Origin of the sequence: Erythrobacter sp. YT30, assembly GCF_001542875.1 — a bacterium.
Classification (GTDB): domain Bacteria; phylum Pseudomonadota; class Alphaproteobacteria; order Sphingomonadales; family Sphingomonadaceae; genus Erythrobacter.
Genome location: NZ_LMAF01000002.1, coordinates 169,403 through 280,263, shown reverse-complemented (window position 1 = coordinate 280,263; position 110,861 = coordinate 169,403). Strand labels below are relative to the sequence as shown.

122 protein-coding genes and 2 tRNA genes (2 of these 124 running past the window's edge) are annotated in these 110,861 nt (G+C 57.6%); 60 read left to right on the top strand and 64 right to left on the bottom strand.

What is annotated here, in order from left to right:
• The 6 genes from ppsR to AUC45_RS06085 form a co-directional block, all read left to right on the top strand.
• A protein-coding gene (gene ppsR, locus AUC45_RS06110) for a transcriptional regulator PpsR (protein WP_067599873.1) crosses the window boundary here: on the top strand, positions 1–278 show its 3' end. It extends 1,144 nt beyond the left edge of the window; 278 of the gene's 1,422 nt are visible here — the last part of the coding sequence; the start codon falls outside the window, past its left edge; the stop codon is at positions 276–278.
• A 203-nt stretch (positions 279–481) separates the two neighbouring features.
• Positions 482–1,384: a chlorophyll synthase ChlG gene (chlG, locus tag AUC45_RS06105; RefSeq protein ID WP_067599870.1), complete on the top strand. Its 903-nt coding sequence runs from the start codon at positions 482–484 to the stop codon at positions 1,382–1,384.
• Positions 1,384–2,748 (top strand): BCD family MFS transporter, encoded by a 1,365-nt coding sequence (locus AUC45_RS06100; protein WP_067599867.1) that lies wholly within the window; start codon positions 1,384–1,386, stop codon positions 2,746–2,748. The genes chlG and AUC45_RS06100 overlap by 1 nt, the downstream gene beginning before the upstream one ends.
• Complete coding sequence (locus AUC45_RS06095; RefSeq protein WP_067599864.1) at positions 2,745–3,941, top strand: geranylgeranyl diphosphate reductase; 1,197 nt, start codon at positions 2,745–2,747, stop codon at positions 3,939–3,941. The genes AUC45_RS06100 and AUC45_RS06095 overlap by 4 nt, the downstream gene beginning before the upstream one ends.
• A complete protein-coding gene (locus tag AUC45_RS06090; RefSeq protein ID WP_067599861.1) occupies positions 3,941–4,435 on the top strand; it encodes a TspO/MBR family protein in 495 nt (164 codons plus the stop codon). The genes AUC45_RS06095 and AUC45_RS06090 overlap by 1 nt, the downstream gene beginning before the upstream one ends.
• A 71-nt stretch (positions 4,436–4,506) precedes the next feature.
• Positions 4,507–4,776, top strand: a complete 270-nt coding sequence (locus tag AUC45_RS06085) for a hypothetical protein (RefSeq protein ID WP_067599858.1) — start codon at positions 4,507–4,509, stop codon at positions 4,774–4,776.
• 261 nt (positions 4,777–5,037) lie between these two features.
• Here the strand turns inward: AUC45_RS06085 and pufM are convergent, their stop codons facing one another.
• The 9 genes from pufM to AUC45_RS06045 all read right to left on the bottom strand — a co-directional run bounded on the left by pufM (position 5,038) and on the right by AUC45_RS06045 (position 13,729).
• Positions 5,038–5,961: a photosynthetic reaction center subunit M gene (gene pufM / locus AUC45_RS06080; protein ID WP_067599855.1), complete on the bottom strand. Its 924-nt coding sequence runs from the start codon at positions 5,959–5,961 to the stop codon at positions 5,038–5,040.
• 14 nt (positions 5,962–5,975) lie between these two features.
• The gene (pufL, locus tag AUC45_RS06075) at positions 5,976–6,800 is read right to left on the bottom strand and encodes a photosynthetic reaction center subunit L (RefSeq protein ID WP_067599852.1); all 825 of its coding nucleotides are present in this window, start codon (positions 6,798–6,800) and stop codon (positions 5,976–5,978) included.
• Between the two features lie 99 nt (positions 6,801–6,899).
• Positions 6,900–7,100, bottom strand: coding sequence for a light-harvesting antenna LH1, alpha subunit (gene pufA / locus AUC45_RS06070; protein WP_067599849.1), 201 nt, complete (start codon positions 7,098–7,100; stop codon positions 6,900–6,902).
• Positions 7,101–7,186: 86 nt separating this feature from the next.
• Complete coding sequence (gene pufB, locus AUC45_RS15505) at positions 7,187–7,339, bottom strand: light-harvesting antenna LH1, beta subunit (RefSeq protein WP_082700998.1); 153 nt, start codon at positions 7,337–7,339, stop codon at positions 7,187–7,189.
• 142 nt (positions 7,340–7,481) lie between these two features.
• Positions 7,482–8,978, bottom strand: coding sequence for a chlorophyllide a reductase subunit Z (gene bchZ / locus AUC45_RS06065; RefSeq protein ID WP_067599846.1), 1,497 nt, complete (start codon positions 8,976–8,978; stop codon positions 7,482–7,484).
• On the bottom strand, positions 8,975–10,525 hold the full coding sequence (bchY, locus tag AUC45_RS06060) for a chlorophyllide a reductase subunit Y (protein WP_082700997.1): 1,551 nt from the start codon (positions 10,523–10,525) through the stop codon (positions 8,975–8,977). Before bchY ends, bchZ begins: the two co-directional genes overlap by 4 nt.
• Positions 10,525–11,514: a chlorophyllide a reductase iron protein subunit X gene (locus tag AUC45_RS06055; protein WP_067599843.1), complete on the bottom strand. Its 990-nt coding sequence runs from the start codon at positions 11,512–11,514 to the stop codon at positions 10,525–10,527. The genes bchY and AUC45_RS06055 overlap by 1 nt, the downstream gene beginning before the upstream one ends.
• Positions 11,511–12,446 carry a chlorophyll synthesis pathway protein BchC gene (bchC, locus tag AUC45_RS06050; RefSeq protein WP_067599840.1) on the bottom strand — a complete coding sequence of 312 codons (936 nt, stop codon included), beginning with the start codon at positions 12,444–12,446 and terminating at the stop codon, positions 11,511–11,513. The genes AUC45_RS06055 and bchC overlap by 4 nt, the downstream gene beginning before the upstream one ends.
• A gap of 140 nt (positions 12,447–12,586) precedes the next feature.
• Positions 12,587–13,729, bottom strand: a complete 1,143-nt coding sequence (locus AUC45_RS06045; RefSeq protein ID WP_156423771.1) for a methyltransferase — start codon at positions 13,727–13,729, stop codon at positions 12,587–12,589.
• Between the two features lie 81 nt (positions 13,730–13,810).
• On the opposite strand from AUC45_RS06045, the gene crtD reads away from it, so the two are divergent.
• Both crtD and AUC45_RS06035 read left to right on the top strand, forming a co-directional pair.
• On the top strand, positions 13,811–15,418 hold the full coding sequence (gene crtD / locus AUC45_RS06040) for a 1-hydroxycarotenoid 3,4-desaturase CrtD (protein ID WP_067603581.1): 1,608 nt from the start codon (positions 13,811–13,813) through the stop codon (positions 15,416–15,418).
• Positions 15,391–16,257 (top strand): hydroxyneurosporene dehydrogenase, encoded by an 867-nt coding sequence (locus AUC45_RS06035; RefSeq protein WP_369815246.1) that lies wholly within the window; start codon positions 15,391–15,393, stop codon positions 16,255–16,257. Before crtD ends, AUC45_RS06035 begins: the two co-directional genes overlap by 28 nt.
• Positions 16,258–16,268: 11 nt before the next feature.
• Here AUC45_RS06035 and AUC45_RS15705 read toward each other — a convergent pair whose 3' ends face one another.
• The 5 genes from AUC45_RS15705 to AUC45_RS06015 all read right to left on the bottom strand — a co-directional run bounded on the left by AUC45_RS15705 (position 16,269) and on the right by AUC45_RS06015 (position 21,818).
• Entirely contained in the window at positions 16,269–16,433 is a 165-nt protein-coding gene (locus AUC45_RS15705; protein ID WP_156423770.1) for a hypothetical protein, read from the bottom strand.
• Entirely contained in the window at positions 16,430–17,332 is a 903-nt protein-coding gene (gene bchO / locus AUC45_RS06030) for an alpha/beta fold hydrolase BchO (RefSeq protein WP_067599832.1), read from the bottom strand. The genes AUC45_RS15705 and bchO overlap by 4 nt, the downstream gene beginning before the upstream one ends.
• A complete protein-coding gene (locus AUC45_RS06025) occupies positions 17,329–19,032 on the bottom strand; it encodes a magnesium chelatase subunit D (RefSeq protein ID WP_067599829.1) in 1,704 nt (567 codons plus the stop codon). Before AUC45_RS06025 ends, bchO begins: the two co-directional genes overlap by 4 nt.
• Positions 19,029–20,030: a magnesium chelatase ATPase subunit I gene (gene bchI, locus AUC45_RS06020; protein ID WP_067599826.1), complete on the bottom strand. Its 1,002-nt coding sequence runs from the start codon at positions 20,028–20,030 to the stop codon at positions 19,029–19,031. The genes AUC45_RS06025 and bchI overlap by 4 nt, the downstream gene beginning before the upstream one ends.
• A 72-nt stretch (positions 20,031–20,102) precedes the next feature.
• A complete protein-coding gene (locus tag AUC45_RS06015; protein ID WP_233998549.1) occupies positions 20,103–21,818 on the bottom strand; it encodes an iron ABC transporter permease in 1,716 nt (571 codons plus the stop codon).
• A gap of 44 nt (positions 21,819–21,862) precedes the next feature.
• Between AUC45_RS06015 and AUC45_RS06010 the strand changes: the two genes are divergently transcribed.
• The 3 genes from AUC45_RS06010 to AUC45_RS06000 all read left to right on the top strand — a co-directional run bounded on the left by AUC45_RS06010 (position 21,863) and on the right by AUC45_RS06000 (position 24,931).
• Positions 21,863–22,882, top strand: a complete 1,020-nt coding sequence (locus AUC45_RS06010; protein WP_067599823.1) for an ABC transporter ATP-binding protein — start codon at positions 21,863–21,865, stop codon at positions 22,880–22,882.
• A 62-nt stretch (positions 22,883–22,944) separates the two neighbouring features.
• Positions 22,945–23,991: a Fe(3+) ABC transporter substrate-binding protein gene (locus tag AUC45_RS06005; protein WP_067603577.1), complete on the top strand. Its 1,047-nt coding sequence runs from the start codon at positions 22,945–22,947 to the stop codon at positions 23,989–23,991.
• Positions 23,992–24,115: 124 nt separating this feature from the next.
• On the top strand, positions 24,116–24,931 hold the full coding sequence (locus tag AUC45_RS06000; RefSeq protein WP_067599820.1) for a ferredoxin--NADP reductase: 816 nt from the start codon (positions 24,116–24,118) through the stop codon (positions 24,929–24,931).
• A gap of 20 nt (positions 24,932–24,951) precedes the next feature.
• Here the strand turns inward: AUC45_RS06000 and AUC45_RS05995 are convergent, their stop codons facing one another.
• Positions 24,952–25,476, bottom strand: coding sequence for an Lrp/AsnC family transcriptional regulator (locus AUC45_RS05995; RefSeq protein WP_067599816.1), 525 nt, complete (start codon positions 25,474–25,476; stop codon positions 24,952–24,954).
• A gap of 52 nt (positions 25,477–25,528) precedes the next feature.
• Between AUC45_RS05995 and AUC45_RS05990 the strand changes: the two genes are divergently transcribed.
• The gene (locus AUC45_RS05990; protein ID WP_067599813.1) at positions 25,529–26,659 is read left to right on the top strand and encodes a serine hydrolase; all 1,131 of its coding nucleotides are present in this window, start codon (positions 25,529–25,531) and stop codon (positions 26,657–26,659) included.
• A 113-nt stretch (positions 26,660–26,772) separates the two neighbouring features.
• Here the strand turns inward: AUC45_RS05990 and AUC45_RS05985 are convergent, their stop codons facing one another.
• Together AUC45_RS05985 and AUC45_RS05980 are read right to left on the bottom strand one after the other, a co-directional pair.
• The gene (locus AUC45_RS05985) at positions 26,773–27,303 is read right to left on the bottom strand and encodes a hypothetical protein (protein ID WP_067599810.1); all 531 of its coding nucleotides are present in this window, start codon (positions 27,301–27,303) and stop codon (positions 26,773–26,775) included.
• Between the two features lie 99 nt (positions 27,304–27,402).
• Entirely contained in the window at positions 27,403–28,578 is a 1,176-nt protein-coding gene (locus AUC45_RS05980) for an FAD-binding oxidoreductase (RefSeq protein WP_156423769.1), read from the bottom strand.
• Positions 28,579–28,829: 251 nt separating this feature from the next.
• On the opposite strand from AUC45_RS05980, the gene AUC45_RS05975 reads away from it, so the two are divergent.
• The 5 genes from AUC45_RS05975 to AUC45_RS05950 all read left to right on the top strand — a co-directional run bounded on the left by AUC45_RS05975 (position 28,830) and on the right by AUC45_RS05950 (position 33,452).
• Positions 28,830–29,972 (top strand): acyl-CoA dehydrogenase family protein, encoded by a 1,143-nt coding sequence (locus AUC45_RS05975; RefSeq protein ID WP_067599804.1) that lies wholly within the window; start codon positions 28,830–28,832, stop codon positions 29,970–29,972.
• Positions 29,973–30,194: 222 nt separating this feature from the next.
• Entirely contained in the window at positions 30,195–30,878 is a 684-nt protein-coding gene (locus AUC45_RS05970; protein ID WP_197409519.1) for an HNH endonuclease, read from the top strand.
• Positions 30,875–31,270 (top strand): hypothetical protein, encoded by a 396-nt coding sequence (locus AUC45_RS05965; RefSeq protein WP_067599798.1) that lies wholly within the window; start codon positions 30,875–30,877, stop codon positions 31,268–31,270. The genes AUC45_RS05970 and AUC45_RS05965 overlap by 4 nt, the downstream gene beginning before the upstream one ends.
• A gap of 412 nt (positions 31,271–31,682) precedes the next feature.
• Positions 31,683–32,423 carry an SDR family NAD(P)-dependent oxidoreductase gene (locus AUC45_RS05955; RefSeq protein ID WP_067599792.1) on the top strand — a complete coding sequence of 247 codons (741 nt, stop codon included), beginning with the start codon at positions 31,683–31,685 and terminating at the stop codon, positions 32,421–32,423.
• Between the two features lie 9 nt (positions 32,424–32,432).
• Positions 32,433–33,452: an aldo/keto reductase gene (locus tag AUC45_RS05950; RefSeq protein ID WP_067599789.1), complete on the top strand. Its 1,020-nt coding sequence runs from the start codon at positions 32,433–32,435 to the stop codon at positions 33,450–33,452.
• Positions 33,453–33,472: 20 nt separating this feature from the next.
• Here the strand turns inward: AUC45_RS05950 and AUC45_RS05945 are convergent, their stop codons facing one another.
• Entirely contained in the window at positions 33,473–36,187 is a 2,715-nt protein-coding gene (locus AUC45_RS05945) for a TonB-dependent receptor domain-containing protein (protein WP_067599786.1), read from the bottom strand.
• A 118-nt stretch (positions 36,188–36,305) separates the two neighbouring features.
• Positions 36,306–37,898 (bottom strand): hypothetical protein, encoded by a 1,593-nt coding sequence (locus tag AUC45_RS05940; RefSeq protein ID WP_067599783.1) that lies wholly within the window; start codon positions 37,896–37,898, stop codon positions 36,306–36,308.
• 310 nt (positions 37,899–38,208) lie between these two features.
• Between AUC45_RS05940 and AUC45_RS05935 the strand changes: the two genes are divergently transcribed.
• The 11 genes from AUC45_RS05935 (at position 38,209) to AUC45_RS05885 (ending at position 50,726) form a co-directional block, all read left to right on the top strand.
• Entirely contained in the window at positions 38,209–38,595 is a 387-nt protein-coding gene (locus AUC45_RS05935; protein ID WP_067599780.1) for a tetratricopeptide repeat protein, read from the top strand.
• 232 nt (positions 38,596–38,827) lie between these two features.
• On the top strand, positions 38,828–39,487 hold the full coding sequence (locus AUC45_RS05930) for a lytic transglycosylase domain-containing protein (RefSeq protein ID WP_067599778.1): 660 nt from the start codon (positions 38,828–38,830) through the stop codon (positions 39,485–39,487).
• Positions 39,488–39,536: 49 nt separating this feature from the next.
• Positions 39,537–39,860, top strand: a complete 324-nt coding sequence (locus AUC45_RS05925) for a TrbC/VirB2 family protein (protein WP_067599775.1) — start codon at positions 39,537–39,539, stop codon at positions 39,858–39,860.
• A 24-nt stretch (positions 39,861–39,884) separates the two neighbouring features.
• On the top strand, positions 39,885–40,196 hold the full coding sequence (locus AUC45_RS05920; RefSeq protein ID WP_067599771.1) for a type IV secretion system protein VirB3: 312 nt from the start codon (positions 39,885–39,887) through the stop codon (positions 40,194–40,196).
• A gap of 34 nt (positions 40,197–40,230) precedes the next feature.
• Positions 40,231–42,672 (top strand): VirB4 family type IV secretion/conjugal transfer ATPase, encoded by a 2,442-nt coding sequence (locus AUC45_RS05915; RefSeq protein WP_067599768.1) that lies wholly within the window; start codon positions 40,231–40,233, stop codon positions 42,670–42,672.
• Complete coding sequence (locus AUC45_RS05910) at positions 42,672–43,871, top strand: type IV secretion system protein (protein WP_067599765.1); 1,200 nt, start codon at positions 42,672–42,674, stop codon at positions 43,869–43,871. Before AUC45_RS05915 ends, AUC45_RS05910 begins: the two co-directional genes overlap by 1 nt.
• The gene (locus AUC45_RS05905) at positions 43,868–44,683 is read left to right on the top strand and encodes a TrbG/VirB9 family P-type conjugative transfer protein (protein WP_082700993.1); all 816 of its coding nucleotides are present in this window, start codon (positions 43,868–43,870) and stop codon (positions 44,681–44,683) included. Before AUC45_RS05910 ends, AUC45_RS05905 begins: the two co-directional genes overlap by 4 nt.
• 49 nt (positions 44,684–44,732) lie before the next feature.
• Complete coding sequence (locus tag AUC45_RS05900) at positions 44,733–45,860, top strand: TrbI/VirB10 family protein (protein WP_067599761.1); 1,128 nt, start codon at positions 44,733–44,735, stop codon at positions 45,858–45,860.
• A gap of 21 nt (positions 45,861–45,881) precedes the next feature.
• On the top strand, positions 45,882–46,916 hold the full coding sequence (gene virB11 / locus AUC45_RS05895; RefSeq protein ID WP_082700992.1) for a P-type DNA transfer ATPase VirB11: 1,035 nt from the start codon (positions 45,882–45,884) through the stop codon (positions 46,914–46,916).
• Positions 46,917–46,986: 70 nt separating this feature from the next.
• Complete coding sequence (locus AUC45_RS05890; protein WP_067599752.1) at positions 46,987–49,167, top strand: RNA degradosome polyphosphate kinase; 2,181 nt, start codon at positions 46,987–46,989, stop codon at positions 49,165–49,167.
• An 11-nt stretch (positions 49,168–49,178) separates the two neighbouring features.
• Positions 49,179–50,726, top strand: a complete 1,548-nt coding sequence (locus tag AUC45_RS05885; protein WP_067599750.1) for a Ppx/GppA family phosphatase — start codon at positions 49,179–49,181, stop codon at positions 50,724–50,726.
• Between the two features lie 18 nt (positions 50,727–50,744).
• On the opposite strand, the gene AUC45_RS05880 is transcribed toward AUC45_RS05885, so the two are convergent.
• Positions 50,745–51,608, bottom strand: a complete 864-nt coding sequence (locus AUC45_RS05880; RefSeq protein WP_067599747.1) for a queuosine precursor transporter — start codon at positions 51,606–51,608, stop codon at positions 50,745–50,747.
• Positions 51,609–51,668: 60 nt separating this feature from the next.
• Here AUC45_RS05880 and AUC45_RS05875 point away from each other — a divergent pair.
• Positions 51,669–51,745 (top strand) — tRNA-Arg (locus tag AUC45_RS05875).
• Between the two features lie 5 nt (positions 51,746–51,750).
• Here the strand turns inward: AUC45_RS05875 and AUC45_RS05870 are convergent.
• The 9 genes from AUC45_RS05870 to leuC form a co-directional block, all read right to left on the bottom strand.
• Positions 51,751–52,536, bottom strand: coding sequence for an NUDIX domain-containing protein (locus tag AUC45_RS05870; RefSeq protein ID WP_067603571.1), 786 nt, complete (start codon positions 52,534–52,536; stop codon positions 51,751–51,753).
• 323 nt (positions 52,537–52,859) lie between these two features.
• On the bottom strand, positions 52,860–53,198 hold the full coding sequence (gene grxD / locus AUC45_RS05865) for a Grx4 family monothiol glutaredoxin (RefSeq protein ID WP_067599744.1): 339 nt from the start codon (positions 53,196–53,198) through the stop codon (positions 52,860–52,862).
• Positions 53,199–53,246: 48 nt separating this feature from the next.
• The gene (locus AUC45_RS05860) at positions 53,247–53,480 is read right to left on the bottom strand and encodes a BolA/IbaG family iron-sulfur metabolism protein (protein ID WP_067599741.1); all 234 of its coding nucleotides are present in this window, start codon (positions 53,478–53,480) and stop codon (positions 53,247–53,249) included.
• Between the two features lie 23 nt (positions 53,481–53,503).
• Positions 53,504–53,827, bottom strand: coding sequence for a DUF1476 domain-containing protein (locus AUC45_RS05855; RefSeq protein ID WP_067599738.1), 324 nt, complete (start codon positions 53,825–53,827; stop codon positions 53,504–53,506).
• Between the two features lie 75 nt (positions 53,828–53,902).
• Positions 53,903–54,901, bottom strand: a complete 999-nt coding sequence (locus tag AUC45_RS05850; RefSeq protein ID WP_067599735.1) for an NADPH:quinone oxidoreductase family protein — start codon at positions 54,899–54,901, stop codon at positions 53,903–53,905.
• A 29-nt stretch (positions 54,902–54,930) separates the two neighbouring features.
• A complete protein-coding gene (gene leuD, locus AUC45_RS05845; RefSeq protein WP_067599732.1) occupies positions 54,931–55,533 on the bottom strand; it encodes a 3-isopropylmalate dehydratase small subunit in 603 nt (200 codons plus the stop codon).
• 27 nt (positions 55,534–55,560) lie between these two features.
• On the bottom strand, positions 55,561–55,755 hold the full coding sequence (locus AUC45_RS05840; protein ID WP_067599731.1) for an isopropylmalate isomerase: 195 nt from the start codon (positions 55,753–55,755) through the stop codon (positions 55,561–55,563).
• A gap of 48 nt (positions 55,756–55,803) precedes the next feature.
• A complete protein-coding gene (locus AUC45_RS05835; protein ID WP_233998546.1) occupies positions 55,804–56,175 on the bottom strand; it encodes a GFA family protein in 372 nt (123 codons plus the stop codon).
• A 36-nt stretch (positions 56,176–56,211) separates the two neighbouring features.
• A complete protein-coding gene (gene leuC / locus AUC45_RS05830) occupies positions 56,212–57,639 on the bottom strand; it encodes a 3-isopropylmalate dehydratase large subunit (protein WP_067599729.1) in 1,428 nt (475 codons plus the stop codon).
• A 193-nt stretch (positions 57,640–57,832) separates the two neighbouring features.
• Here leuC and AUC45_RS05825 point away from each other — a divergent pair, with 193 nt between their 5' ends.
• Genes AUC45_RS05825 through AUC45_RS05815 form a run of 3 tightly spaced genes read left to right on the top strand, consistent with a single transcriptional unit; the run spans position 57,833 to position 59,597 of the window.
• A complete protein-coding gene (locus AUC45_RS05825; protein WP_067599727.1) occupies positions 57,833–58,234 on the top strand; it encodes a thioesterase family protein in 402 nt (133 codons plus the stop codon).
• 56 nt (positions 58,235–58,290) lie between these two features.
• Positions 58,291–59,100, top strand: a complete 810-nt coding sequence (locus tag AUC45_RS05820; RefSeq protein ID WP_233998545.1) for a fatty acid desaturase — start codon at positions 58,291–58,293, stop codon at positions 59,098–59,100.
• A complete protein-coding gene (locus AUC45_RS05815) occupies positions 59,097–59,597 on the top strand; it encodes a sterol desaturase family protein (RefSeq protein ID WP_067599721.1) in 501 nt (166 codons plus the stop codon). The genes AUC45_RS05820 and AUC45_RS05815 overlap by 4 nt, the downstream gene beginning before the upstream one ends.
• Before the next feature lies 1 nt (position 59,598).
• Here the strand turns inward: AUC45_RS05815 and AUC45_RS05810 are convergent, their stop codons facing one another.
• The 13 genes from AUC45_RS05810 to AUC45_RS05750 are packed head-to-tail and all read right to left on the bottom strand — an operon-like array spanning position 59,599 to position 64,634.
• Positions 59,599–60,078 carry a GNAT family N-acetyltransferase gene (locus AUC45_RS05810; RefSeq protein ID WP_067599718.1) on the bottom strand — a complete coding sequence of 160 codons (480 nt, stop codon included), beginning with the start codon at positions 60,076–60,078 and terminating at the stop codon, positions 59,599–59,601.
• A complete protein-coding gene (locus tag AUC45_RS05805; protein WP_067599715.1) occupies positions 60,071–60,418 on the bottom strand; it encodes a YbaN family protein in 348 nt (115 codons plus the stop codon). The genes AUC45_RS05810 and AUC45_RS05805 overlap by 8 nt, the downstream gene beginning before the upstream one ends.
• Positions 60,419–60,421: 3 nt before the next feature.
• Complete coding sequence (locus AUC45_RS05800; RefSeq protein WP_067599711.1) at positions 60,422–60,829, bottom strand: SufE family protein; 408 nt, start codon at positions 60,827–60,829, stop codon at positions 60,422–60,424.
• Between the two features lie 56 nt (positions 60,830–60,885).
• Positions 60,886–61,131, bottom strand: a complete 246-nt coding sequence (locus AUC45_RS05795) for a hypothetical protein (protein ID WP_067599706.1) — start codon at positions 61,129–61,131, stop codon at positions 60,886–60,888.
• Positions 61,128–61,457 carry a hypothetical protein gene (locus AUC45_RS05790; RefSeq protein ID WP_067599702.1) on the bottom strand — a complete coding sequence of 110 codons (330 nt, stop codon included), beginning with the start codon at positions 61,455–61,457 and terminating at the stop codon, positions 61,128–61,130. The genes AUC45_RS05795 and AUC45_RS05790 overlap by 4 nt, the downstream gene beginning before the upstream one ends.
• Entirely contained in the window at positions 61,457–61,771 is a 315-nt protein-coding gene (locus tag AUC45_RS05785) for a hypothetical protein (RefSeq protein WP_067599700.1), read from the bottom strand. The genes AUC45_RS05790 and AUC45_RS05785 overlap by 1 nt, the downstream gene beginning before the upstream one ends.
• On the bottom strand, positions 61,771–62,031 hold the full coding sequence (locus AUC45_RS05780; protein WP_067599698.1) for a hypothetical protein: 261 nt from the start codon (positions 62,029–62,031) through the stop codon (positions 61,771–61,773). The genes AUC45_RS05785 and AUC45_RS05780 overlap by 1 nt, the downstream gene beginning before the upstream one ends.
• A gap of 43 nt (positions 62,032–62,074) precedes the next feature.
• On the bottom strand, positions 62,075–62,422 hold the full coding sequence (locus tag AUC45_RS05775) for a hypothetical protein (protein WP_067599696.1): 348 nt from the start codon (positions 62,420–62,422) through the stop codon (positions 62,075–62,077).
• Positions 62,422–62,736 carry a hypothetical protein gene (locus AUC45_RS05770; protein WP_067599694.1) on the bottom strand — a complete coding sequence of 105 codons (315 nt, stop codon included), beginning with the start codon at positions 62,734–62,736 and terminating at the stop codon, positions 62,422–62,424. Before AUC45_RS05770 ends, AUC45_RS05775 begins: the two co-directional genes overlap by 1 nt.
• Positions 62,737–62,763: 27 nt before the next feature.
• Entirely contained in the window at positions 62,764–63,141 is a 378-nt protein-coding gene (gene pspC, locus AUC45_RS05765; RefSeq protein WP_067599691.1) for an envelope stress response membrane protein PspC, read from the bottom strand.
• The gene (pspB, locus tag AUC45_RS05760) at positions 63,138–63,443 is read right to left on the bottom strand and encodes an envelope stress response membrane protein PspB (RefSeq protein WP_067599688.1); all 306 of its coding nucleotides are present in this window, start codon (positions 63,441–63,443) and stop codon (positions 63,138–63,140) included. Before pspB ends, pspC begins: the two co-directional genes overlap by 4 nt.
• Before the next feature lie 3 nt (positions 63,444–63,446).
• On the bottom strand, positions 63,447–64,409 hold the full coding sequence (pspA, locus tag AUC45_RS05755) for a phage shock protein PspA (RefSeq protein WP_233998544.1): 963 nt from the start codon (positions 64,407–64,409) through the stop codon (positions 63,447–63,449).
• A gap of 12 nt (positions 64,410–64,421) precedes the next feature.
• Entirely contained in the window at positions 64,422–64,634 is a 213-nt protein-coding gene (locus tag AUC45_RS05750; protein ID WP_067599685.1) for a hypothetical protein, read from the bottom strand.
• 196 nt (positions 64,635–64,830) lie between these two features.
• On the opposite strand from AUC45_RS05750, the gene pspF reads away from it, so the two are divergent.
• The 12 genes from pspF (at position 64,831) to AUC45_RS05690 (ending at position 74,637) form a co-directional block, all read left to right on the top strand.
• The gene (gene pspF / locus AUC45_RS05745; RefSeq protein WP_067599682.1) at positions 64,831–65,877 is read left to right on the top strand and encodes a phage shock protein operon transcriptional activator; all 1,047 of its coding nucleotides are present in this window, start codon (positions 64,831–64,833) and stop codon (positions 65,875–65,877) included.
• Between the two features lie 63 nt (positions 65,878–65,940).
• Complete coding sequence (locus AUC45_RS05740; RefSeq protein WP_067599679.1) at positions 65,941–66,246, top strand: hypothetical protein; 306 nt, start codon at positions 65,941–65,943, stop codon at positions 66,244–66,246.
• Between the two features lie 96 nt (positions 66,247–66,342).
• Positions 66,343–66,696 carry a helix-turn-helix transcriptional regulator gene (locus AUC45_RS05735; protein ID WP_067599676.1) on the top strand — a complete coding sequence of 118 codons (354 nt, stop codon included), beginning with the start codon at positions 66,343–66,345 and terminating at the stop codon, positions 66,694–66,696.
• Entirely contained in the window at positions 66,693–67,088 is a 396-nt protein-coding gene (locus tag AUC45_RS05730) for a VOC family protein (RefSeq protein ID WP_067599673.1), read from the top strand. The genes AUC45_RS05735 and AUC45_RS05730 overlap by 4 nt, the downstream gene beginning before the upstream one ends.
• 113 nt (positions 67,089–67,201) lie before the next feature.
• Positions 67,202–67,477: a hypothetical protein gene (locus AUC45_RS05725; protein WP_067599671.1), complete on the top strand. Its 276-nt coding sequence runs from the start codon at positions 67,202–67,204 to the stop codon at positions 67,475–67,477.
• A 99-nt stretch (positions 67,478–67,576) separates the two neighbouring features.
• Entirely contained in the window at positions 67,577–67,978 is a 402-nt protein-coding gene (locus AUC45_RS05720) for a PilZ domain-containing protein (RefSeq protein ID WP_067599668.1), read from the top strand.
• Positions 67,979–68,150: 172 nt separating this feature from the next.
• Positions 68,151–68,729 carry a ribosome maturation protein RimP gene (gene rimP / locus AUC45_RS05715; RefSeq protein WP_067603567.1) on the top strand — a complete coding sequence of 193 codons (579 nt, stop codon included), beginning with the start codon at positions 68,151–68,153 and terminating at the stop codon, positions 68,727–68,729.
• Entirely contained in the window at positions 68,729–70,381 is a 1,653-nt protein-coding gene (nusA, locus tag AUC45_RS05710; protein WP_067599666.1) for a transcription termination factor NusA, read from the top strand. Before rimP ends, nusA begins: the two co-directional genes overlap by 1 nt.
• Positions 70,362–71,111 carry a DUF448 domain-containing protein gene (locus AUC45_RS05705; RefSeq protein WP_067599663.1) on the top strand — a complete coding sequence of 250 codons (750 nt, stop codon included), beginning with the start codon at positions 70,362–70,364 and terminating at the stop codon, positions 71,109–71,111. Before nusA ends, AUC45_RS05705 begins: the two co-directional genes overlap by 20 nt.
• Positions 71,112–71,156: 45 nt before the next feature.
• The gene (gene infB, locus AUC45_RS05700; RefSeq protein ID WP_067599660.1) at positions 71,157–73,691 is read left to right on the top strand and encodes a translation initiation factor IF-2; all 2,535 of its coding nucleotides are present in this window, start codon (positions 71,157–71,159) and stop codon (positions 73,689–73,691) included.
• Positions 73,688–74,197 (top strand): hypothetical protein, encoded by a 510-nt coding sequence (locus tag AUC45_RS05695; protein ID WP_067599659.1) that lies wholly within the window; start codon positions 73,688–73,690, stop codon positions 74,195–74,197. The genes infB and AUC45_RS05695 overlap by 4 nt, the downstream gene beginning before the upstream one ends.
• Complete coding sequence (locus AUC45_RS05690) at positions 74,194–74,637, top strand: PaaI family thioesterase (protein WP_067599658.1); 444 nt, start codon at positions 74,194–74,196, stop codon at positions 74,635–74,637. Before AUC45_RS05695 ends, AUC45_RS05690 begins: the two co-directional genes overlap by 4 nt.
• A 65-nt stretch (positions 74,638–74,702) precedes the next feature.
• Here AUC45_RS05690 and AUC45_RS05685 read toward each other — a convergent pair whose 3' ends face one another.
• Positions 74,703–74,957, bottom strand: coding sequence for a hypothetical protein (locus AUC45_RS05685; protein ID WP_067599651.1), 255 nt, complete (start codon positions 74,955–74,957; stop codon positions 74,703–74,705).
• Between the two features lie 179 nt (positions 74,958–75,136).
• Here AUC45_RS05685 and rbfA point away from each other — a divergent pair, with 179 nt between their 5' ends.
• The gene (gene rbfA / locus AUC45_RS05680; RefSeq protein WP_067599648.1) at positions 75,137–75,541 is read left to right on the top strand and encodes a 30S ribosome-binding factor RbfA; all 405 of its coding nucleotides are present in this window, start codon (positions 75,137–75,139) and stop codon (positions 75,539–75,541) included.
• Between the two features lie 239 nt (positions 75,542–75,780).
• Here rbfA and AUC45_RS05675 read toward each other — a convergent pair whose 3' ends face one another.
• The 4 genes from AUC45_RS05675 to AUC45_RS05660 form a co-directional block, all read right to left on the bottom strand.
• Positions 75,781–76,314, bottom strand: coding sequence for a VOC family protein (locus AUC45_RS05675; protein WP_067599646.1), 534 nt, complete (start codon positions 76,312–76,314; stop codon positions 75,781–75,783).
• A gap of 11 nt (positions 76,315–76,325) precedes the next feature.
• Positions 76,326–76,970, bottom strand: a complete 645-nt coding sequence (locus AUC45_RS05670; RefSeq protein ID WP_067599644.1) for a carboxymuconolactone decarboxylase family protein — start codon at positions 76,968–76,970, stop codon at positions 76,326–76,328.
• A gap of 51 nt (positions 76,971–77,021) precedes the next feature.
• Positions 77,022–77,600: a YceI family protein gene (locus tag AUC45_RS05665; protein ID WP_067599641.1), complete on the bottom strand. Its 579-nt coding sequence runs from the start codon at positions 77,598–77,600 to the stop codon at positions 77,022–77,024.
• Between the two features lie 68 nt (positions 77,601–77,668).
• Positions 77,669–79,294 carry an AbgT family transporter gene (locus AUC45_RS05660; protein WP_067599638.1) on the bottom strand — a complete coding sequence of 542 codons (1,626 nt, stop codon included), beginning with the start codon at positions 79,292–79,294 and terminating at the stop codon, positions 77,669–77,671.
• Between the two features lie 120 nt (positions 79,295–79,414).
• Here AUC45_RS05660 and AUC45_RS05655 point away from each other — a divergent pair, with 120 nt between their 5' ends.
• The 5 genes from AUC45_RS05655 (at position 79,415) to pnp (ending at position 84,228) form a co-directional block, all read left to right on the top strand.
• Entirely contained in the window at positions 79,415–79,987 is a 573-nt protein-coding gene (locus AUC45_RS05655; RefSeq protein WP_067599635.1) for a thymidine kinase, read from the top strand.
• Positions 79,984–80,520 carry a GNAT family N-acetyltransferase gene (locus AUC45_RS05650; protein WP_067599633.1) on the top strand — a complete coding sequence of 179 codons (537 nt, stop codon included), beginning with the start codon at positions 79,984–79,986 and terminating at the stop codon, positions 80,518–80,520. The genes AUC45_RS05655 and AUC45_RS05650 overlap by 4 nt, the downstream gene beginning before the upstream one ends.
• Before the next feature lie 28 nt (positions 80,521–80,548).
• Positions 80,549–81,481, top strand: a complete 933-nt coding sequence (truB, locus tag AUC45_RS05645; RefSeq protein ID WP_067599631.1) for a tRNA pseudouridine(55) synthase TruB — start codon at positions 80,549–80,551, stop codon at positions 81,479–81,481.
• 12 nt (positions 81,482–81,493) lie between these two features.
• Positions 81,494–81,763: a 30S ribosomal protein S15 gene (rpsO, locus tag AUC45_RS05640; RefSeq protein WP_067599630.1), complete on the top strand. Its 270-nt coding sequence runs from the start codon at positions 81,494–81,496 to the stop codon at positions 81,761–81,763.
• A 173-nt stretch (positions 81,764–81,936) separates the two neighbouring features.
• The gene (gene pnp / locus AUC45_RS05635) at positions 81,937–84,228 is read left to right on the top strand and encodes a polyribonucleotide nucleotidyltransferase (RefSeq protein ID WP_067599628.1); all 2,292 of its coding nucleotides are present in this window, start codon (positions 81,937–81,939) and stop codon (positions 84,226–84,228) included.
• A gap of 95 nt (positions 84,229–84,323) precedes the next feature.
• On the opposite strand, the gene AUC45_RS05630 is transcribed toward pnp, so the two are convergent.
• The 3 genes from AUC45_RS05630 to AUC45_RS05620 all read right to left on the bottom strand — a co-directional run bounded on the left by AUC45_RS05630 (position 84,324) and on the right by AUC45_RS05620 (position 86,622).
• On the bottom strand, positions 84,324–85,295 hold the full coding sequence (locus AUC45_RS05630) for a YdiY family protein (protein WP_067599625.1): 972 nt from the start codon (positions 85,293–85,295) through the stop codon (positions 84,324–84,326).
• Position 85,296: 1 nt separating this feature from the next.
• Positions 85,297–85,824: a DUF1993 family protein gene (locus AUC45_RS05625; RefSeq protein WP_067599622.1), complete on the bottom strand. Its 528-nt coding sequence runs from the start codon at positions 85,822–85,824 to the stop codon at positions 85,297–85,299.
• Positions 85,825–85,914: 90 nt separating this feature from the next.
• On the bottom strand, positions 85,915–86,622 hold the full coding sequence (locus tag AUC45_RS05620; protein ID WP_067599619.1) for a GcrA family cell cycle regulator: 708 nt from the start codon (positions 86,620–86,622) through the stop codon (positions 85,915–85,917).
• A gap of 113 nt (positions 86,623–86,735) precedes the next feature.
• On the opposite strand from AUC45_RS05620, the gene AUC45_RS05615 reads away from it, so the two are divergent.
• Positions 86,736–87,635, top strand: coding sequence for an ABC transporter permease (locus tag AUC45_RS05615; RefSeq protein ID WP_082700990.1), 900 nt, complete (start codon positions 86,736–86,738; stop codon positions 87,633–87,635).
• Here the strand turns inward: AUC45_RS05615 and AUC45_RS05610 are convergent.
• Both AUC45_RS05610 and hspQ read right to left on the bottom strand, forming a co-directional pair.
• The gene (locus tag AUC45_RS05610; RefSeq protein ID WP_067599615.1) at positions 87,632–88,228 is read right to left on the bottom strand and encodes a hypothetical protein; all 597 of its coding nucleotides are present in this window, start codon (positions 88,226–88,228) and stop codon (positions 87,632–87,634) included. The genes AUC45_RS05615 and AUC45_RS05610 overlap by 4 nt on opposite strands.
• Before the next feature lie 72 nt (positions 88,229–88,300).
• The gene (hspQ, locus tag AUC45_RS15495) at positions 88,301–88,681 is read right to left on the bottom strand and encodes a heat shock protein HspQ (RefSeq protein ID WP_082700989.1); all 381 of its coding nucleotides are present in this window, start codon (positions 88,679–88,681) and stop codon (positions 88,301–88,303) included.
• Positions 88,682–88,864: 183 nt separating this feature from the next.
• Between hspQ and AUC45_RS05600 the strand changes: the two genes are divergently transcribed.
• Together AUC45_RS05600 and AUC45_RS05595 are read left to right on the top strand one after the other, a co-directional pair.
• Positions 88,865–88,951, top strand: a tRNA-Ser gene (locus AUC45_RS05600).
• A gap of 189 nt (positions 88,952–89,140) precedes the next feature.
• Positions 89,141–90,277 (top strand): SGNH/GDSL hydrolase family protein, encoded by a 1,137-nt coding sequence (locus tag AUC45_RS05595; RefSeq protein ID WP_156423767.1) that lies wholly within the window; start codon positions 89,141–89,143, stop codon positions 90,275–90,277.
• A 26-nt stretch (positions 90,278–90,303) separates the two neighbouring features.
• Here AUC45_RS05595 and AUC45_RS05590 read toward each other — a convergent pair whose 3' ends face one another.
• Both AUC45_RS05590 and AUC45_RS05585 read right to left on the bottom strand, forming a co-directional pair.
• Positions 90,304–92,514, bottom strand: coding sequence for a molybdopterin cofactor-binding domain-containing protein (locus AUC45_RS05590; protein WP_067599606.1), 2,211 nt, complete (start codon positions 92,512–92,514; stop codon positions 90,304–90,306).
• Positions 92,515–92,994 (bottom strand): (2Fe-2S)-binding protein, encoded by a 480-nt coding sequence (locus AUC45_RS05585; protein WP_067599603.1) that lies wholly within the window; start codon positions 92,992–92,994, stop codon positions 92,515–92,517.
• 140 nt (positions 92,995–93,134) lie between these two features.
• Here AUC45_RS05585 and AUC45_RS05580 point away from each other — a divergent pair, with 140 nt between their 5' ends.
• From AUC45_RS05580 to AUC45_RS05570, 3 genes are read left to right on the top strand one after another with little or no spacing between them, the layout of a single operon-like run.
• On the top strand, positions 93,135–93,587 hold the full coding sequence (locus AUC45_RS05580) for a cytochrome c family protein (protein ID WP_067599600.1): 453 nt from the start codon (positions 93,135–93,137) through the stop codon (positions 93,585–93,587).
• A gap of 21 nt (positions 93,588–93,608) precedes the next feature.
• Positions 93,609–94,544 (top strand): XdhC family protein, encoded by a 936-nt coding sequence (locus tag AUC45_RS05575; protein ID WP_067599597.1) that lies wholly within the window; start codon positions 93,609–93,611, stop codon positions 94,542–94,544.
• A gap of 1 nt (position 94,545) precedes the next feature.
• On the top strand, positions 94,546–95,148 hold the full coding sequence (locus AUC45_RS05570; RefSeq protein WP_067599593.1) for an NTP transferase domain-containing protein: 603 nt from the start codon (positions 94,546–94,548) through the stop codon (positions 95,146–95,148).
• A gap of 32 nt (positions 95,149–95,180) precedes the next feature.
• Here the strand turns inward: AUC45_RS05570 and AUC45_RS05565 are convergent, their stop codons facing one another.
• The 3 genes from AUC45_RS05565 to AUC45_RS05555 are packed head-to-tail and all read right to left on the bottom strand — an operon-like array spanning position 95,181 to position 101,901.
• Positions 95,181–95,366 (bottom strand): hypothetical protein, encoded by a 186-nt coding sequence (locus tag AUC45_RS05565; protein WP_067599590.1) that lies wholly within the window; start codon positions 95,364–95,366, stop codon positions 95,181–95,183.
• Positions 95,366–99,565 (bottom strand): translocation/assembly module TamB domain-containing protein, encoded by a 4,200-nt coding sequence (locus AUC45_RS05560; RefSeq protein WP_067603563.1) that lies wholly within the window; start codon positions 99,563–99,565, stop codon positions 95,366–95,368. Before AUC45_RS05560 ends, AUC45_RS05565 begins: the two co-directional genes overlap by 1 nt.
• Positions 99,566–99,576: 11 nt before the next feature.
• Complete coding sequence (locus tag AUC45_RS05555; protein WP_067599587.1) at positions 99,577–101,901, bottom strand: autotransporter assembly complex family protein; 2,325 nt, start codon at positions 101,899–101,901, stop codon at positions 99,577–99,579.
• A gap of 225 nt (positions 101,902–102,126) precedes the next feature.
• Here AUC45_RS05555 and AUC45_RS05550 point away from each other — a divergent pair, with 225 nt between their 5' ends.
• The 4 genes from AUC45_RS05550 to AUC45_RS05535 are packed head-to-tail and all read left to right on the top strand — an operon-like array spanning position 102,127 to position 104,777.
• Positions 102,127–103,341 carry a class I SAM-dependent methyltransferase gene (locus tag AUC45_RS05550; protein ID WP_067599584.1) on the top strand — a complete coding sequence of 405 codons (1,215 nt, stop codon included), beginning with the start codon at positions 102,127–102,129 and terminating at the stop codon, positions 103,339–103,341.
• Entirely contained in the window at positions 103,338–103,697 is a 360-nt protein-coding gene (locus AUC45_RS05545; protein WP_067603562.1) for a hypothetical protein, read from the top strand. Before AUC45_RS05550 ends, AUC45_RS05545 begins: the two co-directional genes overlap by 4 nt.
• A gap of 59 nt (positions 103,698–103,756) precedes the next feature.
• Positions 103,757–104,449: a hypothetical protein gene (locus AUC45_RS05540; RefSeq protein ID WP_067599582.1), complete on the top strand. Its 693-nt coding sequence runs from the start codon at positions 103,757–103,759 to the stop codon at positions 104,447–104,449.
• 13 nt (positions 104,450–104,462) lie between these two features.
• Entirely contained in the window at positions 104,463–104,777 is a 315-nt protein-coding gene (locus AUC45_RS05535) for a DUF1330 domain-containing protein (protein WP_067599579.1), read from the top strand.
• Here AUC45_RS05535 and AUC45_RS05530 read toward each other — a convergent pair.
• The 7 genes in view from AUC45_RS05530 to AUC45_RS05500 are tightly spaced (at most 10 nt apart) and all read right to left on the bottom strand, a layout consistent with a single transcriptional unit that may run on beyond the window.
• Positions 104,758–105,363 (bottom strand): VOC family protein, encoded by a 606-nt coding sequence (locus AUC45_RS05530; RefSeq protein ID WP_082700986.1) that lies wholly within the window; start codon positions 105,361–105,363, stop codon positions 104,758–104,760. The two genes, AUC45_RS05535 and AUC45_RS05530, sit on opposite strands and share 20 nt — an antisense overlap.
• On the bottom strand, positions 105,360–106,553 hold the full coding sequence (locus AUC45_RS05525; RefSeq protein ID WP_067599573.1) for a CaiB/BaiF CoA-transferase family protein: 1,194 nt from the start codon (positions 106,551–106,553) through the stop codon (positions 105,360–105,362). Before AUC45_RS05525 ends, AUC45_RS05530 begins: the two co-directional genes overlap by 4 nt.
• Positions 106,550–107,470 (bottom strand): hydroxymethylglutaryl-CoA lyase, encoded by a 921-nt coding sequence (locus AUC45_RS05520; protein ID WP_067599569.1) that lies wholly within the window; start codon positions 107,468–107,470, stop codon positions 106,550–106,552. Before AUC45_RS05520 ends, AUC45_RS05525 begins: the two co-directional genes overlap by 4 nt.
• Positions 107,467–108,075, bottom strand: a complete 609-nt coding sequence (gene leuD / locus AUC45_RS05515; protein ID WP_067599566.1) for a 3-isopropylmalate dehydratase small subunit — start codon at positions 108,073–108,075, stop codon at positions 107,467–107,469. Before leuD (AUC45_RS05515) ends, AUC45_RS05520 begins: the two co-directional genes overlap by 4 nt.
• Complete coding sequence (locus AUC45_RS05510; protein ID WP_067599552.1) at positions 108,072–109,454, bottom strand: 3-isopropylmalate dehydratase large subunit; 1,383 nt, start codon at positions 109,452–109,454, stop codon at positions 108,072–108,074. The genes leuD (AUC45_RS05515) and AUC45_RS05510 overlap by 4 nt, the downstream gene beginning before the upstream one ends.
• Before the next feature lie 10 nt (positions 109,455–109,464).
• Complete coding sequence (locus AUC45_RS05505; RefSeq protein WP_067599551.1) at positions 109,465–109,974, bottom strand: hypothetical protein; 510 nt, start codon at positions 109,972–109,974, stop codon at positions 109,465–109,467.
• A 4-nt stretch (positions 109,975–109,978) separates the two neighbouring features.
• On the bottom strand, positions 109,979–110,861 hold the 3' portion of the coding sequence (locus AUC45_RS05500; RefSeq protein ID WP_067599548.1) for an alpha/beta hydrolase. It continues 470 nt past the right edge of the window; 883 of the gene's 1,353 nt are visible here — the last part of the coding sequence; its start codon lies off the right edge, out of view — the gene reads right to left on this strand; the stop codon is at positions 109,979–109,981.

Sequence of the window (110,861 nt, the reverse complement as noted above, 5' to 3'; positions counted from 1 at the left end):
TCCGACCGATTGGAAGGCGCCTGCGCGATCTGCCTCCCGGATCGCAGGATCTGCCGCGTTCGGTTGAACAACTCACCGATCTCGTGGGGCGGATGTCGCTTAAGGACATTGTCCGCGAAAGCACCGATTTGATTGAGCGATTGTGCATCGAGGCGGCGCTGTCATACACATCGGACAATCGCGCTTCGGCAGCTGAGATCCTCGGACTTTCGCGCCAGAGCCTCTATTCCAAGCTTCATCGCTATGGCCTCGGAAATTTGCCGAGCGAAGGCGAGTAGGTCTCTGCTCAGAGCGCGTGCCTGAAACCGGCGCCAACACCCTTCAAATCGTGGAAAGCGTGCGGTCATTCGGCTGGCCAATTGTCATGCACGACGACTGATTTTCAGCCTTTTGATCGCATTTGGTGTCAAAAGCGCGAGACAGTCAGAATATAGTGTCAAAATAATTTGACGCCTTAGAGTGTCATACGTACTCTGCCCAGATGGACAGGCAGGCCGTTTCGACTCGCGCTGCGCCCCTACCGGCGCTCCGCGATGTTGTGCAGCTTCTTCGTCCGATCACCTGGTTTCCTCCCATGTGGGCTTTTATGTGCGGTGCCGTCTCTTCAGGAGCGGGACTGGATGGCCGCATGTGGTTTGTTGCTGGCGGAATTCTACTAGCAGGCCCGCTGGTTTGCGGGACAAGTCAGGCCGTAAATGACTGGTTCGATCGCCATGTCGATGCCATCAATGAACCGGATCGCCCCATCCCGTCGGGTCGTGTCGCCGGGCGCTGGGGTCTCTACATCGCTCTCATCGGTACAGCTGTATCGGCTGCGGTTGCCTGGGCGCTGGGTCCGCTCGTGTTCATTGCCGGATTGGTTGGCCTCGCACTCGCCTGGGCTTATTCCGCGCCGCCTTTTCGGTTCAAGACGAGCGGATGGACAGGCCCCGCCGTAGTCGGCTTCACCTATGAGGGATTGAGCTGGTTTACAGGCGCAACTGTGATGCTGGGCGCTTTGCCTTCTGCGCAAGTTCTCACCGTGATCGCGCTCTACAGCATCGGCGCGCACGGCATCATGACATTGAACGATTTCAAGGCTGTCGAGGGCGACCGGGCAACGGGCCTCAAATCGCTTCCGGTCACACTTGGCGTAAGTGGAGCAGCGCGGCTCGCATGCCTGACGATGGCCGCGTCCCAAGTGATCGTCATCGCCCTGCTCGCCGCCTGGGGCTACACGATCTCGGCACTGGCCGTCGCGGGCGTCTTGATCGCGCAGATCGCCGCGATGCCCCGCCTTTTGAGCAATCCTGCAAAATACGCGCCGTGGTATAACGGCGTAGGCGTGACGCTTTACGTGCTTGGCATGCTGGCGGCGGCGCTGGGGCTGGGGGGCTATATCTGATGGCTACCCTGGCTTTGTCTTCGAACGCTTCTGCTGGTTTCAGCTGGTTCGCGATTGCCCGCATAGGCCTGGTGCAGGCATCTATCGGCGCGCTCGTGATGATGGCGACCACGGTGCTCAACCGTTTGATGGTCGTCGAATACGGTCTGGTGGCCGCGATACCTGCGGGCCTCGTCGCTTGGCATTACGCCGTACAACTGGGCCGCCCGTTATGGGGGCATGGCTCCGATCAGGGCAAAAGCCGCACGCCGTGGATCATCGGCGGAATGGTGGTGCTTGCGGGCGGCGCTTTGCTCGCGACGCAAGCGACATTGATGATGGTAGAGGCATCCACTGCCGCTTTCGCGCTCGCAATCCTTGGATACACGATCATCGGTGTTGGAGTGGGCGCCGCGGGCACTTCGGCGCTTGCGCTACTCGCATCAAGTGTCGCACCGGAACGGCGCGCACCTGCCGCTGCTCTCACTTGGATCATGATGATCGCCGGGATCGTCGCTTCCGCCATCACTGTGGGCGCGGCGATCAAACCTTTTTCGCCCGAGCGATTGATCGAAGTGGCTGTCACTCTCGCAGCAGTCGCCATCGCCATCACTGTCATCGCGACGTGGCGGCTTGATAGCGGGCATCACTCGTTCGAGGAGACGTATAAATCAGGCGAAGCCCCCGATTTCCGCGTCGCCATCCGCGAGATCTTTGCTGAGCGCGCCGCGCGGCGCTTCACCATTTTCATCTTCGTCTCGATGATGGCGTACAACATGCAAGACCTGATCCTGGAGCCATTTGCGGGACAGATTTTCGGCATGGCTCCCGGCGACTCCACGCAATTGGGCGGCATGCTCAATGCAGGCGGACTTGTCGGCATGATTGTCGCAGGCATTGGAGGCAGCGCGTTTCAGGCGCGACTTCCTAGCGATTTGAGATTCTGGATCGTAAGCGGCTGCGTTGGCTCGGCGATTGGACTTGCCGGGCTTGCCGCGGGAGCGATGATCGGGCCGGGCTGGCCGCTCACTGCCAATGTGCTGTTTCTTGGTTTCTGCAACGGCGTGTTCGCGGTCGCTGCGATCGGGGCAATGATGGGCCTTGCCGGCGCAGGCGAGAAAACCCGTGAGGGCGTACGCATGGGCGTATGGGGCGCATCACAGGCGATTGCGTTCGGATTTGCCGGTTTCCTCGGCGCGGCAGGCCGCGATATTGCGCTCCTCATTTTGGGCGATGTGGGCCGCGCTTATCAGATAGTCTTCGCCTTTGAAGGCTTGCTGTTCGTAGCGGCGGCCCTCCTTGCTCTGCTGATCTCTGCGCCCGCCCGCAGGAGCCCTACCACCCAACCCATTCAACCCGATCCCGAAGCGGAGGTTTTCGCATGACAGAGACTATTTATGATGCCGTCGTAATAGGCGGCGGGCCGGCCGGCGCCATCGCCGCGACTGATTTGGCGCTGGCCGGTCACTCTGTTCTGCTGATGGAACGGGGAGGGCGGATCAAACCCTGCGGCGGCGCGGTGCCCCCGCGAATGCTTGCCGATTTCGACGTCCCGCAAAGCCTGCTGGTTGCCCGCGCCCGTTCTGCGCGCATGATCGCGCCTTCGGGCCGCGCGGTCGATATGCCGGTGGGTGAGATTGGCTATGTCGGGATGGTGGATCGCGATGAGTTCGACGAATGGCTGCGTGAGCGCGCGCGCATGTCGGGTGCGGAAAGGCTGGCGGCAACTTTTGAGAAGATCGAGCGTGATGACAGCCAACATCCCTTGGTGACATTTCGCAGACAGCGCGGGGGTGAGCTAGAGAGCGTGAGAGCCCGCTGCATTATCGGTGCGGACGGGGCGCGATCTTCGGTGGCAAAACAGAGCCTGCCCGATGCCGAACGCGTGAAATGCGTGTTTGCCTATCACGAGATCATCAAATCGCCCGACAATGACACCGACGCCTTCGACGGCGCGCGTTGCGATGTCTTCTATCAGGGCCGATTGTCTCCCGATTTCTACGCCTGGGTTTTCCCGCATGGCGAAACCGCCAGCATTGGCGTGGGAAGCGCGAACAAAGGCTTCTCCCTTCGTGGAGCCGTTTCAACCATGCGCGATGATCTGGGCCTTTCCCGGTGCGAAACGGTCCGCCGCGAGGGCGCACCGATACCGCTGAAGCCGCTCAAAAAATGGGACAATGGCCGCGATGTGATTGTCGCTGGCGATGCCGCCGGGATCGTCGCGCCGGCATCGGGTGAAGGCATTTACTACGCGATGACGGGCGGGAGATATGTCGCAGAGGCTGCGAGCCAATTCCTAAAAACCGGGGAAGCAAAAGCGCTCAAGACCGCGCGCAAACGCTTCATGAAAGATCATGGCCGCGTCTTCTGGATTCTCGGCATGATGCAGTATTTCTGGTATTCAAGCGACAAACGGCGCGAGCGATTTGTGACCATGTGCGATGACAAGGACGTCCAGCACCTCACCTGGCAGGCGTACATGAACAAGAAGCTCGTGCGATCCAAGCCTATGGCGCATGTGAAGATATTCCTGAAGGATACAGCCCACCTTCTTGGGCTGAGAGAGGCGACACGGTGATGCAAGTGGCAGTTCGAGCAACGCTGGTGATTCCGATCGTTCTGGCAACGATTGCCGCGCTTTTTGTGGCGGCACTGGGCGCCAGCATGACGGACACAGGGCCGTGGTATCAAAGCCTCGCAAAGCCTTCCTGGACGCCGCCTGATCCGATGTTCGCGATGATCTGGACCGCGGTCTTTGGTCTCATCACGGTCTCCGGCATCACTGCATGGCGTGCTGCACCAACCGCGCGAGTGGCCCAGCGTGTGATCACTCTGTTTGCGGTAAACGGCGCGCTGAATATCGTTTGGAGCCTTCTGTTCTTCCGCCTCCAACGTCCCGACTGGGCAATGGTGGAAGTAAGCGTGTTGTGGCTCTCAATCATCGGCCTGATGATCTATTGCGGCCGGTATTCGCGCATCGCGAGCCTTTCGCTTGTGCCATATCTTGCATGGGTGAGCGTGGCCGCTGTGCTCAATTGGGCAATCGTTGATCTGAACGCGCCCTTTGGCTGAGCTTTGCCGGGCGAACAGAGGCGGCGAGCCGCGCGCTGAATACGCCCCTTGTCTGAGCGCGCTGCTCATCAATGGCTGACATAGCCCTGCACTGGCTTTTTGAGCGGGGACATGCGGCCGACCTCATCCTGGCTGTTCTGTTTTGCGAGGCTCTTTGGCTTCGCACGCGGTGTTGGGATTGGAAGCCCATCTTCACGCTTTTGGGAACAGCGGCGCTGATCGTGCTCGGCCTTCGCGCCGCATTGGTGGGCGCGCCATGGTACTGGATCGCGCTGCCGCTTGCGCTGTCATTCCCGCTGCATGTCATGGATTTGAAAGCCCGAATGCCTCCAGCTCAGTAGAGGCGCCGTGCGGTCTACGAAAGCTCACCGAGCGAGCCTGAGATTCTGGCCGAACGCTCCGTGCTCCGTATCCTCACACTGAGATGAGCTCGAGCCAGAGAGCGTCCAACAAGTCTTTCTGCTGCGGTTTCCCGCCGACACAAAGAAAAAGCCCGGCCACTCATTATAGAGGGGCCGGGCTTCGGGGATGACCCTTGCGCTAATGCTGAGGAAGATCCGCATCGACCTCTGCCCACGCACGGGTCAGCAATTGCTGCCTGGTTATTTGGGCGCGTAGTAATGCTCCTGCGCCCAGACATACCAGTTATCGACCACGGTACCGGTGAGCAGGATGCCGATGCCGCCTGTCAGCGTCGTCAGCACTGCAAACCACCACGCCCAGCGGTGGATCGATTCCATCGATGCGTTAAAGCCCATCGTCCAGCGCCAGAACAGGCCGGCGCGTTCGGAGGCTGTGCCGCGATCGGTGATCTGTTCGATCTCGCGCTCACCGCCATACCGGCCCACTGCAAGGATCGTCGCGCCGTGCATGGCAAACAGGATCGCCGAACCATACAGGAATACAATCGATAATGCGTGGAATGGATTGTAGAACAGGTTCCCGTAAATCAGCGAAAAGTTGTTGGTCCAATCAAGGTGCGGGAAAACGCCATAAGGCACCGCTTCGGCCCAGCTGCCGAGCAGGAGTGGGCGGATAAAGCCCAGCACCGCAAACAGCCAGATGGCCGACGCAAACGCCCAGAAGATGTGCAGTCCCATACCCAGAGCTTTCGCCCGGTAATATGTCCGCGCCAGCCAGCACAGCACCGATATGGTGAGGAATGCGCCAGTCATGATGAACCAGCCGCCCTCATTAAGAGGCACGAATGGGCTAAAGCCGTATTCAGGGCCCGGAGGATCAAGCGAAAGCCAGAAAAACTCGCGCATGAAAGCCTGCGGGCTCCATCCGACATCAGCCGCCATGTTAAGGCCGATGATAACAATCGCAGCTGTGCCGAACGCGATGGAGATCATGCCAAGCCAGCCGAGATAGACAGGGCCAAGCTGAGCCTGCCCGAATTTACCCATCCAGTAGCTATAGCCCGTGGCCGCAATCCGCGGCTCACTGTTGTCGCGGTGCGGGACACCCATTTCGGCTGGGGCCTTTACCTGAACCTGGGTGAAGATGTTTTGATATGTAGCCATTGTTCAGTTGCTCCTCACGACCAGACCGGGATTTCTTTCCACCAATCCCACCAATCGACCCAGCTGCCGGTGACCAGCGTGCCTGAAATCACAATGCAGATTGCGCTCCAGAAACCGGCGTTCAGCGCGAGAAACAATCCGACGCGGTGAATGCCCAGCGTGCCGACCGAATAGCCGATGAAATCGCGGAAATAGGTGTCTTCGTATTCGGGTGTCTTCACATCAGTCCCGTCAGACGGATTGACTGCGGAGAGCACCAGACCGCCATGAAGTGCAAGCGCAAGGCAGTTCGTGAAGAAGAACGTGATCGCCAGCATGTGCACCGGATTGTAGTGGAAATTCACAAACATATATCCGGTGTTCGAAACCCAATCGAGGTGCGACCAGATGCCATATGGGAATGCATGTCCCCATGCGCCCATCCAGACAGGCCGGATTACGTTAAGCGTAACGTAGGCAAACACAGCGACCGAAAACGCGATCGGGATATGATAGCTCATGCCCAGCTTGCGGCTGATTTCTGCTTGCCTTCCCACCCAGGAAGAAAATGCGATGACCGCGCAAACGGTGATCCATTGCCAGTAACCGCCTTCCCTCAAGGGAGCGATTGCAAGGCCTTCGTCTATGGGAGGTGGCTGAATGTCGATCAGCCAGGGATTAAGTGTGGGGCCGTCTGCGGCTGCTGCAAAGATCAGCATTGTGCCAAGAAGAGCGCTGATGGCCGTCGTCACCCCAAAGAAGCCGACATAAAACGGGCCGACCCAGAAGTCGAAAAGGTCGCCGCCGATCAATGTGCCACCGCGCACGCGGTATTTCCGCTCAAAACTAAGGAGCGCCATAGGTCCATCCTTCCCGTCCAATTGACGGGTTCTGAGAAATTTCTAGCCGATTGTTAGGAGGCAGGCAGGCGAACCTGCCCCCTCACATTTCGCTCTGCGTCAGCTGAGTGTCGGGGTTTCCGACGATTCAACCACAGCAGTTGTTGCAGGACCGGCACCCTTGATCTGGGAGTCGTCCAGCCAGTTGTATTTATCCGTGCTGAGCAGGATGAAGTGGATGGTGAATGCCAGCACAGCAAGTGCGACATGCAGACCCACCAGCGCCCGCCGGATATCGAAATAGAACCAAATTCTCCACATGAGAAAATTCCTTTGATTTTGTCAGATGCGTTTCATGCCAGGCGACCGGCGAAGAGCCCGAAGCCTGCGGCGCAAAGCGGAACTGATCAGATTGGGAACCAGGGCTTGTCGAAATACACGAGTGCATGCGCGACAAGCGCAATGGCCACGTAGAGGCCAAAAGTGCCCATGAAACCCTTATGGATTTCCTGCGCTTCTTCTGACGTCAGGTGGACCCCGACGCGTTCCGGATCATTCATTGATAATCTCCGTTTTTTGCTGTTGGAGTGGGAGCAAAGCCCCCGGTCGACATCCCCGCGTGATCCCCCACGTGGATTGGATGTGCCCGATCCCCAGGCAATCTCGGATGAGTGAACTGTGTGAGCGAGGAGATGGCATCAATCATGCGGATTCTCCTTCAAACTCGGGCTTTTGTGTCTTGCCCTCTGATTTGTGCGATGTGCGGAATACGGCAAGGCAATCGATTGTCACTTCGGCCTGCCCTTTTTGGCGTGCCGCGGTCTCTGCCGCATCGCGCATGCGTTTGGCGGCCGAAATGCGCACCAGAACGGGCTGCGCTTCGACAAGCTCATCGAGCAGCGCTTTAGCCTCTTCGGTCCATGTGACTTCGGCAAGGGTGCGCGCGGGCGTAGCCTCGGTGCGGTCCATATCGGTGCCGAGCGGCAGAATGTGGAACAGCGCGTCGAACAGCGCATTGCACACTTCCTGCACAAGGTATGTCGCGCCGGCATATCCCATGAAGGGAGTGCCCGTGTGGCGGCGGATTGCAGCGCCAGGGAAACTTGCGGGGATGAATTGAGCCTGCGGCCCCAGTCCTTGCCCGGTTTCCGCCAGATACATGCGTTCATTGTAAGAGCCGAACACGACGAGTGGCGGCCCTGCATGGATGGCCTCGCGCACTTCGTCATTGGCGGGTTTGACGCCCGCACAGCGCGCGAAGTCGAATGCGCAAGGCAGGCCCATATCCTCTTCAAGGAAGTGGCGAACGCCGCGCGCATAGGTTTCGTTCGCGACAATGCCGAAGCTTGCCGTGCCAAAGAAATCCTGCGTCACCGAACGCCACAGATCCCAAAGCGGCTTGATCGTGGTGTGCTTCTCGCGCTCAATAAAGGGTTCTGGATCAAGGCCCAGCTCCGCGCCCAGTGCGCGAAGGAATTTGGTTGTCGAGGAAAGTCCGATGGGCGCCTGGAAATAGGGCCGGTCTAATGTCTCGCACAGATTGCGACCAAACTCGCGGTACATGCAGACATTGGCATCCGCCGTGCCCAGCGCGCGGATATCGGCAAGGTGACAACCCAGCGGGAAGACCACGCCAATCTCTGCCCCGATCCCTTCGACGAGGCGGCGGATTTCCGCGAGATCGGATGGCGTGTTGAACATGCCATAGGATGGGCCAATGATGTTGACGACCGGCTTTTCGCCCTCTTTGCGTTGCTTTGGTTTGACGGCCTTCTTTGGTCCAAACTCGGTCCACAACCAGGTGAGCGCGCGGTCTGCTGATTCCCACTGATCCTCATCAATGGTGCGCGGCAGGAAGCGTTTGATGTTGGTGCCCTCAGGCGTCACGCCGCCGCCGATCATTTCGGCAATGGATCCGGTCACCACCACGGCCGGGAGCTCCGGATCGAGCGTTTTCCAAGCGCGTTTCATCGCGCCTTCGGTGCCCGTTTTGCCAAGCTCTTCTTCGCCGAGGCCAGTCACCACAATCGGCAATTCATGCGGGGGAAGGGCGTCTGTGTAGTGCAATACGCTGGTCACCGGGAGGTTTTCGCAACCCACCGGGCCATCGATGATGACTTGCAGGCCTTTCACCGCAGTGAAGACGTAAGTTGCGCCCCAATAGCCGCCTGCGCGATCATGGTCCAAGACGAGTGTCATGTGCCCACCGCCTCTGACGCTTTGCGCGCCGCTTCGTTCAAGGCTGCGTATTTCTTGCGGAATTTGGGCCGGTCTACCGGCACATCTTCCCACACGCCGGCGGCGTGATCGGTGCCGACGCCTTTGAAAAATTCGCGCATTTTATCGAACCGATCCTTATTCGATATGGCCGCGTTAACGACCTGCGCGAGGCTCCCGGCTCCAGCCGGTCCCATGAGGGGGCGAGCCGAGATAAGATTTGTGAAATAGAGCGCCGGAATGGCCTTCGCCTTGGCGTGCTGGACAACGGGCGTGGTGCCGACTGCGAGATCGGGTTCGTATTCTTCGACAGCCGCGATATCGTCTTCAAGGCTCGCGCGGAAATTGACGTGGACGCCGCGTGCTTCGAGCCATTCGCGATCCGCATCCGACCATTTGGTACGTGGGCAAGCGCTGCCGACATAGGGCACGTCCGCGCCGCTTTCGATGAGCAAGCGCGCGACCAGAAGTTCCGAGCCTTCATAGCCCGATACGGTGATCCGGCCCTTGATAGGCATTTGCGCCAAAGCGCCCTTGCAAGCGCCGACCATCGCGTTTTTGACGCCATCAACGGCTTCTTGGCGAAGGCCGAGCGTGTCGCCGATGGATTGAAGCCATGCCGCCGTGCCGTCAGCACCGACGGGCGCAGAGCCGATAATCGGACGGCCAGCGTGTTCAAATTCACGGATTGAGGCGGTGTAGAATGGGTGAATTGCCGCGACAGCCGCGCAATCGAGCGCTGAATAAAGCTCGCGCCATTCGCGCGTCGGTACAACCGGGCCTGCAGCAAGGCCAAGCGGTTCGAGCATCCGGCCGATGACCACCGGATCAGCGGGGAACATCTCGCCAAGCAGCGTAATCGAAGGCTTGTCCGAACGCTCCTTGGGAGCCGCAACGGGGCCCGCGCTGACTTCTTCGCGCGCATAGGCGAGCATCGCGCCTGCGAGCACGTCTTTAGCTTCGGCGTGCGTTGGGATGCCAAACCCCGGCACATCAATCCCAATAATGCGCACGCCGTTGATCTGCTTTTTGAGGAGGCGCAGCGGAACGCCGCTGGCCGTGGGGACGCACAGGTTTGTGACCACGATCGCGTCGTACAGTTCAGGATCGGCGAGATCTTCGACCGCTTCCTTGATGTCTTCAAACAGCTTTCCGGTGACGAGCGTTTCGGACGAGAACGGCACATAGCCCACCGTCCGGCGCGCGCCGTAGAAATGCGAAGTGAAAGTGAGGCCATAAACGCAGCAGGCCGAACCCGACAGAACGGTGGCCGTGCGCTTCATGCGAAGGCCCACCCGGAGCGACCCAAAGGCCGGGCACATCGATTGCGGTTGATCATGCGGACCGCGTTCCGGATCGACCGGATAGTCGGCTGCATATTGATCGAGGATGTCGCTTTTGCCTGCCTCGCGTGCAGCATCCAGCATCGTTTCCTTGCTGGAGCACGCGCCGCCGTTTGCATCACCACCGCCGCTCATATCGAGCGTGTCAGGGCTGCGTTGCGCATTCGAGGCGGGCAAATCGCTCATCAAACTTCGTCGTAAATCACTTCGAGTGAGGGTTTTTCTTCAAAAACTCCGCCGCGCATGTCGGCCTGGGTGGCCGGGATCAGCTCGACATTTCCGCCCGTATCTTCCGGGCTGAACAGGTCGAGCAGGCCATCCTGATCGAGAGGGGAGGGTTGGCGCGGCGGTGCCTCGGCGACATTCGTGGCGAGTTCCTCAAACAGGCTACCCCACTCGCCGCCGGGCTTTCCTATGATCTGGTAATTGGCCGACTTGCGGCGAATATCCTCATCCGCCGGAATTGCTGTCAGCACTGGAATATCGACCGCTTTGGCAAAAGCCTGCGCTTCGCCGGTGCCATCATCCTTGTTCACGATCATGCCGGCAACGCCGACATTCCCGCCCATTTTGCGGAAGTATTCTACCGCGTGACAGACATTGTTGGCAACGTAGAGCGATTGGAGGTCGTTCGATCCGACCACGATCACTTTCTGGCACATGTCGCGCGCAATCGGCAGGCCGAACCCGCCGCACACGACGTCACCGAGAAAATCGAGGAGGACGTAGTCAAAGCCCCATTCATGAAAGCCCAGCTTTTCGAGCAGTTCAAAACCATGGATGATCCCGCGACCACCGCAGCCGCGACCAACTTCGGGACCGCCGAGTTCCATCGCGAAAACGCCATCGCGCTGGAAGCACACATCTTCGATGGTGACGTCCTCGCCAGCGAGTTTCTTCTTGGAGGAGGTTTCGATGATCGTGGGGCAGGATTTCCCGCCGAACAGCAGGCTGGTCGTGTCCGACTTCGGATCGCAGCCGATGAGGAGAACGCGCTTGCCCTGCTGCGCCATCATATAGCTGAGATTGGAAAGCGCGAAGCTTTTACCCGAACCGCCTTTGCCATAGATAGCAATGACTTGCGTCTCGCTGGTCGCTTCGCCTGTGTGCACGGGATCAGGCTCTTGAGCGGCTTCGTCGCGCAGCTTTTCGGCCTGTGTTTCAAGCATGCTCATGCAGCGTCACTCCAATCGAGAATCATTTTGAGGCAATCAGGATCGTTGAAAGCCTGCGGATAGGCATCGGCTGCCTCGTGTGCGGGGCGGCGCGTTGAAATCAGGCCGCCAAGATCAAGCCGCCGGCATTCGATCATCGCGCGGATCGCGGTGAGGTCGGATGGCTTCCATTCTGCCGCGATGCGCAAGCGTGCCTCGGCCTGGAACGCGGGGGCAAAGGCGAAATCGATCCGGCCTGCGTAAAAGCCTGCAAGCGTAATCTCGCCGCCTTTTTCAAGGCGTCCGATCAGGCCATCCAAGATGCTCGCATCACCGCTGACATCGTAGATCGATTTGTAATCGCGGTGCGCGTCTTCATTGGGGGCAATGACATGGTAGCCCGATGCGCCTGTCCGCCGGTGTTCCTGCGTTTCCCAAACGACTGGAGCAGGAGCGCCCAAGGCGATGGTCAGCCGGGCGAGCAGTCTGCCCAAGACGCCGTGACCGATTATAAGGTCTGGCGGAGTACCGCCGTTGATTGCGTGAAGCGCCGTGGCCGAAAGCGCGCACAAAACGCCAGCTTCGCCAATGCGTTCGGGGATCGGGAAGGCTCTTGCCGAAGGAACCACAACGCGGCTCGCCGTGCCGCCGAACAGGCCGCGCGCGCCTTCGTAACAATTGGCGCCGGGCACAAACACCCAGTCACCCATCCGGCCACGCGCATCCGCGCCGGTTTCCACCACGCGTCCGATACTCTCATATCCGGGAACGAGGGGATAACCCATGCCGGGAAATTGCGGCATTTTGCCGGTCCAAAGCAGCTTTTCGGTGCCGGAGCTGATCCCGCTCCACTGGATGTCGACGACCACATCGGATGGTCCAACCGGCGTCAACTCAAGCTCCCGAAGCGCAAGGCGCTCAGGTTGCTCAAGAATTACCGCCAGTGTGTCCATCGGGACCGCCTCTCAAAATACGTCGGCATTGCACCGCGCTGCGCCGCTTTGTTGCGACTCACGCAATGTAAAAACCACTGATCCCAAGAGTTGACTACGCCTGACAACCCAAAGTGTCAAACTGATCATACACAATATTGTCAGGCAGACGCGACAATTATGCTGGCGATGACCGGTTGCGCTGTCGCGACAGGGCGAATGCGGGCAAATCCGGCGCGTTTGAGCATAGTTGTGATCTCCTCCGCGCTGCGGGGGCGACCAGAGCCCATGGCCCACAGATAGAAGCCGAAGAATGCCTCTCCCATCGGCTCTGCGCCGGGCACTCTCGCCATGGGTTCAGCGATCATCAGCCTGGCGCCGGGTGCAAGGCTTTTGCGAATATTATCAAGCAATTGCTGTGCTGGTTCGTCGTCGTGATCGTGCAGAATCCGCACAAGCGAGACGAGATCGTAGCCTTCGGGGATCGCATCCTCGAAGAAGTTACCGGGATGCGCTGTGACGCGCACCGCGCCCAGAGTTTCGGCAGCTGCGCGCGCGCCGCTTTCCACAACTTGCGGTAAATCGAACAGCCCAAATTGGAGATCGGGATAGGCAGCCCCGACACGCCGAATAAACGCGCCGTGCCCGCCGCCCACGTCCAACTGCCTACCTGTGCGCGGGAATTTGAATGAAGCAAGCACCTCATTTGCGACGAAGTTCTGAGATGTTGCCATCAGTTCTGAATATTCGTGCGTATCCTCCCCGCGTTCCGCCGTGCCGTGCAGCGCGCCTGCATAGGACCAATAATTGGAAAGCTGGGTCGGTTCTTTCCGATCCGCTTTCAACAGCGCCAGCGGATCAGCGCCATCGGCGTAAAGCAGGCGGTGATGCCGGACCATGGCCTGCGTGCCCAGGTCATCAACCAGAACCGCGCCTTGCTCACCCAGCATCCATTGATCGGGCAGCACTTCTTCGGACAGCATCACCGAACGCGCCGCGCGCAGCAGAGTGAGAGTGGCCGCTTCGCTCAGATCAATGCGCGGAGCAATTTCGGCGGCAGTCAGTGGCCCGTCGCGCAGGACTGGCAGCAGTTCAGCATCAACAACGGCGCGCAGCACTTGGTAATAGGAAAAGCCGACAACCAGATCGAACATCGCGCCCGCGCGCGCTTTTGCAATGCGCTTGAGGCCGGGGATGCGCGCGCACCAATATTGAAATCTGGGATGCGCAAACAGCCGGTTGCGGCGCGCGACCATGCGCACTTTGAAAGGCTGCTTTGCCCCCATTTCTAAACTAACTGACATCCCATATGTCTAAAAGATTGGACAGTTTGGGCGTCAAGGTCAATAATATACCGACTCAGATACGGCCTGATGGCGGTGGAGATGGGAGCGGTGAGCGAAAAAGTCGCGATTATCGGAGCAGGGATTGGCGGGCTTACCAGCGCCGCTTTGCTTGCCTCGCGCGGGTTTGACGTGACCGTATTCGAAAAAGAAAGCTGGGTCGGCGGAAAGGCCCGTGAGGTCGATGTCGGCGGCGCAAAGGTCGCTGGCGGCCCAACCGTTTTCACCATGCGCGATGTGTTCGACGGCGTCTTTCGCGAATGCGGCGCGCGGCTTTCCGATTACGTCGATGTCTATCAGGCCGAAGTGATCGCGCGCCATGCCTGGAGCGAGACAGAACGGCTCGATCTGTTCGCCGATCCCATCCGCAGTGAAGAAGCCATCGGCGATTTTGCAGGCGCTAAAGCTGCCAAAGGCTATCGCAATTTCCGCCATGAAGCGCGGCGCATCTTCGAAGTTTTGGATAAGCCATTTCTGCGCGGCAAATCGGCCAACACGCCATTTCCGATGATGTGGCGCATTGGTTTTTGGCGAGTGGATGCGATGCTCGCCATGCGGCCTTTCGACAATTACTGGAAGGCATTGGGTAAGCACTTCCCCGATCCGCGCTTGCAGCAATTGTTTGGCCGGTATTCGACCTATTGCGGCTCTTCCCCCTACGAAGCGCCAGCGACCCTGATGCTGATCGCGCACACCGAAGCGCGCGGTGTGTGGGTCATCGATGGCGGCATACATGCTCTTGCAAAAGCCTTGCGAACGCTCGCGGAAAGCAAGGGAGCATCCATCCGCACAGGCTGCGAGGTCGCGCGCGTGCTTGCAAGCAGTGGCAAAGCTGCGGGCATTGAGCTTGCTAATGGCGAGCAGATTACTGCCGATATGGTGATTGCCAATTCAGACCCGTCAGCGCTTGCAGCAGGCTATCTGGGCAAGGCAGCGCAGCCTTCTGTTAAACCGTTGCCGCCCAAGAAACGCTCGCTTTCCGCGCTTCTCTGGTACGGCCATGCGGAAACATCGGGCTTCCCCTTACAGCACCACAACGTGTTCTTTTCACCCGATTACGCCCGCGAATTCCGCGAGATTGCAAGCGGTCAGCCGCCAAGCGATCCCACCGCATACCTTTGCGCGATGGACCGCAGCGCGGCGCATCGCACTGGCCGCCCGGCAGGCGCGCTTGTTCAGCAGGATGGGGCCCAAAGCGAAGGCCGCGAACGCTTCCAGATCATCGTCAATGCCCCCGCCAATGGCGACACTCACGAATACACTCAGCAGGAGAGAGACCAATGCACAAAGGCCATGAGGAAGAGCTTGGAACGCTGCGGTCTCACACTCGAGGATCCGATGGAGCATTCGCTCGCGACCCCGCAGGAGTGGGAGAGCCTGTTCCCGGCGAGCGGCGGAGCGCTCTACGGGAGGGCGTCGCACGGCTGGGCCGCTTCTTTCCAACGGCAGGGCCCGCGAACCCGGATGAAGGGGCTTTATTGCGCGGGTGGAGCGACGCATCCTTCCGCCGGCGTCCCGATGGCCGCCTTGTCCGGCATTCTGGCGGCGAACACACTCGTACAGGACCGCGCTTCGATGAGGAGGTTCCTCCCGGCGGTTATACCTGGTGGTACGTCGATGCGATCAGCGATGACGGGCAATACGGGCTGACGATCATCGCGTTTCTGGGGAGCGTTTTTTCACCCTATTACAAGAAATCAGGCCGCGGCGATCCGCTCAACCATGCGTGCCTTAACGTCGCGATGTACGGCCCGAACCAGCGCTGGGTGATGACAGAGCGGCCATCGACTGCCGTCACGCGCGATGCAGCAAACCTGCAGATCGGGCCGAGCGCGGTGCGTTGGGATGGCAATTGCCTCGAGATCGATATCGAAGAACGCGACAAGCGCCTCTTTATCCCCAGCGGCAGGCGTGTGACGGGCACTGTGCGGGTCCATCCCGAAGCGCTGAACCCCACGTCCTTCACGCTTGATCGCGGGAAGCATCACGTCTGGCACTGTATGGCCCCGCGCGCCCGGATCGAGGTTGATATGAAACGGCCCGGAACCTCGTGGAGCGGGAAGGGCTATTTCGATCACAATCGTGGCAGTGAGCCCCTGGAAGACGGCTTTCGCATCTGGCACTGGTCGCGCGCCCACATGAAGCGGGGTGCGATCGTCTGCTATGAAGGTGAACGCACCGATGGGTCTTTGTTTGCAAGCGCCATTCGCTTTAACGCCGAAGCCATCCCAACAGAGGTAGACCTTCCGCCGATTGCGGCACTGCCGAATAGTGGTTGGCGGATTGAACGACGAACTCGCTCAGAAATTGGCGTGGCTGAGGTTCGCAAGACGTGGGAGGACACACCTTTCTATGCCCGATCTGAACTCTCATCGCAGCTCGAGGGCGAAGACGTGATCGCGGTGCAAGAAAGCCTCGACATGCAGCGCTTCAGCACTCGGCTGGTGCAGTGGATGCTGCCATATCGGATGCCGCGGGCGCGGAAATAAACGCTCGAAAGTCAGTCTGAGGGTGGCTCATCCTCTTCGGCTTTCGCCTTTGCTTCTTCTTCAAGACGCTTGGCGCGCGTCGCTTTCAGCTCCTTGTCTGTCTTCCAGTATTGCCAGGCGGCAAGGCCCACGGCCAAACCGTAAAACAGGATAATCTCGATCCAGCCGAAATTCACGGGGCCACCTTCTGGTTTGCCGCCTGCGCGCTCAGGATCGGGTTGATCAGCGCCATGACGCGCCTCGCATCTTCCTCGTGCGCGAGATGGCCGAGACCGTCCAGCACTTCGAGCGAGGAATTGGGGAGCCAGCCATCCGCCTCTTTTGCCCAGTCGAGCGGGATCGCCTTGTCCTTGTCCGAGTGGATAAGGTGCACCCGATTGTCGATCTCCTTCATCCGCGTGCGAAGCGTCGGCAAATCCCAGTTCGCCATCATCGCGAGCGCGCCTTTCGTATGGCGCGAATTGCGCAGCAGCTCGGTGTAGCAGGCAAGACCTTCTGCATCGATTTGAGAGCCGGTGGCGCGGGCGAGGAATCGCTCCGCTTCGCCAGGCAGGGATGCTGCGCCTGAGAATATCCGCGGGACAAGCGGATTGACAAACAGCACCTTGGCAATCGCCGGGAAGATCTGAGCGGCAGGGCCGGGAAAGGGCCGAAGCGCGGAATTGAGCCCGATGATAGGGCCTTCATATCCATGATCGAGCGCGAGTTGCAGCGCCAGCGCCGCGCCTGCCGAATGGCCGATTATGGCGCTGGGTTCCACATCTAGCGTGCCGAGCAGCCGCGCGATCTCGCCTGCCATTCCGGGCAGCGAGGTCTGCTCAGGCCCATGTCCCGATGTGAAGCCGTGGCGGGGCAAATCCATCGCGATGACTTGGTGGTCGGCAGCCAGCAGAGGCGCAAGCGAACGCCATGAATGCACCGACGCGCCCGTGCCATGGAGCAGCAAAAGCGGCGGGTTCGCGGCATCTCCCATACGCTGCACGTGCCATTTCGCGCCACCTGACGGGATAAACTTGCTTACCTCGCGATGCGGCCAGATCAATCCTTCACGGCTCCAGGCGAGAGGGCGGCTCATGCCGGCTCTTTGGCCCGCGTGCTGGTATCGATAGCGGCATGGAGCGCCTTTGCATCGGCGCGGGGAAGGGCGAGGAAACGTGCGCCCATGGCCTGTGCCAATTGCGGCCCCTCGCGTCCCGGTCTTGCGGCGATATCGACCACCAGCGCCTCAATCCCTGCGCGCGCAATGGCTTTGGCGGCGGCTTCGGCATCTTCGCCTGCCTGTTTGCGCCCCGGAGTGCCATCGGCGGCGATGTTCGCGCGGCCATCGGTGAGTACGATGACGCTTGCCGTGCGCCCGCGCGCTATCACGGCCTCAGCGGTTTCGCGCGCTGCATTGAGCCCCATGGCGAGCGGTGTCCCGCCGCCTCCGGGCAATTCTGCCAAGGCGCGCCGCGCACGGGTTAGCGAGCGGGTTGGGGGGAGCAGCAGTTCGGCGCTTTCTCCGCGAAAGGCGATCAGCGCAACTTCGGAGCGCGTAACATAGGCCTGTGCCAGCATCAGTTCCACAGCGCCCTTTGCCTCGGCGAGGCGAGCAGCAGCGGCGGAGCCCGAGGCATCGACCGCAAAGATAGTGACGCGCGCAGATTTCTCTTCAAAACGGCGAATGCGCAAATCGTCCTTGCGAACCTGTATGGCTGAGGTGGCGTCACCGACCTCACGCCCCATTTCAGTCCGGCGCACCTCCTGCCATGGGACAGCGGCGCGCAATGTGTCGATGAGAGCCAAGCGAGCGCCCCCACGCGGCATTCCGGGCCGCGCGCCCAATGGCTTGCCGCGAAGGCCCGATTTCTTGTTCTGCCCCGATCCGCTCATCCCAGCACGGCGCGGCGCATTTCCTTGGGCAAGCTGCGCGATCAGGTCGGCTGGGATCGCGGCGAGCGCGGCCTCGACCAGCATATCTTCGAGCGGGCCATCAGGCTGTTGGGTGTCGTTATCCTTCGGTTCGTCACCGGGATTATCTGAGGGAGGCGGTGGAGGTTCGGGCGGCTGCTCCTGATCTTGCGGCTGAGGAAGCTGCGTCGCGCGCGGTGCGAGCACCAGACGGACGGCAGCCGCAAGATCGGCGTCAATGGCTTCGCTGCGGCCTTTAAGCGAAGCATGGGCTCTTGCGGCATGGCTTGCGAATATTAGCGGGCGAAGTCCCACAATGCCGAGCGCTGCAGCCGTGTTTGCGAGTGCCACCGTGCCGTCAGAGCCAAGCGGTGCGACCTTGGCCGAAGGCGTTTTGTGTGGCGGAGGTAAGGCCACGTCCTGCCATCGCCGCGAGGCGGAAAGATCTAAGGAAAACGCCAGTCTTTCGGTCAGGGCCTGGGGCGGCGCATCGTCATCATTGTTGCCATCATCGAGCAGGATCAAGGCCGCCTCATCCGCATCCAGAGCCTGCGCTAATCGCCCGGCAAGCGCAGCCTCGCACCGTTCCGCCATGGGCAGCACCAAGGCGCCGCCTTTCGCCTCGGCCAGCAAGCCCTTTTGCTTGACCGGCTTTCCGCTGGCGAGGCTTGCCGCGATGTCGATCCCGCCCATCAGCCGCGTATCGTCGATATGTCCCGGCAGACGGCGACAGGGGATTACGCCCGCAATCGCGCTGAGAAGAGCATCGCGCGCAGGGCCCGCACCGCGCAGCACCATCCCGCCGAACAGGTGCGGATGTGAGGCAAAGAGGCGGGCGGCGATCAAGGCATCGTCTATCGGATCCGATGCGCGTTGGTCGATCATCCGAACAATTCATCGAGCGCGCGAGTTATGCGCACTGTCGATCCTGTTTCATCCAGCACATCGCGGCGCAGGCGGTGGCGCAAAGCAAGAGGAGCAATTGCAACCAGGTGCTCACGCCGCACCGATTTGGCATTGCTGAGCGCGGCAAAGGCGCGCGCCGCTCGCATGAGGGTCAGCTCGCCGCGAAGGCCATCCGCGCCCACGGCAAGGCACAATTCCGCACAATCGCGCAGCAGATCTTCGCCCGGCTCAAGTTTCGCCAATTTGGTCTTCCCGCGCGCGATTTGCTTGAGGATCTTAGCGTCCTCCGCTGACCATTTTTCAGCGAAAGCAGCAGGATCGCTTTCATTTTCCGCGACGCGTTTCATGATCACGATACGTGTTTCGATCTCTGGCGGGGTGCGCACATCGACCGATAGGCCAAACCGGTCGAGCAATTGCGGGCGCAGTTCGCCTTCTTCGGGGTTTCCGCTGCCGATCAGCACAAACTTGGCAGGGTGACGGACCGAAAGTCCCTCGCGCTCGACCACGTTCTCCCCCGATGCTGCCACGTCCAAAAGCAGATCGACCAAGTGATCTTCGAGCAGGTTGATCTCGTCGATATAGAGAAATCCGCGATGCGCCTTGGCCAGAAGGCCAGGCTCAAATCCCTTCTCGCCCGAGCGCAAAGCGCGCTCCAGATCGAGCGAGCCGATCACCCGATCCTCTGTTGCTCCCAAGGGCATGTCGATGAAGGGTACGGGCCGCTTTCGCAAAGATCCTGTGCCGCAGACATCGGGGTAACGCTCCTTGTCGTCAGCCGAGCAGCCATAGGGGCAGTCTTTGATCGCCGTGATGGGTGGCAATAGACCTGCCAAAGCGCGCGCGGCTGTCGATTTGCCGGTGCCTCGGTCGCCAAACACCATCACTCCGCCAATGCCCGGATCGACCGCGGCAATCAGCAAAGCCTGCTTCATCTCGTCCTGTCCGACGATGGCTGAAAAGGGAAAACGCGCCATTTCTCAGGCCTTTTGGACGCTTCTGAAGCATTGGACAAGCGCTAGTGACAATTTTGCCTGACACTTGCTGCGTCAGCCGCGTTTTCCGGTTCGGCTGAGCAGAAGGACGGGCAGCAATCCCGCTGCAAGCAGGATGAGCGCAGGGATTGAGGCCTCGACCAAGCGTTCATCGCTGGCGAGGCGATAGGTGCGGGTTGCCAGCGTCTCGAGATTGAATGGCCGCAGGATAAGCGTTGCGGGAAGCTCGCGCAGCGTATCAATCAGCACTAAAGCTCCTGCAGCAGCGAGGCTGGGGCTGAGCAGGGGCACATAGATGCGCGCGAGGACGCGAGCGGGACGGGCACCGAGCGATCGAGCCGCGGCATCGAGCGAAGGCGGGATTTTCGCCATGCCGCTATCCAAGGCGTTGTAGGCGACGGTGAGAAAGCGAACCGAAAGCGCGTAGATGAGGATAAGGCTGGTCCCCGTCAGCAGCAGACCGCCGGTATAGGATGTGCCATCGCGCACCGCGCGAGTGAGCGTCTGGTCGAAAGCGCCCAATGGCGAGAGGAGGCCGACGGCAAGAAGCGCGCCTGGCAGGGCATAGCCAAGGGTCGCAATGCGGATGGTGCCGCGCGTCAAAAGGCTGTTCGATCGAGTCTTAGCAAACACCAGAAGCAGGGCGGCAAGGCAGCACACAAGCGCGCTCGCGATACCGAGCCACAGGCTGCCGCTAGCGTAGTCGGCGAGATCGCGCGCGGCGGCGATGGCAGGGTCGGTCACCGCCATGCCGGCGAGGGTAAGGGCTGGGATTACGAAGCCCAACAGCACCGGCAAAAGGCATGCGATCAGCGCCAAGGCCTTGCCCATGGGCGAAAGCGCGACCAGCGGCTCTGCCCCGGCGCGCGCGCCCAATCCGTCGCGGCTCTCACTGCTGCCGCCCCGTGTCATCGCCTCAAACGTGACAAGCGCGATCACGAACACCAGCATCATTGCAGCCAATCCCATCGCCGCCTGCTTGTCCCCCATGGCGAGCCAGCTTCTGAAGATGCCGGTGCTGAATGTCGGGATCGCGAAGTAATCGGCGACCCCGAAATCGGCGAGCACCTCCATCAGGACAAGCGCCAGACCCCCAGCAATTGCTGGGCGCGCTCCGGGCAAGGCGATGCGGGTGAAAGCCACCCATGGCCGTGCGCCCAAACTGCGCGCGGCCTGGAATTGCGCAATGCTTTGAGTTGCAAAAGAGGCGCGGGTGAGAAGGTAGACATAAGGGTAAAGGACAAGCCCGAGGATCGCACCGCCGCCCCATAGCGAGCGGATCTGCGGGAAGGAGTAGTCACCCACTTCCCAACCCGTCACCGCGCGAAGGCCCGACTGCACTGGCCCTGAAAAATCGAGCAAATCGGCATAAAGATAGGCTCCGATATAGGCGGGCACGGCCAGCGGCAGGATGAGCGCCCATGAAAGGACGCGCCTTCCCGGAAATTCAGCCGCGCTGACGAGCCACGCGCAGCCCGTGCCGATCACCACTGCAATACCGCCAGCAATCGCCATCAGCGCCGCTGTGTTGGCGATATAGCGCGGCAGGACAGTGCTCATCAAATGGCTGATCAGCGCGCTTTCGCCCAAAGGTATGGCGAACAGGACTGCGATGATCGGCACGGCAGCAAGCACGGCGATGATAAGCGCGGCAATAGTCCAGCGATCAAGCGTGACAGCTAGCGCGCGCCCTTCCGCAATGCGAGAAGCATCGGAAACGCCATCTCCGCTTGCCCCCGCCATGCTCACCTGCCTAAAGCGGCGCTTCATCTTTGCCGCCACCTTTGCCATCCGGGACAAGTCCGCAAACATCCATGTCGCTTGAATTTCGCCATATTGCCCATGCTTACGGTGACGTGGAGGCGTTGAAGGATATCAATTTCACAGCGCCTGCCGGTGAGATTACCTGCCTGCTTGGCGCGTCGGGTTGCGGGAAGTCAACCTTGCTTGGGCTCGCAGCGGGGCTTTTGAAAGTGCAAGCGGGCAGCATTCATTGCGGCGGGGAAGTGCTTGCCGATGAGAAGCAAAGCCCACCGCCCGAGGCGCGGCCTGTGGGGCTGATGTTTCAGGACGGCGCGCTGTTTCCGCACATGACGCTTGCAAAAAATGTGGGTTTTGGCCTGCCACGCGGGCGCCGGGGAGAGGTTGAGGGATGGCTCGAACAGGTCGGGCTTTCGGGGCTTGGCGGCCGCTATCCGCATGAGCTTTCGGGCGGTCAGCAGCAACGCGCTGCTCTGGCCCGCGCAATGGCGCCTGAGCCGCCAGTGCTGCTGATGGATGAACCCTTTGCCAGCGTCGATATCGTCCTGCGGCGCAAGCTGCGACGCGATTGCCGCCGGGTCCTGCGCGCAAGTGAAACGACGACGCTTTTGGTCACGCATGATCCGGACGAAGCGCTCGACATGGCAGACCGCATTGCGGTGATGGAAGCGGGCAGGATCGTCCAATTCGGCACCCCTGCTGAGCTGCACGAAGCACCCGCCGCACCATCGGTCGGAGCGATTTTCGGCGGCGCTCAGATTGTCTCCGGCTGGCGCGCAGGCGCAGGCGTGGAATGCGATTTCGGGACGTTTGATGCCGAAAGTGTCGCCGGACCTTTGCCTGACGCGGACGAATTTGACCTGTTGATCTACGCTGATGCGGTGCGCCTGGCAGAGGATGAAAACGGGCTTATCGTGCGCGATCATCACCTGATGGGCGCAGCCTCCCGGGTGGCCTTGGCAGACGAGCAGGGAAACGAAATCACGGTCGAAACGCGCGCGCCAATTGATCTTAATCAACGATACCGGCTGGTGCCCGATGCGGGGAGCATCAGAGCCTTTGCGCGCGATTAAGTCTTGCGCGGATCAAAATAATAATGCAAATCACTCGCAAATACTCGGACGAGGGAATTTCCATGAAAAAGACATTGATCGCAGGGCTGTGCGCTCTGACACTCGCAGCTTGCTCTCAAGGTGCAGAAGAAGGGGGTGAGAATGGCGAAGCAGCGGAAATCGTCGGCGAGGTAAACCTCTACTCCTCGCGCCATTACGACACCGATCTTGCGCTTTATGAAGATTTCACTCGCGAAACCGGGATCGAGGTAAACCGCATCGAAGCCGAGGCTGATGCCCTTATCGAGCGGATCGCGAGCGAGGGGGAGTTTTCACAAGCTGACCTGCTGATTACAGTCGATGCAGGTCGCCTCTGGCGCGCCGAAGAAGCGGGCATATTGGCCCCCGTTGAAAGCGAAATCCTGAACGAACGCCTGCCCGAATATCTGCGCCACCCCGATGGCCTGTGGTTCGGGCTTTCCACAAGAGCGCGCGTCATCATCTACAACAAGGAAGCCGGTGCGCCCGAAGGCCTTGCGACATATCAGGACCTCGCAGACCCCGCCTATCGCGGCGAGATTTGCATGCGATCCTCCTCCAACATCTACAACATATCGCTCCTTTCCAGCATCATCGCGCATGATGGTCCGGACCGCGCCGAGGACTGGGCAAGCGGCGTTGTCGCCAATTTCAAACGCCCGCCGCAGGGCAATGATACAGCCAATATCGAAGCCGTCGCAAATGGTGAATGCGACATCTCTGTCGTCAATACTTATTACCTCGCGCGGTATGCAGGTGATGAGGAGAAGGCCGGATTGCTCGATCAAATCGGAGTGATTTTCCCCAATCAGGCGGGCACCGGGGCGCACATCAATATCAGCGGGGCAGGGCTAGTAAAAACCGCGCCCAATCGCGACAACGCCATCCGTTTCCTCGAATACCTCACTTCGACAAGCGCTCAGCGCTACTTTGCCGACGGCAACAATGAATACCCAGCCGCGCAAAGGACCGACGCGAGTTCAACCGTGGAGCAATTGGGCGAATTTGTACCCGATACGCTCAACCTTTCTGAGCTTGGCAAAAACCAGACGCAGGCCGTGCAGATTTTCGATCGTGCTGGCTGGAATTAAGGTCCGCGAGAGAGGGGCGAGGGCAAGGCGCGCTTTCACCCCTTATCACTAAACTACCTTGAAGAGCCGAGCGCTAAGGTCCATCTGCGCGCTCAATTGAGACACCCACCGAAGGCTATTTTACGTGAACCAACCCGTTCTTGATCGCGATCAGTTTACCGAAAGCGCTGCTTTATCCGTCGAGACGGTGACGCATGTTCACCACTGGAACGATTCGCTTTTCAGCCTGAAGATCACGCGCCCGGCAAGCTTTCGCTTCCGTTCGGGTGAATTTGTGATGATCGGCCTTCCACAAGAGAACGGCAAACCGCTTTTGCGCGCTTACTCGGTGGCATCGCCCAGCTATGATGAGGAACTCGAATTTCTCTCGATCAAGGTCGAAGATGGTCCACTGACCTCGCGCCTCCAGCACATTAAAGTGGGCGACCCGATCTATCTCGGCAAAAAGCCAACGGGCACTCTCGTCACCGACGCGCTGCTTCCGGGAAAGCGTCTCTTTATGCTTTCGACCGGAACAGGCCTTGCCCCGTTCATGAGCCTTGCGCGCGATCCTGAAGTCTATGCAATGTTCGATGAGGTGATCGTCGTGCATTCAGTGCGTCAGGTGAACGATCTTGCCTATCGCGAATTGCTGGAAAGCAAGCTCGAAGGCGATCCCTTGTTGGAAGATGAAGACCGCGAACGCTTTATCTATGTGCCGACAGTGACGCGCGAAAGTTTCCGCATGCAGGGCCGCATCCAGACGCTGATCGATGATGGCCGCCTGTTTGAACAATCCAAAGGCCCCCAGCGTTTCGTCCCCGAAGAAGACCGCGTGATGCTGTGCGGATCAATGGCGATGATCAAGGATCACGCAGCCGATCTCGAAAAGCGCGGCTTTGAAGAAGGCGCGAACAACAAGCCTGGCCAATTCGTGATCGAACGCGCGTTTGTGGGGTAAACACGCCGCGCTTGGCAATCCTATCCCGTCAGCGGGATAGCGGTTTCGAACTTCTTGCATGACCACACGACGTGCGTCGTGAACCGCTGGATGTCGGGATTGGCCATCAAGTGCTCCTTGCTCCAATCCTCATACCATTCGACGTTGGGCCCTTGTACGATCAGGACGTAATCAACCGATCCGGAAACGTGATAGGATTGCAAGACTTCGGGAAGCTGCGCCAATTGATCGTCGAGCGCCTGATAGCTTTCCGGGCTTTCATTCCCGAATGACAAGGTGACAATCAGGCGCACGCCACCTTCGCTTTGCCTCAGGATTGCGACGTCGCGCTCGATCACGCCTTGCGCCCGCAGCGCTTTCAAGCGTCGGCGTACGGCACCTTCCGACAATCCAATTTCTGCCCCAATCGAGGCATGGGTGCGCTGGTTATCGCGCTGGACAAGCGCGCAAATCTTCCGATCAAAATCATCCATTGCGACGAATTCCTCCATATAGATGCCTAGATCAACGAAAATCGTCTCTTTGGCGATCAAAATATGCCACATTCGATGGCGAGGATCGACTAAAACGGAGGCCCAATTATAAAGGCCACCCTAAATGAACCGTATCACCGCCATACCGAGACTGTTTCTCGGGTTTTGCTTCTTTGGTTATTTCATCGGCTTTAGCTTCACCGGCGATTCCGGCACCCCGGCTCTTGCGATCGAACCCTGCGCCGCGCTTACGCAGCTTGCTGAAACCACTGCGAAAGATGGCGAAGTTCCCGGCATCATCATTCTGTTCGAACGCGGCGATGCGAGCTACCTGATCGCTGAGGGCACAACGATGCGCGACGGCGGCGAACCGCTGACGGGCGAGGAAACGTTGCGCCTCGGCTCGATCACAAAAACCTATATGGCGGCGCTTACTCTTGAGCTGTCTCGCGAAGGTATGATCAATCTCGATGCGCCCATTTCGGAGCTTCTACCGTCATCAGTGCTCGCTCGGCTTCCGGCCAACCTCGATCCCAACGTGCGCCAATTGCTTGGCCATCAGTCAGGCATACCGGATTATTATTCGAGGCGATTTTATCTCAAGGATTGGGACCGCACCGCGCCGTTGACGCCCGACGTGGCCCTTCATTCGATCCGCGGGGTGAAGCGCACCATGAACCCTGGCACCCGGTTTGATTATTCGAACACCAACTATCAGGTTCTGGCTCTTATTTTGGAGCAGGCAACCGGCAAGACCATCGATGCCCTGATCGAAGATCGCCTGCTCAAGCGGTTTGGTTTGGCCGAGACCTATTATAGCGTCGCATCACCTCCCGGCGATGTGATCCACGGCTATGGTTCACCTATCGACACGTGGGAGCCGACCTTTGCATTGCGCGAAAATTCAGGACCTGATGGCGGCATGTTTGCAAGCGCGGATGACGCGGCCAAATGGATCCGGACGCTGTTTGCCTCAGACGGCGCATTGCGCGAAATCGGTGACCAGATGATTGCGGACACTGCACCTGAAAGCACGCGCAAGCGGCAGGGGCTAGGCGTCGAAATCTTCCAATCACGCAGCGGCGATAAAGTGTTTGGCCACACGGGTTCGCTCGATGGATATATGTCTGGCGCATTCTACGTGCCAAAAACCGACACGACCATCGTCATCCATATGAGCCGCTCTGATGATCAGGCTTTCTCCGCTCTCCTGTCGGGCACATTCACGCTGGCGATCGCACAAGACTTGGAATGACCAGTGATAAAGAGGGTTGAGCGGGCACAGCTAACCTCTGTATCACCGCCAATTTGGAGCGTTCTGATCCGTCGCACCATTAAGTGTCCGCAGTTACGCACCGCACGGGGCTGCTACTCGCCGCAGCCCTCGTCGCTGTTGCATTGGGCGATAATCGCGGCAATTCCCACTCCAACGGCGAGCGCGGCAACGCCTCCTGCAACGGCTGCACCGCGCAGGATCTTCTTGCCGGTTGAGCGACCTTTCTTCTCGCCATCCTCGCCTTCTTCACCGTCGGCAGGTTCATCGGCATAGATTTGAACGCTCGGTTGTAGCGAATAGCCATTCAGCAGAAATTGAGGCCTATTTTCGATCGTCCACGAGACAGTCGCGCGCCTGATGTTGCGGCGCTCTGGCCTGATGGAGAACGTGTTCGCGAAGCCGTCAACACCATGCCTCAGCTGCGCGCCCTCAATCGTCAGGTCAAATCGCGGCTTTGCCTCAGCGCTCTCTGATCGGCTCCCGAGCGGAATTGTCACGCCGACCATTGCTCGCGTTTCAAAACTGCCCGTGTGAGAGAAAGGCCCCACAGTTTGAGCGCTGGCCAAGCTGGCTCCCATCAAGAGCCCTGTGAAAACCACGATCCTTGCAAGAATATCGATCATTTGACTCGCCCCTGTCCAAATCGATGAGAGTGTTAAGTGGGCAAAAGCATCAGGAATTGTCAAATGAAATCATGCAATTGACGGGGCGATCAGCCGAATTTATGGCGCCCACGCAAATATCGGTGCGACTTTCTCTAGCGCTGCCAGGAATTCGTCACGATCTGGCGTCTCGCTTTCATCGCCAAAGCCAAACCAATCATTGCCGCCCGTCTCCTGGACCATGAGCCCATCGCGGCGCGACAGCACCATCACGTTGCGATGGAAGACGCCGTAGAGCCTGTCTGTTTGGGCCGGCATCCACGCGATTTGACCGCGGACCGGGACAAGCGAGGTATCGCCGACAAGCGCTTTGGCGCCATAGCCTGAACAATTGATCACGACATCGCCGGGAAGGCTCGCCAATTCGGAAAAGGACGCGATTTCGGCTCGCTCAATCCGACCGCCCATGGCTTGCAAATCCGCGATCAGCTGGCGGGTGTATTCAGCGATGTTGAATGTCATCACCATGCCGCCGCGCACCCCGTTTTCGCTTGGGAATGGTGTGCCGGTTTTCTCGCTCCAGCGGGGCGTCATGTCGCGCAGCTTTCGGTCGAGATGCAGAAATTGGCCTCCACCTTCCGGAGAGCTGACCAATGGCGGTTCGCGCATTTGTGTGCGGACATAGTAGCGCGGCGTGAATTCGACAGGACTGCCAGCGCGCCCCACATAGTGCATGTGCCGCGCATAAGAGCGCCGCGCGAACACTTCCCAGCGCCTCTCAAAACCGGGATCGACTTGGGATGCGAAACCAATGCGGCTCGATGGTGACCATACACCGCTTGCCCGTGCAGAGGGCGTCTCTATCGGGAATTCGCGTGCGTAGACTGTCACTTTGGCCCCGGTTTGCGCAAGAGCGATGGCCGCCGTGAGCCCCATCGCTCCCGCGCCGAGCACCGCAACCGTTCTTGGGCGAGACGTGGCGGCAAGATCGCGCGCTGCCTCGGCATAGCCCCAAGCAAGCGACCAACCCGAACCGCCATGACCGTAATTGTGAATGAGTGTTTTGCCGTTCACTATTTCGGCTTCCAGCCGCGGCCCGGCAGGACGAAATGGCCTCAGGCAAACACTTATTCGGGTGAGGTTGTCGGCGGACAGATCAAGCGGCTTTAGAGCCTCCCCGCCAAACGGCGGCGCAGGTGCGACAGCCGGGCGCGTCGCCAGCCGGTTATCCGTGCACCCTGCCACAAAAGCGCCAAGGCCCGACGCGATGATCGCCCGTCTGCTAAGGTGTTGCAAAGCCCTTTGTCCTCCCCTTGATTGCCCTCTTAGGCACGAACAGCCGGGCTGGGAGCGCGAGGCGGCAGTGTGTTCTGTTTGAGCGGTGCTTTGCCAGCATTCCCCACACGTGAGTAAACCGACGTCGCAATTCCTCACGCGACGATGCGAATTTCTCAATCCTGACTAGCATCTTTCGCGCTTGACGCGTGCGTCAACTCGCGCTTCATTCAGTCCCAGAACACAACGCATTTCGCACAAAGGGATTATGGATGCTCGATACAGCTCACCGCACGGCTTACAACGAAGATCACGAAGCGTTTCGCGACACGGTTCGCAAGGTGCTGGGCGAACATATGGAGCCTTACCTCGATCAGCATGAAGAAGAAGGCATCGTCCCGCGCGAAGCATGGAAAGCGCTGGGCGAAGCGGGCATGCTTTGCCCCACCGTCAAGGAAGAAAATGGCGGGCTGGGCCTCGATTTCGGGTTCAACTGCGTGCTCGCTGAAGAGCTATCCTATCTCGGCACCAGCGCCGGTTTCACGCTGCAAAACGACATCACCGTCAATTACTTCGAGCGTCTCGGCAGCCCCGAGCAGAAAGAGAAATATCTCCCCGGCATGATCTCTGGCGACATCATCACCGCCATCGCGATGACGGAGCCGGGTGCAGGATCAGACTTGCAGGGCATCAAGACGACAGCGGTTGAGGATGGCAATCACCTCGTCATCAACGGCTCGAAAACCTACATCACCAACGGCCAGAACGCCGATTGCGTGATCGTGGTTGCAAAGACCGATCCGAGCGCGGGTGCGAAAGGCACATCGCTTGTCCTTGTCGATGCGGGCACGCCGGGGTTTGAGCGCGGGCGCAATCTCGACAAGATCGGCCAGCACTCCGCCGACACCTCTGAGCTGTTTTTTCAGGACGTGCGCGTGCCGAAAACGAACATTCTGGGCGGCGAAAATCGCGGCTTTATCCACCTTATGGAAGAGCTGCCGCAAGAACGCCTCTCTATCGCCGTATCCGCACAAGGCGGCGCGCAGCGCGCGTTTGATGAAGCGGTCAAATTCACCAAGGACCGCAAGGCATTTGGTAAGGCTGTGTTCGAGTTTCAGAACACCAAATTCACGCTCGCAGACCTGCAAGCAAAGCTGCAAGTGGGCTGGGCGCACCTCGACTGGGCAATCGCGCGCCACTTGCGCGGAGAGCTGACTACGGGCGAAGCGTCCTCCGCCAAGCTGTGGCACACCGAAATGCAATGGGAAATGGTCGATGCCTGCCTCCAATTGCACGGCGGCGCGGGCTATATGAACGAATACGCAATTGCGAGGCTTTGGCGCGATGCCCGCGTCCAGCGCATCTATGGCGGCACAAGCGAGATCATGAAGGAAGTGATCAGCCGCGAGATTTAATCGGTAGTGGTCGATGTCCGCTTTGTGCGATGGCAGCAGGCCAAAGCGGACATTCCGATAAAGACCCGTAGCGGAACTGCAACACAATGCTCGCGAATACAGCGCGCCACACCAGTACCGCCTATTTTTCTACAATGAGATTGAAACGATTGCCGCATTTCCGGCGCAAAGCGTTCATCCTTCTTGTTTAGCTACCTTCAAGAAACAACAAGGGGGAACGACGTGCCGATTGCAGAGAAAGACGTTAAACTGCTCTGGGGTAGAGCGGCTGGCTATTGTAGTAATCCGGACTGCCGCGCCAAGCTTTCCGAAATCGGTGCCAATGGCGATAGCTTCCTCACAGGGGAGCAGGCTCATATCATTGCTCGCCAAGCTGGAGGTCCGCGCGGCCAAGCTGGCGGCGGGTCGGATAGTTACGATAACCTCGTCCTTCTGTGCCCGACCTGCCATACGAGAATCGACAAGTCGCCTGAAGGAACATACTCGGTCGAAACGTTGCTCGACTGGAAGAAGCAACATGAAGCTTGGGTTGATAGTATGTCGAAGTCAAAAAAGATGACGAACACCGCTGAGCTGATGAGTTATCTGGTCGGACTGCTCGACGAAAACAAATACTACTTTGACACTTATGGCCCGAAATCGGAAATCGCGGAGAAGAACCCAGCTTCATCGGCACATGCGATTTGGGCGGCGCGCAAGTTTGATGTTTTGCTGCCCAACAACCGGAAAATTGTGCGATCATTAGAGACGAATGCGGAGCTGGTACCGGAGGAAATGAAAGCAGCTGTTTTGAAGTTCAAAGACCATGCATCTAGCTACGAACAGAACCAGTATGGACGTCTGGATTTTTATCAGCTTTTCCCAACCGATTTTGCGCAATTGGCATGTAAGTGGGCTGCTCAATGAGTAACGGGTCCAATGAACACGGTATCTCGTTTGCGCAGATATCTTGGTTTGATCGCTTGTTGAACGCACACGCAAATGTGATCGAGGCTGAGAGGCATCACGACATTGTTTGGAATGTTACTCGCGGGCGCGGGCGTGATATCCAAGCAATCTGCCTAGACGAATATACATGCGGAATAGGGAAGGTCTTGGAAGTGCGTGAGCAATTCCCTGCTGTGAATTTGATTTATGTCGGTGGTATGTGGAATAGCTACACGATGGAGGCCAAGGAATACTGCCTTGGCCATGAAATCGGCCTGTTCAACACAGGCGAGATGACCGGGGCTTTGTACAGGAATGACTTTTGGGCATACCACAAGAAGGATGAGGATGGGAATCCAGTATATCCTTGACCAGTGCCCAAGTCTTCAAAGTGTATGGGGCTTCGGGTCTTACTTTCGAGGCGGACTATTCAACGATATTGATATTCTTGCGGTAGTCGATGGAGACAGAGCCGGGTTGGTCAAAAGAATTCATCAGATCCGGGAATGCTTTATGGGCCTTGATCGAGAGTTTGGACTGAAATTTAACCTGCTCATTCTTACCATTGAAGAGTTTTCAGAACGACCTCTTCGCGATATGGATCAACTAGTGTTACTAGGTAGGCGCTAGTCCGCGCTTCTCGGGCATGCCTGATAGCAGAAAGCCCGCTCCCGCCCATTCCCGCCGCAGTCAACACCACATCCTCACACCCATAGCTGACACAAACGACCGCTTTACAAACCCATCACAACCCTTTCTTGTTGCTGCAAAGGGAGAGCGAGCATTACCAACCCCCTCGATTTCAGCGGTAAGCGTGTTCTCGTCATTGGCGGGTCGGGCGGGATTGGTAATGGCATTGCGCAGGGGTTTCGCTCTCGCGGGGCCGAGGTAATCGTCACTGGCACGCGGCCCGATAGTGGCGACTATCTCGAAGCTGAGGATAGCGACTTTACCGGGCTCACCTATCACCGGCTTGATGTGACCGACCGCGAGGCTGCCGATGCTTTGGCTGGCGCGGTGCCCCAACCCGATGTCATTATCCAGTGCCAAGGCACGGTGCGCTATGGCCGCAAGGAATTCGCCCGCGAAGGATGGGATGATGTCGTCGATGTGAATCTCAATTCGGTGATGGATGTGGCTCGGGCGTTTCACGCAGCGCTCGCTGAAAGGGACGGGACGATGATCGTCGTTTCGTCCGTCGCCGCGTTTCAATCGACCATGGGCAATCCCGCCTATGCCGCCTCGAAAGCGGGCGCGGCGAGCCTTGTGAAGACATTGGGCGAAGCGTGGGCGAGGGACGGCATTCGCGTCAATGGGATCGCGCCCGGGCTGGTCCCGACCAAGCTGACAACCATCACCACCGAGCATCCCGAACGGCTGGAGGCGACCTTGCGCTCCATCCCGCTTCGCCGGGTCGGCACGCCTGAAGATATGGCAGGCGCGGCGCTATTCCTTGCCTCACCGCTTGCCGCTTACATGACCGGGCAGACACTGGTGGTCGATGGCGGGCTGACGCTTTCATAGGAGAACACAGTGCAATTTACTCGCCTTGGAAATTCCGGACTTTCCGTCTCACGCCTGTGTCTTGGCTGCATGACCTATGGCGACAAGACCAAGGGCTGGCATGGTGATTGGTTGCTGGATGAGGATGAGAGCCGCCCGTTCTTCCGCGCCGCCCTGGAAGCGGGGATCAATTTCTTCGACACGGCCAATGGTTATGCGGGAGGAACATCGGAAGAGATTACGGGCAAGCTGCTGTCCGAAATGGCCCGGCGCGATGAGATCGTGGTGGCGACCAAAGCCTATATCCCATGGCGCAATGCGCCCAACACTGGCGGGCTCTCGCGCAAATCATTGATGCAGGCGATTGATGACAGCCTCACTCGCCTAGGCATGGAATATGTCGATCTGTTCCAGATCCACCGCTGGGATGATGAGACGCCGATTGAAGAGACAATGGAGGCGCTCCACGACATCGTGAAGGCAGGCAAGGCGCGCTATATCGGGGCGTCCTCCATGTATGCGTGGCAATTTGCCAAAGCGCAGGAAGCGGCGCGCGCGAATGGGTGGACGCGCTTCATATCGATGCAGAACCAGCTGAACCTTCTCTATCGCGAGGAAGAGCGCGAAATGCTGCCGCTGTGCGAAGACCAGAATGTCGGGGTGATCCCGTGGAGCCCGCTTGCGCGTGGACGGCTGGCCCGGCCTTTGGGTGAGGAGACGGTGCGCAGCAAAACCGATGGTTTTGGCAAAGTGATCTACCCCGAAGATGAAGCGGATAACGCTGTCATCAATGCACTTGAGGCGCTGTCAAAGGAACGCGGCGATGCGATGGCGAGCCTTGCTCTGGCTTGGCATTTCACCAAGCCGAGCGTTGCTGCGCCCATTATCGGCGCCAGCAAACCGCACCACTTGGAAGCAGCTGTGGCGGCGCTCGATATCGAGCTTTCAGCTGAAGAAATCGAACCGTTGAAAGCGCCCTATCGCGCCAAATTCCCGACAGGCATGGCGATGGGGCTGCCCGGCATGGATCAGGTGAGCGTGCGCGATTGATTTCGCGCACGCTTCCCAGATCAGAAATCAGCTTTGAGGCCGATGGAGAAAGAGGTGCCTACGTCGAACGTGTTGATCTCAACGCGGTTGCCATTCAGCTCCTGAAACTCGAAATTGTCGCGGCCGGTGATGTTGCGAACCTCGAAAGACAGCTCCATCGGCAGGCCGATAAAGCTGAGCTCGGAACGCGCCACGAAATCGAGAGTAATGCCAGGATCTTCGACAACATCAGGCAAAGCGCCGCCGCGAAGGGTCACACGCTCGCTCGCATAATTGACGAGGAAGGTGAATTGCTGGGTCTTCTCGGTGTCTTCAAGTCCGATCGAGACGTTCGCGACATGGTCTGACTGGCCAACAAGCGGCGCGCCATTGTCGAACAGCTGATCGGCAGCTTGGCCTTCATTGCCGGGAACAGGCGCGATATCGCCAGGTCCCACAGACAGCTCGGATTGGGTGTAGGTGTAGTTGGCAAGCAGCAGAATTTGCTTCGTTTCAAAGAACGAGCCGCCAAGACCGTAAAGATCAATGCCGTACACAAAGTCGACTTCAGCGCCGTAAAGTTCAGCAGCAGGAGCGTTGGCAAAGCTGGTGAGGATCTGGCCCGAAGCAGACACGAGCGTGTTTTCAATCGGGTTGTCGATTTCCTTGTAGAAGCCTGCAAGGCTGATCCGATTGGCGCCGTCGATATAGTATTCAGCGCGCCCTTCGACGTTGATCAGTTCGCTGTCATTGAGGAACGGGTTACCGCGGAAACGGCGGTTGGAATCGGGATCGAAGTAAGTCTGCTCCACCAGCTCACGGAATTGCGGGCGGGCGATCGTTTGCGATGCGGAAAGGCGCAATTGCAGCTCATCCATCGGCGAATACGTGATCGTGCCGCCGGGAAGGAAGTAATCGTTGCCAAGATCGGTCGCGGTTGCACCCGCAATCGGGGTGGTAAAGACGGTTTGGTCGAGATCGACCGTTTGGGTCGCATCTTCGTACCGCACGCCCGCTTCGATGGTGAGAGTGTCGGTCGGCACCCAGCGGAACAGGCCGTAGCCTGCATAAATCTCAAGCGCGGCATCGAAGACCGGGAACGGGTTTGCCTCTGTCAAAGTGACATTGAACCCGGCAAGCGTAGCGCCATTGATGATGTTGCCTGGCTGGCGAAGGCCCAGTGCAACCGCCACGTTTTCATCTAGCGGTGCAAGATCGGGGTTGCTGGGATCCGGAGCGATGAACGGCCTAAACTCGCGGCTCGATGAACGACGATCCGTGTCGGTGTACGCCCCGCCGACCGTAATTTCGAACGTGTCGGTAAGAGCGTAGGAGACGTCAGCGCTCGCAAAATAGTTCTCTTCTTTGAGATCATCGAAAGCGACGGTCGAGATGCCTGCGTCAGACAGCTGGTTGAAATACGCAACAAATTCATCGCCAAATGGGCTCGAAGGGATGTTGGTGCGGGTATAGCTGAATGTCGTGTTGAACGGCGCCTCGCGATCGGTGCGAGCATAGCCTGCGCGCAGGTCAACTTCGAACGTGTCAAAGTCGAGCTCTGTCACAAGCTGCGTATCGATCAATTGGCGTTCGAACCAAGCAGTCTGTTGGTTGATGAAGTCAAAGCCATTGAGACCGGGGAAGGGGTCAAACGCTTCTTCAAGCCGCGCGGTTTTCAATGTGTCGCGAATATAAAGATTGGTCCAGCGAACCGTGTGCGGACCAAAATCGAGGCCGAGGCCTAGCAGCGCGTTTACGAGTACGTTTTCATCGGTGATGAACGTGGTGCTGGTATCGAACACTTCAGAAAGGTCGCTGCTGCCGCTTTGCGACAGCACGCTGCGATTGCGCAGGCTGTTTTTAATCGAGGCGGTGGCGAGTATACCGAGATAGGTATCATCGCCCAGCTCAATCGATGTGCCCCCGGTGATCGAGCCGGAGAAATTGGGGCGCTGATCGCTTACGCGCTGCAGGGTCACGAGGTTGGTGGGAAACAACTGCCCCGCAATGCCTTCAGAAGTCGCAATGTCGACATTGCCAATCCGCTCTCCACTATCGAGAAAGGCTTGCAGATTTGACGGTATATCGCGGTTGCCATTGTCGAAACCGAAAGAATCCCAATCCGAACCGAAATAGGTGAGGCCGTTTTGGAATGTGGTTTCGGTGTCGCCGCTCGCGCTGACGCTGATCGATAGGAAATCTTCGACCGGTACAGCTTTGGTCGTGAGGTTGATGACGCCGCCGCCGAATTCGCCGGGGTAGTTGGCTGAATATGTCTTCTGGACGAGCGAGGAGGCCACCACGTTCGTTGGAAAGATATCAAGCGGAACAACACGGCTGAGAGGTTCAGGGCTGGGCAGGGGCAGGCCGTTGAGCAGCGCGAGCGAATAGCGATCGCCCAAACCGCGCACAAACACGCGGCCATCACCAACAACAGAAAGACCGGTGACGCGGCCAAGCGCGCCTGCAATATCGCTTTCGCCAGTCCGCGCGATGTCGTCTTCGGAAAGGACCGTTAGAACCTGCGTGGATGAACGCTCTGGATCGCGAATCCGCCGCCCGGTGACAATGATACCGCCGCCCGGAACGGAGACATCAGGCTGTTCAGCATCCTGAGTGTCATCGAATTCGTTATCGTCGCCAGAGGTCTCTTCTTGAGCAACCGTGGTGTTCGTATCTTGCGCGGAGACAACGCTCGGAAATGTGAGCGATGTGGTAATTAGCAGCAGCCCTGCGAGACGCTTGCCGGTCGACATAGAACTAGACCCCCTCATGAATTGGTCTTGTAAAAGGGTGGGCCTTCGACTTGGCCCATCATGCAAAGAGGGAGGCGCGTTGTTATCGCACCCCCCTCGCTAGGTTAGAAAGGTACGATCAGCTTACGGGAAGCGAGGTACATGCCCCCGAAGCGCTGCCGAAATCGACAATCGATGAGTTGCAGGTCCAGTCGCCAAAGTCGGTTGACAGGTCCGCTTCAACCGCACCGATCGATGTCGCCGTGCTGAAGAACGAAGAGCGCGCTGTTGCGTCGAAGACGGCAACGCCGTTCTCATTCGCTCCATTCACGAACACATTCGTCAGTGTGAGAGTGAAAGCGAGATCGCTGTTGCCATCGAAGAGCGCGGCAAGAGCCGCATCAGAGGCGGCATCGTTGTTGGCACCGCGAACCGGGCGCGTCCCGTCGCAATCGCCAACGAGCGAGTTGAGACCGATAATCGCGTCCTGCGTTGGCTGCTCATCAACGCGGAAACACAGGCCTGAACCCGCATCATCGGCATCGAGCACGCCATTGGTAAGGCCGATTGCCGCACCGCCGCGAGCGCGTACGATCTGCGATGAAGCCGAGGAACGCTGCACGAAAGTGAAGTTGTTCACCTGGAATTCGGTTTGTGGTTGCGCATTCCCTGGCGTGCCTTCTGCCAGATCATCAGGCGAATCGAGTTCGATAAGGCTGTCACCCGTGCTTGCGCGCTGAGCCACGACGACGGTTTCGAGATTGACGCGTGCGCCAGTATCGACGTCGAGCGAGTCGTCCGAGGCGCCAACAACCGCAATGTTATTCGCGTCGAATTGTCCGCCAAAGAATTCAAGGCCATCGTCAGAGCTGTTGAACGAGAAGACGTGGTTGATTGTCGTCCCGCTGCCAACGCCGCCAGTCGTCAGTGATTGCAGCTCATTGGCCTGCTGCAGCTCAAAGCCTGAATAGCGGATCTGGTTATATGTGAAGGAACCTGAGCTATCTCCATCATCGGCGCCGCCAAAAGGTGTTGCGACTACCGTGCCTTCAAGCTGCTGTTCGCAGGTCGGGTTGGTTGTGAAGTCGCCTGGCGTCGTGTTGAACACTTGCGTTGAACAATCCGAAACGCGCGCACGGCCAAGGAGAACCACGCCGCCCCATTGTGCCTGGCTGTTGTCATTGCTTAGGCCAAGAACGTTGTCGCGGCTGGTCCAGATAATTGGATCAGTCTCAGTGCCGTCCGCTTCAATTGCGTTTCCGCGATTGACCACGAAGAAACTTTCCGCCTGCGCGAAGAAGATCACACCTGGCTCAACCGTGAGCGTCACATCGGTACCAGTGCTGCTAAAGCCCTGGTCGGTTCCGACGTTAACCCGGTTTTGGATCTGATAAAGGAGGCCATCGACGAACGGCAGAGTGTCATCCACCGTGAAGGTCGTGGGCAAAGTGCAGACCCTGTATTCACCAGTGGGACCAGAAATTGTTCCGTCATCAGTCAATCCACCTGGGGTATTGATGGTCGGGCACCCAGAAGCCGGAGTGACAGTGGCGCCGCCGCCACCACCACCGCCGCCGCCGCCACCGCCGCCGCCGCCACCGCCGCCACCGCCGCCGCCTGGGTTGATAATGATGTCGCCGCCCGTACCAGGCGACACGATTTCATCAGCGCCGCAGCCGGCAAGAGCAATAATGCTGCAACCCAAAACAAAAGTGCGATGTAATTTACTCATTGCAAACGGTCCCCTTGAACTCCGAAGAATCACGTGCGCGACATGCGCCTCACGGGCTCCGCTAGGGACGGTAAGTGACAGAATTTTTGCTGAAGTCAGAAATATAAGACGCAATTGTCATATGACTAAAAGATGACAGTTTGCGTGTGGAAATCCCCTTTGCTGCTAGGTGGATCGCTCGGGTGCCCTCAGAAAATCCAATTTTTATAATTGCTTGCTATATAAAATGACATAAATACGTATATATGACATTTTTGTTGCATTGTTGTGAAATACTTGTCACATTCAGGATCCAGAAGGAGATTGGATTATGTTGACATCGTTGATGGCCGTATTGCTCGCCACACAGGCGGCCACGGATCCGGCGGTTGCTCAATCAAGTGACGTGCAGGGCCAACCCGCTGACATCGCATCGGAAGCTTTGCAAAGCGGCCGCAGCGACGAAGCTATCGCAGCATTGGAACGTGCGCGGGCAAAGCACTCGGACGATCCCGCTGTGCTGATTAACCTGGGTGTGGCGTATGCGCATCGCGGCGATGATCTGAAAGCGCGCAATCTCTTTAAAGCCGCCATGGACAGCCGCACGGTGATCGACCTTGAGACCGCTGATGGTGACGCGATGAGTTCACGTCACCTTGCTCGCAAGGCGCTTTCCATGCTCTCTCGCGGGGAGTTTCGCGCTGGCACGTTGAAGTAACGCGCAAGCATCCGAAATTACAATTTCCAAGGAGAGAGGCTGCGAGGCCTCTCTTTTTGATTCGGCCCTCTTTGATCCGGCGCGGCGCTGCATTCCCGGACTAGACGCCTGATTATTGCGATAGGACGTTGCGCAAAGGCATCTTGGTTAAGAATTTACCTCTAGGCCATAAAGGCTGTCACTCCTTTGTCATTTTGGCTAGACAAGGGGAGTGGTCCGGAGGGTCCAATTCATGCGTATCGTGCGCACCTATCATTGCTGGATTGTCGCAGCCGCCTCGGCTTTGGCGTGCGCGCCTGCGCATGCCGATGTGATGGAGCTTGATAGTGGCGGTGCACGCTGGGTCGCAGGCGGCAGTTCGCTTTCCCCGGTACCGACGCAGCAACAGGTCGATGCCCGTGCCTCGCTGGCCGCTGCATCTGACCCCGCCATAGGCGAGGCTCTTCCCGTGCCATACAATGCGGTTTCAAACACAGCTTCTCATGCCGCGGGCGTTCCTGCGCGCTATGCCGGCAAGGTTCAGGAGCTTGCGCAAAGATACGATCTCAGCCCGAGCCTCATCGAAGCGCTGGTATGGCAAGAGAGCCGCTGGCGCGAAAACGCTGTCAGCCATGCAGGCGCGCGCGGGCTTGCCCAGTTGATGCCCGGCACCGCCAAATACCTCGGCGTCAATCCCGATGACCCGATGCAAAACCTCGAAGGCGGCGCGCGATATCTGCGCGAGCAATTGAACCGGTTTGACGGCAATCTCGAACATGCGCTTGCCGCCTACAATGCAGGACCGGGCCGCGTTATCCGGGCCAAGGGTGTTCCCAATATTCGTGAAACCCGACACTATGTGGCAGCCATCATGGGCCGCCTTGCCAGCCATTCGCGAGAGGCCGCGCCCTAACAAGACGCAGCAATCCCTCGCTTAGATTATCAGGATACCAGACCACACAATGAATATCGTTTCTCGTCTTACAAACCGTTTGGCAGCTTATCTCACAGTGCTGGCCATGCCGTCTGCCGCATTTGCGCAAGCCGCCAATCAGGGCGCTGATCCTGCGGGTTCCGGCCCCATCAACTCCGCATTGCTCTGGCTGCAGGGCACATTGCTGGGAACCGTCGCCACGACAATCGCCGTCATGGCGGTCGCCGCGATCGGCTTCATGATGCTCACTGGCCGGATGAACTGGCGTTTCGGCGCCACTGTCATCATCGGCGTTTTCATCCTGTTTGGCGCGACAACCATCGTCGCAGGCATCCAATCAGGTGTTGGTTAACCATAGTTTGCTAGAGATCATGCAATGAGCGATCTGACCCGTCATCCCGTGCACCGCGCACTGACCCGCCCGCAAATGTTTGCAGGCGTGACGATGAACTTTTTCGTTATCAATCTGATGGTGACGACGATCGCGTTTTTGATCCTCAAAGATCTGCTGATCCAGAACGGCGTGATGTTCATCGTTTTTCTGTTTGTGCCCATTGTCACGCACACAATCGGCTATTTCGCATCGTTAAGAGAGCCGCGCATTTTTGACCTCTGGATCACGAAGGTTTCGAAGTGCCCGCGCGTTCGCAATTTCAAGCGCTGGGGCTGCAATTCGTATGCGCCCTAATCTTGTCCTGTTGGCCTCGTAAGGAGGGCCAGATATGGTGAAATGGATCGGACCTGCTTCCTGGAGCGCGAAAGAAGCGCGCGTGGGGGAGCGTCTGCCTTATGAGCGGCTGATCGATGAGAGCACGGTGCTCTTGCGCGATGGCTCCGTCATGAGCTCTCTTCAGGTGCCCGGCCTGCTGTTCGAAACCGAAGATTCAGACGCATTGAATGCCCACGCCGCAACGCGCGAAGTGATGCTGCGTTCAACCTTGGACGCGCGCTTTGTCCTGTATCACCACGTCATCCGCCGCAGAGTTGAAGTTGAGCTCGATGCAGAGTTCGACGATCCGCTCTCGCGCCATATTGATGCACGCTGGAAAGAACGGCTGGCGGGCGGCTCGCTCTTCATCAACGATCAATTCGTAACGCTCATCCGCCGTCCTGCGCGCGGGAAAACGGGCCTTCCAGAACGGATCGGCAAATTCTTCTCGCGCAGGGGCAATGAAAGCCTTGAACCTGACCCAAGAGACATTCGCAGCCTTAAAGCCGCAATCACCGGATTGACGGCGTCCTTGTCTGCCTATGGCGCAACGGTTCTGTCCGATTACGCAGCACATGGCGGCGGCACCAATTCTGAAATGCTGGAGCTTTTGTCGGCGCTTTACAACGGCGAAATGCGCCCGGTGCGCCGCCCGCATGAAGACACCGACATTGGCCACATGCTTCCCTATCGCCGCGCAAGCTTTGGTCTTGATGCGATGGAACTGCGCGGCTCGGCCGATCCTGATTTCTCGGCCATTCTGGGCCTTAAAGACTATCCCGAAGCGACATCACCCGGCCTGCTCGATCCACTTTTGCGCCTGCCTTTCGAGATGATCGTCACGGAAAGCTACGCGCCCAATGAGCGCACGACCTCGCGCGAGCGCATTGATCTCGCGCTGCGCCGGTCGCGTTCTGTTGATGAAGAGGCCGCGGCAGAGCGCGCTGACATGATGGCGGCGCGCGATGCTTTGGGCAACGGCGCGGTTGGATTTGGCGATCATCATCTGACTGTTCTGGTGCGCGAAACCTCGCTCAACCGGCTTGATGATGCCTGCGCCGCGTGTTCGGCAGCCTTGGCCGATACCGGCGCAATTGCTGTTCGCGAAGACACCAATCTGGAGCCTGCGTTCTGGGCGCAATTCCCCGGAAATGAGGAATACATCGTGCGCCGCGCGCTCATTTCCTCGGCCAATATGGCGGGATTTGGCAGCTTCCACGGTTTTGCCTTGGGGCAAGCGAGCGGCAATCACTGGGGTGATGCGGTAACGCTGCTGGAAACCACCAGCGCAACGCCGTTCTTCTTCAATTTCCACCATGGCGATCTCGGCAATTTCTCGGTCATCGGGCCGAGCGGTTCAGGCAAGACGGTGGTCATGAATTTCCTCGCCGCCCAAGCGCAAAAGTTCAAACCGCGCACGATCCTGTTCGACAAGGATCGCGGGGCAGAGCTATTTATTCGCGGCATTGGCGGCCGGTATGACAAGATCGCCGCCGGAGCGCCGACCGGATTCAATCCGCTTGCTCTGCCCGATACGCCGGCAAACAAGGCGTTCCTGCGTGATTGGCTGGGCGTGCTGTTGAAAGCTGATGGGCCGGAGGAACTGGGCCTTATTTCCGCTGCTGTCGATGCGGCGTACTCAAACGATGCGCGGCTGCGCCGTTTGCGGCATTTCAAGGAATTGCTGGCTGGCGCGCGGCGTCCGCAGCCCGGCGATCTGGCCGACCGTTTGAGCGCCTGGATCGGCAATCCATCGGGCGATGATGGCGAACATGCATGGCTGTTCGATAACGAGGCTGACCTGCTCGATCTCGAAACCCGTGTACTCGGTTTCGATATGACAGCGCTGCTCGAAAACCCGCGTCTTCGTACGCCTGTCATGATGTATCTCTTCCACCGCATTGATGAGCGGCTCGATGGTCAACCGACCATGATTCTTATCGATGAGGGTTGGAAAGCGCTTGATGATGAGGTGTTTGCAGCGCGCATCCGCGATTGGCTCAAAACGCTCAGGAAGCGCAACGCACTGGTTGGGTTTGCGACGCAATCGGCGCGCGATGCGCTGGAAAGCCGCATTTCGACCGCTCTGGTGGAGCAGACCGCGACCGTGCTGTTCATGCCCAACAGCCGCGCACGGCCAGAGGATTATTGCGACGGTTTTGGCCTTACCGAACACGAGCTCGCGCTGATCCGCACGCTGCCAGCGCACTCGCGCTGCTTCCTTGTGCGTCAACCCGATGCGAGCGTTGTGGTGCGGCTTGATCTGTCCGGCGCGCCCGAAGTGCTGACTGTGCTTTCTGGTCGCGAGGCTGCGGTTCGCCGTCTTGACCTGCTGCGCGAAGCGGTGGGGGATGATCCCTCGCAATGGTATCCAGCGCTCACCAACACCGCATGGCCTGATGGCTCAGCTGCATTGGATGAGCACGGGCAGCCGATCCAGCAGGCAGCCGAGTAATGGCCACGAGCTGCGATCTCGTCGCTCAAGAAATGGGCACAGGCGTCGCCGCCGCTCTAACGGCGGTGGATTGCCTTGCCAGTCAGGTGAGCGAGCAGGCATTTGGACGTCTGTTCGGCACTGATGGGCAGATGGCGCTCGCGCTGACACTGCTGCTAGTTTTCTACGTCGCATTCTTCGGCATCAGCCTGATGCTGGGGCGGTCAAATTTATCAGTCCGCGCGCTGGTGCCCAAGCTGATGACCTTGGGATTGGTTCTGACTTTCGCGACCAGTTTTGCCGCGTTTTCAAGCGTCTTTTACAACATCTTCGTCGAAGGTCCGGACGAAATTGCGGGCGTTCTCACAGGTTCGGAAGGCTCTGCCACCGCGACTTTTGCGGCCAAGCTGGATGTTGTTTTCCTGGCCATTCAGGAGGCCTCACAAGGCCAGACTGATTTCGATATCTTTACACCGCCCGGCCTCATGTGGATGGGCGCGACCATGCTGCTTTTGGGCACGGTTGGCCTCTTGGTAACCGCGCGGATCGGGTTGGCGCTGTTGCTCGCAGTGGGGCCGATTTTCGTCGTCCTTGCGCTGTTCAACGGCACACGCGGGCTTTTCACAGGCTGGCTCAAAGGCATGGTGATGCTCGCACTTGTCCCGATTTTTGCGGTGATTGGCGGATCGATCATGTTGGAAATGGCGGTGCCGATCCTGGCGGCGCTGGTGACGCTTCCCGGTGAGATTGATCAGCAGGCTGCGATGGGCTTTTTCGTGGTTGGCTTTGTCCATTGCGCGCTCATGCTGATGTCTCTGATCGTGGCATCGAGAATGGTGAGCGGTTGGCAGGTCTTTGGCCTTGTTCCCTCAAAAGAAGAACGCGCAAGCTATGACACTACGCGTATGACGCCGCCTGCCGCGCAAACCCTTGCGCCGGATCGTGCGGCGCGCGCTGCCCCGGCGGCTGCGACCGGTTCGGGCCAGCGCCGCATCAACGTAAGTGCGCCAGCAACAGGGATCGCCGCCAACGATACGGGCAGTTCAAATTCTGGCACCACGCGCGAGACAAAGGTTTATGCGACGTCAAGCGGCAGCGGTCAGGTTTCTCCTACATCAACGGGCCCATCGCGCACGCGCGGGATAGGCAATCGTTTCCGTCCCATTTCCAACAAAGGCGCCGCAGGTGGAGCCGCGCCCAAAATGGAGTCCCCGCAATGAAGCGGCGTATACGCACACTCCCCATCATAGCAGCGCTCGCGTGGTCGTATCTGTCCATAGCAGCCCCAGCCGCCGCCGATGATCCGCGCTTGCAGACCCGCGTCTACAACGAAGCCGAAGTGGTCACGATTAATGGCCGGGTGAAAGTCTCCACCACGATCAAGTTTGCCGAAGACGAGACAATCGAAAACGTCGCCATCGGTGACAGCGCTGCATGGCAAGTGCAGCCAAACAAGGCGCAGTCGATCCTGTTCGTCAAACCGCTCGCGCCATCTGCGCGCACCAACATGACCGTGGTGACAAGCAGGCGGACATATCTGTTCGATCTCGTCTCCTCGCCGCGCAATCGCCCGCTTTACGTGATGCAATTCCGCTATCCCGAACTTGAGCGTGCGAAAGAGGAAGCCCGTCTAGCCGCAATCGAAGACGCGAAAAGGGAAGAGGCGAATGCGCTCGAACTGGCAGCTGCCAGCGACCCCTACGCAGTGGTCGATCCGGCGAAACTCAACTTCGATTGGACAAGCGAAGGCGAACGTGAGCTATTCCCGACACGCATTTATGATGATGGCGAGGCGCTGTTCCTCACATGGCCCGTCGAAGTTGCAGTGCCGGCTATCCTCGTCACCAATGAAGATGGCGACATGGGCCCTGTCAATTTCACAGTGCGCGGTGAGACAATCGTGCTCGATCAGGTGCCGCCGCAGATCATCCTGAGATCAGGAAGTGAGACGGCAACTCTGACGAACAACGCGTTTGTCCCGCCATCTTCGCGCAGTGCCCGCTCATCAGACAAGGAGCAGCGCGGATCATGATTGTGCAATCCACTTGCCCGAAATCCCCACTCGCAATGGAGAAGATGTAATGCGTCTGGCCAAGCGATTTCCTTCCAAGAATGGCGGCAATACGGCCGATCGGTCAGGTGTTGATCCGCGCGATCAGGAATCAGCCGAGATCATCGATCTCGCCAGTCGGAGCGCTTTTCCTGCGGTAACCGAGCGCAAGGCTGGCGGCGACAAGTGGGGCCCTGCATTGGGCGTCGCGATTGTCGGTCTTCTCGGCGCGACCACGTTCTGGGCGATGAATGCAGCGCAGCAAGGCGCAAATGAGGCGACTGGCGTAAACCAGACGCAACCTCCTCAGACCGCCGTGCCAGCGACCGCTCCGGTCGTGGTAAAGCCCGAACCAGTTGAGGCACCCGTGCGCCCCGCGCCAGTACCCGCGCCTGTCTATTCGCGCGATCCCAATGCTGCAGTTGGCCCGGCGGCCAATCCTTATGCGAGCCCGAACCTTATCGCTGATTTCACCGGCGCTTCCCCCACTGCGCCGCTTGTTCAAGCTGCCCCAGCGCCAGCCTCCACGACTGCAGCGCCAAGCGCAGCCGGCGGATCAGCTGGAGAATTTGCGAGCCGTATCGGCGGCGTCGGAGGTGGACCCGCACAAGCTTCGCAGGAGATCAATCCCGCGACCACGGTGACAAAGGGCACGCTGATCCCTGCGATCCTCGAGACCGCGATCAACACCGATGTGCCAGGCTATGTCCGCGCTGTGGTGAGCCAGGATGTGCGCAGCTTTGATGGGACCAAGGTTCTCATTCCCCGTTCTTCGCGGCTCGTTGGGCAATATCAGTCCGGCGTTCAGAACGGGCAGAAACGCGCTTACGTCATCTGGACCGATCTCATCACGCCCAAGGGTGCAAGCATCCAGATATCTTCTCCCGCCGTGGCCTTTGATGGGACAACCGGTCTTGCTGGCGATGTCGACAACCATTTCTTCCGCCGCTTCGGCTCGGGTCTGCTCCTCTCGCTGATTGGAGCGGCTGGAACGATTGCATCAGGCGGTGCTGGCATTGTCGTTGCGGGCGGCCAGAATGCGGCAAGCACGGCAGTTCAGCAGGATGGCAACATCCCGCCCACCATCAAGGTGCAGATGGGCGAACCAGTGCGCGTCTTTGCTGCGCGCAATCTCGATTTCTCAACGGTTTCAAACTGAGCGGCAGCGCCGATTGAAGTCATGACCGCGGATATCCACCCTCTTACGGCAATAGACGCACAAGACGGCGCACAACAGGACGTGAGCGATGCGCCGATTGCGGGCGAGCGCAGCGTCTATCTCGACGCCTATCTCGCGCCATTCCAGCGCTGGCTTGATCGCGACACGGTGACCGAGATTATGGTCAACAAGCCGGGCGAGCTATGGATAGAAGACGCCTCTGACCCGGGCATGAAACGGGTCGATACGCCCGACATTGATGATCGCCTTGTCCAGCGCCTTGCCGAACAGGTCGCGCGTGTGAGTCATCAGGGGATCAACCGCGAACATCCCCTATTAGGCGCGACATTGCCTGATGGCGCGCGCATCCAGTTTTGCGGTCCGCCAGCCTCACGAAAGCATTGGGTGATGGCCATTCGCCGCCACCGCAGGCTTGACCTGCCTCTTGATGCCTATGATACCGGGCCGTTGATCGGTGAGGCTGATATTGCGATGCCCGATCCGCAGATGGAGCCGATTGCATATCTGCGCGAGGCCATCCGCAACCGCCGCACAATCCTTATCTCCGGCGGGACGAGCACGGGTAAGACTACATTTTTGAACGCGATGCTCGGCGAAATCCCGCGGCAAGAGCGTGTCGTGATGGTTGAAGACACGCCCGAACTCAAATTCCCAGGAGCCAATTCTGTCGGACTGGTCGCAGTCAAAGGCGAGCTGGGTGAGGCGAAGGTGACCGCGAACGAACTGCTTCAATCCGCCTTGCGTTTGCGGCCTGATAGAATTGTTCTGGGCGAATTGCGCGGGAGCGAAAGCGTGTCATTTCTGCGCGCTATCAACACGGGCCATCCGGGCAGTTTTTCAACCATTCACGCCAATTCCCTGCGCGGTGCATTGGAGCAATTGGCGTTGATGGTGATGCAGACGGGTATTGGCCTGAGCCGATCCGACACCATCGCCTATGCCGCGAGTGTGATCGACGTGATTGTGCAATTGGGCCGCGATGCAGACGGTAAGCGAGGTATTGCGCAGATTTCAGATAGCCGCGCGCTGATTTGAACGCTCCTTGACTTCTGCGCGGCAGCGCTCAATTCGAGATGAGAGGACAGCTGCGCAAAACAGGAAGACGATGAGCCAAGCATTGACCAACAGCCCAAATGCCGCCGCGAACGATGCAGGCGCGCTTGGGCCTGAGGCGATGTACTTCAATCGTGAGTTATCTTGGCTCTCCTTTAATGAGCGCGTGCTGGCCGAAGCCAACAACCAGCAATATCCCTTGCTCGAGCGCCTGCGCTTCCTCTCGATATCGGGCAGCAATCTTGATGAGTTTATGATGATCCGTGTCGCAGGCCTAGTCGGGCAAGCGCAACGCGGAATTGATAAACCTGCGATTGATGGGCGCTCTCCCACGCAGCAACTCAGCGCGATCAGGGAAAAGCTGACCGAATTGTCCGAAGTGCAGCAGGATATCTGGCGCGATCTGCATGATCGTCTGGCAGAGGTCGATATCTTTGTCGCCGATGAACAGCGCGTGCAGGCGGAAGCGCATGAATGGCTGGAGGCGTTTTTCCTTCAGGAAATTTTGCCCGTTATCACGCCGCAAGCGCTCGATCCGGCGCACCCTTTTCCCTTCGTCCATAATGAAGGGATGGGCCTGTTGTTCACGCTAACGCGCGATGCGGACAATCAGGAAATCATCGAGATGATCCTGATTCCCAGCGCGCTGCCCCGCTTTGTACGTGTGCCGAAAGACGTGGTTGATACAGGCGAGGCGATCTACATTTCCATTGCCAGCCTGATCCAGCGATACGCGCACAAGCTGTTCCCTGGCTTCACCATCAGGGGTGATGGCCTGTTCCGTGTCCTGCGCGACAGCGATATCGAAATTGAGGAAGAAGCCGAGGATCTCGTGCGCACGTTCCGCAGCGCCATCCAACGCCGCCGCAGAGGACAGGTGATCCAGCTCGAGCTGGAAGAGGATTTCGATCCGGTTGCTGAAAACATTTTGCTCGAGCAATTGGGCGTTCACGAAGCTGCTGTGATCAAGACAGACGGCATGATCGGCATTGATGGGCTGGCCGAAATCGTCAACGAGGACCGCCCCGATCTAAAATTCGATAGCTATTCCCCGCGCTACCCCGAGCGGGTTCGCGAACATGACGGCGATCTGTTTTCCGCCATCCGCGAAAAAGACATCATCATCCACCACCCCTATGAAAGTTTCGAAGTGGTGGTCGATTTCATCCGACAGGCTGCCAATGATCCTGACGTGGTGGCGATTAAACAGACGCTATACCGCGCAGGCTCTCAATCGGCGGTGATTAACGCGCTGATCGAAGCGGCGGAAAACGGCATCTCGGTAACGGCCGTTGTCGAATTGAAAGCGCGCTTTGATGAGGAACAAAACCTTAAATGGGCGACCAAGCTGGAGCGTGCCGGCGTTCAGGTGATCTATGGCTTCACCGATTGGAAAACCCATTCAAAAGTCGCGATGGTGGTCCGCCGTGAAGGGGATGGTTTCCGCACTTACTGCCACTTTGGCACGGGCAATTACCATCCGATCACGGCCAAGATTTACACCGATCTGTCCTTCTTCACCGCTGACCCAAAACTCGGGCGCGATGCGGCCAAGATGATGAATTTCGTCACCGGTTATGTCGAGCCGCATGGGCTGGAACTCATATCGATTGCGCCGCTTGATCTGCGCAACGAACTTTACGAGCGAATCGACACCGAAATCGCAAATGCTCAGCAGGGTAAGCCTGCTGCGATATGGATGAAGGCCAACCAGATCACCGATTCCGGCATGATCGACAGGCTTTATGCAGCGAGTGACGCGGGCGTGAAAATCGAGCTCGTATGCCGCGGTATCTGCTGCCTGCGCCCGGGCGTTCCCGGCCTTTCCGAAAACATTCGCGTAAAATCCATCATTGGCCGCTTTCTAGAGCACAGCCGCATCTATGCGTTCGCCAACGGCAAACCCATGCCGAGCCCCGCTGCAGCGGTGTTTATTTCATCCGCTGATCTCATGGGCCGCAATCTAGATCGCCGCGTTGAAACGCTGATCCCGATCCAAAACCGAACGGTGCACGATCAGGTGTTGCAGCAAGTGTTGCTCGCCAACATGCTCGATACCGAACAGAGCTGGTGGCTGCGATCCGATGGCACTTATTCGCGCGTCGAAACATCGGGCAAACCATTCAATTGCCACCGCTACTTCATGACCAACCCATCGCTTTCGGGACGCGGCGGAGCATTGGAAGCGGGGGCAGTCCCCAAACTATCGCTGCGTAAAGGCGGCGCGGGTTAGATCGGGCTTCGATGAGCTTAAAAAGACGGCGGGCAGATCGCGAGGGCGCGTTTTCAGGTCATCTACCTGAGCGCGCGATCATCGATATCGGATCAAACACGGTGCGGCTTGTTGTTTACGGGGGCACCATGCGCGCGCCGACCGTGCTTCTCAATGAAAAGGTCACTGCAAAGCTTGGCCGCGACATTGGGAGCACTGGCGCCTTGGCTGATGAGGCTGTTGAGTTAGCAATGCGCGGCCTTTCCCGATTTGTGCTGCTCCTTGATGATTTGGGCATCAAGGATATCGAAACCGTCGCAACTGCTGCGGTCCGCGATGCTTCGAATGGCAAACAGTTTGTCGCCGAGCTGAAAAAGCTTGGGCTAAAGCCACGTATTCTGAGCGGCGAGGAAGAAGGCGAGATCAGCGCGTACGGCGTGCTGGGCGCTTTTCCGGGCGCGGAAGGCATTGTCGCTGATCTGGGCGGGGGCAGTCTTGAGCTCGCGAGTGTCAAAGACGGCGTGCCAGCCAATTCAAGCTCGCTGCCGCTTGGAACGCTGCGCCTGCCTGATTACCGAGCGAATAAGCCAGATCGAATGGTCGCCAGTCTTGAAAAGGTTTTGGCAAAAGCCGGCTGGGATAAGGCGAGCAATGGCAAGGATGATGGCAAAACCTTGTATCTCGTCGGCGGCACCTGGCGGGCAATGGCCGTCTACGCAATGCTGCTACAAGGCCATCCATTGAGCGATCCGCACGGACTGAGCGGCTCCGTCGATGAGGCGAAAGCTCTGATCAAGGCGCTATCCAAAGAAACCAAAGACACGCTGAAAGAGCACGACCGCATATCCAGCATGCGGGCCGAAAAGCTTCCCGATGCGGCCTTGTTGCTCAAGGCTATGCTGGCAAAGCTGAGCCCGGAGCGGATTGTCTTTTCGTCCTGGGGCCTGCGCGAAGGATTGCTTTTCAATGGTCTGGCACCCGAGGCCCGAGCGCAAGATCCGCTGCTTGCCGGGGTATCGGTTTTCGCGAGCCAACGCGGCGCGCCAGCGACACTGGCAGCGCAGATGGCGGGATGGACGGTGCGCGCATCGCCAAGTGAAGGCAAAGGCGATGAACGCCTGCGACTTGCGGCGACCATGCTGGCGCTCGCATCGATGCAGATTGAGCCCAACATTCGCATGCCCCAGGCAATTGAGTGGGCATTGCACAAACGCTGGATTGCAATTGATGGGGAAGGGCGGGCTATGCTCGCCGCTGCCATTGCAGCAAATGGCAACCATCTCGACCTGCCCGAAGAAGTGCGCGCCTTGGCGAGCGAGGACGCTCTGGAAGAAGCATTATGCTGGGGGCTTGCCATCAGGCTTGCAAGGCGTCTCGGTGCCCGCTCGCGGCGATCGCTGCAAGTCAGTCGCCTGCGGGCAGACGAAGACCAATTGGTTTTGCGGCTTGCCAAAAGTCACGAAGCGCTATTCGGGCTTCCGGTCGAAAAGGATATGAAGTTGCTTGCCGGAAAGCTTGGCCTTGATTGGCAGGTCGAGATTGTTGCCGACGATGCACTGGATCACGATCGCGAAGACTAAGGGCTCGCGTTTCTAGCCTCAGGCTTTGCTTGAGAAGGGCGAGAAATCGGTATCCATGTCGAACAGATCGACACCCTCAGCCTTTTTCAGCTTGCCCACCACCACATAGGTGGCCGGGGTCAAGAACGCTTCCCACAGAACTTTCAAGGCCCAGTTGGTTATCATCACGGTGATCACCGCCTCGGTGCTCCAGATGCCCCAGAAGGCAACCGGATAGAAGATCAGGCTATCGACGCCCTGACCGAAGACTGTGGAGCCAATCGTGCGTGTCCAGAGCGCTTTGCCTTTGGTCCAGACTTTCATCTTGGCCATGACGTAGGAATTGACGAATTCGCCTGCCCAGAATGCCACAATCGAGGCGACAACGATGCGCCACGTGCTTCCAAAGACCGAATTGTATGTTTCTTGGCAAATCTGCCCCAATGGCACATCGTCGCCTGCGCGCGCGACCAATGGACCATTTCCTTCAAAGCCGCTCGCAGCGCACGACCATCCATCGAAGGCGGGCAGCGACACAACAACATAGCTCATCAAAGCCATGAAGATCATCGCGGCAAAGCCCGTCCAGATGACGCGCCGCGCGCGGGCAAAGCCATAAATCTCTGTAAGGACGTCGCCGATCACATAGCCGAGCGGGAAAAACAGGATGCCCGCGCCGTAAATGAAGACGCCATCACCTGCTGGCCACATGCCCTCTGGCCACCATGGAACTTCGACAAAAGTCAGCTTGGCAGCGCCGATGATGTTCGAAAGCAGAAGGATCGCGACAAAGGCCGCCATCACGAACTCATAATACTTGAAAGTTACCGGAGCATGGGATGTCGCGGCGATCCCGTCATTGGGATCGGTGTCGAATTCTGCTGCGGGATCAAGCTTGTCCATAGACGCGGCCCTTAGCGGCATTTGAAACCCTGTGAAAGCACGCTATTGGGACCGCGGCGCGCGCCCTTAGCTCATCTGGATAGAGCGCGAGACTTCTAATCTTGAGGCAGCAGGTTCGAGTCCTGCAGGGCGCGCCATCCCATCATCCCCTCGCGACTGTCTCCAGCAATTCGGATGTCACGGGATATCCGGCATCTTCAAGGATGGTCAGCATCGGCTGGCCGCTGCTTTTGTCGACTTTGGGTATGATCGTCTTGACCGGGATCGCTTCAGCCTGTGCGCGCGCTTCGGCGAAACTTGCAAAAAGGGCGAGGCGTTCGAGGTTCCGGCGTGTGGGAAAGATCAGTTTGATCTTACCTTCTTCCGCCATGTCGAGAGCACCCCTGGCGCTGACCCAGAACAGTTTTGTGTTCTCAGTCTGATCGATCGAAACATCCACCGCGCCAGTGCCCAGATTGGCGAGATAGAAGCGCGTATCGTAGGTGCGGGTCAATTTCTCATTCTTGGGATACCACCGCGCAAACGGGACGATCTGAGAAAGGTCCAGCTCCCATTCAAAAGCCTCCAGAACGGGGGCGAGCACGCCCTTGTCCTCCAGCATGGCACGCGCTTTTGCCGCTTTGTCTCCGGTCACATCTCCTGACAGCCCCAGAGCAAGCCCTGTTTCTTCCAATGTTTCGCGCACGGCAGCGATCTGGTGAGCGGCCTCGTCTGCCGAAATGTCATGTTCGCCCTTCGCGACAACAGTTTCGCCAAAGGCAAAATCTTCAGGATCAACTCTGCCGCCGGGAAACACCGCCATTCCGCCAGCAAAAGTCATTGTCCGCGAACGGACTGTCATCAGAATCTCAGGATCGCCTCCATCCGGCGCGTCTCGAAAGATGATGATTGTCGCGGCCGGAATGGCTTCTTGCTGTGTTTCGCTCATGAGCACTGAATGGCGGGTGTCGGCTTGATTGCCAAGTGGATAGCCCGGCAATTGGCAAAAGTGCAGTTAGCATGTCGGCTAACTTTACAATGGGGCGTATGGTTAATTGGCCTTTACCATCTTAATCACTGAAAATGCGGAGCAAAGCACTTTTGGCACGCCTGCTGCATGGTATTGGGCAGCTCTGAGTGGTCTTCGAGCAGAGGCAGAACCTTTTTTGGTCTCTAGGTTTAGCCTCCCCGTTATTAAAAGAGCCGCCTTACGATTGGTCTCGTAAGGCGGCTTCTTTTATTTGAGGTGCGTTCTAAGAGCGCTTGGGCATTTTACCCTTCGGCTTTTGCGACGCCGTTTTCGTCCATCATCTGCTGCAACTCGCCTGCCTCGAACATCTCCATCATGATGTCCGATCCGCCGACAAATTCGCCTTTGACGTAAAGCTGCGGGATCGTGGGCCAATCAGAATACGTCTTGATCCCCTGACGAATCTCCATGTCCTGCAGCACATCGACGCTTTCATAAGCGACGCCGCAATGATCGAGGATTGCGACTGCGCGGCTGGAAAATCCGCATTGAGGGAAGAGCGGGGTGCCTTTCATGAACAAGACAACATCGTTGTCCTTCACGAGGCCTGAAATGCGAGTGTCGGTGTCAGTGTCAGCCATGAGGTGGGTGGCCTTTATCTAAGTTTGGGTAGCGGTGTTTATGATCAATTACGTGGGAACGCGCGTGGTCACTTGCAAGGCGTGCAGTTCGCCGCCCATTTTCTCGCCGAAAGCGGCATAGACCATCTTGTGCTGCGCGACGCGGGTCTTGCCTGCGAATTGCGGCGCGGTGACAATTGCGGCCCAATGGTCGTTATCACCAGCAAGGTCGGTCAATTCGACCACAGCGCCGGGTAGCTCCGCTTCGATGGCAGAGATAATGTCTTCGCCTTTCATCGGCATTGTCGCGCGATCCTTCCGGTAGGTTAGTTTTCGCTCATCAATTGGCGCCGCGCTTCGATCGAGCACTCTTCCAGCTTTGCGCGAATGTCGGCTTCGGAAACATCACATTCCGCGGCTGTTAGGTCGCCCAGAAGCTTCCGTATGACATCTTCATCGCCTGCCTCTTCGAAGTCAGCTTGCACGACAGCCTTTTTGTAAGCGTCGGTTTCTTCCTGTGTGAGATTCATTTCGCCAGCTGCCCATTCGCCGAGCAAACGGTTTCGGCGCGCAGCGATCTTGAATGCAGTTTCTTCGTCGAGTGCGAATTTGGCTTCTTCAGCGCGTTCGCGATCTTTGAAATCGGTCATAAGTCCCTCCGATGGAATACAAGTCTGAAATAGGGTGCGAGTGGCACGGCGGCAAGCGCCAGGGGCACACGAAAATCACTCCATCGTGACAACAAGTTTGCCAACCGCTTCACGGTTTTCGAGCTTGGCGATTGCTTCGCCTGCGCGTTCCAACGGGAATGTTTCTGACACGAGAGGATCAATCTTGCCTTCTTGCATGAGCGCAAACAATTCCTTCACCTGTGCAACAAATTTCGCTGGCTCGCGAGCGGTGAATGCTCCCCAGAAAACGCCGCAGATATCACATGATTTGAGCAGCGTGAGGTTGAGAGGCATTTTTGCAATCCCTGCCGGGAAACCCACCACCAGGAAGCGTCCTTCCCAAGCGATTGAGCGCAATGCCGGTTCTGAGTACTGACCGCCGACAATATCGTAGACGATATTGGCGCCGGTGGGGCCGCAGGCGGCTTTGAAGGCATTGGCGAGTTCCTTGGAAGCTGCCTTATCCATTTCTTCGCGCGGGTAGATCACCACTTCATCCGCACCAGCCTTGCGCGCTACTTCGCCCTTGGCTTCGGAGGAAACGGCGGCAATCACGCGCGCGCCAAATGCCTTTGCGAGTTCAACCGCTGAAAGCCCGACGCCGCCTGCCGCGCCAAGGATGAGCACGACATCGCCTTCCTTGATGTGGCCGCGATCCTTCAAGCCGTGGATCGTCGTGCCGTATGTCATCAACAGGCTGGCGGCTTTTTCAAAGGGAACGCCATCGGGAATGGGGAACATGCGCGCCGCTGGCACTGCGACCTTTTCGGCAAGGCCACCATTGCCGATGCCCGCCATCACCCGGTCACCGACTGAATAGCCTTCAACACCTTCGCCAATCGCTTCGATCACGCCAGCGAGTTCGCCGCCCGGCGAATAGGGGCGCTCAGGTTTGAATTGATACAGATCGCGGATCATCAAAGTGTCCGGATAATTGATCGCGCATGCCTTTACGGCCACCACAACTTCGCCTTTGCCGGGGGAGGGCGCATCCACTTCATCCAGAGTTAGCGTTTCCGGACCGCCGACGGCGTGCGTGCGAATGGCTTTCATAGCGAATGTTCTCCCTGTGGTTTGTTCGGTTACGCGGCGGTGCCGCGCATGATCCAACTTTGATCGGTCGTGCGGCGCGTTTCATATGCACCGATTGCCTGATCGCGCTCCATTGTAAGCGCGACTTCATCGAGACCGTTCAAAAGGCAGTGCTTGCGGAACGAATCGATTTCGAATGCAAATCGATCCTGAAATTCGGTTGTGACGGTCTGCGCTTCCAGATCGACGTGGATCGGATCGCCCTCGCGTGCAACCTCCATCAAACGATCAATTGCCGATTGGGGCAAGACCACAGGCAGGATGCCGTTCTTGACAGCATTGCCCGAAAAGATGTCGGAATAGCTGGGTGCGATCACGACGCGAATGCCCATATCGCCTATCGCCCAGGCGGCATGTTCGCGGCTTGACCCGCATCCGAAATTGTCGCCAGCAATCAGAATGGGCGAGCCAGCATAGGCGGGATCATCAAACACATTGTCAGGGTCACTCGCGCGAATGCTTTGAAACGCGCCTTTGCCAAGGCCTTCACGCGTTATCGTTTTCAGCCATTCCGCGGCGATGATGATATCAGTGTCGATGTTCTTCGCGCCAAAAGGGATGGCTTTTCCTGACACGGTTGAAAGCGGTTTCATGGGCTGTTCCGGAGTGTTGATGCGAACTCAGTCGGTTTCAGGCTTTTCGCCCGACGGCACCGATTTCGGAGGCTCTTCGGCGGTCGTCTTTTTGGATCGCCGCCCAACGTAAAGGAGCGCCGCAGCAATCGCAGCAGAACCAATCGTTGCCGCTGCGCCGATTGCTGCATTGCGCGCGGATTTTGATTTCTTGGAGGATTCGTCGTCGGGTTTGTCAGTCATGGTAAGACCTCATGCGGTGCGATTGCGTTTAATACAAGACCGCAGCGATCAGAGGAATACATCTTCGCCGACAATTCCAACGCGGCGCTTGCGGGCGGGTGCTGAACTGCCAGTCCAATTGCGGCCATCAAGGAACCTCGCTTCGATGCCTTCAAAGTCTTCAGGCTCAAAAATGCGAACGTTCACGCCCGAACGTCCAGCAGCAGTATACGGGATACCCACCCAGTGAGTGGTCGTTCCGCATTGCGGGCAAAAGTGGAGTTCAACCGCTGGCTGGGCCATGTCTGATCGACGGTAGGCACTCGTTTCGCCTTCGACCTTCACGTCGCCTGCGTCAAAATAGCCCCAAGCACCACCTGATTTTGCGCAAAGAGAGCAATCGCACAGGTTGATGTAGTCAGGCTTTGCAGGGATCGTCACCCGGACAGCACCGCAGTGACATCCGCCGGTCATACATCAAAGCTCGCGAACGTCGGTAAGGCGGCCTTTGACAGCCGCTGCCGCTGCCATGGCGGGCGAGACTAGGTGCGTGCGCGCTCCCGGGCCCTGACGGCCAACGAAATTGCGATTGGACGTGGAGGCGCAGCGCTCACCAGCGGGGACTTTGTCAGGATTCATGCCAAGGCACGCCGAACAACCCGGCTCGCGCCATTCAAAGCCTGCATCGGTAAAGATCTTGTCGAGGCCTTCTTCTTCGGCCTGGCGTTTTACAAGGCCAGATCCCGGAACCACGATAGCCCAGCGCACATTGTCTGCCTTTGATCGACCTTCGAGCACTTTGGAAGCGGCGCGTAAGTCTTCGATACGGCTGTTGGTGCAACTGCCGATAAAGATATTCTCAATCGGGATTTCCGCGACCGGCGTTCCGGGCGTTAGGCCCATGTAATCAAGGCTTTTTTTCGCCGCTGCCTGCTTGCTTTCATCTGGAAAGCTTTCAGGCGCGGGGACTGATCCGCTGATCGGGACGACGTCTTCTGGGCTGGTGCCCCAGCTTACCGTTGGCGCAATATCGGCGGCATTGATGACTACTGATTTGGCGAAGACAGCGCCGACATCGCTGTGCAGCGTCTTCCAATAAGCGACCGCGTCATCCCAGTCCGCGCCCTTGGGTGCCATGGGCCGGCCTTTGAGATAGCGGAAGACTGTTTCATCAGGCGCAATGAGACCAGCACGCGCGCCTGCCTCAATGCTCATATTGCAAACGGTCAAGCGCTGCTCGACACTCATATCCTCGAACACCTGGCCGCGGTATTCGATCACGTGGCCTGTCCCGCCAGCTGCGCCAATGACGCCGATGATGTGCAGGATCAAATCCTTGGCAGTGACGCCGGGGGGTAGGTCTCCCTCCACTCGAACTTCCATGGATTTCGATTGCTGGAGAAGCAGCGTTTGCGTTGCAAGGACATGTTCAACCTCGCTTGTGCCGATACCAAAAGCGAGCGCGCCAAGGCCCCCATGGCTGGCCGTGTGCGAATCTCCGCAAACGATGGTGGTGCCGGGCAGAGAAAAGCCTTGTTCAGGGCCGACCACATGCACGATGCCTTGTTCATCGTCGGCATCTCCGATGTACCGGATACCGAAATCGGGCGCGTTGCGTTCAAGCGCTTCCAACTGGGCTGCGCTTTGCGGATCTGCAATCGGTACGCGTGCGCCTTTTGCATCGCGCCGCGCGGTGGTCGGCAGGTTATGATCAGGCACTGCCAGAGTAAGTTCGGGCCGCCTCACTTTGCGTCCGCTAATCCGCAAGGCATCAAAGGCTTGCGGGCTCGTAACCTCGTGCACCAGATGGCGGTCGATATAGATAAGTGAGGTCCCATCATCGCGCGTCTCAACGACGTGCGCATCCCAGATTTTTTCGTAAAGAGTGCGTGGTTTGTTGGCCATGCAAATGAGCTAGATTGCGCTAACCCACGTGACAAGAGCGGTGTGAAGGAATTCTCCGCTCAGCGGACCAAGTCACAAAAAGACTGCCGCAATTCGGAAGCGGGATAAGCTGAGACGACAAAGCGATTGCTTTTGACGCCGTATCATCACTTGGTGTCTTGGAATCTTAAGAAATTCCGCCTAGCTGACACATATGTCAGCAACTCCGCACACCTACCCTATTGAGATCCAGCCCGATGACATCGATTTCATGGGCCATGTGAACAATGCGCGGTATCTCAACTGGGTGCAGGATGCTGTGCTTTCTCACTGGAATAAGCTGGCGCCTGCGGATGATGTCGCCAGCAAGGCCTGGGTCGCACTCAAGCACGAGATCACCTACCGAAAGCCTGCTTTTCTTGAAGATGATGTGATCGCTCAGACCGTGCTCGAACGTTATAACGGTGCGCGCGCTTTTTATCACACGGTGATCCGGCGCGGTGAAGACGTCTTGGCTGAAGTTCGCTCAAGCTGGTGCTGCATTGACGCTGAAACGCTGCGTCCTGCGAGGATCGGCGAACACCTGCGTGAATTCTTCTTTCCAGAAGGCGACTGAACCCAATGGCGAGGGTGGTTACATCCTCGCACTGTACGCAACCAACAAAGCACCCTATGCGTATCTCGCATAATATGCAGCGCGTTCACACACTTCCCTCCCGCACGATGCAAAGCGCCATTGGGCTGACGCTCGCTGCGATGATCGCGGGCGGGTGGCTGGGCATCCATTTCTACGGCATGTTCGTGTTTGAGCTTACATGGGCGAGCCTTCCCATCGCGCTCGCGATGGCCTTGGTGCAGATTTGGCTTTCGGTCGGTGTGTTTATCGTCTGCCATGATGCAATGCACGGCAGCCTTGCGCCGGGAAAACCGTGGCTCAATTCGGCCATCGGGGCGGTGCTCTTGATGCTTTATGCGGGGTTCAACTGGCGAACCCTGCGCGATGCGCATTTCACCCATCACAAGATGTCAGGCCGCGCTGGCGATCCCGATTTTGATGAGCACAATCCGGGGCATTTCCTCAAATGGTATTGGACGTTCTTCAAACGCTACTTCGGCTGGCAGTCCTTGCTGTTCGTGCACACAGTCGTTGGCATCTATCTGTTTGTATTTGATATCTCGTTCCTAAAGATCTTCGTCCTGTACGGCGCACCGGCGCTACTTTCCTCGCTTCAACTGTTTTATTTCGGCACCTATCGCCCGCATCATCAGGCCGAGGGAAAGCCTTTCGCGGATCGGCACAATGCGCGCAGCAACGATTTCGGCACGCTCGCGAGCCTCTTCACCTGCTTTCATTTCGGATATCACCTAGAACACCACCGCAAACCCGATGTCCCTTGGTGGGCGCTCCCTTCGGCAAAGCGTGCAGGCATAGGCGCCGTCTTGGAAACGACAGCGGATCAGAGTAAGGAAGCGGCAGCATGAGCTGGCTCGAAATCTTCCTCACCGTCATGTCCTCTCTTATCGGGATGGAGCTGTTTGCGTGGTGGGCACACAAATACATCATGCACGGATGGGGCTGGGGCTGGCACCGCGACCATCACGAACCGCATGACAACGTGTTTGAGAAGAATGATCTGTTCGCGGTTGTATTCGGCACCATCAACGCGGCAATGTATATCTATGGCTCGCTTTACTGGGATTGGTTGTGGTGGTTTGCCGTTGGCATCTCGCTTTACGGTGTCATCTACACGCTGATCCATGATGGACTTGTGCATCAGCGCTATTGGAAGTGGGTGCCCAAGAAAGGCTATGCCAAGCGTCTGGTGCAGGCGCACAAGCTGCACCATGCCACCGTTGGCAAGGAAGGCGGGGTCAGCTTCGGCTTCGTTTTTGCGCGCGATCCGCAAGTCTTGAAGAAAGAGCTGAAAGAACAGCGCGAGGCGGGTGTCGCCGTAGTGCGGGATAGCGTCGGGGCGTAGGCTACAATTGCAGTTGGTAAATTGGCAGTATCGGTCCTGCGACTGAGCCGGAAGCCTCTTGCCCAAATCGTTCAAATCCCATCTTTTCGTAAAATGGCACCGCATATGGGTCAGCCGTCACGCTTATCGTATGCGCACCCAAATATCGTGCCTTCTCCACGCTCCAGTTGAATAGCAATTTGCCAATCCCGCGCCCGATCCAGTCAGGTTCGATGAACAGCTTTTCCAGTTCGACCACATTTTCATTTTGGGATAGTTGAGCAACGCCCACAATTGCTCGCGCCGTGACGGCCAGCATCAACTCGCTAACCAAGAGATCTTCTCTCGCAAGAGTGAGCTCGTCGCAGCAGGCATCCATAAATGCCTTATCATAGCCCCAATGCGCCTTTGATCGCAGGCACAGGGCGCTCGCCGTGGGCAGCTCGTCAGCGCGGGGAGCGCGCAGAGCAACCTCCGGAAAGGATGCTCTCTGATCACTCATTCCGCGTTGCTATCCAACCGCCGATGATCACGAGCACCCCAATCGATATCCATACCCAGGGGAACCCCAGCGTCAGCCATGTGAAACCCACACCCGCAGCAATCGTCGCGATTGAGGCGATTTTCGCCCTGCGCGAGATAGCACGCCGTTCTCGCCAATCCCTGATCTGTGGCCCCCATGTGGGATGCTCCACAATCTTGCGCTCCCATTCAGGATTGCTGCGCGCAAAACAGAAAGCTGCGAGCAGAAGGAAGGGAACCGTAGGGATGATGGGGAGTATGGCTCCGATTGCGCCAAGAACAGTGAAGAACACCCCTGCGGCGAGATAGAGCCGCCGCATCGCCTATGCCGTGGCCAATCGCGCCGCATGCTCCTTCACCAGCGCAATCATATTGGGCACACCTTGCGTGCGGTTGCTGGACAATTGGTTTTTGAGATCAAACGGCTCCAGCGCCGCTGTGACGTCCATATTCGCGACCTCGCGAGCAGGCTTGTCCTGAACAGCGGCGATGACCAGGGCGACAATCCCTTTTGTGATCGCGGCATTGCTATCGGCAAGGAAGTGCAATTTCTCGGTTTGCTCGGTCGGATAGACCCAAACCGCCGCCGAACACCCGCGCACCAGTGTCGCATCGGTTTTCAGCGCATCTGGCATGTCTTCAAGCTCGCGTCCAAGCTCGATCAGCATCGAATAGCGTTCATCGCCTTCGAGAAATTCGTATTCTTCAAGGATATCAGAAAGGGTTCGCATGCGCGGCTATGTAGGGGGAGGTGATGCGTTTGCCTACCCAGCCAGAGAGGCAATGCTTAAAGCTCCACCCCACTCGCGATGGCTTCGAGCTTTTTGATCCGCTCTTTGAGATCGGCGAGCTCAATCCGTGCCGCACCAACGCCAGCATTGCCTTCAATCTCGCGGCCCGACGAATGCGGCGTCTTGTTCATTTGTTCGCGCTTCAGATCAAGCCACCCCTGCCATGCGCGCAGCAGGCAAACCGACAGGAGCGCAAGCCCGATCAGGCTGGCAGCGGCAATTGTGGTAACCGGGTCCATCATTCGCTCAACTCCTCTCTCGATGAGCCTTCAGAAGGGTGGGAGCGCCGCGCGATATCGCCGCGCAGGCTCTCAATTTCGGCAGCTATGCGCTGAGCCTTGCGGGCCTCCGCGCTGTTTTCAGATGTTGCGATGCGTTCAAGGACTTGCACACGCTCGCGCAATTGTTCGAGCTCCTTTGCAGTGATGGCATCGACATCGCCATCGGTAGCGCCATGGTCGAGAGCGTTTTCAAGGATCGCAACCCGATCCATCAGGCGATTGCTCCGCCCACGCTCGCGAAAATACAGCGCGACAAAGATCAAAAGAGGCAGGAACAGCCAGTACATCAGGCATTGTCCCTCGTTGGAACGGCGCCGGGGTCCTTATCCCGCAAAGCTTCGATTTCGCTGGCAATCCGTGCCTGTTCGCGTGCGCTCAGCGTGTTGTTGTCAGTCGCAATGCGTTCAAGCACTTTGACGCGCTCGCGCAGCGCCTCAATCTCGCGCCTTGCATCCTCGATCGCGTCGAGATTGCTCGATGGATCGGGCCGAGCAAGGGTTTCATTGCCGTCCTCATCGGTGATGATCCCGGCGCGCGCTTTGGCAACCTGGACACCGCCCCAGATGATGATGGCAACAACAACGACTACTTCCCAACCCATCAGGTAACGCTCCCTTGTTTAGTGTCATCGCGCAAAGCTTCGATTTCATCGGCGAGGTCTGCTGAACGATCGGTCGCGATGCGCTCGAGAACCCGCACGCGCTCTTCCAAGGTGGACTTCGACGCTTGATCAATCGCTTCGCGGTTCTGGCTGGATTTGCGCCGACGCATACCGAGGTATACCGCTCCGCCGGCCAGACCTGCGGCAATCACCGCCATCTGGATCGCGTCGAATACTAGTTGTGTGTCGGCACCAAACATCACGCGTTTCCTTCGTCCTTGAGGTTTACAAGCGAGCGAAACCTCATCCTTGCGGTTCCTTCTTGTCGATATTGAGCGGTACACCGCTATCGGTAGACTTGGCTGGCACATCGCGCAGGGCTTCGATCTCTTCGGACAGAGTATAGCCGCGATCCGTGACGATCTTTTCGAGCACAACCATGCGATCCTGCATCGCATCAAGCTTGTCATTCAGCTCACGGTTTTCCGCTTTCAGGCGCTTGTTTTCACCGTCATAGTTCATTTCCGTATGGCCGCCCCACTCATCTTCGAGAGCGTAGCCGTGACGGGCGCGTATCCAATTGTTGATGAGCCAGCCGACTGTCGAAATCGCGATAATCAGCAGAACGAAGATCTTCATGTCGCCGTCCATTATGCTTGCTCCTTCGAACCGATATTGAGCGGGACACCAGCATCCCGTTGTTCTACTTCGACTGTATCGCGCAGCGCTTCGATCTGAGTTGCTACGTCGTATCCGCGGTCTGTGACGATGCGTTCCAGCACCTGAACGCGGTCTTCAAGCTTGGCGATCTGCGTTGCATATTGCGCGGCTTTTTCGGCCGTGGCATCTGCAGTGGCATCAACTTTGATTTCGGCCATTTTCTGCTGATGTTTTGCCCAGATGGCGACGATCGGGATCATGACGCCTATGATCGGGATCAACAGCGCTAACTGTCCTGGTTCCATGGTCTTAGCCCCTTGAGTTCTGAGAGATTACCGCAGCCGCTCAATCTCGGCGGTTAGGCGGGTGTTGTTGCTGACATAGTGCGTTTCCACATCGACCAGGCGGCGGTCGATATCGCGGAAGCGGGCGCGAATTTCGCGAGCGGTGCGCTTCGGGCTTTGGCGAATACCCTGCCAATATTTCTGCTCGGCAACATCTTTGTAGAGGTGCGGGGGTTTTTTCTTCAGCACGAAACCAGCGATGACATAAGCCAGTAGAGCGAAACCTTGCGTGGCGAATGTCAGGAATACCGCTGCCGCGCGGACCCAAAACCGCTTCACGCCGGTGTATTCGGCAATCCCGGCACACACGCCAAGGATTTTGGCGTTGTGCTGATCGCGATAAAGTGTGGTGCGGGGGGTATTCACGCTTTGGTTCCTTTCTTTTCGGCCATAAGCTGTTCGAGCTCACGAAGCTGCTGGTTGTCGGCTTCCTGATCGGCCTGAAGCCGTTTTACAGGAGTGAATGATGGATCATCGGCTGCCACCAGTCGCTCAACAGTGTCCATCCGCTCATCAAGGCGTTTGGCGAGGTTGTAGAGCTCTTCCAGCAGCACTTCGTCATCGGTGGTGATCGACGCGCCGGTCTTCCACTTGGTCACATAGTGCATGACCATCCAGGGCAGCCCAATCACGATCATGAAGATTAAAAGGACGACTTCAAATGGCATGATTTACTCCCCTTTCTTTGTATCGTCTTTGCCAAGCGCTTTTTTCATCGCGGCAAGTTCATCATCGATTGCGTCTGCTCCTTCGAGCGCCGCGATCTCATCAGACAGTGAAGGCTGGCCTTCATTGCCAATCGAAATGGCATCAGCGCGTCCCTCGGCGTAATCGACGCGGCGTTCGAGCTGGTCGAATTTGGCGAGCGCATCATCGGTGCGTTCCGTGCTCATCAGCGTGCGCAGTTTGACGCGGTTTTCCGCGCTTTCCAGGCGCGCTGCGATTTGGGTCTGGCGGCTGCGTGCTTCGCGCAGGCGATGCTGCAGCTTTTGAATGTCTTCCTCATAAGCGCGAAGGGCATCATCCAGCACGGCGATTTCCGCGCGCAGCTGGTCACCCATGCCGCTTGCTTTTTTCTTCTCAACCAAAGCGGCGCGGGCAAGATCTTCACGATCCTTTGACAGAGCAAGCTGCGCTTTGTCGGCCCAGTCTGCCTCCAGCTTGTCGAGCTTCACCACATGTCGGTGCATCTCTTTCTGATCTGCAATCGTGCGCGCCGCACTAGCGCGAACTTCAACGAGCGTTTCCTCCATCTCGAGGATGATCATGCGGATCATCTTGGAGGGATCATCTGCTTTATCCAGCATGTCGTTGAAATTGGCGGCGATAATATCGCGTGTGCGGCTGAAAATGCCCATAAAGGCTACTCCATCTAGAAACGGGTTAGTGCGCTCTGCTCGTGGCTCCTCGCGTTGAGACTCGCGCGAATATTGACTGCGAGCTTGCGTCGGAGTGGGGCTGGTGCGCAAGGCTTCAATCTCTTCATCAAGCCGCGAAAGACGCTTTGTTGGTGTCAATTGCCTGTCCGAGGCGGGTTGGGCCGGAGCGGTGTCGCTTTGTGCAGCCTGTGCGGGGTCACTGGCTGCATCGCGCTCCGGCCCGAGGGGGTTGGAAGGATTGGATGGCTTGGTCATCACGTGTGTCGCTTATGCTGCCTCAATGAGTGCCGGCGTATCAGCTTGAAGCTGAAACAGGCCCGCGCTTCCAGCAGCACCCGACATCGGATCAGCTTGAACCTGCGAAGACAGGATCACCATCGCGCTCATCGCGGCAATGCTCGCGATTGAGGCGTGGCCAAGCTTGGTTGACCAGAAACCTTTGGTCGTCTTGCCGGCTTTTGGTGTGCTCTGCGTTTGCATTGGGTCAATCCCTTCTCGTCCAAAATAGTGCGCCCGATTGGGCTTCGTCCATAACTCTGCAATGCGCGTGCCAAACTGCAGAAACCTCAGAAATCCGCCAATTTTACGTTTTACTCAATGTATCATATTGGTTTCTATTGCCAAGCATTGGGAATTTTCACTATAGGTTGGTGCAAATAGCGATACAGGGCGGGAAATGGAGCGCGAAAACCAATTTATCGGCCAATCAGGGGCCTTCCTTGATGCGGTGGAGCGCGCCAGTCGTGCTGCCCCGATGAGCCGCCCCGTGCTTGTCATCGGCGAACGCGGCACGGGCAAGGAATTGATTGCCGAACGTCTGCACCGTCTTTCCACGCGTTGGGGAGAGCCGCTGGTCACAATGAACTGCGCAGCGCTTCCCGAAACCCTTATCGAAGCCGAATTGTTCGGCCACGAGGCGGGCGCGTTCACGGGTGCTACCAAAGCGCGGGCGGGAAGGTTTGAAGAAGCCGATCAAGGCACTCTTTTTCTCGATGAACTGGGCACTTTGTCGATGGGTGCGCAAGAACGCCTGCTGCGCGCGGTTGAATATGGCGAGGTAACGCGGATCGGATCATCGAGGCCCGTGCGCGTCGATGTTAGGATTGTGGCGGCGACCAATGACGATCTTCCCGCTTTGGCCAAAAGCGGAGAGTTCCGCGCCGATTTGCTCGACCGGCTGAGCTTTGAAGTGATCACTCTTCCACCGTTGCGCGTACGCGAGGGGGACGTTGCTGTTCTCGCAGAATACTTCGGGCGGCGAATGGGCGCGGAGCTTGATTGGCATGCCTGGCCGGGTTTCGCGCCGCACGTTTCGACCCAGCTTGAGGAATATGCTTGGCCCGGCAATGTGCGCGAGTTGCGCAATGTGGTTGAACGCGCGGTCTATCGTTGGGACGATCCTGAAACGCCGATCTCGCACATCCAGTTTGACCCGTTCGAAAGCCCGTGGAAGCCCAAGGCGCCTCCGCATCGCCGGTCAGAAAATGGGTCGAGCCATGCTCCGAGCACTGCCGGGGAGCAGGTGGCACCATCACCAGCGATCGATTTTGAGCAGGTTGATGATCTGCGAGCCGCAGTCGAAACTCACGAACGCGCGATTGTTGAGCATGCTCTCGGCAAACATCGCTGGAATCAGCGCCAGACTGCCAAAGCCTTGGGCCTGAGCTATGACCAACTGCGCCACGCGATCAAGAAGCATGGGCTGATGGAGGAAAGCGATTAATCACTTCCCTGCCGTTCGGTGCGAATTTTCGAGCGATTTGAATGGGTTCGATGGGGAAGAGAGATGGCGCTATCTTTGCTTGAGACCATTTTGGGTGCGCGCGACCTCTACGAAGATGTGTCGCGATTTGTCCGAGCTAGCAAGAGCGGCAAGAAAGCGATGCGCTCCTATCTACTGTGGACGATCGCTCTGATCTCTACAGGAGCGGTCGCCATGCATGTGCTGCCTCAACTGTTGTTTGGGGAGAGCGCTGCTTACAAGGCCACCATGCAAGCAGAAGCGGTTGCCGATTACAAAGCGGCGCGAGAGCACGCCGAAGAAATGTCGAGCGAATGTGAGCAAAATCCGTTTCACGACGTTTGCCGATAGTCCCAACCCCATGAGCTGTCTGAAATAGGGTGGGCTGTAAGCCGCCTGCGCCGAGCCAGACTTGACTTATTTCTATATTTCGATAAATATCGAATAATGAAAACATCAGAAAAAGAAAATCTAGCCTCAGCGGTCACGGCGCTGAATGCATTAGGTCAAGAAAACCGCCTCGCCACGTTCCGCGCATTGGTCGAAGCCGGGCGGGGAGGAATGGCTGCCGGTGCGATTGCGAAACGGCTTGGCGTAGCGCCTAGCTCGCTCAGCTTTCACCTCACCACTTTGAAGCATGCTGGATTGGTGAACGAAAGGCGCGAGTCTCGCTCAATTATCTACACCGCCAATTACGCTGCAATGAGCCGTCTTATTGCCTTCCTCATGACCAATTGCTGCGCCGCCGATCGCATCGACCCGCAGCTGGTCGATGCCTTTACAGAAACGGAGTCATCATGAAACGCTTCCACCTAAACCTTCGCGTATCCGACCTTGCCAAGTCGACTGAATATTACACGGCATTCTTCGGCGTTGAGCCCACCGTGAATGAACCCGATTACAGGAAATGGATGCTCGATGATCCCTTGATCAACTTTTCGATCGAGCCTGCCATCGATAAAGTCGGAATTGCTCATGTCGGATTGCAGGCGAGTAGTGATGATGAACTCGCCGACATTCGCGAAAGAATTCAAGCGATAGGCGAACCTGCTTTCCATGAAGGCGAAACGCAGTGCTGCTATGCCCACTCATTCAAAAGCTGGACCCGCGATCCCGACGGTATCATCTGGGAAGCCTTCTACACCGATGGTCAGCGGCGTGATTATGGTGAGATGCCTGAGATTCCGGCTTGAAGTGCACAGATAAATGGCCCGCCATAGGACTTCTCTCCTAACCCGTTGTTTACGCTCATAGGGCTACCCATCATCCCTGATTGAACGTCCATGTGGTTGGTTAGGGGCAGGACATGCGCGCAATTGCTGATTTTCTGGACAATCTGACCACCGCCGTCAGAGCAATCTTTGCGCTCTTCATGCTTTGCATGATCGTTTTTGGCTATATCATGAGCCAAGGCGTTTCCCGCATAGCATCGTCCGCTGCGGATGATGCTGCGACCAGCATTGCAGAAAGCAATGAACAACGCAGCCAGCTGAAGGCCAAAAGAGCGCAAGAGCGCGACTTGGCAGAAGATGATTGGGGGTATGATGCCAGCGATCCGGACAATGACTGGGGTGCTGAATAAACGGGTCTGATTAGTCACCAAATCGGCCTGAGCCATCCGCATGACTCCTTAGCCTGATCGAGGGCGCTGCTAACGAAAGCGCTCTAACGCCAGAGCGCTATGTCTGGCCAAAACCAAGCTTTACCTCTTGACGATCCCATCGTCATCGGACGGCGCGGTGCTGCGCGGTTGCGGCTTTCTTTGCCAGCGCGACTTCAGACCATGACCGACACGCGCCGCTGCATCTTGCTCGATCTCTCGCAGACAGGGGCCAAGATCGGCCTAGAGGAACCATTGCGCGGCGGTGCAAGTGCGATCCTTGAATTGCATGGGATCGACCAATTCGGCACAATTGTGCGCCAGAGCAAGGGGGCCAATGGCGGCATCAATGGCCTCGAATTTGAGGCTCCGCTTACCCAATCGGATGTCCTTGCGGTGAGGCAATTTGCAGAAACCTTCGAAGAACGCGAGATGCAAGCGCTGAGATCCGAAGTGCGTGCCTGGGTAATGGGTGCAAAATAGTCGAGCATTCTGCTGCCGATCTTGAAAGCCCCCTTGTCAAAGCCTCTCGACAAGCCTAACTGAATGGCATCCCGACATTGTCGATACAAAGTTTGGACGCTGGCGCCGCAAGGGGCCGGCTCAAATCGCCTTTGTATCATCAGTGTCACCTGATTTTGATAGAAAGACATTCGTGACCGATCTGACGCGGCTTATTGAACTGGTTGAACCCGAGGCTGAGGCTTTGGGGTTTGAGCTGGTGCGCGTCCAAATGATGCAGTCGGAAGCGGGCGAGGGCGGTCAGGCGCTCCAGATCATGGCTGAGGATCCCTCGACAGGACAATTGGTGATCGAGCAATGCGCCGAGCTATCGCGCCGTGTATCGGAATTGATCGATACGCGGGAAGAAGCGGGCGAGGTTCTCGTCGAAGGTGCCTATCACCTCGAAGTGTCATCTCCGGGCATTGATCGTCCTTTGACGCGCAACAAGGACTTCACCGCATGGACTGGCCATGATGCGCGGATCGTCATGCAAAAGGGCTGGACTGGCGACACAAGCGACAAGCGCGTGTTCAAAGGTGAGCTCACGAGTTTTGAAAACGGCGTCGTATCAATCGACGATGCAAAAACCGGCGCGGTGGACTTGCCGCGCGAATTGATCCACAGCGCAAAGCTCGTCCTCACCGACAAGCTGATCGCTGCGACAAAGCCGCTTGACGCAAGCGGCGCCGATACACTTGAAGAAGACACAGAAGAAAAGGCAGACGACTAATGGCCAGTGCCATTTCCGCCAATAAGGCAGAATTGCTTGCAATCGCGAACTCCGTCGCATCGGAAAAGATGATCGACAAAAGCATCGTCATTGAGGCGATGGAAGAAGCGATCCAGAAATCCGCGCGCAACCGTTATGGCGCCGAGAACGACATTCGCGCAAAGCTTGATCCGCAAACGGGCGATCTGACGCTGTGGCGCGTTGTCGAAGTGGTCGAAGAGGTAGAAGACTACTTCAAGCAGGTCGATCTGAAGCAGGCGCAAAAGCTGCAAGACGGCGCTTCGATTGGTGACTTCATCGTCGATCCGCTGCCTCCGGTCGATCTGGGCCGCATTGATGCGCAGTCTGCGAAGCAGGTGATCTTCCAGAAGGTCCGCGATGCTGAGCGCGAGCGCCAGTTCGAGGAATTCAAGGATCGCGCAGGTGAAATCATCACCGGCGTCATCAAGTCTGTTGAATTCGGTCACGTGATCGTCAACCTCGGCCGCGCCGAAGGTGTGATCCGCCGCGACCAGCAGATCCCTCGCGAAGCCGCCCGTGTGGGTGAGCGTGTCCGCGCGCTCATCACGAAGGTAGAACGCAACAATCGCGGTCCGCAGATTTTTCTCAGCCGTGCCGCGCCAGACTTCATGCGCAAACTGTTCGCGCAGGAAGTGCCAGAGATTTATGACGGCATCATCGAGATCAAGGCCGCCGCACGTGATCCGGGCAGCCGCGCCAAGATCGGCGTTATCAGCCACGATAGCTCAATCGATCCGGTTGGTGCCTGTGTGGGTATGAAAGGCAGCCGCGTTCAGGCAGTCGTGCAGGAATTGCAGGGCGAAAAGATCGACATCATCCCGTGGTCTGAAGACACCGCAACGTTCATCGTGAACGCATTGCAGCCTGCCACGGTTGCTCGCGTTGTCCTAGACGAAGACGATGGGCGTATCGAAGTGGTCGTGCCCGACGATCAGCTTAGCCTGGCGATTGGCCGCCGCGGTCAAAACGTGCGGCTTGCAAGCCAACTGACCGGTCAACAGATCGATATCATGACCGAGGAAGAGGCGAGCGAGAAACGTTCGAAGGAGTTCGCTGAGCGCTCCAAGATGTTTGAAGAAGAGCTGGACGTTGATGAAACGCTCTCACAGCTACTCGTGGCAGAAGGTTTTGCCGAGCTCGAAGAGGTTGCATACGTCGAACTCGCCGAACTCGCAGCCATTGAAGGTTTTGACGAAGAACTCGCCGAAGAGCTGCAAAGCCGCGCTGTCGAAGCGATTGAACGTGCCGAAGAAGCGCATCGTGTCGCTCGGCGCGAGCTGGGCGTAGAAGATGCGATTGCGGAGTTGCCCCATCTGACAGAAGCCATGTTGGTGACTTTGGGCAAGGCAGGGCTCAAGACGCTTGATGATGTTGCCGATCTCGCCACCGATGAATTGATCGCGAAGAAGCGCGAAGCACCCAAGCGTCGCAACAACGCCGATGGTCCCCCCATGCGTCGCCCTCAACGCGAGCAGGACAAGGGCGGCGTTCTGGGCGAATACGGTTTGAGCGAAGAGCAGGGCAACGAGATCATCATGGCTGCCCGCGCACACTGGTTCGAAGATGAAGAGGACGCGGCACCTGCTGCGGCCGAAGCACAGGAGGCCGCCGATGCGGACTCCACCCAATGAGCGCGTAAACTCCGCCATCGCTGATCCTTCGGGCACTCGTGCTTCCGCGAGTGAACGCCGCTGCGTGCTGTCGGGCGACACTTTGCCGCGCGAACAGCTGATCCGGCTGGCCATTTCGCCTGATGGACTGGTTCTGCCAGATCCCGCCGGCAAAGCGCCGGGCAGGGGCGCTTGGATCATGCCTGATAAGGCAGCACTTGAAGCTGCCATTGCCGATGGCCATTTCAAGCGTGTGCTGATGCGTGCATTCAAAGGTGGCCCAAAGGATGCAGCGCTTACCATTCCGGATGATCTGCCCAGTTTGATCGAGGCTGCTTTGCGCCGCAGCTTGTCTGACAGGTTGGGCCTGGAATGGCGCGCAGGCACTTTGGTCTTGGGTTCTGCCCGGATTGAAGAGCACGCGCGCACGGGGCGGATTGCGCTGTTGTGCCACGCGAATGACGCAAGCGAAGATGGGCGCAAGCGGCTTGATCAGGCATGGCGCGTTGGCTCTGATGCAGAAGGTTCCGGTCTTCGCGGCATTACCTTACCACTGGACCGGGCAAGCCTGTCTGTGGCATTGGGCCGCGAGAATACCGTCCATCTGGGAATTTCAGGGCGTTCTGGTGACAGACGCGCGGTGGTCAGGATTGGTCAGGCGATTGATCGTCTGACACGGTTTGTGAGCGGTGAACAGGCCGCTTTTGAAGGATTGAACACCAGCGCATCACGCGCTGCGCACGCAGATTAATCGGCGGGCGGAAATGATTATTTTTGAAGGGCTTTTGAGCACATAATGAGCGACGAAAAAGAAAAACGCACACGTAAACCACTGGGCCTTAAACGCGCGGTTGATGCTGGCGAGGTCAAGCAGACCTTTAGCCATGGCCGCACCAATAAGGTGGCCGTGGAAGTGAAGCGCCGCCGCAAGCTCACCAAGCCCGGCGAAACACCTGCCCCTGCACCAGAGGCAGCGCCTCCTCCGCCTCCTCCTCCGCCTCCCCCAGCGAGCGGAGCATCTGGTGCGCCAAAGAAGAAAAAGCCTGCCCCGCCCAGCGAAACGCCGCAAGAACGCGTCGCCCGTCTTCAGCGTGAGGCTGAAGAAGAGCGCCTGAAGCTCGCCGAAGAAGCGCGCAAGCGTGACGAACAGCGTGCCAAGGAAGCCGCTGAGGAAGAGGCTCGCCAGCGCGAAGAGAACAAAAAGGCTGAAGAAGAAGCTGCGAAACAAGCAGCCGAAGAGGCTGAGGCATCCGCTGCTGCCGAAACAGCGTTGGACGATGCCGAAAGCGAACCGGCTGCCAAGAAAGGTGAAAAGGGAACGGTTGCGCGCAAGTTTACACCTGTGGCGCGTCCAGAGCCCAAGAAGCCTGAAAAGAAAAAGAAAGAAGACAAGCGCGCCGCCAAGGATACCGGTGGCGGCGGCAAGGACAAACGGCGCTCTGGCAAACTCACTGTCACCAAAGCGCTCAACGAAGATGAGGGCCGCCGCGCTCGTTCACTCGCCGCGCTGAAGCGCGCTCGCGAAAAAGAACGCCGCGCTCAAGGCGGTCCAGCAGCGCCGCGCGAGAAACAAATCCGCGATGTTGTGGTCCCTGAAGCAATTACCGTTGGCGAACTCGCCAAGCGGATGGGCGAAAAAGGCGCAGACCTCGTCAAAGAGCTGTTCAATCTGGACATGATGGTCACGGTTAACCAGACCATCGATCAGGACACAGCAGAGCTGCTGGTCGAACAGTTTGGCCACAATATCGAGAAAGTCTCAGAAGCTGATGTCGATATCGACACCGAAGAGGATGTCGATCCGGAAGAAACGCTGAAACCGCGTCCACCGGTTGTCACCATCATGGGCCACGTCGATCACGGCAAAACATCGCTGCTTGATGCCTTGCGTAACGCCAATGTTACCAAAGGCGAAGCGGGCGGTATTACTCAGCATATCGGCAGCTATCAGGTGAAAACCAAGGATAAGCAGACGATCACTTTCCTCGATACGCCAGGCCACGCGGCCTTTACAGAAATGCGTGCTCGCGGTGCGGGGGTTACCGATATTGTGGTGCTGGTGGTGGCAGCTGATGACGGCATCATGCCGCAGACGATTGAAGCCATCAATCACACCAAGGCAGCCGGCGTCCCGATGATCGTTGCGATCAACAAGATGGATAAGCCAGAGGCAGATCCGGACAATATCCGCAACCGTCTGCTCGAACATGAGGTGATCGTTGAGAAACTGTCGGGCGATGTGCAGGACGTTGAAATCTCGGCGACTAAGAAGACGGGCCTTGATGAGCTGCTTGAGAAAATCTCGCTTCAGGCCGAATTGCTCGAACTCAAAGCGCGTCCGGATCGCGATGCCGATGCAACCGTGGTCGAAGCGCAGCTTGATAAGGGCCGCGGCCCGGTTGCGACTGTGCTCATCACGCGCGGAACGCTGAAGCGCGGCGATACCTTTGTGGTTGGCACCGAAAGCGGCCGTGTTCGCGCGATCGTCAATGATAGCGGCAAGCAGATCAAAGAGGCTGGCCCATCCATGCCGGTTGAGGTTCTGGGCCTTGGCGGTGTGCCATCGGCTGGCGACCAGTTGACCGTGGTTGAGAACGAACAGCGTGCGCGCGAAGTCGCCGCATACCGTCAGGAAAAAGCGACCGAGAAGCGCACCGCGCTTGCTCCGACCAGCTTTGACACGATGTTCAACAACCTCGCCTCAAACGTGATCGAATGGCCCGTTTTGGTGAAAGCAGACGTGCAGGGATCGGTCGAGGCTATTGTTACCGCGCTTCACAATATCTCAAATGACGAGATCAAGGTCCGCGTTCTGCATGCAGGTGTTGGAGCGATTACCGAGAGCGATGTCACATTGGCAGCAGCTTCCGAAGCGCCGATCATCGGCTTTAACGTGCGCCCCAATGCGAAAGCGCGCGAGCTCGTCAAACGCGATGGCGTGCGGATGATGTATTACGATGTGATCTATCACCTCACCGAAGAAGTCGCGAAGGAAATGGCCGGCGAGCTTGGCCCAGAGCGGATCGAAACCGTTGTTGGCCGCGCCGAAGTCAAACAGGTCTTCAAATCGGGCAAGAAAGACAAGGCAGCAGGTCTGCTGGTCGAAGAAGGCGTCATCCGCAAAGGTCTCTTTGCGCGTCTCACTCGCGAAGATGTCATCGTTTCGGCGACAACAATCGCTTCACTCCGCCGTTTCAAGGACGATGTGGACGAGGTCCGTGCAGGCCTCGAATGCGGCGTGGTGCTTGAGGACACGAACGACATTCAACCGGGCGACCAGCTGGAGGTGTTCGAAGTCGAAGAACGCGAGCGGACGCTGGAGGTTGGGTGAGCGAGGAACGCGACGGACCAGTAGACGCGTTTTGGCGCTATCTATCGTGGGCTGCCAGCTCAATTGGGGGTGTTGTGGCGATTTTCGCGCTAGGCGTAACACTACTAGCATTCATTGAGCCTACTCCGTCAGGCCCGTCGATTGACAGCGAACAAAGCTCACAGATTAAGGCTCTTATCGATCAAATTGATACGATAAAGACCGACCTTTACTCAGAAGGAGATCCAGTCGATCCTGTAGACAGCTCGCGAATACTGATGATCGAGGAACGGCAAGCAGCACTAGACGAAGCTTTATCAGACAAAGCAGAGCGCATCATAGCGCTGGCTGCGATGCGTGATGATAGCGATGATCTGACAGCTCAACAGACTACGCAGATAGAAAATCTTAGGCAGCAAGTGGCAGAGTTGCGTACAATCCTGCTCAGCTTGGCAGCCTCAATCATCGCGATCTTGCTTGGATTTGTTGGCTGGCTTGGACTAAGACGAAGCAGCGCTAAGCAGTGACGAACTGGCGCGACCAAATTCAGGCGGGTGAGGACAGTTCACCCCACTCGAACCTCCTAGGCTCCGAGTTCGTCTCCTTCGACGAGGAGACGGCGACGGCCACCATGCGCTTTTTCGTCAAAGACGAGATGACGACCTGGCGCGGGGGCGTGCAGGGCGGGCTTGTCGCGGGATACCTCGATGATGTGATGGGATATGCTTATGTCGCGGCGACAGATGGTGAGCAGGCCCCGCTTAATCTCGAGATATCGATGCAATTGCTGGGCCTGATACCGCGAGGCGCAACTATCATAGGCAAGGGCCGCGTTGTGCGCGGCGGACGGCGCGTCATCTTTCTTGAGGGCGAATTGCTGAGCGAGGAAGGGCATGTGCTCGCGCGTTCGACTTCCACCGCGATCCCAACCATGCGCCCATCGCCGACTGAAACGGGCATGGGATAGGCAAAAAAAGCGGGCCGTGGTCACCCCACGGCCCGCGTCTTGTTTGTTGCTATTGGTTCGACTGTTTACGCGCCGTCGCCTGAGCGCTCAGTTGCCAGATTCAACTTGCCCGCTTTGGCACCATTGATGTGCAGGTTACGAGAATCTTCGTTCTCTGCGCGGCGATTTTCGCTCCTTTTCTGGGCGTCCGCGTTTGCATCTGTTTGAGCCTGCGCAGCGGCATGGCGCTCTGCCGTGCCGGGTGTTGTGTGGCGTTGAGCCGAGGCGATGGAAGGGGCCGCGAGTGCTGCGGCGACGACAATTGCTGTTAGGGTTTTCATGGATTGCTCCTTTAATGCTACTGAGAACAATACGCATGAAGGGCCCAAAAGGTTTCAAGTTTCGGGCTTCAAATGCTTGTTTTATTTCGTTTCTTTTCTGCTTGAGCGCTTAGAATTTTGCTTCGAGCTTGTTACCTGCAATAGAATTATGTTATCCGTATTCGAAAGAAAGTAATCCAATGGCTCGACGTCAAGATTTCACCGCAGAGCAGCAATCGGTCCGTGTTCTCAAAGTTGGGGAGCGCGTGCGTCACATCCTGTCTGAACTGCTCGCCCGGCAGGAAGTGCACGATGACGTGGTGAGCGCGTCCAACATTGCTGTTACCGAAGTGCGCATGACGCCCGATCTTCGCAATGCGACTGCTTATGTGAAACCCTTGCTGGGCACGGGCGAAGATGATGTCGTCACGGCGCTGCGTCAGAACACCGCTTTTCTCCAGCGCGAAGTTGCCAAAAGGCTGGGCCTTAAGTTCGCGCCCAAGCTCAAATTCCGCAAGGATGAAAGCTTTGCCGAGGCCGATCGGATCGAAGCCTTGCTGCGCGATCCCAAAGTGGCGCGCGATCTGACCGATGAAGGCGAATAGGGTCGAAACAGGTTTCCTAACGGCATGTGATTTGCCATTTTTGCCCGGCGTTCTTTCTTACCGTTGATCCTGCTTGTGAGGGCAGGCCAAATTAAGGTCTGCCAGTGCGAAAAATGAGTGCGAGCGCAAAAAGGCCTCTCACCCCCTGTCCGTCACTCAGCCATGAATCGACCCAAGTATCCGATATGTATAATGAAATCACATTTGCTCGAAGGTGACAGGGTGTCACCTTTGTCACCCTAAGCCGCGTCTTTCGCCAGCCATTGCTTCATCATTGCCGGTGGTGGCGAAGGGTTCATCGTCATCTCATCCAGCGCTGCAAGCGCGCGTTCACGGTCCTCTTCAGTAAAGCTGCCGGTGGTGAGACAGAACTCGATCATGTTGCCATTGGGATCGCTGGTGTAGACCGAATGGCACCAGTTATGGTCAATCTCCAATACGTCGAGCCCGGCCGCATTCCAGCGCTTGCGCCATTCATCGAGCTCTTCCTTGGATGACACATCGAAACTGAAATGATTGGTGCCGCGCGGCATTCCGGCGGCTTTGTTCAAATCGAATTCTTGCGCGTCTGCGCCTTTGACATCGTGCAATTCCCAGAAGGCAATGAATTTGCTGTCGTCGCCGTCCATGCGGTAAAAGAAGTGCTTGCCCCATCCGCCTTCCATGATGGGAGCAATCTCGACCTTCACGAGTTCAAAGCCCATTACGCCTTCATAGAATGCGTGGATTTCGGCCATGTTCTTGGCGGCCAGTGCGAGGTGATGATAGCCCATGATTATGCGTCCTATCCCTTCCGCTTGTCGACCATGCCCATAACATCGGCGCTGGTGCCTTCGGGAGCGGGCACTTCGACCACGCGCTCATCGACGTCGTCATATTCAAGGCGCAGCGCCCGGCTCATCACGCCATGCATCATGTAAGTGCAGGTGATGTAGGTAAGCTCGATAATTTCGACTTCAGTGAGATGCTCTTTCATTGCTTCAAATACAGCATCAGGCACCCGCCCATATTGGAGAACCAGCGCATCGGTATAGGCGAGGACGGCGCGCTGTTTGTGATCGAAGCAATCCGCGACAGACCAATGTGAGATGGCCTGCACCTGCTCTTCAGTAAGGCCAGAAAACCGAGCGGCTTTCATATGCTGAGAGTAGACGAATTGCGAACCGACCAGATATCCCGCGCGCGTCTGGCCTAGCTCGCGCAATGTGTCATCAAGCACGCGCTTGGGAGAACGATAGAAGCCAAACCCTTCCGTGGTGTGTTTAAAGGCATCGGGAACCTGCGCAAAAACGGTCCACCAATTTCCCGGCGTGCCTGTTGCTGTGCCGGGCTCTGCCACGGGGTCACGCTCGCCGAACAGTGTCTTGTAAAGATGCTTTAGATAGTCATCTTCCAGCTCATCACGGGGTACTTCGCGCAATCGGGGCAAGTGGCTCTCCTCTTATAGGAGAAAGCTAGCAGGCCGATTTCAGTCCCGCAATCAACTGGGTACGATGCGCGCGCGCAGTTTGATATCGACCTTGTTGCCGACGATTAGCTGGAAACTTTTCATGCCGTAATTGCGGCGATCAATCTTTGCTGTGGCCGTAAAGCTGATCGGCGCGTTGGCCGGCGCGGTTAGCGGGTTGCGGTCGAAAGTGACATTGAGCTCTTGATCGCGCGTGACGCCCCTCGCGGTAAGACTGCCGGTGATAGTCCCCTTGGTCGCGCTGCTCATGTTAAGTGAGCGGCCGCTGAACCGGATCGATGGGTGCTTCTCCGTCCAGAAGAACTTCTCGCTTTTGAGGCGCTTTAACGTCGTTGTATCAGGAGCGGTAAGCGCGGTCGCATCGAAGGTTACGTCTATCTCGGCCCTCGACGGGTCATTTCCGACAATCGTGGCAGTGCCGCTCATTTTCGGAAATGTCGCGGTTTTGCTGGAGAGACCGAAAAACGGAACCTTGGCGCTCAGCACCGAAGTGTCCTGGTCCAGCCGATATTGGACGGGCGCGCTCGCATTGGCAGCGAGCAGGGCCGCTATCATCGGCAACAGCAGCAGACGCTTGAGCATGGCGGGCATTTCAAGTCTCCTCATGTCTCATACGCTGGAAATGCGCGATAGGTTTCACACGGCGCGATTAAGCGTGTTCAACCACCGCCGGGAAGAGCGTAGTCAACGGGCGCATTCGGACCCAGCGGGATGCCGAGATAGAACCACAACACTATGAGCACTGTGCCCGAGATCAGCAGCCAAACCGAATATGGGATCATCATCGCAGTAAGACTGCCAAGCCCAAAGTCAGATTGCCACCGGCGCGCAAAGACCAAGATCAAGGGAAAATAGACCATCAGCGGCGTGATGATATTGGTGGCGCTGTCTCCCACACGATAGGCTGCTGTCGCGCCTTCAGGGCTGATCCCAAGCAGCATCAGCATCGGGACAAGAATTGGCGCGAGCAGCGCCCACTTGGCCGATGCTGACCCAACAAAGAGGTTCAAAAGGCCGGAAAACAGCACCATCAAACCGAGGACGAGAGGCAATGGAAGCCCGGTGGACTGGATCGCATCGGCCCCGTGGACAGCGCTGATAAGGCCAAGATTGGACCAACTGAACATCGCAACGAAATGCGCTGCGGCAAAAGCAAGGACGAGGTAATAGCCCATATCCTTCATGCTTTCGGACATCATGCCGACAAGATCGCGGTGATCCTTGATCGATCCGCTGGCCTGCCCATAGGCCCAACCAGTGAGGAGAAAGAGCAAGAAGAACCCGCCAACAAGTGATTGGTAAAGCGGCCGAAGCTGCGAGTGAATTGAGCAGTCCGCAGCCGGTATGCCTTCACAGGCTGCCTCGTTAATAAGCGGTGTGCCGGGCGCAAAAACCATAATCAGCCACAATGCAACGACGAACAAAGCGGCAAGCCCGGCCGCGCGCAGTCCTTTGCTGCTCGGTTCATCGCTGCTCGCAGCTGCGTCAGAACTGTCTTCTGATGGCGCAGAAGCGCCGCCAGTCCATGCGCCCAGTCTTGGTTCGATAACCTTATCAGTCACGTACCAAATGATTGGAAGATAGAGGAACGTCATTGCAGAAATGAAATACCAATTGCCCGCAAGGTTGGCCGTCCAGCTGGGGTCAAGCGCAGATGCTCCAACAGCTTCTTCGGTGATGCCAAAAAGGAGGGCGTCGAGTTGGCCGGGTGAAATGTTCGCGGAAAACCCGCCTGAAACCCCAGCAAAGGCAGCAGCAATACCCGCCATCGGATGCCTGCCAGCCGCAGCAAAAAGAATGCCTGCCAACGGGATGAGGACGACATATCCTGCATCAGCGGCGTGGTTTCCGATCATAGCAACAAGCGCGACAACGGGGGTGAGCAGTGCCGTGGGTGCCGATTTGACAGCTTTGGTCATGCCGGCTGCGAAAAAGCCCGAGCGTTCAGCAACGCCTGCTCCGAGCATCACCACAAGCACATAACCAAGTGGGTGGAAGTGGGTGAAAGTCTTGGGCATTTCGACCCAAAGCTTTTGAATGTTGTCAGCAGACAAAAGACTCACCGCGCTGATGACCTGCGCGCCGCCCGTTTCCTCGTCAATGGTGGTGGGATGAAGCGCCGAAACCCCCAAAAGCTCGCAAACGACGGAGATCGCAACGAGCGCGATTATCAAATAGAAGAACAGGAAAACCGGGTCAGGAAGCTTGTTACCGGTGCGTTCCACCCAGCCAAGAATACCCGTCATGCCCTGCGATGTGGTCGCGTCTTGTGCGGCCGTTGCCATATATGTGATCCCCGTCAGTGTTGAATTCGCGAGGGGGCTAGCATTGCGCGAGGCACCTGTCAGGGGGATTAATCAACAGGCCTTCTGGCGCGCCGCGCAAGGCGCGTTTAGGCAGCATGGATGGCCAAGCTCTATTTCTACTATGCCAGCATGAATGCAGGAAAGTCCTCATCGCTACTGCAAGCCGACTTTAACTATCGTGAACGCGGAATGCGCACTATGGTATGGACCGCCGCGATTGATACGCGTTCAGGGGCGATGGTGAAAAGCCGCATTGGTCTTGAGGCGGAGGCGCACACGTACGCCCCCACGACTGATCTCTGGGCGAAAGTGATTGCAGCGCACGACAGTGAGGCGATTGATTGCGTGTTGCTGGATGAGGCGCAATTTTTGAGCAAAGAGCAGGTCTGGCAGCTGGCCCGATTAGCGGATGAGGCAGGTATACCTGTTCTCTGCTATGGCTTGCGCACTGATTTTCAGGGCGAGCTTTTTCCGGGCTCGTCCGTATTGCTCGGGATTGCCGATGCCTTGGTGGAGCTCAAGGCCGTCTGCGACTGCGGACGAAAGGCAACGATGAATCTGCGCGTTGATGGGAGCGGCAAGCCTGTGAACGAGGGTGCGCAAACCGAGATCGGGGGAAACGATCGCTATGTCGCGCTTTGCCGCAAACACTTTTCCGAGGCGTTGCAATGAATGCGCTTTTGACAACTTTGGAAGAGCACCCCGTACGCCTGGAGCCATTCGCTGACGAGCATCTCGAGCCTCTGAGGGAAGCTTGCAAAGCTGATTGCGATGTCTGGGAAATCTATCCAGTGAATTTGGGTGGCGATGGATTTGATGGCGCGATCGCGATGTTTAGGGCATCACCGGAATGGACGAATTTCGCAATCATCGACACGCAAAGCGAGCAATTGGTTGGTATCACAAACTACATCAGGCCAACAATGTTTGGAGTGGTGGAAATCGGTGGGACGTACATCGCTCCCCACGTGCGCGGTGGACCATTCAATCGCACGGTGAAAAAGCTGCTGATCGAGCACGCGTTTCAATCTGGTTTTCACAAGATCGAATTTCGTGTCGACACGCGAAACAGGCGATCGCAGGCCGCCGTCTTGAAATTGGGAGCGAAGCACGAGGGCACCACTCGGCAAGATATGGTGACATGGACCGGATACAGGCGTGATACCGCTGTCTTTGGGCTATTGCAGGACGAATGGACTGGCTGAAATTTAGCCACGCCTTAGGTTGAAGAAAATGCCTCAAGATAGCCCCAAGAAACCTGCCCCTCACGGCTGGCTGATACTCGATAAGCCGCGCGGCCTTGGCTCGACGCAGGCCGTTGCGGCGGCAAAGCGAAACTTACGCGAAAGCGGCTATTCCAAGGCAAAAGTGGGGCATGGCGGCACGCTCGATCCTTTGGCCGAAGGCGTTCTGCCTATCGCGCTGGGCGAGGCTACGAAGCTTGCAGGGCGAATGCTCGATGCGAGCAAGATCTATGATTTTACGATCCAATTTGGCGAAGAGACCGATACACTCGATACTGAGGGTGAGACTATCGGAACTTCGGATGTGCGGCCGACGATTGAAGAGATCAAAAAGGCATTGCCGCAGTTTAGCGGAGCGATTGACCAGGTTCCTCCCGCTTATTCCGCGCTGAAAGTCGATGGGAAGCGCGCTTACGATTTGGCACGGGCAGGCGAGGAGGTGGAACTCAAGAAGCGCTTAGTGATAATCCACTCGCTCGACATCATAGGCGGCCTGAATGAGCTCGATCAAATTACTCTCTCAGCTCACGTTTCCAAAGGCACATATATCCGCAGCCTTGGCCGCGATATCGCTCATGCTCTTGGAACTTGCGGTCATGTCACCTACTTAAGGCGCACAAAGGCGGGGCCATTCCTCGAAAGCCAAGCGATTTCGCTGGACAAACTCAACCAAATCGGTAGAGGCGCGCCCTTATCTGACCTCCTCCTGCCGTTAGAGGCGGGGCTGGACGACATCCCGGCCCTTTCCCTCTCCCAGACAGACGCGCAGGCGGTCCGAAAGGGCCGGGTCTTGTCTGGGATGCCCCAATCACCTGGGCTGTATTGTGCGATGCTGGACAGTGTGCCGGTGGCGTTGATGCAAATTGAGGGTGGGACGGCGAAGGTCGTCAGGGGTTTCAACCTTCCCGATGTCGCTGAGTAAGAGAGTACATACATGTCGGTAGCACCCGAGCGTAAAGCAGAAATCATCAAAGAACACGCCGTCCAAGATGGCGACACTGGTTCGCCAGAAGTGCAAGTTGCGATCCTGACAGAGCGCATTCGCAACCTTACAGAACACTTCAAAGGCAACCACAAAGACAACCATTCGCGCCGCGGCCTTCTCATGATGGTCAACAAGCGCCGCAATCTGCTCGCATACCTCAAGAAGAAGGATGTGGAGCGCTACAACGCCCTGATCCAGAAACTGGGTCTGCGTAAATAAGAGTTTCCAAGGGGCGGCTCCATGGGCCGCCCTTTGTCTATCCGGCTCCCCAGCAATTCGGCTGGGAGCGGACGAATGGGGCGAGAATAGCCCCGCAACGGACCGGGCCGTTTCAACCCGGAAATGTAGGCCCCGCACCGCAATAAGGCCGTGTGGGTTCAAAAGGAAAATCAATGTTCGACACGAAAACCGTATCGCTGGAGTGGGGCGGAAAAACCCTCACTCTGGAAACAGGCCGTATTGCCCGTCAGGCAGACGGCGCCGTATTGGCAACCTATGGCGAAACCGTGGTGCTGTGCGCCGTGACCGCCGCCAAGTCAGTGAAGGAAGGTCAAGACTTCTTCCCGCTGACCGTACACTATCAAGAAAAATTCTCTGCAGCTGGCCGGATCCCCGGCGGCTTCTTCAAGCGCGAAGGGCGCGCGACCGAGAAAGAAACGCTGACCAGTCGTCTGATCGACCGCCCGGTGCGCCCGCTCTTCCCGGAAGGCTTCTACAACGAAATCAACGTTATCGCTCAGGTTCTGTCGTACGATGGCGAGACCGAGCCAGACATCGTTGCGATGATCGCAGCATCGGCTGCGCTCACGATCAGCGGCGTCCCGTTCATGGGCCCGATCGGCGCCGCGCGCGTCGGTTTCACCAACGATGGCGAATATGTCCTGAACCCGAGCATCAATGACGCGCTGGGCGAAGACGGTCGTCTCGACCTCGTCGTCGCTGCGACACAGGACGCGGTGATGATGGTCGAATCCGAAGCGAAAGAGCTGACCGAGGAAGAAATGCTCGGCGCGGTGATGTTCGCGCACGAGGAATCGAAGAAGGTCATCGGCGCGATCATCGATCTGGCCGAACAGGCTGCCAAGGATCCGTGGGAACTCGATCCGGTCGAGGACAAGACCGCCAAGATGGACAAGTTGCGCGCTGCGATCGGTGCTGACCTCGAAGCAGCCTACAAGCTGACCAACAAGTCAGAGCGTCAGGACGCGGTCAACGCGGCTCGTGAGAAGGCTCGTGAAGCCTTTGCCGACCTCGCTGAAAGCGATCCAGCCGAGTATCTCGGCACGCTCAAGCTGGTGAAGAAGCTCGAAAGCGACATCGTTCGGGGCTCGATCCTAAAGGACGGCACCCGCATCGACGGGCGTAAGCTTGATCAGGTTCGCCCGATCGAGGCGATGGTTGGACTGCTTCCGCGCACGCACGGTTCGGCGCTCTTCACCCGCGGTGAGACGCAGGCGATCTGCACCACCACGCTCGGCACGAAGGACGCCGAGCAGATGATCGATGGCCTCGAAGGCCTCAGCTACAACAACTTCATGCTGCACTATAACTTCCCGCCCTATTCGGTCGGCGAAGTGGGCCGTTTCGGCTTTACCGGTCGGCGTGAGATTGGCCACGGCAAGCTCGCTTATCGCGCGCTCCACCCGGTCATGCCGGATGCCGAGGAGTTCCCCTATACGATCCGCGTCCTGTCCGACATCACCGAGTCCAACGGTTCTTCCTCGATGGCGACCGTGTGCGGCGGTGCATTGTCGATGATGGATGCAGGCGTTCCGCTGAAGCGTCCAGTTTCCGGCATCGCCATGGGTCTGATCCTTGAAGGCGAAGACTTTGCGGTTCTCTCCGACATTCTGGGTGACGAGGATCACCTGGGTGACATGGACTTCAAGGTGGCCGGTTCCGAAGAAGGCATTACCAGCCTCCAGATGGACATCAAGGTCGCGGGTATCACCAAGGAGATCATGGAAAAGGCGCTTGAGCAGGCGAAGGCTGGCCGCGCGCACATCTTGGGTGAAATGGCGAAGGCGCTTACCGGCGCTCGTACCGAAGTTTCGAAGCACGCACCGCGTATCGAGACGATGCAGATCGACAAGTCGAAGATCCGCGACGTTATCGGCACAGGCGGCAAGGTGATCCGTGAGATCGTCGCTGAAACTGGCGCTAAGGTCGACATTGACGACGAGGGCACGATCAAGATCAGCTCTTCAAATGCCGATGAAATCGAAGCGGCGAAGAAGTGGATCGAGGGCATCGTCGAGGAAGCCGAAGTCGGCAAGATCTACACCGGCAAGGTCGTCAACATCGTCGACTTTGGCGCATTCGTGAACTTCATGGGCGGCAAGGACGGTCTCGTCCACGTCTCCGAAATGAAGAACGAGCGTGTGGAAAAGCCGACTGATGTTGTCAGCGAAGGTCAGGAAGTGAAGGTCAAGGTCCTCGAGATCGACAATCGCGGCAAGGTCCGCCTATCGATGCGCGTGGTTGACCAGGAAACCGGCGAAGAACTCGAAGACACCCGTCCCCCGCGCGAACCGCGCGGTGATAAAGGCGGCCGTGGTGGACGCGGCGGCGATCGTCGCGGTGGCCGTGGCGGTCGCGGACCTCGTCGTGACGGCGGCGGTGACAAGGGCGGCAATGGAGGCGGTGACGGCCCAGCGTCGATGCCCGACTTCCTTAAGGACTGAGAGCCTTGCCTAACCAAAAAAAAGCCGCTCGGGAGCAATCCCGGGCGGCTTTTTCTTTGCAGGTTTATGATGAGATGGATCGCGATGCGCTAAATTTAGAAATCGTAGATCAGCGTCACCCTGCTCAACGTGTCAGTTTGTACAGCACCAGGAGGCGGATTGCTGTCATATTCAACTGCGTACGACAAACGCGCGGTGACGCGATTGCTGATTTTCGCATTCAGCCCGGTGACGAAGTTAAGGCTGGTATTGCTTGAATCGATAATGACCTGCGCGGACGAACCAGTTTCCGCCACAGCATTCGTATCATGCGTCAGCTTCAATCGGTCGGTGATGGTCCAATCAAAGTCGATCCCGATAAGGCCGGCAATTCGGCTTTCACTGCGGCCATCGGTAAACTCGGTAACCCGATAGGCCGGACCTGCCTTTGTAGACAGCTTAATGTCAGTCTCATCGATGATCTGGTAACCCACACCACCTGAAACGGCATATCGAGCAGAAAAGCCCTGAAAGCGGTCGCGTTCGTATTGCGCCAGACCATAGATGAACAGTCGGTCTGTGACATTGTAGTGAGGCTCATAGGCTGCGAAGAATTGCTCCCGCGCAGTCACTCCATTGTTACGTTGATAGTCGGCCCGTCCGGTCAGACTGTGGGTCCAATCAATGCCCTCTCTTTCAAGTGAGAGAGAAGCAGTGACGCCCGTGTTCGACGCGTTACCGGTGGCGCGAAAGCCGCCTAATTCGCCTTTTCCGCTCCAGTTATCGAACAGGCCAGCATTGCGGATTTCCGCTTCCTTTGCCGCTTCTTCTTCAGCCTTTGCCAGTGCTTCCGCCTCTTCGACGCGGGTTTTGTAGCGAGCCATGATCGCGTTGAGCTCTTCGGAATTACCCGGGAAAGTCTCATCGGCCAGATCGATGATCGTTTGCATTGCTTCAATATCGTCGTTCTCCCGCGCCTTTTCGATCATCGCCCGAACGGGCTCCGGCAATTGCGCGAAGGCATTGCTGGGCATGCAAAGCCCGAAAAGAGCAGTAGAGGTAAGAAAAGCGGCTTTGTGCAAAGTCATTTCAGCTTCCGATAACTCGCGGCGCGTGCAGATAATCGCGTTTCACGAGAGGTACGCCTTTCATGCGCAAAATGTCGTAAAAGGTCGTCGCGTGGAAATAGAAGTTTGGCTGCGAGAAGCTCAGAAGAAACTCGCTGACAGTAAAATGCATCAGCGCTTTCCCGCCAAGGACGAATGCGATTTTCTCGCCTGCAATCTCTTCAAGTGTATCGGGAGAAACCTGATCCAGCGCTTGTTGCGCATCATCAATCATAGCTCGCATCGCGTCCCAGTCTTGAGGCAGGTCGGTGAAATCGGGACTGAATTCGCCGGTCGGCGCAAGATCAAAAGCCAATTTCGAATGAACCCAGCATGAGCGCATATGGTAGGGCAAAGGCCACATATCATCGGCGAGCTTCGCCTCGATCAATTCCGCTGCGGCAATTCCCTTCTCCGTAACGAAGCTTTCTGCCTTGTCGACCTGCGCGCGAACGCCGCCGAGCACTTGGCGAAAACTGGGTATGATGGCCTGATGCAGTGTGATCGGCATGGTTCTAATTCCCTCACTTATGAAAAACCCGGCAACTGAGTATCGGTCGCCGGGTTTTCGAATGTTTGAACGTTTATGAAATTGCGGGTTTTATCGAACCCGCGGACCACCGAATGGAAGAGGTGGAGGGGGCCTGCGCGCACCCCGTGGCAGCTGTGCCTGATAGGCCCGCCCGCAGTGCTCGACGCAATACGGAAAGCCCGGGTTCACCGGTGCTCCGCAGAAATGGAAATCGGGTTCGCCCGGATGCCCCATCGGCCAACGGCAGACCTTATCTGACAAATCCAGAAGGCTGGTCTTGTCGGCGATCTCCGGACTTGGTTTTGCTGGCACGAGACGCCGAGGAGGTGCTGGAGGGATGGGCGCCTGTTGATCGCCGGGACCCTGGCGAAGGAAGCCGCCAGGGCCGACAGAGACAATCTTCGGCAAATCAGAGGAGGGGTTAGGCAGCGGCTGAGACGGCCCATTGTGCTCAACCTTTGCGGGCGCATGGCGGTTATTCGCCGCCGGAGCATTGGGCGCCTTGGCGCTAGCGGCCTTTGCAGCAGGCTTCGCTGCTGGTGCGGCGCTGGCTGCCTTTTTCGCGCTTCCCGATGATTTGGGAGACGCTTTCTTGGTCGCCTTTTTCTTATCACCTGCTTTCACTGGCGAGGGACGCGATTTAAGGCCCAAGCGGTGCGCCTTGCCGATCACGGCATTGCGGCTCACGCCACCAAGTTCTTCGGCGATCTGGCTGGCGGTCGATCCGCCTTCCCACATTTTCTTGAGCGTAGCGATGCGCTCGTCAGTCCAACTCATATACCCTCGTCAATTCCTGCAGACTTTCCGCGCAAAGCGGCATCCACACAATGCAAGCGTCCGTATTCCCGGGCAACTTGCCTCAATTCATCCAAAGCCGTAGGCGAGGCGCCATGGCCGATCAAGCATCATCCAACAGCAATGCCAAACTGGCGAAGTCTGCTGCGCACACAGACGCCGCAGCCGCTGTCACGCCGACTTTCCCTCCGCGCGGTGAGCCGGTCATCACCGGGATCAATCGCACAGGAGTGCTTGCTCTCTATATTAAGGAGGTCCGGCGGTTTCTCAAGGTGCAGACGCAAACGGTATGGGCGCCTGCAGTCACAACGCTGCTGTTTCTTGTGATCTTCAGCGTCGCATTGGGCAGGGAAGGGCGCGAGGTTCTGGGCGTTTCGTTTTCGACTTTCGTCGCGCCGGGCCTGATCGTCATGGGGATGATGCAGAATGCATTTGCGAATTCGTCATTCTCGCTCTTGTCCGGCAAGATCCAGGGAACAATCATTGATCTTCTGATGCCCCCTTTGTCCCCAGGTGAGCTTATGGCCGGGATCGTCATGGCGGCTGTAACGCGAGCGGTGGCGGTGGGCCTTGCGGTTGGCCTTGCCATGGTTTTGTGGCCGGGCGTCGATCTTGGAATTGCGCACCTATGGGCGGTGATCTGGTTTGGGCTAATGGGCTCCATGATGCTCGCGCTGATTGGGCTTGCAACATCTATTTGGGCTGAGAAGTTTGACCACAACGCCGCTATCAGCAACTTCGTGATCGCCCCTCTGTCGCTGCTTTCGGGCACCTTTTACGTGATCGATAACCTCGCGCCAGCTTTTCAGGCTGTAAGCCGCGCGAACCCGTTCTTCTATGTAATCTCAGGGTTTCGATATGGCTTTCTGGGCGAGAGCGATATCGGCGGAGACCAGCAAGTATTGATGGCGGCGATGGGTATTGGTTTTTTGAACGTAGTGGGGGCGTTCGTAGTGTATGCGGTTCTACGATCTGGTTGGAAGCTCAAGAGCTAGAGCGGTACGCCCGTAAAATGACTGATTGCCCGGTGGGCTCCCATAACGTCTGCCACAAGGCCAAGCTCGAAATGCTCGGTGGTCTTGTCGCCATCGCTATCCCTGCCGATCGATACTGGCAATTTGATCGAACCTGATCCGTCACGCACTTCGTTTCGCTCAATAGCTCCGACGCGTTCACGAGGCACAGCCTTGACCGACAATTCACGGCCCAGTCGCAACTTCAAAATGCGTTTGTTGGTAATTGCGTATAGTACCTTTCCACGCTCCCAAAGGGGCAGAAAGGGAAAGGCAAGCATCCCGACGCCAACTGCGATGAACGGCGTGCCAAAGAGCGGAAAAGCGTAGGCAAGAAGGCCCGCACCGGTGTCTTCGCCCGCGCCAGAAACACCAGCAAAGGCCATTGCTGTCCAAAACAACGCGAACGCGGTCCACGGCACGGCGAAAAGATAAATTGCAAAGGCTTTCGGGTCGATCCGGGCCAATTGCATGCCCCGCCAGATCACCTTCTCATCCGCTTCCAGCTCTCTGCTTAGCGCGAGATCCAGGCGATTGCGGGTCGAACCATGTGAAGACGAAGCATGATTACGCATGCTGATCTTTATACCTGGGTGCTGGTTAGCGCTTCGTTAGCGCGCAAGCCGCTGCTCGATGGGCCGGAGACCTTAATGCGTCAGAGAACGCCGCATCCGATACCTTCCATCCTTAAACCGCTCAAATAATTGCGGAACCGTCGGATGATCAACCGGACCTCCATCAGCATCGGACAAAAGATTGCCCTGGCTCACATAAGCGACATAGCTCTCGTCCTCATTCTCAGCGAGGAGGTGATAAAAAGGTTGCTCGCGCGGAGGGCGGATGTCTTCGGGGATGGACTGATACCATTCTTCGGAATTCGCAAAAACCGGATCAATATCAAACACTACGCCGCGGAAATCGAAGACACGGTGCCGCACGACATCGCCGATCCCAAACCGGGTTCGGGTCTGACGGGGCGCCTCAATTGTGCGTCCTGCCTGGCTGGAGAAGAAGTGCGCGCGGTCCATGGATTGCAAAATATGGTCGATTCTTTCGACAAAACAAGCGCGATGATGGCAGGTGTCCAAGATATACCCGCATTTTGGAAGATTTGAGGTCTTGGCAAGGATGCGCTGACACGCTAGGCGGCGCGCTTCCTGATCGGCCTTGCGTGTACAGACGAGTGCGCAAAGCAGGATTGACCTCGGTTAGGAGAGATGCCGGAGTGGTCGAACGGGGCGGTCTCGAAAACCGTTGTGCTCTCACGAGTACCCAGGGTTCGAATCCCTGTCTCTCCGCCGCCCGACACCCAAGCACTTACTCGGTCATTGCTGCCGAAGATACATCGAAGCGGCGAACGTGATTTTTCCTGGTTAATCCGCTAAGGCTAATTTTGCTAAATCGAGAAGCGGCCCCGCTGTGAAGTGGTTTTGCGGAGGCCGACAGGGCGCACCAAATAGAGTGGCAGCCGTTTGGGGGAACATTGCGTGAAAAATGCTCTGGTGCTCTGCGTGAGCGTTTTCATGGGGTTGTTGATTGTCGAAGTAGGTCTTCGTCTGTTTGATCCGCTCGATTTTCAGCCTCATGCAAGCCGTGATCTCGCTAACGTGTCTTTGGTGAATCAACAGCATTACTTTTGCGAAGGCGGTCCTAAACATATTGAGCCGCATCCCGTTACGAATTCTCGAGATACGCCGAACCAATCCTACTTTGAATTTCGCAATGATATTGTCTCGTTCATCAATCTGAATGAGCATGGATTTAGAGGAGCATTTGATGACGCGGATGCTTCCAAGCGCGTTGTCGTTCTAGGCGATTCTTTCATCCGTGGCACCCTCTCGGACGAAACAGAGACTATTCCTGCATTGCTGTCTCAATGGTCGCGGGACACCCATTTCGTGAATTTGGGTACCGGCGGCCATGGTACGCTTCAACACTTGCTGACTTATGAGGAATTCAAGGACGAAGTCCCTCATGACACTGTCCTGCTGTTCGTTTTCAATGGCAACGATCTCACCGACAATATGCGCTTTCAAACCTGGCAGGATGACCCCGTCACACACTCGATAGAGCTTTCGATGACGGACAAACTCAAGCGCCGGGTGGTCCGCACATACACAGGTCAGTTGCTGCGGCGATCAAGCAAGATGCTCTCCGGCAGCGAACAACTTTCCTCTATTCCGAGCGAAGAGGAAAGAGATGTGTTTCTGCAGTCGCTCGCCAGTTTGTCGGCAGCAGTGAAGGGTAAAGGCGCGCGCCTGCTTGTCTTCTCTCTTCCAGAAGCGGGAGAGTTTTTCGAGGACGGCACGCCCTCATTTCGCGAGGATCATGCAGGTTATGGCGACGAAGTTCGCAGCTTGGTTGAGCAGGCCGCAAATGACAATGGTTTCGTCTATCTCGATCTTAAGCCAGTGCTGGTAGAAGCAGCGCAGGCGAGGGGTGTGCCGACGCTTTCTCTATATGGAAGCCCGGATCACCACCTGCTTGAACAGAGCAATTTTATAGTAGCGAATGCGGTCGCCAAGCTCTTGAACAGCGAAAGGGTCGCCGAATTCACCCCTGACGCGAAATTTGTCGACAGGACCAGTTTCGATCCCGCGAATGTTGTTTGTCCCGCGGGCTAATCTGGCGTCCGATACCGTGCTTGGAATTAAGCAAAATGCTTGGCCGTTGGCAGCTCTCTGATGCGCTTTCCTGATGCTGCGTAGATCGCATTGGTCACTGCCGGCGCGAGCGGAGGCAGACCCGGTTCACCCGCACCGCCGAGACGTTCACTGTCGCCGTTGATGAATTCAACAGCGATTTCTGGTGCCTCGTTTATGCGCAGCATCGGATAATCGTGAAAGTTGGACTGCTCAACAGCCCCATCCTTCACTGAAATCTCTCCATAAAGAGCCGCGGTCAGGCCATAGATGATTGAGCTTTCCATCTGCGCTGCGGCACCATCTGGATTCATCGCATAGCCGATATCAGCGCAGCACCACACGTTCGTCACGCGGGGTTTGCCGCTTGTCATTTCGACTTGTGCAACGTGGGCGACGATCGAGTTGAAGGAAGGCGCAATAGCGATGCCTTTACCTCTCCCCTCGGGCATCTCTGCATCCCAATCCGCCATCTCTGCCGCCTTGTTGAGAACCGCGAGATGCCGCGGCGAGTTTTTCAGCAGTTGGCGGCGCAATTCGAGCGGGTCCTTGCCAGCCTCGGCTGCCACTTCATCGAGGAAGCTCTCGATAAACCACGAATTGTGACTGTGATCGACTGAACGCCAGGGGCCAAAGCGCAGATGCATTGGTACGTCCACTTTGCGCACAAGCTGGTTGGGAATGTCGTAATAGGGCACGTGAGCCGCTTCTGGTGGGTCGAACAGATGCGTGTGCACGTTATTCCAGCTTATCAGATTGCCGCCGTCATCAAGTCCGGCCTCAAATCGGCTGGTCGACGATGGTCGATACCAATCCTGCGCCGTGTCCTCTTCGCGCGACCAGATGAGTTTAACCGGATAGCCTGTTTCACGAGCAATGCGCACAGCCATTTCGATGCTGTCCGTTTCTGAACGCCTGCCAAATCCGCCACCCAGATATGTGTTCTTATAGGTTACTTTCTCCATCGGCAGATCGAGCATATCGGCGACGAACTTGCGCACTTTGGTCGGTACCTGGCTGCCAGCCCAGACCTCGCATTGTCCATCATGCACCCACGCGGTGCAGTTTTGCGGCTCCATGGTTGCGTGAGCAAGGAAGGGAGCCTTGTATTCAGCTTCCAGTCTGGTGGCTGCATCGGCAATCGCGCGCGGAGCATCACCCACGGCAATCTCTTCATCGCCGCCATTTGCGCCCGCTTCATTGAGAGCGGCATCATAGCGGGCGAAAATGGCCGCCTGATCGAGGCTGTCATTCTCAGTTTCGGTATATGTAATGTCGATAGTGTTGAGCGCTTGTTGCGCCTGCCAATATCCATCAGCCACTACTGCGACGAAATCGGTCATATTGAGGATTTGCAGAACGCCAGGCATCGTCTCTGCAGTGCTCGCATTGATCGATTTCACCTTGGCGCCTTGGACGGGCGGTGCCTTGACAGCCGCATAGGACATCGTCTCACCAGGAATTTCGACATCGATGCCGAATACGGCCGTCCCATCGACCTTTCCCGGGATATCCTTGCGCGGGATGGACCTTCCCATGAGATTGAATTCGTCGGTCGACTTGAGACGCGGCTTGACCGGCAGGGGTTGATCGGCGGCTTTCTCTGCAAACTCGCCAAACTTGGCTGAGCGATTGCTGGCCGCATGGCTTAGCACGCCATTTTGAACTGTGATTTCGTCCGCCGAGACACCCCATTCCTCAGCTGCAGCGCCAACGAGCATCTGACGCGCAGCAGCCCCAGCATTGCGCATGCCGCGTTGACCCGTTCCCCTCACTGAAAAGCTGCCGCCGGTGATCTGGCCGATCATCGCGTCAATCAGGGACAGGAATGTACCATCCAAGGTCGGTTCAAGAATTTCGGGTACTTCCAATTCTGGTGCTAGAAACTCGCGCGCGATATCCTTGGAAGAATAGTCGGTTTCAGCCGGCGCCTCGAGGATACGAACGTCTTCCCAATTGGCGTCCAATTCATCGGCCAACATCTGCGCGAGGGTCGAATGCGCACCTTGGCCCATCTCGGCATGCGGGATGACAGCTGTTACGATGTTGTCCTTGTCGATTTTGACAAAGCTATTGATCAGAGTTTCGCCATCACCGCCTGCGACCAGCCTGCGAATTTTTTCATCAGGTTTGCCTGTCCGGATCGATACGCCGACAACCAAAGCGCCGCCCGCAACCAGCCCTGCGCCGATGAAAGCGCGTCTAGACCACTTACCCATTTAAGCCTCCGCGCCTTCGTCTTGAGATATGCCTGCAGCCGACTTGATTGCCGTGCGAATGCGGCCATACATGCCGCAGCGACAGACATTGCCTGCCATCGCGGCATCGATCTGTTCATCCGAAGGCTGCGGATTGCGTTCAAGCAAAGCGATAGCAGACATGATCTGGCCCGACTGGCAGTATCCGCATTGCGGCACTTGCGCTTCGATCCAGGCCTGCTGCACTTTGTGCAAAGTGCCGTCGTCCGATTTGAGCCCTTCGACCGTGGTGATATTTTTGCCCTCAGCAGCGGACAGGGGAGTGGAACAACTGCGAATAGGGCGGCCGTCCAGGTGAACCGTGCAGGCCCCGCATTGTGCAATGCCACAGCCGAATTTGGTGCCATTCAATCCAAGCTGTTCTCGAACGATCCATAGGATCGGAGTGGCAGGATCGGCATCCAGTTCTACTGAGCGTCCGTTGATTGAGAAACTTGTCACGCTTTTTCCCTCTCGCAAGTTCGAATTGAACAGCGTCGTTTGACTAGGTAGCAGATCGCAACGAAATCGAAAATGGGCTTGCAGGTCTGATCAAAAAACTGTGAGTCGATTTTGCGCTGCGGGTGTGGGGAGTAACAGGAATGAAATCGCAAACTATTCTGCTGGCGGGTCTTGCCGCGATAGGCCTCGCGGGATGCAGCTCAGAACCCGAGCCAGAGGTGGAAAAAATCGTCGTGCGTGAGCCAGGCGATCCTCCCGTTCAGTCCAGTGCAGGCTCAAGCGAGGACATGGTCGCTGCCGGAAAAGCCGCCTTCGCGATTTGCGCTGCTTGCCACAATGTCGGGGCTGGCGCAGCATCAGGTGCAGGGCCTCACCTCAACGCAATCATTGGACGGACTGCGGGATCGCTAGATGATTTCGCCTATTCTGATGCGATGGCAGCATCCGGCATTACCTGGGACGAGGTGCAATTGAAGGCCTTTATCGCCGACCCGACGGGAGTGATTCCCGGCACCACTATGGTCTCTGGCGCGGTGGAAGATGCAGAGCAGCGCGCGGCCATTATCGCTTATCTCGCAAGCCTCGAAAGCTGAGCGCAAAGCGATCTGCATCCGATGGACATAAAGCAAGTTTTCGAATTTCTCTCCGAAAAGTTGGGGGCCGGCAAAGGCTGCGTTCTTGTCACCGTTTGCGCGGTCGAGGGATCCTCGATGCGCAATCCGGGAACGCATATGGGCGTTTGCGAGGACGGCAGCTTTGCAGGTTCGCTTTCAGGTGGATGCATTGAGAACGCTGTCATTGCCGAAGCTCAAGCTGCGCTGAAGCAGGGGGATCCGCGATTGGTACGGTTTGGTGCAGGATCGCCCTATATGGATATCAAGCTGCCATGCGGCGGCGGGCTCGACATTCATTTTCAGCCGCTAGAGGGCGCGCAATTTGTCGATGCTTGCCGAAGAGCGATCAATGACCGCAAGCCTTTCTCTGTGCGATTGGGTCTCGGCACTGCTGAGTTCGTCTCTGACTTCCAACGCAGTGAATTTGATCGAACAAGAGAGGCCGGTGTTTTCGGCCATTGGCCCGCGCCGCGATTGCTTATCATTGGGCATGGAGCAGGCGTTCTGGCGCTTGCGCATCTCAGTGAAGCGATGCTGTGCGACGTAAGCGTTCTAACACCGGACGATCAGATTTTTCGGACGCTGAATGCCGCATCGATGGATGTCCAACGCCTTGAAAAGACCAGCGAAACGCAATTGATGACGAGCGATCCGTGGACCGCCATCGTCTTCCTATTTCATGATCACGATTGGGAGACGCTCTTGATGGCGCATGCACTTCAATTGCCGCATTTCTACATTGGCGCGATGGGCGGGCGAAAGGCCCACGCGGTGAGGACCAAGGCGCTTTCAGAGATCGGCGTCAGCGACGAGGCCATCGATACGATCCACGCACCAATTGGTCTGTTTCATTCCTCGCGTGATCCGCAGACGCTGGCGCTCTCCACTCTGAGCCAAGTTATCAGCGTCTATCAGAATACCGATTTCGGCGGATAGTGTGCCCGACGAGTTTCGTCTCGCCATCGCTTTGTTAGCGGCCGGTCAATCGAGGCGGTTCGGTTCAGCGGACAAGCTGGCAGCGCCACTGCTCGGCAAGAAGCTGGGAGTACATGCGGCTGAAACTCTTGCGGATGTGGATGCCGCGCTTCGGCTGGTCGTTGTGCCTAGGTTGGATCATCCGTGCTCGAATGAATGGCGCTCGCTGGGCTTTACACCGCTTGCGAATGCCGATGCGCGTGAAGGAATGGGGTCATCGGTACGGCTTGCCGCGTCGCATGCGCGGAAGGCTGAGGCGGACGCCCTGCTGATCGCTCTGGCTGATATGCCCTTGATCAAAGCACATCATATCAAAGCCTTGATTGATGCGGCAAAGCGCGAAGGGGCCAAGGCGATTTATGCATCGAGTGATGGACGTCGAAAAATGCCGCCGGCCTGCTTTGGGAAGGATCACTTTCAAGCGCTCACCAAGCTGCAAGGCGATGCGGGCGCCCGTGCGATGCTGTCCGATGCAAGGGCAATCAATTGCGAGCCCCAAACGCTGATGGATATTGATGATGCCGACAGTTTGGCTGCTTTGGAGAAGAAACTGAAGGCCGTCTGATCGTTTCGCCGTTTCAAACGACGAGGCAAAAATCAATCGCTATCCGCCGCCTCGTCATTGGTCTCTGCAAGCTCGGCCTCGATGCTCTCAGACAGGTTCTTCATCTCACGCTCCGCCCGGTCAAATCGATCATCAAAGGATCCCTCTGGACCATCGCCGAAAGTGATGCGAGCGACAAATACCACCGCCAGAAACCCGAGGACGAGCGCCGGGCGCATCAATAATCCTTGCGGTATCTGACATTGACATTGGTCCCGACCGCGCCGCCCGCCTGACTCAAGACAGATAGAGCAGGCGTCAGGCTGATTTCCAGCTGTGTGGCGGTAAACCCGCGCGCATCGGTGATGACTTCAACATAGATATCATCGGTGATGTATTGCCCCGCAGCGACCGCTGTTCCGCGCCCGGTGGCTTCATCCGAGCCCAAGATGCGCAGGCGATCAACGCCTGTTGCGGACCGCAAGGTTCCAAGCGGATTAAGCCCGCCGCTGCCCCCACGAAGCGCATTGAGTGACCCCGCAAGCTGTACGGCCTGCAGCGGCGAAAGGTTGGCGACAGAGCTACCGAACAAGATGCGGGACATGATCTCATCCTGCGGCAATCCAGGCGTACTTGAGAAGTTGATTTGCGGCGAATAGGCGCGGCCAGATACGTTCACATTGACCGCGACTTCCTCCACACTCTCGCTCGCGGTGATTGCAATCGTCGGATTGACAGTTTGCCCGCCTGTGAAGCGAATGCGCCCTTGCTGAAGCTCAAAGGAGCGCCCGGCAAAACCAAGCGTCCCGCGAATAAGATCAACCTCGCCCGCCATGCGCGGTTCACCCGATGTCCCGGAAATGCGCAGATCTGCGGACCACTCGCTCTCTAACCCCATGCCGGACACGTAGAGCTTTTCGCCCGCTCTCAAACGGAGATCGAGGCGGATTTCTTCAAGCAGGCTCGCAATCTCAATCTCAGCTTCACTAGGGCGAGATTGGGCATTCGCAGGCGGAGGTTTGAACCGGACGCCGCTCAACTCGGGCACTTCTTCGGCTCCCGGATAACTTAATCGGTATCGGGTTTCAGGAAGCTCAAGAGTGCCGGAAAGCAGTGCCTTTTCACCCTCGCGCTTGGCGAAATTCAACTCGCCCGTAGCGGTGGCGGACAGGGCATCGCTGCGAGCAAGGCGGGCATCGTCCAGCGTGACATCGACATTCATGGGGAAGCCGCGATCAGCAGCGAGGCTTACCGTTCCAGAAGCGGATACCGTGCCGTCACCCGCTCTCGCGTCGAGCTGTTCGATAACCAATTCATCGCCATCAAAGCTGCCGCGAACCGCCATCTGCGAAAGACGCGTGCCATAGGCGAGATTTTCGTAAGTCAGATTTTTACCGCGAATGATGCCAGAAAGGATGGGCTGCGAAACACGGCCTGAAAAATCGGCCGCAATGCCCAGTGCACCAGTCAATTCCTGGTTTTCCTGACCGCTGAGCGAGAACACCGACTCCGCCGGGCCATTATAGCGGACGCCGCCTCCCAGTGGTGCATCAAGCAGACGATCAATCCATGTCCCAGCCGCGGGACCAAGCGGCGCAAGGCTCGCATTCACGCGCCCGATGACGCTGCCGCGCTGGCGGATCACGGCTCGTGCTGCTCCGCCTGATGCCTGCAGTTGACCGATGACATTCACGTCGACTGGCTTGCTCACCGAAGTAGCTGTCGTCCGGGTCAAATCGCTCAATTGCAGGCGCGCATCTGCACGCGGAAAGCTGCCCTCATTCGCTTGGACAAAATCGAGGCTACCAGTTGCCTTTCCATTGATACCAAGGTCGGGCGAGAAGGCGTTGAGAACGCGAAGCTCAATCCCGTCAACGCGGCTTTGGAGCTTGACTGAAGAGCCGAACTCGCCTGCAAGTCGCGCGCTGCCTGACCCAACATTGAGGCGGGTTGGCAACAATTCATATCCATCTTCGCGAGGCAAAATGCGGGCTGGGGAGGCCGTCTCGAATGCCACTTGACGCACATTCCCCTTTATTGCCGCGCTCCATAATTGGGGCTCCAGCTTTGCATTGGCTGCGACGCGGAAGGGCGCGCCATTTTCGCCGGTGGCGACAAGTTTGGCTGTTCCAGTGCCATCGCGATAATCAATGAGCGCGCGCAACGTGTCGATCGAAGTGCCGAAATAGCTAGCATTGGCCAATTGAACGTCGGCAGCGACTTGAGGGCTGTCATAGAGGATGACATTGGCATCGATTATCCCTCGCCCAATGAAAAGCTTCGCGGGACCAGGCAATGTAGTGCCTGTCGATCTCATATTGATCGCTGCCGTCTGGTAGGCGCCTTCACCGCCAAGCCTGACTAATCCGGTAAGGCCGCGCCCGTTTGCGTTAAGTTCGCCTACAAATGGCCCGGCATCGCTCTGACGCATCTCTCCCGTGAACCCGATACCATTCAAGTCGCCTTCGTTGATGGCAAAGACTGTCGGGCCTTGGCTGAGATCGGCGAGCATACTGGCAGTCAGAGGTCCATAATCCGTCGTGCTTTCGAGATCGATTGCGTAGCGATTGTTATCGCCTCGAATGGTTGCCGTGACGTCCGCAAGACCTATGCCCAGACCGGGACTTGCAGCTTTGACCGTAGCGACTGGATTTGTGACGGTCCCGGCCAATTGCAGGCCAAGCGGCCCATAATCGCTCGATACTCCGCTTGCTGTGAGATCAATCTGACCATCAGCGGAATAGCTCCCACGGCCATCGCGCACTTTGAGCAGCGGCGCGGCCAAGCGGAGATTGGAGAAACGCGCGATCCCATCGCTCGAATAGGCAACATCGCTCGAAACGAGCATGTCGCCGCCCAGAAATCCGCGTACGCTTTCATTGGTGAGCCTCGTCGATCGCGCCTGCACTGCGCCTGCGAGCGCATATCGGCCATCATCTGTCGCCTCGAGGTCGACGTCGCTCGTGATGTCAAAAAGGCCAACGCTCTCCAAGCGGTAATCATCCAGACGGCCATTGATCGCGCCGCCATATCGGCCCGCGCCTGCGTCGGCGAGCAGTGTCACGCGGGCATCGATCCGCGGCGATTGGAGCCTCAGATTATCGGACAGGATGCGCGGCCATCTGACCAACACGTCGCCATCGAGCGAGATATCGGAAAGTGCGCCACCGGCGGCTGTATCGAGGCCGGTGATACGGGCAAGATTGGCCGATACAGGGACGATCATATTGGCGGGATCGACCGTGGTCTCTCCGCGCGCTTCAATCCCCTCCATCCCGATATCATTGACGTTCAGCCGCTCAGCGCGGATGTCATAGGCGAGATTGGGTCGGGTGAATTTGCCATCCAAGGTAAGCAAAGCTTGCAATCCGGCCCCGCGCAAATCAGGCGCGATCGTCGATGGTTCAAGCAGTCTGAAATCGGCTTTGAAAGAGTCGAAAGTGTTGTCTGACAGATCGACCAGCCCATTTGTTGAGAGCTCGAATGCATCGCTGAAGAGCTGACCATCGACTTGGGCGGATCGCTCAGCTAGCGCTGCTTCCAAATTGAGCAGGGTTCGCTCGCCCAGGAGCTGTGCTGTTGCATCGGGCGCAAACTTGGCGAGGCGTAAGTCACCTTTTGCCCCGAATGTCCCGTCGCGTGCGGATAGGGTGAGGGCCGTCAGATCTTCCCCGCCAAAGGTGGAATTGAGAGTGCCGTCCCACTTCGCCCAGTCGCCTTCGCCTTTGAGCGTTGCAGAAAGCGGCTCTTGCAATCCTGCGATTGCGGCGATCACCCCGTTGGCAGGCGCATCAACGGTCAGGGCGAGGTCGAGCCGGTTATTTTCTGGCACAGCATCTAGCAGTAGCGTTGCCACATCTCCCGCCTCACTCGCCGCATCCAGCGCCACTTCGGCCCGGCGATCTGCGATATGCGCTTCGCCCGAAAGATTGGCGGTAGTCTCGGTGCCTGTGACATTGGGAGCGACAATCAGCTCGCCTATCTCAAAGCGATCAATATCGATGTCGTAGTCAGGCAGCAGGGGCGCATCGCTCGGCGGAGTTTCATTGAATTCTGGGACCCGCGAGAATGTAGCCGTCTCTGCCGTCAGCGCTTCTATGTCGATATGGCTGGAGATGAATTTGAACGGGTTCCAATCCAGCGACACTTCGGGTGAAGCGAGGAAGACGCCTTGCGGATCGGACAAGGTGAAATCGCGGATGATTAGATCGCCGTAGAGCGAGCCTTCAAGAGAGCCGATCCCGATTTGGAGGCCATTCTCGAATTCGAGTGCCTCAATCTGGTCTTTAACAAAGCCGCGGCCTGACGAAGTGTTGAGCGCAACAAGCGCGATGCCAACAATCACCACGAGCGCAACGATCGCGGCCAGCACACCGATGGCGATCCGCTTTGGCCATGAGCGGCTCACCTTTCCCTCATTTTCGGATTCTTGTGTCACCAGAGCGTCCATCAGAAAGCCTGCCCAATGGAAACATACACGTTAATCCGGCTCTCGCCCTCGCGCCGATTGATTGGAGTTGCAACATCGAGGCGGAGTGGGCCGAAATTGGTATAAAAGCGCCCCCCAATGCCAGCGCCGAAGCGGATATCGGACAATTGCGGCAAGGACTGCGTGTAGACTTGTCCCGCGTCGACAAAAGCGACAACGCCATAGTCGCCGAAGCGATACCGAACTTCCGCGGCAGCCTCGACTACGCTGCGTCCGCCGATGGGAGTGATTAGAAACTCGTCTACTGTCTCCTCGGGGTCTGTTGGATCGAAATTGTCATTGGGAACCAGGACTTTGGGGCCCAATTGCTGGAAGCCAAATCCGCGCACCGATCCTCCCCCGCCGGCATAAAGCCTGCGCGAAGGAGCGATATCCACGCGGTCAGCACCTTGGATCGTACCCACCTTGGCCCGCCCTGCGAGAACGAAATTGTCGCTAATGGGATAATATGCGGTGCTGTCGAAAACAGCGCGGACATAGGGCGTGAAGCCACCATCGACAGAGACTTCAGGCTGGACAAGGGCACCGAGCCTGAAACCCTGTGTCGGATTAAGCAGATCGTCTGAGGTATCGAACCCGATCTGGCCTGTTAGCGCGCCGATGAAATACGTTTCGTCAACTGTGTCGCCTAGTTCCGAGTCAAACGCTTCTTCGACACTTGCAATTGCTTCAATGCCAACTGAGTAAGTGATCAGTTTTTGCCAGATTGGCGTCGAGATATAGGAATATTGCAAACCCACTCGTCCCGTAAGCGCTTCAAACGCATCAAAGTTTGAGCGCAATCCATTGACGCCGATCTCGAAAGTCCGATCTCGCTGACCGGCATTGGCGCGGCGGAAGTTGACGCCGCCACCTTGCTCCCTCGTGCCGGCCACCAGAGATGCTGAAAGCGCACCTTCGGGCGGGAAGAGATTGCGGTGCGTCCAGCTTCCTTCGAGGCGAAAACCCTGTCCGGTGCCAAATCCGAAGCTACCAGCGATAGTGCGCGGCGGGCCTGCGGTTTGATCGACTGCGATGTTGACGTATTCGGTGCCGTCTTCTGCCGGTTCGCCCGTGCGCTCTGGCGTCACGCTGACTGTGCTGAAAAGGCCGGTTGCGACCAATGCTTTTCGAAGGTCATCCAGTTCGCGGCTATCGAACAATTCCCCGCGCTTAAATCGGGCAATCTCGGCGACGTGGTCTGCGCCAAAGGCAGTCTCACCGCGAGCCACGAAGCCGCCGATGCGCGCTCTTGGTCCGATCTCAACCGGCAACGTGTAGTCCCCCGTCGCCGTTGTCGGATCGAGCAGGATATCTCGCTGACCGAGCTCAGCAAATGGATAGCCATTTTCCGGAAGCACTGTCGCAATCAAAGCCTCATTCGCGAGAATGCGCGAGGCGATTATTGGTTCATCGACCTTGAGCGCGACGTTGTCATCGATCAGGCCGGGCGGCACAGTCTCATCAGCATCAATCGTTACCGATGAAAGGGTGAAGCGTTTTCCGGGCTCGACATTTATGAAGGCGGTGGCACTGGGGTTCTCAAGATCGTCGGATCGCTCAATCCGGGTCGTGACTGTGGGTTGATACCAGCCTTCCGACTTTAAAAGCCGCTGGATGAGCAGGCTGTCTTCTGAAAGGCGCGCGCGCAGCATTGCGTAATTTGCTGCTTCCCCGTCACCTTCCTCGAGCGAGGACAGGCGCTCGAATTCCGCTTCAAGATCGAAGTTGGTTGCGGTGTCGGCTGTACCCAAGCCAGCCAACTCTACTTTGTAGTCTATCTCGCTTTCGGGCTCGGAGGTGTCGTCAACAGCCTCCGCCAGTTCCACCTGCTGCACTTCGAATTGGTCAATAGGGGTGAGCGGCCTTGTCAATTCGGCATCGCGGATCGGCGCATCGCTGATTTCTTCGGACGCATCGCCATCAGCAAGTTCGGGAAGCTGAGAGACGACGGCGCTATTCTCATCTGCCGGAGAAGTCTGTTCCTGTTCATAAAACTGTCGTTCAAATTCCGCGATGGATTCAAGCTCACTTTCCAGCTCTTCATCGTCGAGAATGAGATCGGGAATAGCCGTGTTGAATTCTTCATCCGAAATGACAGGCTCAACTTCCGGCAATTGCGCGTCCTCGGGCGGCTCAGGCAAATCGAGCCCGCCTGCCTCCACCGCATCCTGTGCCGGTTGCGGCGGGTTATCTTGGGCAAAAAGCGGGTGAGACATCGACAGAGCAAAGACCAAGGCCGCTGGTCGTGTCATCATCAAGATCGGCGTATCGCGAATGGTTTTTCTGTTCTTAGCTTGGCGCATTTTGCACCGCGTTAGGCCCTTAACGTGCGCGCCAAAAGGGGGTTCCGTTCTTGCGCTATGTCAAGCAAATCGACTGGCCTTGTTTTCCGCACACTTTGCAACGCGTCTCAATTGATGCGAACGCCCACATTCGACCGGATCAAATAGGTCAAGTCGCACGTTTGGATTGACAACAATACTGGGCATTGGCAAATTTGTCCGGACAACTTTAGCAAGAGCAGAGCCATGGCATCCGATCTTCCCCCACCTTACACCGCGCTCACCCGCCATCCCATGATGCCGCGCACCAATCATGATGAGGCGGCGCGGTTCAATTTCCTCACGCATTTCAATCGCTTCCTGTCTGGCGGCATCGGGGCTGGGAATAAGATCGCTTATGACAAGCAGGTGCTGCCGCAATTCCGCGCAGAGCACGGGCGCGATCCGGAGCATCGCTATGAAATTCGCGATGCCATGAACCAGAACGATTGGCACCGCATTTGGTCAGCCTTGAAGCGCAATTCGATGGAGATGCGCCAGCACAATGGCAGGCAGGCAGTGCTGCGCCAGCTTGATGAGCTTGATGCGATGGCCAAGCAGTATAACGAGCACTCAGGCATGCTCGAACTTGATCCATCGGTTGAGCAGCCGCATTACCAGACCGCCGTTGATATTCATTGCCAGCCTGGCGGATACCATAGCGAAGAACGACCCGACGACGTCACCGTCGGCGCGAACTATGATATCGGCCTGTTTGCGACCACTGGCGGCGCTCTTGGAGGATTGAACGATGGCGGCGGCGTTGCTGTTGTGGAGTGGGCGAAGAAAGAGCGGCCCGATTGGCAGCCAAAACGCATTCTCGATATCGGCTGCACGGTCGGCCACAATGCGGTTCCGATCGCGCAGGCGTATCCCGATGCGGAAGTGATCGCGATCGACACGGCCGCTGCGAGCTTGCGCTACGGCGCAGCGCGCGCGGCGGCGATGGGCGTCACCAACATCAAGTTTGTTCAGGCCTCGGGCGAAGATCTGTCTCGCTGGGACGATGGCTCGTTCGATTGGGTGCAGACGACCATGTTCCTGCATGAACTTTCATCCAAGGCGATGCCCAAACTGCTGGCAGAGGCGAACCGCGTGCTCGCACCTGGTGGATTGATCCTGCACATCGAACAACCGCAATATTCCGATGAAATGCCGCTGTTTGAGCAGTTCATGCGTGATTGGGATGCGTTCAACAATAACGAACCGTTCTGGTCAGCGATGCACGGTCAGGACCTGAAGCAGGTCATGGCAGAGGCAGGCTTTCCGCACGACTGCCAGTTTATTGCGGGAGTTCGGGCCGTGGTTGATCCTGAGATATTCCCTCCATCACCCGATGAAGGAGAGGAGGATTTCGGCCGCGCGGCAATCTGGAACGCTTATGGCGCATGGAAACCTGCCGAACAGGCGGTCGCAGCATGAACGAAGACTTCGACTGGGTCGCGGCGTCGGGCCGCAGAGCCAAAGGCAAACGGCCTGAATACTTCGACGATCCGGCGCTCGATCGGCTTTATTCCACCGTATTCGCGTTGGCCGCTGAAGTATCCGCGTTGCGCGAGAGGCAGGATACTGTCGAGCGTTTGCTCGATGCGAAAGGCACGATCAATCGCGAGGATATCGAAACCTATCAACCGGACCGCGCTGCGGGCGAAGAGCGCGGGTTAGCCACACGCGCCTACGTTTCGCGGATCATGCGCGGTTTTCAGCAGCACGTTGAAGCGATGGAGGCGGAAGATCCGCCAATTATGGAGATCGTGGAGAAGCTAGCGCGGGAATAGACTGAATTTACCCAAGCGCGAACGGGTGGGGTCCTGTTTTCGCTTGATGAGGAGGGATCATGGAATTTCTGTACTTGAACGAACTCAGCATTCTACGCTGGGTTCACATCCTTGCGATGGTGTATTGGCTTGGCGGTGAATGGGGCGTCTTTCAGACAAGCTATCACGTGACCAATCCCGCGCTGTCATTGGAAGAGCGCAAGCGGCATATGGAAACCGCTTACCGCATCGATATCCTTGCCCGCACTGGCATTGTCCTGCTGCTGCCCTTGGGTCTTCACATGGGCAAGATATACGGTTTTGTGCCTATGCTCGAAGGATCAGGTGTGTGGTGGATGTGGCTGTTCTTTGCAGTATGGTTGGCGATGACGTGGACAGCCTTCCTGAAGCGCGAAACCGATGTCGGCATTGCCGTCACCAAAGCTGAGGAATGGCTGCGCTATCCCTTGATTGCTGCGCTTCTAATCACCGCATTTATGGCCTTTAACGGAACCGGCCCGATCCAATCGGGCGAGGGCAGCGATTGGTATCCAGCGAAGATGGCCCTTTATGCCTTTGCGCTTTGCATTGGGCTGTTCCTGCGGCTTGTCATGCGGCGTTGGACGGAGCGGTTTCGCATTCTTGCCATGGGGCCTGACGCCGAACAGGAAGCCGCGCTTGCCAAGGAGATCGGCCTCGCCCGAATTTCGGCCTATATCTACTGGGTCACCATCGCGTCTGTCTGCTTCCTCGGTGCGGTGAAGCCCTTCTAATGGAGACTGCCGAATGCCCGCCTACATGATCGTCACCGCCTCCATTCATGACCGCGAGAAGTTTATCTCCGGCTATGGCCCGGCTGCGGCGGAGCTGATCGGAAAATTCGGCGGAGAATATCTGCTGCGTGGTCCCGGCGCGGAATTGCTCGAAGGTGACTTTGGTGAAGGCGCCGGGATGGTGATCTCCAAATGGCCCGACAAGGACGCGGCGAAAGCCTTTTACAACAGCCCGGAATATGCTGAGGTCAAGAAACTGCGTGATGGGCTCGCCGATTGCCAGATCCTGCTGATCGACGGGCCAGATATCATTCCAGTATCTGATTGAGCTCGATCAGAATGCCGTCGGGATCAAAGAAATTGCATCCCATCACGCGAATATCCGGACCGCCATCGCGGCCTGGATAGACTTGCAAACGCGCCTCGGCAGTGAATGCCACGCCCGGCACTGATTTCGCCGCCTCGCAGCGCCCTTCAACGTCGTCAGTGTTGAGAATGATCACGACATCGCCCGGTCCCATCCGCGTGGGATAGTCCTCTGCCGGGATGGCGGGTTCGACCCACTCCATCAGGCCAATCCATCCGACCCATGGGTCATTGGCATTAAGCAGCACAAGCCGCGCCGTTGCGCCCGGCTCGCCTGCTGGCAGAGCAACGCCAGATGTCGTGACGGTGGTGTCGTAATTGATCTCCAGCCCGATGACATCACGATAGAGAGCGAGGCTTTTCTCGATATCGCGCACGATGATGGTCGTCCGCCGCACATCGGTGGGGAGGCGTTCTTGCGGGGCATCAACGCCAGCAGCGACCGGAGCGGAACCCACCGCTGAACGCGGCTCGCTGCTATTGTCGATATCGACAACGCATCCAGTCAAACTGGCGGCGGCCAAAGCTGCGAAAACGTGTCTCATCATTTGCTTTCCCCCACTGCTCCGGTGCCTATTAGCGCCTCGGCCTTTTCTGCATCGTACCCCAGACTTTCCAAAACCGCGCGCGCATCAGCCCCTGGCTGCGGCAGTTTCTGCGGTTCGCCGATCCTTTTGCCGTCCATTTCCAGCGGGATAGTGGGCAGGCGCACTTCGGTGCCATCATCAAGCGTCACATCTTCCAGCCCGCCTTCAGCCAAATGCGGATCATCAAACATGTCTTCGGGCTTGCCAATAGGGGCAAAGGGGAGGCCCGATCCATCCAGTTTCTCGATCACTTCAGCTGCCGTCATGGTGCTGATCAGGTCGCGTATCTGCGGAATGATACGGTCGCGCGCTTTGACGCGCTCGTTGTTCTCGCGAAGGCTCTCGTCGGCCCACAAACCATCAAGCGCGAAAAGCTTGCAGAATTTCTCCCACAAGGCATCGGTGACAACGCCGATAAACACAGGTTCGTCCTTGGTCTCAAACACGTCGTATATCGCCCATGCGGATACACGTGCGGGCATGGGAGCGGCTGGAGTGCCGGTGACGGCAAATTGCGCCATGTGTTGCCCGACGAGGTAGATGGTTGTTTCAAAAAGCGAGGCAGTGACTTTCTGACCTTTCCCTGTGCGATGACGCTGTTCGAGAGCTGCCAAGATGCCGATCACGCCAAACATGCCGCCCGTCACATCAATGACGCTGGCCCCTGCTCGCGTGGGCTTGCCCGGCTGGCCGGTCATATAGGCCAGCCCGCCCATCATCTGCGCGACTTCATCAAGAGCGGTGCGGTTTTCATATGGGCCAGGGAGAAAACCTTTCTCAGAGCAATAGATCAGCCGTTCGTTGCGCGCGGCGCAGCTTTCATAGTCGAGCCCGAGCCGATCCAGCGCGCCGGGGCGAAAGTTTTCGACCAGCACATCGGCCTTGTCGATCAGGTCTTTCGCAACCGAGAGACCCTCTTCGGATTTGAGATTGAGGCAGATCGATTGTTTGCCCCGATTGTACATCGGGAAATAGCCTGCGCCCGATCCCAGCAGTCGGCGCGTTCGGTCCCCTCCGATCGGTTCCACCCGAACGATCTCTGCGCCAAGTCCTGCAAGGATGTGACCAACCGTTGGCCCCATCACCATGTGGGTGAATTCGACAACCTTGATCCCGGCGAGGGGTTGCGGGCCAGAGGCTCCGTCACTCATGCTGCGATCCTCTGCGCGTAATCCTTCATCGGACCAGCATCGGGCGTAAAGCCGTAGAGCGGCTCGCCCGGCAGCGCTTCTTCGACAACGGCGCGCACTTGCAGCAGCTTTTTCAGATCAATTCCCGTAGAATAACCCATCGAATTGAGCATCAGAACGAGGTCTTCGGTAACGAGATTGCCACTGGCCCCCGGCGCAAAAGGACATCCGCCAAGCCCGCCCAGCGAAGCATCAAATGTGGTGATCCCTTCCTCAAGTCCCGCGACCACATTCGCAAGGCCAAGTCCTCGAGTGTTGTGGAGGTGCAGGGTTGTGAGCATTTTGTCGCCCACCGCCGCCTTCACCTTGCGCGTGAGGCGGCGCACCTGCGCAGGGTCGGCATAGCCTGTGGTGTCCGAAAGGCTGAATTCCATCGCGCCTGCCTCGGCTGCTTTTTCCGCAAGGCTGACCACCTGATCTTCGGCCACTGCGCCTTCCATGGTGCAGCCGAACGCGGTGGAAAGACCAACAGCGAAGTGGATGCCGTGGTCTTTCGCGATGGCGGCAGCCTTGGCGATCTCTTCCAGCATGGCCGGGTGATCTTTGCGCACATTCTTGATTGAATGCGTCTCGCTCATCGAAAAGGGGATGCTCATGCCATCGACACCAGCATTGGCAGCGAACTCAGCGCCTTTGGCATTGGGTACGAGGGTGACCACCGTCAGGCCTTCAATCCCCTTCGCAAATACCACCAATTCGGCAGTATCCGCCATTTGCGGCAGCAGTTTGGGTGGCACGAAGCTTCCCACCTCGATCTCCTTCACGCCAGCCGCTGCTTCGGCTGCGATCCAGCGTTTTTTGGCATCGAGCGGCATCACCCTGTCGATTGATTGCAGACCATCGCGCAGGCCGACTTCTGATACGAGTATGTCTGTCATCGGGAGTGCTCCAAATACACCCAAGGCCGCGCGGGTTTATCGGCGTTGAGCCATTCTTGAATGGCGCCAGCTTGGGTGAGTGTGAGATCGATTGCATCGAGGCCGTGGGCAAGCATTTGCTTTGCTTCCGCTTCGATATCGAATGAATGGGTCGCGCCATCGCTAGTGACCGTTTGGGCTTCGAGGTCGATGGTTACTTCGCATGCGGCAAAATGCTCCACCACATCGCGGGGGAGGGCTATGGGAAGGATGAAATTGCGCACGCAATTGCCGCGAAAGATGGGGGCGAAACTCTCCGCAATGATGGCTTTGATGCCGAATTCGGCCAGAGCCCAAACGGCGTGTTCGCGGCTCGATCCGCACCCGAAATTTGCGCTTGCCAGCAACAGCTTGGCATCGCGATACTCGGGCTGATTGAGAACGAAATCGGGGTTCTCAATGCGCGCATCGGCATCAGTGTATCGCCACGGGGCGAACATTCCCTCGGCCAACCCATCGCGGCCCGTGGTGCGCATTTCGCGGCTTGGGATGATCATGTCGGTATCGACATTGTCGCGAATGAGCGGCGCGGCAAGCGCGGTAAAGGGCTGGGGGAAAGCGCTCATGCTGCCGCCTCCCTTGATCGCGCATACTCACGCGGATCGGCAATCGCGCCTGCAATCGCGCTTGCTGCGACCGTTTCGGGAGAGGCGATGTGGGTGCGGATACCGGGACCTTGACGGCCTTCGAAATTGCGGTTGGTGCTGGAAATGGTGCGGCTGCATTCGGGAAAGCCTTCACCACCTGCGTAAAAGCACAAAGAGCACCCGCTCATCCGCCACTCAAACCCGGCTGCTTCGAAGATCTTATCCAGACCTTCTGCCTCCGCCTGCCGTTTCACGCCAAGAGAGCCGGGGACGACCAGTGCCTTCTTGATCGAAGAGGCAATACGGCGTCCTTCAAGGATCGCAGCCGCGCGGCGCAGGTCCGAGATACGGCTGTTGGTGCAGCTTCCAATAAACGCAGCATCGAGAGACGTGCCAGCCAATGCATCGCCCGCAGCAAGACCCATGTAGTCATGCGCACGGGCAGGGCCTTCGGGCACCTTCTGGTCAATCGCGATAGTGTGTTCTGGGCTCGTCCCCCAGCTTACCATCGGAGCAATCGACGCGGCATCTATAATGATCTCACGATCGAAAGACGCGCCGGTATCGCTGTGCAGCGTCTGCCAGTGGGGATCGCTGAAATCCGCAGGTGCGTATGGCCGAGCTGTCAGATACTCAAAAGTCTTTGCGTCAGGAGCAATGATCCCGGTCATCGCACTGAATTCGGTTGCCATATTGCACAGCGTCATGCGCGCTTCCATGTCGAGTGCTTTGACCGCGTCGCCTGCAAATTCGACCACATGGCCAGCACCGCCGCCCGCGCCATGGCGAGCGATTACTGTGAGGATCATATCCTTGGCCGTCACGCCAAAGCCCAGTCCGCCATCAAACCGGACGCGCATCGTCTTGGGCCGTTCGAGCCTCAGCGTGCCTGTCACCATCGCGTGCTCAGCCTCGGATGAGCCAATGCCCCATGCAAGCGCTCCGAAAGCGCCTTGTGTGCAAGTGTGGCTATCTGGCGCGACCAATGTGAGACCCGGTAGTACAATGCCCTGTTCGGGCGAAATCACATGCACGATACCCTGATCGCGGTCGTTCACATCAAACAATGTGATCCCGGCCGCTTTGCACGCGGCGCGTGTTTCGGTGATGAAGCCTTCGCCGCCCTGCATCAACGTCCCATCGCCGCGCCCGATCCGCGTATCGACAATGTGATCCATCACTGCAAAGACGCGCGCCGGATCAAGCACCTTGCGGCCCATTTCGGCCATGCGGTTAAGCGCTGCAGCGCCGGTGCGTTCATGCAGGAACACCCTGTCGATAGCGATCAGTGACGAACCACCCTGCGCTTTCGCGACAGTGTGTGCGTCCCAGATTTTGTCGAACAGTGTCCTCGCCATGATGTCCTATCTAAGCAGTCTCTTTCATCTCGGCATCAACCGCGCGCCAATCCTTGGTGACGAACGTCTCCTGAATTGCTGTGCGCGTTTCAAGCACTCCGTCGCGGATCCAGTGCCAGGTGCGGCACCGGTTCTGTCCGTCATCAGAGATCTGGATTTGCTCGTAAAGATAGAGCGATGGGTCACCAGTGCGCTGCCAATACAGCATCATTGTGCGGTTATATTCATCGAGCGGCACTTCTGCAGCCCACCCTTGGATCAGATCATTGTCCCACCAGATCCGGCCATCACGATACCTCGCGGGAAAATCGCGGACCTCTTTTTTTCCATTGGGCCAGGTGTAGTGATTGGTCTGGTGGTAGGGAATGTCATCCTTCCCCGTCATCCGGCACAGCAAGCGGCTGGCATGCTGATCGATCATTTCATCCTTGGCGTTGAAATAGGTGTAAGTGCCATCCCAGACGCCCTCATGGCGCGCCAGCAACGGCATTCTTTCGGAAAATTCGGCAAAAGTCGTCATGGGATCAGGGGGCCTTTCTGTTTAGCAGAAAATCGTGATAGCGGCGCGCGGCGTGACCAGCGCGGATCCGCGCGATAGCAGCCTCGTCAAGAGTTTGTGGAGCAAGACGCTTGGGATCGAGAGGGATCGCTTTGGCAGCTTTTGCTTCATACCACGGATCGAAAAACGCCTGCGCGCGGGTGATCGCCCAAGCACGCTGAAGATGCGAACCGAAACGATCAGGTGTCAGATCGGGGTAGAGCTCACCCGGATCGCCAATCGGCGTATCTGGCCACACTACGTCGCTGGCATCGAGCGCGTGTGAGGCTGCCTCAATCGCTGCGCCCATGTCTGAAAAATCGTCAGATTGACCGTGACCCGGCACATCAATCGCAATCTCGCCCGGATCTGGGTCGGTGCACTCGGTTGCCGGCGCGTGCAGAATAAGCTTTCCGCCAATAGCCCCTTTCCAATGAATGAGGCCTCCTTCGAGGATTAGCCAGCCTTCATCTGAATCCTCGGCAAGGGAAGCGCAATCATTTGTCCCCGCGTGCTCTTGCAAAAACGCAAGGCTCGCCGACTGATGATCGACTGGCGTTGCGACCTTCTTCGCGCTCCAACCGGCAGGCATGTCGCCAAGCCTGTCAATATGCTCTTGCAAGGGATCGCCATCATAGGCGGTGATTAGACAAGGCGGGACGGCTGCATCAGCAGGAGGGATGTCGCGCGGCGCGCGCAGAACGGCGCCGTAACCGGCGCGATAATCATTGCCTGCATCCAGCATTTCCGAGACGGCCTGATTGACCCGTGCGATGTCCGCATGCGCGACGGACAGCCGAGCTTCCTCTCGCGTGTCGAACCAGGGGAACACCCAGCTCTGTTCCAGCATCCGGTTCCACAGCCAGGTG

Coding starts and splice junctions, on each gene's coding strand:
- chlG (WP_067599870.1), top strand. CDS start 482: ATGGACAGGCAGGCCGTTTCGACTCGCGCTGCGCCCCTACCGGCGCTC.
- AUC45_RS06100 (WP_067599867.1), top strand. CDS start 1,384: ATGGCTACCCTGGCTTTGTCTTCGAACGCTTCTGCTGGTTTCAGCTGG.
- AUC45_RS06095 (WP_067599864.1), top strand. CDS start 2,745: ATGACAGAGACTATTTATGATGCCGTCGTAATAGGCGGCGGGCCGGCC.
- AUC45_RS06090 (WP_067599861.1), top strand. CDS start 3,941: ATGCAAGTGGCAGTTCGAGCAACGCTGGTGATTCCGATCGTTCTGGCA.
- AUC45_RS06085 (WP_067599858.1), top strand. CDS start 4,507: ATGGCTGACATAGCCCTGCACTGGCTTTTTGAGCGGGGACATGCGGCC.
- pufM (WP_067599855.1), bottom strand. CDS start 5,961: ATGGCTACATATCAAAACATCTTCACCCAGGTTCAGGTAAAGGCCCCA.
- pufL (WP_067599852.1), bottom strand. CDS start 6,800: ATGGCGCTCCTTAGTTTTGAGCGGAAATACCGCGTGCGCGGTGGCACA.
- pufA (WP_067599849.1), bottom strand. CDS start 7,100: ATGTGGAGAATTTGGTTCTATTTCGATATCCGGCGGGCGCTGGTGGGT.
- pufB (WP_082700998.1), bottom strand. CDS start 7,339: ATGAATGATCCGGAACGCGTCGGGGTCCACCTGACGTCAGAAGAAGCG.
- bchZ (WP_067599846.1), bottom strand. CDS start 8,978: ATGACACTCGTCTTGGACCATGATCGCGCAGGCGGCTATTGGGGCGCA.
- bchY (WP_082700997.1), bottom strand. CDS start 10,525: ATGAGCGATTTGCCCGCCTCGAATGCGCAACGCAGCCCTGACACGCTC.
- AUC45_RS06055 (WP_067599843.1), bottom strand. CDS start 11,514: ATGAGCATGCTTGAAACACAGGCCGAAAAGCTGCGCGACGAAGCCGCT.
- bchC (WP_067599840.1), bottom strand. CDS start 12,446: ATGGACACACTGGCGGTAATTCTTGAGCAACCTGAGCGCCTTGCGCTT.
- AUC45_RS06045 (WP_156423771.1), bottom strand. CDS start 13,729: ATGTCAGTTAGTTTAGAAATGGGGGCAAAGCAGCCTTTCAAAGTGCGC.
- crtD (WP_067603581.1), top strand. CDS start 13,811: ATGGGAGCGGTGAGCGAAAAAGTCGCGATTATCGGAGCAGGGATTGGC.
- bchO (WP_067599832.1), bottom strand. CDS start 17,332: ATGAGCCGCCCTCTCGCCTGGAGCCGTGAAGGATTGATCTGGCCGCAT.
- AUC45_RS06025 (WP_067599829.1), bottom strand. CDS start 19,032: ATGATCGACCAACGCGCATCGGATCCGATAGACGATGCCTTGATCGCC.
- bchI (WP_067599826.1), bottom strand. CDS start 20,030: ATGGCGCGTTTTCCCTTTTCAGCCATCGTCGGACAGGACGAGATGAAG.
- AUC45_RS06015 (WP_233998549.1), bottom strand. CDS start 21,818: ATGAAGCGCCGCTTTAGGCAGGTGAGCATGGCGGGGGCAAGCGGAGAT.
- AUC45_RS06010 (WP_067599823.1), top strand. CDS start 21,863: ATGTCGCTTGAATTTCGCCATATTGCCCATGCTTACGGTGACGTGGAG.
- AUC45_RS06005 (WP_067603577.1), top strand. CDS start 22,945: ATGAAAAAGACATTGATCGCAGGGCTGTGCGCTCTGACACTCGCAGCT.
- AUC45_RS05995 (WP_067599816.1), bottom strand. CDS start 25,476: ATGTGGCATATTTTGATCGCCAAAGAGACGATTTTCGTTGATCTAGGC.
- AUC45_RS05990 (WP_067599813.1), top strand. CDS start 25,529: ATGAACCGTATCACCGCCATACCGAGACTGTTTCTCGGGTTTTGCTTC.
- AUC45_RS05985 (WP_067599810.1), bottom strand. CDS start 27,303: ATGATCGATATTCTTGCAAGGATCGTGGTTTTCACAGGGCTCTTGATG.
- AUC45_RS05975 (WP_067599804.1), top strand. CDS start 28,830: ATGCTCGATACAGCTCACCGCACGGCTTACAACGAAGATCACGAAGCG.
- AUC45_RS05965 (WP_067599798.1), top strand. CDS start 30,875: ATGAGTAACGGGTCCAATGAACACGGTATCTCGTTTGCGCAGATATCT.
- AUC45_RS05945 (WP_067599786.1), bottom strand. CDS start 36,187: ATGTCGACCGGCAAGCGTCTCGCAGGGCTGCTGCTAATTACCACATCG.
- AUC45_RS05940 (WP_067599783.1), bottom strand. CDS start 37,898: ATGAGTAAATTACATCGCACTTTTGTTTTGGGTTGCAGCATTATTGCT.
- AUC45_RS05935 (WP_067599780.1), top strand. CDS start 38,209: ATGTTGACATCGTTGATGGCCGTATTGCTCGCCACACAGGCGGCCACG.
- AUC45_RS05930 (WP_067599778.1), top strand. CDS start 38,828: ATGCGTATCGTGCGCACCTATCATTGCTGGATTGTCGCAGCCGCCTCG.
- AUC45_RS05925 (WP_067599775.1), top strand. CDS start 39,537: ATGAATATCGTTTCTCGTCTTACAAACCGTTTGGCAGCTTATCTCACA.
- AUC45_RS05920 (WP_067599771.1), top strand. CDS start 39,885: ATGAGCGATCTGACCCGTCATCCCGTGCACCGCGCACTGACCCGCCCG.
- AUC45_RS05915 (WP_067599768.1), top strand. CDS start 40,231: ATGGTGAAATGGATCGGACCTGCTTCCTGGAGCGCGAAAGAAGCGCGC.
- AUC45_RS05910 (WP_067599765.1), top strand. CDS start 42,672: ATGGCCACGAGCTGCGATCTCGTCGCTCAAGAAATGGGCACAGGCGTC.
- AUC45_RS05905 (WP_082700993.1), top strand. CDS start 43,868: ATGAAGCGGCGTATACGCACACTCCCCATCATAGCAGCGCTCGCGTGG.
- AUC45_RS05900 (WP_067599761.1), top strand. CDS start 44,733: ATGCGTCTGGCCAAGCGATTTCCTTCCAAGAATGGCGGCAATACGGCC.
- virB11 (WP_082700992.1), top strand. CDS start 45,882: ATGACCGCGGATATCCACCCTCTTACGGCAATAGACGCACAAGACGGC.
- AUC45_RS05890 (WP_067599752.1), top strand. CDS start 46,987: ATGAGCCAAGCATTGACCAACAGCCCAAATGCCGCCGCGAACGATGCA.
- AUC45_RS05885 (WP_067599750.1), top strand. CDS start 49,179: ATGAGCTTAAAAAGACGGCGGGCAGATCGCGAGGGCGCGTTTTCAGGT.
- AUC45_RS05880 (WP_067599747.1), bottom strand. CDS start 51,608: ATGGACAAGCTTGATCCCGCAGCAGAATTCGACACCGATCCCAATGAC.
- AUC45_RS05870 (WP_067603571.1), bottom strand. CDS start 52,536: ATGAGCGAAACACAGCAAGAAGCCATTCCGGCCGCGACAATCATCATC.
- grxD (WP_067599744.1), bottom strand. CDS start 53,198: ATGGCTGACACTGACACCGACACTCGCATTTCAGGCCTCGTGAAGGAC.
- AUC45_RS05860 (WP_067599741.1), bottom strand. CDS start 53,480: ATGCCGATGAAAGGCGAAGACATTATCTCTGCCATCGAAGCGGAGCTA.
- AUC45_RS05855 (WP_067599738.1), bottom strand. CDS start 53,827: ATGACCGATTTCAAAGATCGCGAACGCGCTGAAGAAGCCAAATTCGCA.
- AUC45_RS05850 (WP_067599735.1), bottom strand. CDS start 54,901: ATGAAAGCCATTCGCACGCACGCCGTCGGCGGTCCGGAAACGCTAACT.
- leuD (WP_067599732.1), bottom strand. CDS start 55,533: ATGAAACCGCTTTCAACCGTGTCAGGAAAAGCCATCCCTTTTGGCGCG.
- AUC45_RS05840 (WP_067599731.1), bottom strand. CDS start 55,755: ATGACTGACAAACCCGACGACGAATCCTCCAAGAAATCAAAATCCGCG.
- leuC (WP_067599729.1), bottom strand. CDS start 57,639: ATGGCCAACAAACCACGCACTCTTTACGAAAAAATCTGGGATGCGCAC.
- AUC45_RS05825 (WP_067599727.1), top strand. CDS start 57,833: ATGTCAGCAACTCCGCACACCTACCCTATTGAGATCCAGCCCGATGAC.
- AUC45_RS05820 (WP_233998545.1), top strand. CDS start 58,291: ATGCGTATCTCGCATAATATGCAGCGCGTTCACACACTTCCCTCCCGC.
- AUC45_RS05815 (WP_067599721.1), top strand. CDS start 59,097: ATGAGCTGGCTCGAAATCTTCCTCACCGTCATGTCCTCTCTTATCGGG.
- AUC45_RS05810 (WP_067599718.1), bottom strand. CDS start 60,078: ATGAGTGATCAGAGAGCATCCTTTCCGGAGGTTGCTCTGCGCGCTCCC.
- AUC45_RS05805 (WP_067599715.1), bottom strand. CDS start 60,418: ATGCGGCGGCTCTATCTCGCCGCAGGGGTGTTCTTCACTGTTCTTGGC.
- AUC45_RS05800 (WP_067599711.1), bottom strand. CDS start 60,829: ATGCGAACCCTTTCTGATATCCTTGAAGAATACGAATTTCTCGAAGGC.
- AUC45_RS05795 (WP_067599706.1), bottom strand. CDS start 61,131: ATGATGGACCCGGTTACCACAATTGCCGCTGCCAGCCTGATCGGGCTT.
- AUC45_RS05790 (WP_067599702.1), bottom strand. CDS start 61,457: ATGTACTGGCTGTTCCTGCCTCTTTTGATCTTTGTCGCGCTGTATTTT.
- AUC45_RS05785 (WP_067599700.1), bottom strand. CDS start 61,771: ATGGGTTGGGAAGTAGTCGTTGTTGTTGCCATCATCATCTGGGGCGGT.
- AUC45_RS05780 (WP_067599698.1), bottom strand. CDS start 62,031: ATGTTTGGTGCCGACACACAACTAGTATTCGACGCGATCCAGATGGCG.
- AUC45_RS05775 (WP_067599696.1), bottom strand. CDS start 62,422: ATGGACGGCGACATGAAGATCTTCGTTCTGCTGATTATCGCGATTTCG.
- AUC45_RS05770 (WP_067599694.1), bottom strand. CDS start 62,736: ATGGAACCAGGACAGTTAGCGCTGTTGATCCCGATCATAGGCGTCATG.
- pspB (WP_067599688.1), bottom strand. CDS start 63,443: ATGCCATTTGAAGTCGTCCTTTTAATCTTCATGATCGTGATTGGGCTG.
- pspA (WP_233998544.1), bottom strand. CDS start 64,409: ATGACCAAGCCATCCAATCCTTCCAACCCCCTCGGGCCGGAGCGCGAT.
- AUC45_RS05750 (WP_067599685.1), bottom strand. CDS start 64,634: ATGCAAACGCAGAGCACACCAAAAGCCGGCAAGACGACCAAAGGTTTC.
- pspF (WP_067599682.1), top strand. CDS start 64,831: ATGGAGCGCGAAAACCAATTTATCGGCCAATCAGGGGCCTTCCTTGAT.
- AUC45_RS05740 (WP_067599679.1), top strand. CDS start 65,941: ATGGCGCTATCTTTGCTTGAGACCATTTTGGGTGCGCGCGACCTCTAC.
- AUC45_RS05735 (WP_067599676.1), top strand. CDS start 66,343: ATGAAAACATCAGAAAAAGAAAATCTAGCCTCAGCGGTCACGGCGCTG.
- AUC45_RS05730 (WP_067599673.1), top strand. CDS start 66,693: ATGAAACGCTTCCACCTAAACCTTCGCGTATCCGACCTTGCCAAGTCG.
- AUC45_RS05725 (WP_067599671.1), top strand. CDS start 67,202: ATGCGCGCAATTGCTGATTTTCTGGACAATCTGACCACCGCCGTCAGA.
- AUC45_RS05720 (WP_067599668.1), top strand. CDS start 67,577: ATGTCTGGCCAAAACCAAGCTTTACCTCTTGACGATCCCATCGTCATC.
- nusA (WP_067599666.1), top strand. CDS start 68,729: ATGGCCAGTGCCATTTCCGCCAATAAGGCAGAATTGCTTGCAATCGCG.
- AUC45_RS05705 (WP_067599663.1), top strand. CDS start 70,362: ATGCGGACTCCACCCAATGAGCGCGTAAACTCCGCCATCGCTGATCCT.
- infB (WP_067599660.1), top strand. CDS start 71,157: ATGAGCGACGAAAAAGAAAAACGCACACGTAAACCACTGGGCCTTAAA.
- AUC45_RS05685 (WP_067599651.1), bottom strand. CDS start 74,957: ATGAAAACCCTAACAGCAATTGTCGTCGCCGCAGCACTCGCGGCCCCT.
- rbfA (WP_067599648.1), top strand. CDS start 75,137: ATGGCTCGACGTCAAGATTTCACCGCAGAGCAGCAATCGGTCCGTGTT.
- AUC45_RS05675 (WP_067599646.1), bottom strand. CDS start 76,314: ATGGGCTATCATCACCTCGCACTGGCCGCCAAGAACATGGCCGAAATC.
- AUC45_RS05665 (WP_067599641.1), bottom strand. CDS start 77,600: ATGCCCGCCATGCTCAAGCGTCTGCTGCTGTTGCCGATGATAGCGGCC.
- AUC45_RS05660 (WP_067599638.1), bottom strand. CDS start 79,294: ATGGCAACGGCCGCACAAGACGCGACCACATCGCAGGGCATGACGGGT.
- AUC45_RS05655 (WP_067599635.1), top strand. CDS start 79,415: ATGGCCAAGCTCTATTTCTACTATGCCAGCATGAATGCAGGAAAGTCC.
- AUC45_RS05650 (WP_067599633.1), top strand. CDS start 79,984: ATGAATGCGCTTTTGACAACTTTGGAAGAGCACCCCGTACGCCTGGAG.
- truB (WP_067599631.1), top strand. CDS start 80,549: ATGCCTCAAGATAGCCCCAAGAAACCTGCCCCTCACGGCTGGCTGATA.
- rpsO (WP_067599630.1), top strand. CDS start 81,494: ATGTCGGTAGCACCCGAGCGTAAAGCAGAAATCATCAAAGAACACGCC.
- pnp (WP_067599628.1), top strand. CDS start 81,937: ATGTTCGACACGAAAACCGTATCGCTGGAGTGGGGCGGAAAAACCCTC.
- AUC45_RS05630 (WP_067599625.1), bottom strand. CDS start 85,295: ATGACTTTGCACAAAGCCGCTTTTCTTACCTCTACTGCTCTTTTCGGG.
- AUC45_RS05625 (WP_067599622.1), bottom strand. CDS start 85,824: ATGCCGATCACACTGCATCAGGCCATCATACCCAGTTTTCGCCAAGTG.
- AUC45_RS05620 (WP_067599619.1), bottom strand. CDS start 86,622: ATGAGTTGGACTGACGAGCGCATCGCTACGCTCAAGAAAATGTGGGAA.
- AUC45_RS05615 (WP_082700990.1), top strand. CDS start 86,736: ATGGCCGATCAAGCATCATCCAACAGCAATGCCAAACTGGCGAAGTCT.
- AUC45_RS05610 (WP_067599615.1), bottom strand. CDS start 88,228: ATGCGTAATCATGCTTCGTCTTCACATGGTTCGACCCGCAATCGCCTG.
- hspQ (WP_082700989.1), bottom strand. CDS start 88,681: ATGGACCGCGCGCACTTCTTCTCCAGCCAGGCAGGACGCACAATTGAG.
- AUC45_RS05590 (WP_067599606.1), bottom strand. CDS start 92,514: ATGGGTAAGTGGTCTAGACGCGCTTTCATCGGCGCAGGGCTGGTTGCG.
- AUC45_RS05580 (WP_067599600.1), top strand. CDS start 93,135: ATGAAATCGCAAACTATTCTGCTGGCGGGTCTTGCCGCGATAGGCCTC.
- AUC45_RS05575 (WP_067599597.1), top strand. CDS start 93,609: ATGGACATAAAGCAAGTTTTCGAATTTCTCTCCGAAAAGTTGGGGGCC.
- AUC45_RS05565 (WP_067599590.1), bottom strand. CDS start 95,366: ATGCGCCCGGCGCTCGTCCTCGGGTTTCTGGCGGTGGTATTTGTCGCT.
- AUC45_RS05555 (WP_067599587.1), bottom strand. CDS start 101,901: ATGCGCCAAGCTAAGAACAGAAAAACCATTCGCGATACGCCGATCTTG.
- AUC45_RS05550 (WP_067599584.1), top strand. CDS start 102,127: ATGGCATCCGATCTTCCCCCACCTTACACCGCGCTCACCCGCCATCCC.
- AUC45_RS05545 (WP_067603562.1), top strand. CDS start 103,338: ATGAACGAAGACTTCGACTGGGTCGCGGCGTCGGGCCGCAGAGCCAAA.
- AUC45_RS05540 (WP_067599582.1), top strand. CDS start 103,757: ATGGAATTTCTGTACTTGAACGAACTCAGCATTCTACGCTGGGTTCAC.
- AUC45_RS05535 (WP_067599579.1), top strand. CDS start 104,463: ATGCCCGCCTACATGATCGTCACCGCCTCCATTCATGACCGCGAGAAG.
- AUC45_RS05530 (WP_082700986.1), bottom strand. CDS start 105,363: ATGATGAGACACGTTTTCGCAGCTTTGGCCGCCGCCAGTTTGACTGGA.
- AUC45_RS05525 (WP_067599573.1), bottom strand. CDS start 106,553: ATGAGTGACGGAGCCTCTGGCCCGCAACCCCTCGCCGGGATCAAGGTT.
- AUC45_RS05520 (WP_067599569.1), bottom strand. CDS start 107,470: ATGACAGACATACTCGTATCAGAAGTCGGCCTGCGCGATGGTCTGCAA.
- leuD (WP_067599566.1), bottom strand. CDS start 108,075: ATGAGCGCTTTCCCCCAGCCCTTTACCGCGCTTGCCGCGCCGCTCATT.
- AUC45_RS05510 (WP_067599552.1), bottom strand. CDS start 109,454: ATGGCGAGGACACTGTTCGACAAAATCTGGGACGCACACACTGTCGCG.
- AUC45_RS05505 (WP_067599551.1), bottom strand. CDS start 109,974: ATGACGACTTTTGCCGAATTTTCCGAAAGAATGCCGTTGCTGGCGCGC.